99 protein-coding genes and 4 tRNA genes (2 of these 103 cut by a window edge) are annotated in these 115,343 nt (G+C 42.8%); 53 read left to right on the top strand and 50 right to left on the bottom strand.

Annotation, left to right across the window (positions count from 1 at the left end):
* From B9T29_RS00805 to B9T29_RS00780, 6 genes are all read right to left on the bottom strand, one after another.
* Positions 1-376: the beginning of a hypothetical protein gene (locus B9T29_RS00805; protein ID WP_086174186.1), read on the bottom strand. 725 nt of this gene lie to the left of the window's left edge; only the first 376 of its 1,101 coding nucleotides appear in the window; the start codon lies at positions 374-376; the stop codon falls past the left edge of the window.
* Positions 377-429: 53 nt separating this feature from the next.
* A complete protein-coding gene (locus B9T29_RS00800; protein ID WP_086174092.1) occupies positions 430-2,121 on the bottom strand; it encodes a hypothetical protein in 1,692 nt (563 codons plus the stop codon).
* Positions 2,122-2,324: 203 nt separating this feature from the next.
* Positions 2,325-3,944 carry an ABC1 kinase family protein gene (locus B9T29_RS00795; protein ID WP_086174091.1) on the bottom strand — a complete coding sequence of 540 codons (1,620 nt, stop codon included), beginning with the start codon at positions 3,942-3,944 and terminating at the stop codon, positions 2,325-2,327.
* A gap of 12 nt (positions 3,945-3,956) precedes the next feature.
* The gene (locus tag B9T29_RS00790) at positions 3,957-4,619 is read right to left on the bottom strand and encodes a ubiquinone biosynthesis accessory factor UbiJ (RefSeq protein WP_086174090.1); all 663 of its coding nucleotides are present in this window, start codon (positions 4,617-4,619) and stop codon (positions 3,957-3,959) included.
* Positions 4,620-4,630: 11 nt separating this feature from the next.
* Complete coding sequence (gene ubiE / locus B9T29_RS00785; protein ID WP_086174089.1) at positions 4,631-5,575, bottom strand: bifunctional demethylmenaquinone methyltransferase/2-methoxy-6-polyprenyl-1,4-benzoquinol methylase UbiE; 945 nt, start codon at positions 5,573-5,575, stop codon at positions 4,631-4,633.
* Positions 5,576-5,745: 170 nt separating this feature from the next.
* A complete protein-coding gene (locus B9T29_RS00780; RefSeq protein WP_086174088.1) occupies positions 5,746-6,450 on the bottom strand; it encodes an FFLEELY motif protein in 705 nt (234 codons plus the stop codon).
* Between the two features lie 205 nt (positions 6,451-6,655).
* On the opposite strand from B9T29_RS00780, the gene B9T29_RS00775 reads away from it, so the two are divergent.
* The gene (locus B9T29_RS00775; protein ID WP_086174087.1) at positions 6,656-8,074 is read left to right on the top strand and encodes a phosphate--AMP phosphotransferase; all 1,419 of its coding nucleotides are present in this window, start codon (positions 6,656-6,658) and stop codon (positions 8,072-8,074) included.
* A 54-nt stretch (positions 8,075-8,128) separates the two neighbouring features.
* On the opposite strand, the gene B9T29_RS00770 is transcribed toward B9T29_RS00775, so the two are convergent.
* Entirely contained in the window at positions 8,129-8,626 is a 498-nt protein-coding gene (locus B9T29_RS00770; RefSeq protein ID WP_086174185.1) for a hypothetical protein, read from the bottom strand.
* A gap of 185 nt (positions 8,627-8,811) precedes the next feature.
* On the opposite strand from B9T29_RS00770, the gene B9T29_RS00765 reads away from it, so the two are divergent.
* The 6 genes from B9T29_RS00765 (at position 8,812) to B9T29_RS00740 (ending at position 23,152) form a co-directional block, all read left to right on the top strand.
* Entirely contained in the window at positions 8,812-12,519 is a 3,708-nt protein-coding gene (locus B9T29_RS00765) for an exodeoxyribonuclease V subunit gamma (protein WP_086174086.1), read from the top strand.
* An 8-nt stretch (positions 12,520-12,527) separates the two neighbouring features.
* Positions 12,528-16,229, top strand: a complete 3,702-nt coding sequence (locus B9T29_RS00760; protein ID WP_086174085.1) for a UvrD-helicase domain-containing protein — start codon at positions 12,528-12,530, stop codon at positions 16,227-16,229.
* Between the two features lie 63 nt (positions 16,230-16,292).
* Positions 16,293-18,068, top strand: coding sequence for an exodeoxyribonuclease V subunit alpha (recD, locus tag B9T29_RS00755; protein WP_213033291.1), 1,776 nt, complete (start codon positions 16,293-16,295; stop codon positions 18,066-18,068).
* A 965-nt stretch (positions 18,069-19,033) separates the two neighbouring features.
* A complete protein-coding gene (rpsO, locus tag B9T29_RS00750) occupies positions 19,034-19,303 on the top strand; it encodes a 30S ribosomal protein S15 (protein ID WP_005007057.1) in 270 nt (89 codons plus the stop codon).
* A gap of 268 nt (positions 19,304-19,571) precedes the next feature.
* The gene (gene pnp, locus B9T29_RS00745) at positions 19,572-21,659 is read left to right on the top strand and encodes a polyribonucleotide nucleotidyltransferase (RefSeq protein WP_171263943.1); all 2,088 of its coding nucleotides are present in this window, start codon (positions 19,572-19,574) and stop codon (positions 21,657-21,659) included.
* 257 nt (positions 21,660-21,916) lie between these two features.
* Entirely contained in the window at positions 21,917-23,152 is a 1,236-nt protein-coding gene (locus B9T29_RS00740) for a magnesium transporter CorA family protein (protein ID WP_086174082.1), read from the top strand.
* Between the two features lie 99 nt (positions 23,153-23,251).
* Here B9T29_RS00740 and B9T29_RS00735 read toward each other — a convergent pair whose 3' ends face one another.
* From B9T29_RS00735 to B9T29_RS00695, 8 genes are all read right to left on the bottom strand, one after another.
* Positions 23,252-23,509: a YdcH family protein gene (locus B9T29_RS00735; protein WP_086174081.1), complete on the bottom strand. Its 258-nt coding sequence runs from the start codon at positions 23,507-23,509 to the stop codon at positions 23,252-23,254.
* A gap of 93 nt (positions 23,510-23,602) precedes the next feature.
* Positions 23,603-23,941: a chaperone modulator CbpM gene (locus B9T29_RS00730; RefSeq protein WP_086174080.1), complete on the bottom strand. Its 339-nt coding sequence runs from the start codon at positions 23,939-23,941 to the stop codon at positions 23,603-23,605.
* Positions 23,942-23,951: 10 nt separating this feature from the next.
* Complete coding sequence (locus tag B9T29_RS00725) at positions 23,952-24,917, bottom strand: DnaJ C-terminal domain-containing protein (protein WP_086174079.1); 966 nt, start codon at positions 24,915-24,917, stop codon at positions 23,952-23,954.
* Between the two features lie 143 nt (positions 24,918-25,060).
* Positions 25,061-25,522 (bottom strand): DUF2147 domain-containing protein, encoded by a 462-nt coding sequence (locus B9T29_RS00720; protein ID WP_086174078.1) that lies wholly within the window; start codon positions 25,520-25,522, stop codon positions 25,061-25,063.
* A gap of 446 nt (positions 25,523-25,968) precedes the next feature.
* Positions 25,969-26,424, bottom strand: coding sequence for a DUF2147 domain-containing protein (locus B9T29_RS00715; protein WP_086174077.1), 456 nt, complete (start codon positions 26,422-26,424; stop codon positions 25,969-25,971).
* A 216-nt stretch (positions 26,425-26,640) separates the two neighbouring features.
* Positions 26,641-27,516, bottom strand: coding sequence for an Hsp33 family molecular chaperone HslO (locus B9T29_RS00705; protein WP_086174075.1), 876 nt, complete (start codon positions 27,514-27,516; stop codon positions 26,641-26,643).
* A gap of 50 nt (positions 27,517-27,566) precedes the next feature.
* A complete protein-coding gene (locus B9T29_RS00700; protein WP_086174074.1) occupies positions 27,567-29,408 on the bottom strand; it encodes a monovalent cation:proton antiporter-2 (CPA2) family protein in 1,842 nt (613 codons plus the stop codon).
* Positions 29,409-29,468: 60 nt separating this feature from the next.
* Positions 29,469-31,691 carry a primosomal protein N' gene (locus B9T29_RS00695; protein WP_086174073.1) on the bottom strand — a complete coding sequence of 741 codons (2,223 nt, stop codon included), beginning with the start codon at positions 31,689-31,691 and terminating at the stop codon, positions 29,469-29,471.
* Positions 31,692-31,843: 152 nt separating this feature from the next.
* Between B9T29_RS00695 and gspF the strand changes: the two genes are divergently transcribed.
* The 3 genes from gspF (at position 31,844) to B9T29_RS00680 (ending at position 34,181) form a co-directional block, all read left to right on the top strand.
* Complete coding sequence (gspF, locus tag B9T29_RS00690) at positions 31,844-33,049, top strand: type II secretion system inner membrane protein GspF (protein WP_086174072.1); 1,206 nt, start codon at positions 31,844-31,846, stop codon at positions 33,047-33,049.
* A 79-nt stretch (positions 33,050-33,128) separates the two neighbouring features.
* Positions 33,129-33,563, top strand: coding sequence for a type II secretion system major pseudopilin GspG (gspG, locus tag B9T29_RS00685; protein WP_086174071.1), 435 nt, complete (start codon positions 33,129-33,131; stop codon positions 33,561-33,563).
* A gap of 282 nt (positions 33,564-33,845) precedes the next feature.
* On the top strand, positions 33,846-34,181 hold the full coding sequence (locus B9T29_RS00680) for a hypothetical protein (RefSeq protein WP_086174070.1): 336 nt from the start codon (positions 33,846-33,848) through the stop codon (positions 34,179-34,181).
* Positions 34,182-34,511: 330 nt separating this feature from the next.
* Here B9T29_RS00680 and lnt read toward each other — a convergent pair whose 3' ends face one another.
* Together lnt and B9T29_RS00670 are read right to left on the bottom strand one after the other, a co-directional pair.
* The gene (gene lnt, locus B9T29_RS00675) at positions 34,512-36,071 is read right to left on the bottom strand and encodes an apolipoprotein N-acyltransferase (RefSeq protein ID WP_086174069.1); all 1,560 of its coding nucleotides are present in this window, start codon (positions 36,069-36,071) and stop codon (positions 34,512-34,514) included.
* Positions 36,068-36,907 (bottom strand): HlyC/CorC family transporter, encoded by an 840-nt coding sequence (locus B9T29_RS00670; protein WP_086174068.1) that lies wholly within the window; start codon positions 36,905-36,907, stop codon positions 36,068-36,070. The genes lnt and B9T29_RS00670 overlap by 4 nt, the downstream gene beginning before the upstream one ends.
* 200 nt (positions 36,908-37,107) lie before the next feature.
* Here B9T29_RS00670 and tusA point away from each other — a divergent pair, with 200 nt between their 5' ends.
* Complete coding sequence (tusA, locus tag B9T29_RS00665) at positions 37,108-37,365, top strand: sulfurtransferase TusA (RefSeq protein WP_086174067.1); 258 nt, start codon at positions 37,108-37,110, stop codon at positions 37,363-37,365.
* A 163-nt stretch (positions 37,366-37,528) separates the two neighbouring features.
* Here the strand turns inward: tusA and B9T29_RS00660 are convergent, their stop codons facing one another.
* A complete protein-coding gene (locus tag B9T29_RS00660; protein ID WP_086174066.1) occupies positions 37,529-39,241 on the bottom strand; it encodes an electron transfer flavoprotein-ubiquinone oxidoreductase in 1,713 nt (570 codons plus the stop codon).
* A gap of 184 nt (positions 39,242-39,425) precedes the next feature.
* Between B9T29_RS00660 and B9T29_RS00655 the strand changes: the two genes are divergently transcribed.
* The 5 genes from B9T29_RS00655 to B9T29_RS00635 all read left to right on the top strand — a co-directional run bounded on the left by B9T29_RS00655 (position 39,426) and on the right by B9T29_RS00635 (position 43,861).
* Positions 39,426-40,037, top strand: a complete 612-nt coding sequence (locus tag B9T29_RS00655; RefSeq protein WP_086174065.1) for a DUF1285 domain-containing protein — start codon at positions 39,426-39,428, stop codon at positions 40,035-40,037.
* Between the two features lie 48 nt (positions 40,038-40,085).
* Positions 40,086-40,958: a glutamate racemase gene (gene murI / locus B9T29_RS00650; RefSeq protein ID WP_086174064.1), complete on the top strand. Its 873-nt coding sequence runs from the start codon at positions 40,086-40,088 to the stop codon at positions 40,956-40,958.
* A gap of 127 nt (positions 40,959-41,085) precedes the next feature.
* Positions 41,086-42,114 (top strand): DUF4062 domain-containing protein, encoded by a 1,029-nt coding sequence (locus tag B9T29_RS00645; protein WP_086174063.1) that lies wholly within the window; start codon positions 41,086-41,088, stop codon positions 42,112-42,114.
* Between the two features lie 67 nt (positions 42,115-42,181).
* A complete protein-coding gene (gene hemH / locus B9T29_RS00640; RefSeq protein ID WP_086174062.1) occupies positions 42,182-43,195 on the top strand; it encodes a ferrochelatase in 1,014 nt (337 codons plus the stop codon).
* Positions 43,196-43,216: 21 nt separating this feature from the next.
* Positions 43,217-43,861: an MBL fold metallo-hydrolase gene (locus tag B9T29_RS00635; RefSeq protein ID WP_086174061.1), complete on the top strand. Its 645-nt coding sequence runs from the start codon at positions 43,217-43,219 to the stop codon at positions 43,859-43,861.
* 35 nt (positions 43,862-43,896) lie between these two features.
* Here the strand turns inward: B9T29_RS00635 and B9T29_RS00630 are convergent, their stop codons facing one another.
* Positions 43,897-44,085 (bottom strand): hypothetical protein, encoded by a 189-nt coding sequence (locus tag B9T29_RS00630; RefSeq protein ID WP_086174060.1) that lies wholly within the window; start codon positions 44,083-44,085, stop codon positions 43,897-43,899.
* Positions 44,086-44,684: 599 nt separating this feature from the next.
* Positions 44,685-44,870: a DNA gyrase inhibitor YacG gene (locus tag B9T29_RS00620; RefSeq protein WP_086174058.1), complete on the bottom strand. Its 186-nt coding sequence runs from the start codon at positions 44,868-44,870 to the stop codon at positions 44,685-44,687.
* An 84-nt stretch (positions 44,871-44,954) separates the two neighbouring features.
* Here B9T29_RS00620 and B9T29_RS00615 point away from each other — a divergent pair, with 84 nt between their 5' ends.
* The 3 genes from B9T29_RS00615 to B9T29_RS00605 all read left to right on the top strand — a co-directional run bounded on the left by B9T29_RS00615 (position 44,955) and on the right by B9T29_RS00605 (position 47,333).
* The gene (locus tag B9T29_RS00615; protein ID WP_171263941.1) at positions 44,955-45,629 is read left to right on the top strand and encodes an SAM-dependent methyltransferase; all 675 of its coding nucleotides are present in this window, start codon (positions 44,955-44,957) and stop codon (positions 45,627-45,629) included.
* Between the two features lie 7 nt (positions 45,630-45,636).
* Positions 45,637-46,839 (top strand): TIGR03862 family flavoprotein, encoded by a 1,203-nt coding sequence (locus tag B9T29_RS00610; RefSeq protein WP_086174184.1) that lies wholly within the window; start codon positions 45,637-45,639, stop codon positions 46,837-46,839.
* 83 nt (positions 46,840-46,922) lie between these two features.
* Complete coding sequence (locus B9T29_RS00605) at positions 46,923-47,333, top strand: GFA family protein (RefSeq protein ID WP_086174056.1); 411 nt, start codon at positions 46,923-46,925, stop codon at positions 47,331-47,333.
* Between the two features lie 45 nt (positions 47,334-47,378).
* Here B9T29_RS00605 and B9T29_RS00600 read toward each other — a convergent pair whose 3' ends face one another.
* Together B9T29_RS00600 and B9T29_RS00595 are read right to left on the bottom strand one after the other, a co-directional pair.
* The gene (locus B9T29_RS00600; RefSeq protein ID WP_228146539.1) at positions 47,379-47,993 is read right to left on the bottom strand and encodes a hypothetical protein; all 615 of its coding nucleotides are present in this window, start codon (positions 47,991-47,993) and stop codon (positions 47,379-47,381) included.
* Between the two features lie 16 nt (positions 47,994-48,009).
* Positions 48,010-48,786, bottom strand: a complete 777-nt coding sequence (locus B9T29_RS00595; RefSeq protein ID WP_086174055.1) for a class I SAM-dependent methyltransferase — start codon at positions 48,784-48,786, stop codon at positions 48,010-48,012.
* A 120-nt stretch (positions 48,787-48,906) separates the two neighbouring features.
* Between B9T29_RS00595 and B9T29_RS00590 the strand changes: the two genes are divergently transcribed.
* Both B9T29_RS00590 and B9T29_RS00580 read left to right on the top strand, forming a co-directional pair.
* Positions 48,907-50,187: a hypothetical protein gene (locus B9T29_RS00590; protein ID WP_086174054.1), complete on the top strand. Its 1,281-nt coding sequence runs from the start codon at positions 48,907-48,909 to the stop codon at positions 50,185-50,187.
* Positions 50,188-50,640: 453 nt separating this feature from the next.
* Positions 50,641-51,594, top strand: a complete 954-nt coding sequence (locus B9T29_RS00580; protein ID WP_086174052.1) for a 2-hydroxyacid dehydrogenase — start codon at positions 50,641-50,643, stop codon at positions 51,592-51,594.
* Positions 51,595-52,035: 441 nt separating this feature from the next.
* Here the strand turns inward: B9T29_RS00580 and B9T29_RS00575 are convergent, their stop codons facing one another.
* The 3 genes from B9T29_RS00575 to B9T29_RS00565 form a co-directional block, all read right to left on the bottom strand.
* A complete protein-coding gene (locus B9T29_RS00575) occupies positions 52,036-52,467 on the bottom strand; it encodes a hypothetical protein (protein WP_086174051.1) in 432 nt (143 codons plus the stop codon).
* A gap of 204 nt (positions 52,468-52,671) precedes the next feature.
* Entirely contained in the window at positions 52,672-53,028 is a 357-nt protein-coding gene (locus B9T29_RS00570; RefSeq protein ID WP_086174050.1) for a hypothetical protein, read from the bottom strand.
* 360 nt (positions 53,029-53,388) lie between these two features.
* A complete protein-coding gene (locus B9T29_RS00565) occupies positions 53,389-53,778 on the bottom strand; it encodes a hypothetical protein (protein ID WP_086174049.1) in 390 nt (129 codons plus the stop codon).
* A gap of 145 nt (positions 53,779-53,923) precedes the next feature.
* On the opposite strand from B9T29_RS00565, the gene B9T29_RS00560 reads away from it, so the two are divergent.
* Both B9T29_RS00560 and B9T29_RS00555 read left to right on the top strand, forming a co-directional pair.
* The gene (locus tag B9T29_RS00560) at positions 53,924-55,552 is read left to right on the top strand and encodes an ATP-dependent nuclease (RefSeq protein ID WP_086174048.1); all 1,629 of its coding nucleotides are present in this window, start codon (positions 53,924-53,926) and stop codon (positions 55,550-55,552) included.
* Entirely contained in the window at positions 55,549-56,640 is a 1,092-nt protein-coding gene (locus B9T29_RS00555; protein WP_086174047.1) for a UvrD-helicase domain-containing protein, read from the top strand. The genes B9T29_RS00560 and B9T29_RS00555 overlap by 4 nt, the downstream gene beginning before the upstream one ends.
* A 39-nt stretch (positions 56,641-56,679) precedes the next feature.
* On the opposite strand, the gene glyS is transcribed toward B9T29_RS00555, so the two are convergent.
* The 3 genes from glyS to B9T29_RS00540 form a co-directional block, all read right to left on the bottom strand.
* Positions 56,680-58,749 carry a glycine--tRNA ligase subunit beta gene (gene glyS, locus B9T29_RS00550; RefSeq protein WP_086174046.1) on the bottom strand — a complete coding sequence of 690 codons (2,070 nt, stop codon included), beginning with the start codon at positions 58,747-58,749 and terminating at the stop codon, positions 56,680-56,682.
* Complete coding sequence (gene glyQ, locus B9T29_RS00545) at positions 58,749-59,738, bottom strand: glycine--tRNA ligase subunit alpha (protein ID WP_086174045.1); 990 nt, start codon at positions 59,736-59,738, stop codon at positions 58,749-58,751. The genes glyS and glyQ overlap by 1 nt, the downstream gene beginning before the upstream one ends.
* Positions 59,739-59,829: 91 nt before the next feature.
* Entirely contained in the window at positions 59,830-60,678 is an 849-nt protein-coding gene (locus tag B9T29_RS00540; protein WP_086174044.1) for a hypothetical protein, read from the bottom strand.
* Between the two features lie 237 nt (positions 60,679-60,915).
* On the opposite strand from B9T29_RS00540, the gene B9T29_RS00535 reads away from it, so the two are divergent.
* A complete protein-coding gene (locus tag B9T29_RS00535) occupies positions 60,916-62,016 on the top strand; it encodes an HPP family protein (protein WP_086174043.1) in 1,101 nt (366 codons plus the stop codon).
* An 85-nt stretch (positions 62,017-62,101) separates the two neighbouring features.
* Here the strand turns inward: B9T29_RS00535 and B9T29_RS00530 are convergent, their stop codons facing one another.
* The gene (locus B9T29_RS00530; protein WP_086174042.1) at positions 62,102-62,365 is read right to left on the bottom strand and encodes a PspC domain-containing protein; all 264 of its coding nucleotides are present in this window, start codon (positions 62,363-62,365) and stop codon (positions 62,102-62,104) included.
* 309 nt (positions 62,366-62,674) lie between these two features.
* Here B9T29_RS00530 and B9T29_RS00525 point away from each other — a divergent pair, with 309 nt between their 5' ends.
* A complete protein-coding gene (locus B9T29_RS00525) occupies positions 62,675-63,283 on the top strand; it encodes a hypothetical protein (RefSeq protein ID WP_086174041.1) in 609 nt (202 codons plus the stop codon).
* Positions 63,284-63,405: 122 nt separating this feature from the next.
* Here the strand turns inward: B9T29_RS00525 and B9T29_RS00520 are convergent.
* From B9T29_RS00520 to B9T29_RS00495, 6 genes are all read right to left on the bottom strand, one after another.
* Positions 63,406-63,481 (bottom strand) — tRNA-Lys (locus B9T29_RS00520).
* Between the two features lie 235 nt (positions 63,482-63,716).
* A tRNA-Lys gene (locus B9T29_RS00515) sits at positions 63,717-63,792 on the bottom strand.
* A 59-nt stretch (positions 63,793-63,851) separates the two neighbouring features.
* A tRNA-Lys gene (locus tag B9T29_RS00510) sits at positions 63,852-63,927 on the bottom strand.
* 23 nt (positions 63,928-63,950) lie between these two features.
* Positions 63,951-64,026: transfer RNA gene (locus B9T29_RS00505), tRNA-Lys, on the bottom strand.
* 193 nt (positions 64,027-64,219) lie between these two features.
* Complete coding sequence (locus B9T29_RS00500; protein WP_086174040.1) at positions 64,220-66,061, bottom strand: long-chain-acyl-CoA synthetase; 1,842 nt, start codon at positions 66,059-66,061, stop codon at positions 64,220-64,222.
* Between the two features lie 196 nt (positions 66,062-66,257).
* Positions 66,258-69,641, bottom strand: a complete 3,384-nt coding sequence (locus B9T29_RS00495) for an Rne/Rng family ribonuclease (protein WP_086174039.1) — start codon at positions 69,639-69,641, stop codon at positions 66,258-66,260.
* A gap of 761 nt (positions 69,642-70,402) precedes the next feature.
* Between B9T29_RS00495 and B9T29_RS00490 the strand changes: the two genes are divergently transcribed.
* The 7 genes from B9T29_RS00490 (at position 70,403) to B9T29_RS00460 (ending at position 78,616) form a co-directional block, all read left to right on the top strand.
* Complete coding sequence (locus B9T29_RS00490) at positions 70,403-71,353, top strand: RluA family pseudouridine synthase (RefSeq protein WP_086174038.1); 951 nt, start codon at positions 70,403-70,405, stop codon at positions 71,351-71,353.
* A gap of 348 nt (positions 71,354-71,701) precedes the next feature.
* Positions 71,702-72,370, top strand: a complete 669-nt coding sequence (locus tag B9T29_RS00485) for an HAD-IA family hydrolase (RefSeq protein WP_086174037.1) — start codon at positions 71,702-71,704, stop codon at positions 72,368-72,370.
* Between the two features lie 652 nt (positions 72,371-73,022).
* Positions 73,023-73,820 carry a 2-keto-4-pentenoate hydratase gene (mhpD, locus tag B9T29_RS00480; RefSeq protein WP_086174036.1) on the top strand — a complete coding sequence of 266 codons (798 nt, stop codon included), beginning with the start codon at positions 73,023-73,025 and terminating at the stop codon, positions 73,818-73,820.
* Between the two features lie 37 nt (positions 73,821-73,857).
* On the top strand, positions 73,858-74,754 hold the full coding sequence (locus B9T29_RS00475) for an acetaldehyde dehydrogenase (acetylating) (protein ID WP_086174035.1): 897 nt from the start codon (positions 73,858-73,860) through the stop codon (positions 74,752-74,754).
* An 11-nt stretch (positions 74,755-74,765) separates the two neighbouring features.
* Positions 74,766-75,785, top strand: a complete 1,020-nt coding sequence (gene dmpG, locus B9T29_RS00470) for a 4-hydroxy-2-oxovalerate aldolase (RefSeq protein WP_086174034.1) — start codon at positions 74,766-74,768, stop codon at positions 75,783-75,785.
* A gap of 430 nt (positions 75,786-76,215) precedes the next feature.
* Complete coding sequence (locus B9T29_RS00465; RefSeq protein ID WP_086174033.1) at positions 76,216-77,463, top strand: OprD family outer membrane porin; 1,248 nt, start codon at positions 76,216-76,218, stop codon at positions 77,461-77,463.
* A 295-nt stretch (positions 77,464-77,758) separates the two neighbouring features.
* A complete protein-coding gene (locus tag B9T29_RS00460) occupies positions 77,759-78,616 on the top strand; it encodes an alpha/beta fold hydrolase (RefSeq protein WP_086174032.1) in 858 nt (285 codons plus the stop codon).
* Positions 78,617-78,687: 71 nt separating this feature from the next.
* Here B9T29_RS00460 and B9T29_RS00455 read toward each other — a convergent pair whose 3' ends face one another.
* Together B9T29_RS00455 and hcaR are read right to left on the bottom strand one after the other, a co-directional pair.
* Positions 78,688-79,359 carry a DUF1345 domain-containing protein gene (locus tag B9T29_RS00455; RefSeq protein WP_086174031.1) on the bottom strand — a complete coding sequence of 224 codons (672 nt, stop codon included), beginning with the start codon at positions 79,357-79,359 and terminating at the stop codon, positions 78,688-78,690.
* Positions 79,360-79,646: 287 nt separating this feature from the next.
* On the bottom strand, positions 79,647-80,546 hold the full coding sequence (gene hcaR / locus B9T29_RS00450) for a DNA-binding transcriptional regulator HcaR (protein WP_086174030.1): 900 nt from the start codon (positions 80,544-80,546) through the stop codon (positions 79,647-79,649).
* Between the two features lie 282 nt (positions 80,547-80,828).
* Here hcaR and hcaE point away from each other — a divergent pair, with 282 nt between their 5' ends.
* The 9 genes from hcaE to B9T29_RS00405 all read left to right on the top strand — a co-directional run bounded on the left by hcaE (position 80,829) and on the right by B9T29_RS00405 (position 90,056).
* Complete coding sequence (gene hcaE, locus B9T29_RS00445; RefSeq protein ID WP_086174029.1) at positions 80,829-82,196, top strand: 3-phenylpropionate/cinnamic acid dioxygenase subunit alpha; 1,368 nt, start codon at positions 80,829-80,831, stop codon at positions 82,194-82,196.
* A complete protein-coding gene (gene hcaF / locus B9T29_RS00440; protein ID WP_086174028.1) occupies positions 82,193-82,711 on the top strand; it encodes a 3-phenylpropionate/cinnamic acid dioxygenase subunit beta in 519 nt (172 codons plus the stop codon). The genes hcaE and hcaF overlap by 4 nt, the downstream gene beginning before the upstream one ends.
* The gene (hcaC, locus tag B9T29_RS00435; RefSeq protein WP_076752998.1) at positions 82,711-83,037 is read left to right on the top strand and encodes a 3-phenylpropionate/cinnamic acid dioxygenase ferredoxin subunit; all 327 of its coding nucleotides are present in this window, start codon (positions 82,711-82,713) and stop codon (positions 83,035-83,037) included. The genes hcaF and hcaC overlap by 1 nt, the downstream gene beginning before the upstream one ends.
* Positions 83,038-83,039: 2 nt before the next feature.
* The gene (gene hcaB, locus B9T29_RS00430) at positions 83,040-83,858 is read left to right on the top strand and encodes a 3-phenylpropionate-dihydrodiol/cinnamic acid-dihydrodiol dehydrogenase (RefSeq protein ID WP_086174027.1); all 819 of its coding nucleotides are present in this window, start codon (positions 83,040-83,042) and stop codon (positions 83,856-83,858) included.
* 66 nt (positions 83,859-83,924) lie between these two features.
* The gene (locus B9T29_RS00425; RefSeq protein WP_086174026.1) at positions 83,925-84,887 is read left to right on the top strand and encodes a 3-carboxyethylcatechol 2,3-dioxygenase; all 963 of its coding nucleotides are present in this window, start codon (positions 83,925-83,927) and stop codon (positions 84,885-84,887) included.
* Between the two features lie 11 nt (positions 84,888-84,898).
* Entirely contained in the window at positions 84,899-86,131 is a 1,233-nt protein-coding gene (gene hcaD, locus B9T29_RS00420; RefSeq protein WP_086174025.1) for a 3-phenylpropionate/cinnamic acid dioxygenase ferredoxin--NAD(+) reductase subunit, read from the top strand.
* 352 nt (positions 86,132-86,483) lie between these two features.
* On the top strand, positions 86,484-87,386 hold the full coding sequence (locus B9T29_RS00415; protein WP_086174024.1) for a DMT family transporter: 903 nt from the start codon (positions 86,484-86,486) through the stop codon (positions 87,384-87,386).
* 600 nt (positions 87,387-87,986) lie between these two features.
* Positions 87,987-88,925, top strand: a complete 939-nt coding sequence (locus B9T29_RS00410; protein ID WP_086174023.1) for a cation diffusion facilitator family transporter — start codon at positions 87,987-87,989, stop codon at positions 88,923-88,925.
* Positions 88,926-89,000: 75 nt separating this feature from the next.
* Positions 89,001-90,056, top strand: coding sequence for an MBL fold metallo-hydrolase (locus B9T29_RS00405; RefSeq protein WP_086174022.1), 1,056 nt, complete (start codon positions 89,001-89,003; stop codon positions 90,054-90,056).
* Positions 90,057-90,062: 6 nt separating this feature from the next.
* On the opposite strand, the gene B9T29_RS00400 is transcribed toward B9T29_RS00405, so the two are convergent.
* Positions 90,063-90,425 carry a DoxX-like family protein gene (locus B9T29_RS00400; RefSeq protein ID WP_086174021.1) on the bottom strand — a complete coding sequence of 121 codons (363 nt, stop codon included), beginning with the start codon at positions 90,423-90,425 and terminating at the stop codon, positions 90,063-90,065.
* Positions 90,426-90,828: 403 nt separating this feature from the next.
* Between B9T29_RS00400 and katG the strand changes: the two genes are divergently transcribed.
* Complete coding sequence (katG, locus tag B9T29_RS00395) at positions 90,829-93,021, top strand: catalase/peroxidase HPI (RefSeq protein WP_086174020.1); 2,193 nt, start codon at positions 90,829-90,831, stop codon at positions 93,019-93,021.
* A 50-nt stretch (positions 93,022-93,071) separates the two neighbouring features.
* Here the strand turns inward: katG and B9T29_RS00390 are convergent, their stop codons facing one another.
* Positions 93,072-94,379: a hypothetical protein gene (locus B9T29_RS00390; protein WP_086174019.1), complete on the bottom strand. Its 1,308-nt coding sequence runs from the start codon at positions 94,377-94,379 to the stop codon at positions 93,072-93,074.
* Between the two features lie 79 nt (positions 94,380-94,458).
* Complete coding sequence (locus B9T29_RS00385; RefSeq protein ID WP_086174018.1) at positions 94,459-95,079, bottom strand: TetR/AcrR family transcriptional regulator; 621 nt, start codon at positions 95,077-95,079, stop codon at positions 94,459-94,461.
* Positions 95,080-95,173: 94 nt separating this feature from the next.
* Here B9T29_RS00385 and B9T29_RS00380 point away from each other — a divergent pair, with 94 nt between their 5' ends.
* From B9T29_RS00380 to B9T29_RS00370, 3 genes are all read left to right on the top strand, one after another.
* The gene (locus B9T29_RS00380) at positions 95,174-96,853 is read left to right on the top strand and encodes an acyl-CoA dehydrogenase family protein (RefSeq protein WP_086174017.1); all 1,680 of its coding nucleotides are present in this window, start codon (positions 95,174-95,176) and stop codon (positions 96,851-96,853) included.
* A gap of 212 nt (positions 96,854-97,065) precedes the next feature.
* Entirely contained in the window at positions 97,066-97,446 is a 381-nt protein-coding gene (locus tag B9T29_RS00375; protein WP_086174182.1) for a YkvA family protein, read from the top strand.
* A 185-nt stretch (positions 97,447-97,631) separates the two neighbouring features.
* A complete protein-coding gene (locus B9T29_RS00370) occupies positions 97,632-97,823 on the top strand; it encodes a hypothetical protein (RefSeq protein WP_086174016.1) in 192 nt (63 codons plus the stop codon).
* Between the two features lie 4 nt (positions 97,824-97,827).
* Here the strand turns inward: B9T29_RS00370 and ptsP are convergent, their stop codons facing one another.
* Together ptsP and B9T29_RS00360 are read right to left on the bottom strand one after the other, a co-directional pair.
* Positions 97,828-100,125, bottom strand: a complete 2,298-nt coding sequence (gene ptsP / locus B9T29_RS00365; protein WP_086174015.1) for a phosphoenolpyruvate--protein phosphotransferase — start codon at positions 100,123-100,125, stop codon at positions 97,828-97,830.
* A gap of 88 nt (positions 100,126-100,213) precedes the next feature.
* On the bottom strand, positions 100,214-100,690 hold the full coding sequence (locus B9T29_RS00360; protein ID WP_086174014.1) for an RNA pyrophosphohydrolase: 477 nt from the start codon (positions 100,688-100,690) through the stop codon (positions 100,214-100,216).
* Positions 100,691-100,872: 182 nt separating this feature from the next.
* Between B9T29_RS00360 and B9T29_RS00355 the strand changes: the two genes are divergently transcribed.
* Positions 100,873-101,523 (top strand): HAD family hydrolase, encoded by a 651-nt coding sequence (locus B9T29_RS00355; RefSeq protein ID WP_086174013.1) that lies wholly within the window; start codon positions 100,873-100,875, stop codon positions 101,521-101,523.
* A gap of 283 nt (positions 101,524-101,806) precedes the next feature.
* A complete protein-coding gene (locus B9T29_RS00350; RefSeq protein WP_086174012.1) occupies positions 101,807-102,052 on the top strand; it encodes a DUF2789 domain-containing protein in 246 nt (81 codons plus the stop codon).
* Between the two features lie 52 nt (positions 102,053-102,104).
* On the opposite strand, the gene ovoA is transcribed toward B9T29_RS00350, so the two are convergent.
* From ovoA to B9T29_RS00335, 3 genes are all read right to left on the bottom strand, one after another.
* Positions 102,105-104,291, bottom strand: coding sequence for a 5-histidylcysteine sulfoxide synthase (gene ovoA, locus B9T29_RS00345; RefSeq protein ID WP_086174011.1), 2,187 nt, complete (start codon positions 104,289-104,291; stop codon positions 102,105-102,107).
* Positions 104,292-104,439: 148 nt separating this feature from the next.
* On the bottom strand, positions 104,440-105,312 hold the full coding sequence (locus B9T29_RS00340) for a LysR family transcriptional regulator (protein WP_086174010.1): 873 nt from the start codon (positions 105,310-105,312) through the stop codon (positions 104,440-104,442).
* Between the two features lie 204 nt (positions 105,313-105,516).
* A complete protein-coding gene (locus B9T29_RS00335) occupies positions 105,517-105,759 on the bottom strand; it encodes a DUF2061 domain-containing protein (RefSeq protein ID WP_086174009.1) in 243 nt (80 codons plus the stop codon).
* Between the two features lie 184 nt (positions 105,760-105,943).
* Between B9T29_RS00335 and B9T29_RS00330 the strand changes: the two genes are divergently transcribed.
* The 5 genes from B9T29_RS00330 (at position 105,944) to leuB (ending at position 110,294) form a co-directional block, all read left to right on the top strand.
* Positions 105,944-106,135 carry a hypothetical protein gene (locus B9T29_RS00330; RefSeq protein WP_086174008.1) on the top strand — a complete coding sequence of 64 codons (192 nt, stop codon included), beginning with the start codon at positions 105,944-105,946 and terminating at the stop codon, positions 106,133-106,135.
* A gap of 257 nt (positions 106,136-106,392) precedes the next feature.
* Positions 106,393-107,826: a 3-isopropylmalate dehydratase large subunit gene (gene leuC, locus B9T29_RS00325; RefSeq protein ID WP_086174007.1), complete on the top strand. Its 1,434-nt coding sequence runs from the start codon at positions 106,393-106,395 to the stop codon at positions 107,824-107,826.
* A 24-nt stretch (positions 107,827-107,850) separates the two neighbouring features.
* Positions 107,851-108,501: a 3-isopropylmalate dehydratase small subunit gene (leuD, locus tag B9T29_RS00320; protein WP_086174006.1), complete on the top strand. Its 651-nt coding sequence runs from the start codon at positions 107,851-107,853 to the stop codon at positions 108,499-108,501.
* A 105-nt stretch (positions 108,502-108,606) separates the two neighbouring features.
* Positions 108,607-109,170 (top strand): hypothetical protein, encoded by a 564-nt coding sequence (locus B9T29_RS00315; protein WP_086174005.1) that lies wholly within the window; start codon positions 108,607-108,609, stop codon positions 109,168-109,170.
* A 44-nt stretch (positions 109,171-109,214) separates the two neighbouring features.
* Positions 109,215-110,294 (top strand): 3-isopropylmalate dehydrogenase, encoded by a 1,080-nt coding sequence (gene leuB / locus B9T29_RS00310; RefSeq protein WP_086174004.1) that lies wholly within the window; start codon positions 109,215-109,217, stop codon positions 110,292-110,294.
* Positions 110,295-110,355: 61 nt separating this feature from the next.
* Here the strand turns inward: leuB and B9T29_RS00305 are convergent, their stop codons facing one another.
* Positions 110,356-110,757 (bottom strand): hypothetical protein, encoded by a 402-nt coding sequence (locus B9T29_RS00305; RefSeq protein ID WP_086174003.1) that lies wholly within the window; start codon positions 110,755-110,757, stop codon positions 110,356-110,358.
* 125 nt (positions 110,758-110,882) lie between these two features.
* Entirely contained in the window at positions 110,883-111,104 is a 222-nt protein-coding gene (infA, locus tag B9T29_RS00300) for a translation initiation factor IF-1 (protein WP_001284370.1), read from the bottom strand.
* A 231-nt stretch (positions 111,105-111,335) separates the two neighbouring features.
* On the opposite strand from infA, the gene B9T29_RS00295 reads away from it, so the two are divergent.
* Positions 111,336-112,343, top strand: coding sequence for an AraC family transcriptional regulator (locus B9T29_RS00295; protein WP_086174002.1), 1,008 nt, complete (start codon positions 111,336-111,338; stop codon positions 112,341-112,343).
* 145 nt (positions 112,344-112,488) lie between these two features.
* On the opposite strand, the gene truA is transcribed toward B9T29_RS00295, so the two are convergent.
* The 3 genes in view from truA to B9T29_RS00280 are tightly spaced (at most 46 nt apart) and all read right to left on the bottom strand, a layout consistent with a single transcriptional unit that may run on beyond the window.
* Positions 112,489-113,286 carry a tRNA pseudouridine(38-40) synthase TruA gene (truA, locus tag B9T29_RS00290; RefSeq protein ID WP_086174001.1) on the bottom strand — a complete coding sequence of 266 codons (798 nt, stop codon included), beginning with the start codon at positions 113,284-113,286 and terminating at the stop codon, positions 112,489-112,491.
* 12 nt (positions 113,287-113,298) lie between these two features.
* The gene (locus B9T29_RS00285) at positions 113,299-114,270 is read right to left on the bottom strand and encodes an asparaginase domain-containing protein (RefSeq protein ID WP_171263935.1); all 972 of its coding nucleotides are present in this window, start codon (positions 114,268-114,270) and stop codon (positions 113,299-113,301) included.
* A 46-nt stretch (positions 114,271-114,316) separates the two neighbouring features.
* Positions 114,317-115,343, bottom strand: the 3' portion of a protein-coding gene (locus tag B9T29_RS00280; protein WP_171263934.1) for a hypothetical protein. Its footprint extends 371 nt past the window's final position; the window shows 1,027 of its 1,398 coding nt (coding positions 372-1,398); the start codon falls outside the window, past its right edge — the gene reads right to left on this strand; it ends in the stop codon at positions 114,317-114,319.

Here is a 115,343-nt window from a genome sequence, read left to right as displayed (position 1 = left end):
CATCATTCTTTTTTAGATTCAGTTCGGGCGTAAAGCGGGCTGCGAGAAGCGCACTTTGAATTTTGTTGGTATCTTGAGAGTAATCAATTGAACGGTGCCAATATGCCCCTTCAATTGACCATTGTGGATTCAAATCGTATTTTGCAGAGAGGTGAAAGCCTTGATAATCTCCTGCAGATTTATCCGTAATCCCTTCACTCTCACGCATATTAAAGATATCAATGCTGTCATTGACTGCGTCCACTGCAAGATCTATTTGCAGTGTAGAAGCAGGAGCATTAAAGTTTTTTGCATGTAGGTACGGATCATTCGGGGCAGCGTAGGCAACAGCAGTACCACCTAAAAATAATCCCAGAATGGTGGATATATTTTTCATATTTTTTCCAGATGATAAAAAAGAGCTGCTTTGCAGCAGCTCTTTGTTCACACTTATTGCGTTACTTTAAATTTAGCTGATAAACCAAATCCATCCGTTGTGCCTAAAGTGTATTTAGGGGCAACAGCAGGATTACCATTGTTAATAGCAATAACAGGTGTTGCCTTAATGACTGCAGTTACGGTAACAGTGTCACCTTTCAAACTAAAACTGTTGAGCTGAGTTGCTAAAGAAGCTGACAATGAACCTAAAGTTGTTGTATTCAGGGCAATCTTACCGTTACTCAGTACATTTTGCTCAGCGTTTACAGTGAAAGTAGTTTTTAAGCTATTGATTGTTGAATCAACCTTAATCTCTGTACCTGCTGGAATGGTAGCTGCAGTTAATGTACCTGCACTAAAGTTAAGATTTAACTTATTTGCAGAGATTGTTAATGTTTTAGTGCCAGTACTAATGTGTAATGCAGCAGCAGCAGCAATTGGGTTAGCCGTTGTTGCATATGTACCTTGAGAAGTAATACCCACCAAAAGGTTATTTAAACTTGGTACTTGAATCGGGTTAATGAGTGAAGCGTTTAGTGCTGTAATCGGTTGGCTTGTACCCTGTACACTAAAGCCATTCAATTCTAAATAGTCTGTATAGAATGAATTTGCATTTTGAACAGCATCGGTAACTGTAGGAGTAATAGTTCCGGCAGGTACAACAGTTTCAATCTGCGTAATTGCATTTGTAATTGCTGTGCCAGATGTTGGTGCCTCTGGGTTAGCAACAGCTGTACTGATTGCCTTCAGTGATTCTTCAACTTGAGCAGGTGCTTGAGTCAGGACAGGTGCCAAAGCAGTGACAATTTTTTCAGCAGCAATAGACTCTTTGGCTTCAACCACTGCAGTTTGCGTCACTGTTTTAATACTCTCGGTACCTTGACTGAATGTTGCAGCAGGTACATTTTGAATCGCAGTTTCTACAGATTGAACATTGGTTGCAATCACCTCTGCACTTAAAGCTGCGAGGTTGGTTTGTACATTTGCCAAGTTTGCCGCAGTCTCGGCTGGTAAATCTTCTTTTACTGCTTCTACAGTTGCCGAAATTGCAGCTGTGATGGTCGCGGTACTGGTCAATGTGTTTTCTGAAGCCGGAGCTGTAGACAATGCAGCTTGTAATGCAGAAAATGCTACAGTATTTAAGTCCGCTTGAGTGGTGCTACCGCCTAGAGATGCGACAACAGTTTGAATTTGTTCAACCATTTGTTGCACTGCAACAGTTTTGGCATAGACTTCCTGATCTTTCATTGGATCAATTGACAGTAAATCTTTACCTGTTAAATTTAAAGCTGTTGCAATTTGTTGCGTTGCTTGTTCAGGTGTAGCACCCGCTGCGATACTTGCCTGAATGAGTGTAGTAATTGGCGAAACTACAATGGTGTTTTGCTCATTTGATGTACGTTTTGGCGCTTTAATTTCTCCAGTAAACGGTAAATCAGTCGCTGTATCGATACCACCAGTGATGGTTACAGGGCTTGATGTACAGCCCTGAGGGAAGGTGAATGTACCGTCACTTTTTGTTGTTGTGGTCGCATTATTACATTCAGTGAAAGTTACTGTAGCACCTGCTAGTGGACCATCTACAGCCAGACCGTTAATAGTGGGTGCAGCAGGCGTAGACGAACTACTTCCCCCACCACCACAAGCCGCTAATAATGAAGTTGCAATTGCTAATGTTGTTAGTTTAAAAGTCCGATTGAACATAGTATCCCCTAAAGCCTAAGTTTTAGTTATGAGTGATGCTTTACTTTATAACAAAAAAATGGTTAAAAAATAAGTGAAAAAAACACCTAAATTGAACTAAATGCAACAAATCATTAAAAATAATAATTGAATAATAACTTTAGATATTATGAATAATATTAGCCCGCCATAAGCGGGCTAATATTATTTTTGAATATGAAATCTTATTTCGCAATTCGCCAAACGGCAAGCAAGCTGGAAAGCAGGATTAAAATAATGGATACATACCACGGTGCAATAATCGCAATCGATAACAAGATCGCTATCAAGCTACCGAAAATCCAGCTACGTTTTTGCTGATGTTCCATTTGCAGACGCATGCTTTGCAGTTCATGCAACTGTTTGGAATGCCAGGCCGACTGATTTTTTAAACCGTTCAGACTATCGATCATCAGGCTTGGTAAATCCTGTGCACCCAGAATAAGGTCTGGAATTTTTTGCCCCAATTCCTTCAGGTTCTTCTGAGGATTCATTTGCGCTTTAATCCAATCGGTGAGGATTGGTTTTGCCAGTTTCCAGATATCCAGTTCAGGATAAAGGTCTGTTCCCAAGCCTTCTACATGCACTAAGGTTTTTAGCAATAGCATCAATTGCGGCGGAATTTCCAGATGGAAACGACGGGCAATATCCATGACCTGAATCAGGATGCCGGCAAAGTCCAGCTCATGCATCGGCTTCGATACCATTGGCCCCACCGTGCGACGCATTTCACGCGCTAAAGCATCTTGGTCTGTACCCGGTGGAATCCAGCCGGCTTGATGCACTACAAGAATCAACTGCATAAAGTCACTGTTCATTACTGCCAGTAACATGCGTGCCACAGTCATTTGATCATGTTTGGACAGCTCACCCATAATCGCGCAGTCGAGCGCAATAAAGCGTGGATTACTCGGATTAATAGTTTCGACAAACACATTTCCTGGGTGCATGTCGGCATGGAAGAAGTTGTCGCGGAACACCTGAGTAAAAAAGATGGTTAAACCTTTTTCTGCCAAGTCTGCGCGATTCATCCCCATACGGTCAAAAGTGGCAATGTCGGAAATAGGCACACCGGTGATGCGTTCAGCGACCATCACGTCTTTGCTGTCCATATATACTTCAGGCACATACATCATGCCTGAGCCGGTGAAGTAATGACGCATACGACGAGTGTTGTCAGCTTCTAAAGTCAGATCCAGTTCATTCAGAATGATCTGACGATAGTCCTGAATAATTTCAGAAAGATGCAAAGCGCGGGCAGCCTCTAAACGTTTTTCTAAGGCAGCACCGAGCCAGTCTAAAATCTCGAAATCCTGTAAAATTTGACTGCGAATATTGGGACGAGTGACTTTCACCACCACTTCACGACCATCATGCAGGGCAGCGGTATGCACTTGAGCAATGGAAGCTGCGGCAAGCGGTTGTTCATCGAAACGGGCAAACAAGGTATTCACATCGGCTTTTAGCGATTCCTGAATACGCATTTTGGCAAGGTTATTGTCAAAGGGTTTAACACGGTCTTGCAGTAATACCAACTGTTGTAGAACTTCGGGTGGAATCAAATCTCGGCGGGTTGAAAGCAGTTGCCCAAGTTTAATCGCCAGCGGCCCCATTTCCTCCAAAGCTTGTTTCAGCTTCAGCGGATTTTTACGTTCACGACTGGACCATGCCGCAGGGTGCATGCGAATCAGGCTTAAAGCATGACGGGCTTTTTCAGGTAATTCTTCAGCAGGAAACAACGTGTCGAGTCTATAGTGCGCGGCGATGCGCCAAAGTTCGAGTAAACGTGAAACGTGCGGAATCATAAATGCTTATACCTAGTTTTGAGTTGAATCAATCTGTGCCTGAAGCTGTTGAATTTTGGCTTCAGCCCGATCTAAATTTTGCTTGAAAATTCGGGTATCTTGTTGCAAATCATCCATTTGCCAACGTGAGGCAAACAGACCGGTATCTTCTTTTAACGCCTCTTCAGCAAAGAATAAATAACTTTCTAATGAACGCTTTAAATGTTTGGGTGCCAGCTGGATTTTTCCCAGTTCATGGGCCAAGGCAGGACCAATCCACGGACTTAAATGCGCAGCTAAATCCGGTTCGGCCTGTTGCATGATGCGTTGAATATCCTGCAACAGGTGATAGTCCCCTTGCAGCGGAATATTGCCAACATCATCTGCCAGCAGCAATTTGATCAGCTCGACTACATTTTTAACTTGTAAGGTCGCAGTCGCTTCCGAAATCTGCTGGTTTTTATCGAATGGACGTTGTTCAAAAATGGAAGGTGATTCGCTTTGACCGGTAACGGTTGGTTCCAGGCGCACCTTGTTGTCGTCAAAAAACACATTGACAGACAGCTGCGGTGACTCAATCACCACACGCAACATTTTGCCTTGCAATTGATTGAGCTGGATACGGGTAATCGCATCCAAATCAATTACATGATGAATTAATCGTTCAACTGCACCGAGTGCAAGAATCGACCACATAGCATAAAACCTTAAAGTTTAAAGCCGCGGTGAACCGCCACAATACCACCAGTTAAGTTGTGGTAATCACAGTTTTGGAATCCGGCATTTTCCATCATACCTTTGAGGGTGCGCTGGTCTGGGTGCATACGAATAGATTCGGCTAAATATTTATAACTTTCCGAGTCATTGGCAATAATTTTGCCCATGATTGGTAAAGCGGTAAACGAATACAAGTCATACAGTTTAGAGAAGGGCTCAAACACCGGTTTAGAGAATTCAAGCACCAATAAACGACCGCCTGGCTTAAGTACACGGTACATTGCCGCGAGTGCCGCATCTTTATCGGTAACGTTACGTAAACCGAAGCTGATGGTGAGTAAGTCAAAGCTGTTGTCTGCAAAAGGTTCCAGGGTTTCGGCATTGGCCAAAACAAAATCGACATTGGTGCAGCCCGCATCAATCAAACGGTCACGACCGACATTCAACATCGATTCGTTGATGTCTGAAAGTACCACATGACCGGTAGGACCGACTTCACGGCTGAATACTTTAGCCAGGTCACCTGTACCGCCTGCAATATCCAGTACATGCTGGCCACGGCGTACGCCTGACATGTTAATGGCAAAACGTTTCCATAAACGGTGAATACCGAATGACATCAGGTCATTCATGATGTCGTATTTACTTGCGACCGAGTGGAACACTTCTGCCACTTTCTGGGCTTTATCTTCACTACTTACTGTCTGGTAACCGAAATGGGTGGTTGCACCGACATTACCGGTGTTGGCACCACGTGGAAGATTGTATTTCGGTACTGAACCGGTTACTGGAGTATCGGTCAACTGTTGTTGTAGTGATTGTTGCTGACCTTGTGCAGTCCCTTGCGGAAGGGGCTCAGTTAAGAAAGGACTCACTTTGTCTGTTTTTTGTGCCGGCTCTGGTGTCGAGGTAGGCGTTTGATTTTCGTTAGACATTAGAGTCACTCCTAACATAAAAATAGGGTTAATGTTGCAGTGCTTGCATGATGACAGATTCTAGGACGTTGTACAGCAATCCGCATGCAATTGTTATGAATAATATACAGAAATCTGTTCTGTGTTTTTATTCACTGCGCAAATTTGTTATTTCCATCACCATAATAAAGTTACTGAAATGGATCAGGATCACCTGCATGAACCTTATGGATAATTTGACGTTCAACCGCAGTGAAATCTTTCACGAACTTCTCTGCCGACTTTAACGGTTTCATTGCTAAAAAGCCATCCTGCATAAACTCATACATCACGTCGAAGTTATATTTGCTGGCTGTGCCTTTGCACATTTTAAAGGCGGTATAAACCACAAATGAGCGCATGTATTTATCTAAACTTAAGCCCAGCTGATCGAGTAAATCCAGCTGCTGCAAGCGCTGTTGGCCCTGATCCAGTTTTAGATAGGTCAGTCGCATCATCTCATCATTTAAGCTTTCATGCGGATGATAGTCCTCAAGCAACTGCATTGCCACCTGCTCATCCAGCTGGACTGCAAAAATGGCCAAAGATACGCCTGATGTACCTGTTTTAACGGCATTTTCAGGAATCAATTTTTCTGCCTTATGGGCATATTTCATTAAACGCGCGATTTGCTCAGCCAGTGCATCAAAATCCGGACCGCCATACAGGCGATTTAGAAAATACTCCGACATCAACACATTATGCTTTTCCGCAAACGGCTTGCTATGGGTAGCTTGCATACGTTGTTTTTGCCAGGCCTGTACATCTTGCAGGCGCCGAAAAATGTCAGGATTTTGATGATAATTTAATTGATAATACAACTCTAAAAGATCATCTAATGCAGCCAGTTTAGACATTCTGTGTCTCTATTATTTTTTAGATGGCTAAATCTTAGAGCGAGATGGGCAAAGTCGCTATGACAAACTGCAAGAAAAATGATTTAAATTAAGTCAGTTTGCTGGAAAACGAAGCAATTATACGCAATATAAACACTATGGGTTTAAATTCAGTATTGTACTATGCTTGAATAGACTGAAATCTAGAAGAAAAGAAGGGGAAAACATGACACTCAAAAAAACAAAAAATCCGCTGCTGGATGAAGATGAGCTTTCCCTGAATCTGATTGAAGCACAATATTTTTTAAAAGATACCCGCGATCAGAACAATGCCAAAAGCGTACTGGTGCTGGTCAATGGCATTGAGCTGGCAGGAAAGGGCGAGGCGGTGAAGCAGCTGCGCGAATGGGTCGATCCACGTTATTTGCTGGTCAAGGCCGATGCACCGATCATGTTTAATCAGAAACAGCCGTTCTGGCAACCGTATGCACGCTTTATTCCTGCCGAAGGGCAGATCATGGTGCTGTTTGATAACTGGTATAGCGATTTGCTGGCCACAGCCTTGCATGTGTCGAAACCTCTCGATGAAACCCAGTTTGATGCCTATATTGAAGATATGCAGGCTTTTGAGCAGGACTTAAGAAATAACCATGTCGATGTGGTTAAGGTCTGGTTTGACCTGTCCTGGAAATCCTTGCAGAAGCGGCTGGATAATCTGGATCCCAGCGAAATACGCTGGCATAAATTGCATGGTCTGGACTGGCGCAATAAGAAGCAATATGACAATTTGCAAAATCTCAGTCAGCGTTTTATCAAGGATTGGAACATCATTGATTGTGAAGATGAAAAAGCGCGTAATCAGCAATTTGCACAGATCATTTTGGCGGCTTTGAAAGATTGTCCCAAGCACCCGACCGAAGCAAAAACCACATGGAAACAGGCAGCTATTCCAGAGCTGCTGCTGCACCCGGAAAAGCAGCCCACGACTAAAGAAGACTACAAAAAAGAGCTGAAAGAGCTATCGGTAAAAGTGGCAGAGGCGCTACGTTTTGATGACCGTAAAGCCATTGTTGTTTTTGAAGGTATGGATGCGGCAGGAAAGGGCGGCGCCATTAAACGTCTGGTGAAAAATCTGGATCCGCGAGAATATGACATTCACAGTATTTCAGCCCCTGAACGATATGAGATGCGTCATCCGTATTTGTGGCGTTTCTGGACCAAGTTGCAAACCGATGAAGACATCCGGATTTTTGACCGTTCCTGGTATGGGCGGGTGCTGGTAGAGCGCGTGGAGGGACTGGTCAGTGAGCATGCGTGGCAGCGGGCGTATGAGGAAATTAACCGCTTTGAAAGGGATTTGGCCAATAGTCAAACTGTGGTGATCAAATTCTGGCTGGCGATTAGCAAGGATGAGCAGGCCGCCCGTTTTAAAGCCCGTGAAGAGACGCCAAACAAACGCTTTAAAATCACTCCAGAGGATTGGCGCAATCGGGAAAAATGGGATGCCTATCTGGATGCTGCCGCTGATATGTTCGAAAAAACCAGTACTTCCTATGCACCGTGGCATATCATTGCTGGCAATGATAAAAATACCGGGCGTTTAGCCATATTAAGAGCCATTTTAAAACAGCTGAGAGCGGATTAAGCTCTCAGCAGCGAGATTTATCTATCTGATTATTGACATGCTGAACAAAAATTTTTAGCTCACCGGCTGCTTTTGCTGAATACTTTTAGCAATTTTGTAACAATCTTCTACATGGGCATCGGCTACTTTTTTCATGACCATATAGCCCAGACTTGCGGCAATAATTTGTCCGCCTAAGGGAATAAATTTGGTCACCTGTTTGGTGATGACCTTGGCTAACACATTGTTAAGGGACTTTTTGACTGCCGTACGCGCAACCACCAAACCGGAAAATTCTACGCCACGTTTGCGCAGTTCCTTCCAATGCACTTGTTTGGTTTGCGGATCATAGACACTGATTTGTTCAGGAGCCAAACCAAAACGTGCATTCACATCCGGAATGAGTTGTGACAAAATTCCGACATCGATGACCACATCGAGAAATGGAACAGGAATGACGGCTGCACCTGCAGAACAGTAAGCCCGTTTTTTGACAAGTTCGAGGCATTCTTCCCGAATGCTTTCCAAGTTTAGTTGGGGATCGATTGCGTCTGGGATTTTATCTATTTTCATCATGTAAATACCTTAAATTTCGTGTTATTTGTTCTATTCAACCATCATTAAGGTGTGAATTTCAAAGCATTTTTAAATTCAATGTCCAATTAAAAGTGACATAGACAGATGCAGATGTATAGTAAATAATCTTTATGCTTTTGTAGGCATTTCATTTTGCAAAAAAAAACTGGAGAAAGTAAGTAATGGCCATTCATGTGATTCAAAGTCAGCGTATAGACGTGCTTGTGCACGCCATGCTGACGACCGTGAATAAGCCTGCCACTACACCTTTTCAGGTTCTGCAAAGCCAGCATTTTATTGTACCGTCGCATGCGGTAGAAGCTTGGTTAACGCAAAAATTAGCCGAACAAAAAGGCATCAGTGCCAATACCCAGTTCCATCACCGTATTCGTGGTTTGCAGTGGTCAGCCTATCAATGGGTGCTGACTGAGCACAAAGAGCAGGTTCGTAAAGCCAACATCCCCCGTATTATTATTAAGTGGCGCGTGTTTCAGGCACTGAAAGCCTTTATTCAGGCTGAACAGAATCCTCTGGCGCAGGATCATCCACTCCATCCCATCGTGCAGCGAATTTATGACAGTGCCGACCGCTTGGAACAGGGTATAGAGAAACAGCTGAAAAAGCAGGGCATGCTGTACTGGGTTGCGGAACAGGTATCGCGCCTGTTCACCCATTACATGGAATATCGTGGACATTGCCAGAAAAATTGTCCACCTCATAGCTGTAACTGTCAGACTAACTGGTTGCAGGCTTGGGGGCAGAACAGGGAACTGGCTATTGAGGACATGTTCTTTAAGACCAATAGCGAGATTTCCGAATTTACCTTAAATCAGGCCCGTGAGCTGGAAGCCTGGCAGCGCTGGTTGTGGCAGGAAGTGTTTCATCAGGACTTTGAACAGATGCAAAGTATTGATGCCATGTTCTGGGAGATTCTGGACAATCCAGAAACACGCAAAGCTGCATTAAAAAAATTGCCACGACAACTGGTGATTTTTACCTTGCTGGATTTACCGCCGATGCAGCTGGAGTTTGTCCGTCGTTTGGGGCAATACATCGATATTTATATTCTGCATTACAACCCTTCACAGGAATATTGGGCAGACAGTGTCGATCCGAACTGGAAAGCACGTTATGACGTGCGGGTCAAAGAACGCTTTATTGCCAAATATGAACAGCAGAACAAGAGTAAAGCCAGTGATGCCGATATTGAAAAATTCTTTCAGGAATTTACTTTAAATTTCAATGCGGAACAGCGCGAGTCACGTCATCCTTTGCTGACCCGTTTCGGTAAGCAGGCACGGGATCATTTCTCTTTATTATCCAACTTGTCTTCAGGCGAAGATGGGGTCTGGGCAGATGCCTTTGTGGATGAGTATAAGGAAAATTTACTCGGTAAAATCCAGTCCGATATTCTCTATCTGGTCGAACCGGAACAGCATCAATATGTGCTGGATGAACAGGATGATTCGATTCAGATTCATGTCTGTCATTCCAGTTTGCGCCAGCTGGAAGTTTTAAAAGAGCAACTGATTCATTGGCTGGCACAAGGCACAAAAGATGCACCACGCCGGCCGAGTGACATTCTGGTACTTAGCCCAAGTTTAAGCGAACTGGAACCGCTGATCCGTAGCGTATTTGCACCACCGCCGAGTGAACGCGATCTGATCCAGCAAAAAACGGGCAGCAGTCATCAACTGTCCAAAGACAGTATTTATTTACCGATTCAGATTGCCGGGGTGACCCAGCTGGATGCGCTGAATGCCTGGCGTGCAGTGTTGGGACGCATTGAACTGATTCAAGGGCGTTTCAGCATTGAGGATTTTGCTGACTGGCTCAGCCTAAGTGCAACCCAGCAGCTCTATAGTTTAGAAGTCAATTCAATTGAACGCATCACAGCATTACTGATTGATGCCGGCTTTAAGCGGGGGCTGGATGCGCAGCATTTAAAACGCAGCCTGTGCGAGGGCGATGAAGATTACCGTTTCAGTTTTAAATTTGCACTCGACCGGCTGGCACTGGGTATTGCCATTCCTGAACATACCCTGTTCAATAACACGCTTAGTTTTGCCCAGGTCTTGCCGAGTGATTTTGAGCTGATTGGCAAACTGATCCAAATTTATCAGGATTTTGATGCTCGCCGTGACTGGATGATTGCCCATGAGCAAGGCAAAACTGTGCCAGTGGAGCAGTGGTTAAAATGCCTGATGCAGGACATTGCCGAATTTGAGCAAGCCGGTGTCGAATCTTTAACAACTGTTTATAAAATTATTAAAAAGCAAGAGCGTATGTTGACGCTGGCCAGCTTTTACGATGAGCATGACCATCATGCCTTGCGCAGTTTAAGCCTGCCTTTGCCTTATTTGCTGGCAGAAATTAACAATACCCTGGAAGCTCAGCTGGAACATGCCGAACCGACTGGACAGATTACCTTTAGCCAGATTGGGCAGATTCGTCCTGTACCCTACAAATTGATAGTGATGCTGGGATTGGATAGCGGCAAGTTTCCAAACCGAACCCAGCATTTGCCGTTTGACTTGATGGATTTGCTCAAGCCGCAACTGGGCGACCGTTCCCGTCTGGAGGATGATCAGGGCGCATTTTTAGATCACCTGCTGTTGGCTCAGGACAACCTGTGGCTGTTTTATAATGGTTTCGACATTAACGATGGTGAAGTGCGTGATCCTTCTACCGTGTTGCAGGAACTGGTGCAGCATCTGGCCTTTATTGTGCAGTCCAAACAGCCCGAAACCCAAGCCGATGCAACGGTGAACATCAACGGTGTGGAGGTGCCTGAACAGCTGCGATCACTTTATCATGTTCATCCCTTATTGCCGTTTGATCCGGTAGGTTTTGAAAGCAACAGACCGGTACGCTATCAGGACCAGTGGTTTTGTGTGGCCGGGCAGATTCGGCATGCCACTGGCAAGCGGACGTCCTGGGTGAATACGCCTTATCAGCTGCTGCAACAGGATATTCAGGTGCTGGACAGCCATCAGTGGATTCAGGATGTGACTTTCCCTGCACGTTTATATTTAAAGACTCTGGGGGTAGAAAACCTGCGTCCGGAAGATTTGCCTGCCGTGGATGAGCCTTTGTTATTAGATGGTTTGGGGCGCTATGCCGTGCGCCAGTTCCTGCAAAAGCAGGAAGGGCAAAGCAAGCCGGAATTACTGATGGATCAGCTTCCCATTGGCAAGCTAAAACACAGTAGCTGGGAAATCAGCCTGGTAGAACAGCAGCGCCTGAAAGACCGTTTGCTGAAATATGCGACCGAAGTGACGCCCACTACACAGCAGGTCTGGAAGGTCAATGATCATGTTTATATGAACATCAGCCTACCCAAGCATGGTGCAGAAAAATGGGTCAGTCTGGATGCTTCCAGTGCACGTGCCAAGCGTCGTGCCAAAGTCTGGCTGGAGTATTTGCTCTGGCTGGCTTATTTGAACATGGGCGAGGGTGGTGAAAAACTGGCGCGAATAGTCGTATTTAGTGACCGGACTATCTTGTGTCATGGGGTAACTTCCAACAAGGCACGCGAGTGGCTGGATCACTGGCTGGCTGCCTGGAAATATGGACAGACCCAGCCGCTGGTTTTACCTGCGGCCTTGCTGCTGAAAATTGCTGAAAAAGACAAACAACATGACTGGCAGCCGAATGAACAGAATCAGATGTGTATTGACGACATGGACGTGATCTATAAAGACTGGCATGAAGATGGCAAGTTCAGCGGCTTTTCGGTGGCGGATAATGAAGCGACCAAAATGCATCGGGACTGGCAGTTTATTTTACAGGAACAGGATGCCACTGCATTGCTGGAAGATGCCTGTGCGCAATTTTCCTATCAGCTCTATCAACCGGTGTTTTTGCATCAACAGGTTATTGAAGAATAAAAAATAACATGAATCATCCTCAAACATTAACGCCCATTTCCTTTCACCCGATTGTCGATATGCAATTCAAGGGCTTGCACTGGATTGAAGCTTCCGCAGGTACAGGCAAAACCTTCACCTTATCCAGTCTGATGGTACGGATTTTTCTTGGGCCGTATTTGCCCAATCAGGTGATTGCCACCACCTTTACCCGTAAAGCTGCAGCAGAACTGAAAAACCGGATTCGGCTACGTCTGGTGGAAACCTTACGTTATTTTGAACACTGTCAAACCCTGACTGAAGCTGAAATTCAGGCCAAAATCGCGGCTGAAACCGATCCTTTGTTTCAGAAAGTTTTAAGCGATTATGCCACGCGGGTGGATTTTTCCCGTGAACGGTTAAAGCTGGTACTCGATCAGCTGGATGAGTTGTTTGTGGGGACGCTGGACAGTTTCAGCCAGAAGTTGCTGCGCGAGTTTTCCTTTGAAAGTGGCAAGATTGAACGTGCCGATATTACCGATGATGCCAAAAGTTATACCTATCAGCTAATTCATGATGTGCTGCGTGAATGGATTCAGTCCCAACCGCAAAATGTGGTGGATTATCTGCTGCTCAATCAAAAGCTGAAATCACAGGATGCCTATGTGCCGGTGGTGGAAAATAGCCTGAATTTTGCTTCGGCGCAGTTTCAGGAAGTCCCTGCACCAGAGCTGGATTTAAACCAGTTTGAGCAACTGGTGGATGAGTTTATTCAGCTGGATTTATGCCTGATTGCCGGGTTGAGCGAATACTATTCCGCAGATGGACAACACCATGCCATTATCGGAAAAAAATGGCGCACCGATGGCTTGATGCAACGCACCTTGTGTGATGATTTACCGGCCTTTATTCAGGCGCTGGCTGAGCAGCGTTGCTATGCCTTGTTTGCGCCGCATTTTGAAACGACCCTGAAAAATCTCAGTGATCTGGCCACCAAAAAAGTCCTGAATAAATGTGCTGTAGAGGTGCTGAATCAGTTTGAGCAGCATGGGGTAATTCAAAAACTAAAAAGTTTTTGCGAGGCCTTGGCCAAACTTAATCTGGATCTGGACTTGCTGGATGCCTATCTGAAATTTTATCTCAGCCGTGAAGTGAAAAAGCGCCTGCCGCAAGTGTTGCAGCAGAAAAGCGAAACCACCTTTGCCCAGCAAATCCGAACCTTGTCTGAAGCCTTGCAGGGTGAACAGGGGCTGCGTTTTGCCAAATTTGTCCAGACCAATTATCCGCTTATTTTAGTCGATGAATTTCAGGATACCAACCAGGATCAGGACAACATGCTGGCGCGGATCTGGCGGGATGGCAAGCGTTATCATCAGGGCTGCATGATCATGGTCGGCGATCCGAAGCAGGCTATTTACGGCTTTCGCGGTGGCGACATGCTGACCTATAACAAGGCCCGTGCCGATGTGCTGTCCAAACAGGGCCGGGAATACAGCCTGCGGCATAATCACCGTTCGGTGAAGGTGCTGGTGGAGGCGGTCGATGCCCTGTTTCAGCGGCAGATGGATTTTGGGGAACAGGTCAGTTACAGCCCGGTTCAGGCCGGCTCCCGTCCTCATCCTGCACTTATAGATGTGCATGGTGAGAATCACCAACCGCTGCGCTGGATTATGCTGCAAGATAAAAAACATGAACCGATTCAGGTGGCCTGGAAAATTCAGGATTTACTTAATCAGGGCATTGAGGAAAAGCTTTATCTGGCAGAAAAGACCGGGCCCAAATATCTGCAGGAAAATGATATTGCGATTTTATCGAAAAACCATGACGGTCTGGATAAAGCCCAATATGAACTGGAGCGTTTGGGGATTCGGGTCAATCGTCCTTCCAAGCGCAGCGTGTTCGATCATCAGGTGGCCAAAGATGTCGGTGCTGTGCTCAGCGCCATCATGCATCCTTATGACGAAGGCAAGATTAAACGTGCCTTGCTGAGCCGGTTATTGGGCTTTAATTTACAACAGCTGATTCAGCTGGAAGCTCAGGCAGATGGCTTAAGCCAGTTTATTTATGACTTCGACTGCATTCGCGAAATGTGGCTGCAAAAAGGCTTTTTAACTGCCTGGCAGTATTGCCTGAACCTGTTTCAGGTCTGGAAAAATCTGGTCGCGACCCAGAGCCGCGATAATGAACGTTGTGTGGTCAATTTGCGCCATCTGACTGAATTACTGAGTCAGCACAGCGAACAATATCAGGGTGCGCAAAAGCTTTATCACTGGTATTTAAAACAGCTGCAATCTCCGGCAGAACGGGAGTGGGAACTGGAACGCAAACTGTCGAATGAGGCAGGGGTGCAGCTGATGACCATCCACCAGTCCAAAGGGCTGGAATTTAAAATCGTCTTTTTGCTTGGGGCAGATAAAGATTTTCGGGAAATGAACAAGACCCTGAATTTTTCCACCGTGGATCATATTCATCCGGTCACCGGCAAAGTTGAAGTCCAGCGTGTGGTAGCAGTCAATGACAAAAATCTGCTCGATCAAAATGCGATAGATCAGCACAATGCCCGTGCTGTGGCTGAACAACACCGGCTCTGGTATGTGGCACTGACCCGGGCTAGCCATCGGGTCTATGCCATGTTGCAGGATCAGGAAGCTAAGTCCAGTCATGGTCTGGCTTTCTGGCGTGGGACAGACTTTGCCCATCCTGCCAGTGCCGATGAAACCTTAATCAATGAAAGACCGGTCAAGCTGCAAGCCAAGCAGCAGGAACCTTTGCCTTTACAGGCATTGCAATTTCCGAGTCAGCGCTTTTATCCGCGTTCCAAAACCAGTTTCAGTGCCTTGGCCCAGCATTTAAGCCGTAAACAGGCTATGGATGCCTTGGCTGTCAATATAGAACAGTTGTCTAGCGCCGCCGATGAAATCCATGTGCTTGAAAAGATTGAAATTGCATCAACCACACAGCCGCTTTCATGGATTAAGCGTAATTTCCCAATGGGGACGGTAGCCGGAACATTCCTGCATGAAATTTTTGAACATATCGATTTCCATGATCCGCAGGATTGGCCTTTAGAAATTCGCCGTCGTTTTAAAAATAAGTATGAAAATTTATGGGATGAATTATTCAAAAAATATGAAAAAGAATTTATTGAGGGAACAGAAGATCATTTAATTGGGTTGATTGCAGATTGGTTGAATGATGTTTTACAAACACCTTTGCATTCGGACTTTCAGTTGAACCAGCTGGATGAAAATGAGCATTTAGCCGAATTTCCTTTTTATCTGTCCTTGTCGGATCATGTCTTGGCGATTCAGCGTATTCATCAACTGTATGCAGAACATGGCATAGATATGCTGGATTTTAATCAGGCCAATTCTGCCCGTTACTTAACCGGTTCCATCGATCTGGTTTATTTTGATGGTCAGCAATATCATATTGCCGATTACAAAAGTAATTTTTTAGGCACCGATCAAGCTCATTATCTTGCGCAGGAAATCAGACAAAGTATGTCACAAGCCAGTTACTGGTTACAGGCAGGTTTATATTTGGTAGCCTTGCACCGTTATTTAAGCGTGCAGATGCAGGATTATGACATCGAAAAGCATTTGGGCGGCGCGAGCTATCTGTATTTGCGTGGCATGAACGGGCAAGCCGAACAGGGTTTTTATCACTGGAAGCCGGAGGCAGAATTTATTCTGCGTCTCGATGCAATTTTGGGCTATTTTGCTGAAGATAAAAGCAGCAAAATCGCCTGATGTAGCGAAATTAATGGCTTTTAAACAATAGATTGAGTTGTGGATAACTTTGAGGATAACTGTGTGGAAAATAAACAATATAAAGATGACCAAAGCGCTGCATGGATCAGCACTTGGAGTCAGTTTATTTGCCAGCAGCCTTTTAGTGATGTGGCGCAGGACGAAAATAGCAGCCACATTATCGGGCAGGTTCTGGAGGCTATTCAACAAGGGGATAGTTGTATTTCGGCAACAGTGCAACAGATTCAAACCTTGCATGATCTGGTGATTTCGGCTGAAAATATTGAAAATAATATACAAGATCAGGTCGCACCCTTTGTTTTCGATCAGCAGCATTTGTATTTATATCGTTACTGGGCACTGGAGCAGTCTTTGGCCCGGCAAGTCGCACGTTTAAAACAGCAATCCATAGCAGCGGTGGATCTTTCTGCTTATCCAGACTTACTCAGCGATAAATACCAAATTGAAGCCTTGAGTATGGTGGCGAAGCAAGCCTTGAATATCATTACCGGTGGACCGGGAACGGGGAAGACCTATACCTTGGCCCGAATTATTGCCGTGCTGAATCAAGCCATGCCAAATATCCGCATTGCCATGGCTGCACCGACCGGTAAGGCTGCGCAGCGAATGAAAGAGGCACTACAAAACTCGCTAAATGATGAAAAACTTCAGAATTTAGTCAGTGATGAGTTAAAACAACTTAACCCGATTACCATTCACCGCTTATTGGGTCTGGGAAGCAGCCAGCAACCGCGCTTTCATGCCAAGCAGCCTTTGCCCTATGACGTGATTGTGGTGGATGAAGCATCCATGCTGGATCTCAGTCTGGCCAATATGCTGCTGTCAGCGGTGCCGGATCATGCTCGCCTGATTTTACTAGGCGATGCCAACCAGCTCGCTGCAGTCGATGTCGGCTCGGTATTGGCAGACTTACAACAGGTGCCGGCTTTGGTTGAAAATCGGGTCAATTTAGTCAATAGTCGCCGTTTTAAAGCCGGGGCGCTGATTGGACAGATGGCCGAATTTATTCAACTGCAACAGCCGGGGCAAAATAATGCAGCGCTATTAGCGCATTTTGCCCAGCAAATTGTGCAACCTGCTGAAATAAAAGCGATTGCCTTAAAGGCCGAAATGCAAGATCAAATTCAACTGGAATATCTTCCTGCCCACATGTCCATACAATTCGACCGTACGGCCTATTACGACAAACTGATGCTGGGTTATCAGAATTATATTGCGGTGCTGAAAAGCTATTTAACTGCAGATGAACCTGAACTTTGGGTAACACAGGTGGTCAAGGTTTTTGATGATTACCGTATTTTGGCGGCTATCCGGCATGGTGCCTTGGGTTTGCGCCAGCTGAATGTGCAAATGGAACAGCGTCTGCTGGAAGCTTTGGCATTACATATGAGCAAACAGGGCGACTGGTATGTCGGCCGTCCGGTGATGATGACCTATAACGATTACCAGCTGGGTCTGTCGAATGGAGATATCGGAATTTGTTTTAAGCGTAGTCGAGATGCGCAGTCCCAGTTTGAAGTTTATTTCCCTAGCCTGGAAAAATGGGTACCTGCCACCCGCTTACCCAAAAGTATTGAAACGGCATTTGTGCTGACCATTCATAAATCGCAAGGTTCGGAATTTACCCATACGGCAGTGGTTTTAGATGAAGCTGCAAAAAATTTATTGAGTAAAGAATTACTGTATACGGCCATTACCCGGGCCAAGAAAGTAGTGAGTCTTTTGGTGGATCAAGAGGCTTTCATCCAGTCTTTAACCATTAAAACCATAAGAAAAAGCGGACTGTTAGGCAAAGTAAACAATGCATTAAATGATTAACAATAAATAAATAATTTCTAATTTTGTACGAAATTGCTTACAGTGATTCGAGAAATTGCCGCATAGAGCTTTATGAATGTTTTTGAGATGATAGCTGCACATAAAAAGCTCGATACGGAAAATTGAGCAAAATCGCCATAATATAATAATAATGTCGAAAGACAGCGAACTTACAGTGAAGTAAGGAAAAAGAGGAAACTTACAGCCGCTAAGCCTTGTAGTTTTGGGAGAGACTACAGGGCTTTTTTATATGCAAAAATGGACGATTTATTACAAAAATGATTGGCTGAAACCGCCACTATTCAGACCCAGTTATATAAGTAAAAATTAAATGGGGAGGAATATGACGGCTTTTGTATAAGTTAGATATTTTATTTAACCTTAAGTAATTAATTTTTAATAAATAGTACTTATTTGATTGGTTACATGAAACATAAGAAATATTAATTAATGTACGAAAATGCTTACAAAGAGATACGAGAAAGCCCACTTTTTTACAGAATGCTTTGTGGCAGAATCTACCACATAGGGAAGTAAAATTTCACACACGGAATGTTTATAATAATAAACGCGAACAGCGTAAATTATGACTATAAATAAAAGAATAATAACTAAAATAGAAGAAACTACAGCGCAAAAAAAGCCCAAGCCCAGCTTGGGCTTTTTTTTATCTTACATGGATGAGAATAAAATAAAAATAAGTGCTTTTTAAATCTGGGAAAACAATTTGCACCACGCCTTTTTCAGGGGAAGATTTAACCGGCAATCAATAAATTCAAAGCTCAAACGATAAAATGAAGCTTTTTCAATGAATTGATATTAAAAGATGAAAAGCAGTTTCTCTTTTTGCAATCCCCTGACTTTTCCCTTAAAATAACGCACTTGCTGTAGTGATGCACGGCAGTCAATTGAGAAATCAATTGATTTCTATCAAATGTAATTTTTAAGCATCTCGGAGAAATCGAATGGCTTTAACAAACGCAGATCGCGCAGAGATCGTTGCTAAATTTGCTCGCGCTGAAAACGACACTGGTTCACCTGAAGTTCAAGTAGCTCTTTTAACTGCCCAAATCAATGATTTGCAAGGTCACTTTAAAGAACACAAACACGACCACCATAGCCGTCGCGGTCTTATCCGTATGGTTAACCAACGTCGTAAGCTTCTTGACTACCTTAAAGGTAAAGATGCTACTCGTTACAGCGCTTTGATCGCTGCTTTAGGTTTACGTCGTTAATTCGATTAAACTTATTTTTTCGGACTATTGCATGTTAAATGCTGTATTACTGAAAATTAAAGTATACCTGGCCTTGGTTAGGTAATGGGGAAGGGGCGATTGTTTCGCTCCTTCTTTGTGTTTAAAAATAGTGTATTCATACATTTTTATAGTCTAGTGAGGTCGGCTTCTAAGCTTTGTCATTTATGCAGTTGATGTGAATGCCAAACCTTAGGGGTCTCCACTAGAATAACTGTTCAAAAGAACTAGGAAAGAAAAATACATGTCAATGTTTAATATTGTTCGTAAAGAATTCCAATTTGGTCAACATCAAGTTGTCCTAGAAACAGGTCGTGTTGCTCGTCAGGCAAACACAGTAGTGATTACTATGGGCGGCGTAACAGTACTTGTTGCTGTTGTTGCGCAACCAAAAGCAAAAGCAGGTCAGGATTTCTTCCCCTTAACTGTTAACTATCAAGAAAAACAATATGCTGCAGGTCGTATCCCGGGTGGTTACGGTAAACGTGAAGGCCGTGCTTCTGAAGCTGAAACTTTAATTTCACGCTTGATCGACCGTCCAATTCGTCCCTTGTTCCCAGAAGGTTACTTCAACGAAATTCAAGTAACAGCAACTGTTATTTCTTCTGACAAAACGATGGATGCTGACATTGCTGCAATGCTCGGTACTTCAGCAGCACTTGCTATCGCTGGTACGCCTTTCCGTGGTCCAATCGGTGGTGCGCGCGTTGGTTTAATCAATGGTGAATACGTTCTTAACCCGAACAATGAACAGTTAAAAGAAAGTGATCTTGACCTTGTGGTTGCAGGTACAGAATCAGCAGTATTGATGGTTGAATCTGAAGCTAAAGAACTTTCAGAAGACCAAATGCTCGGCGCTGTGCTTTTTGGTCATGACGAAATGCAAATTGCGATCCAGGCAATTAAAGAATTTGCTGCAGCAGCTGGTGCAACTGAGTCTACTTGGACTGCTCCTGAGAAAAACGAAGACCTTCTTGGCAAACTGAAAGAAGCTTTCGAAGCTAAAATCTCTGAAGCCTACACAATCGCTGTTAAACATGAACGTTATGCAGCGCTTGATGCACTTCAAGAAGAAGCATTGGCTCAATTCGTTCCTGAAAATGACGAAACTGGCATTGCTGACGAAGTAAACGAATTATTCGAAGACTTAAAATACCGCACAGTACGTGACAACATCTTGTCTGGTAAACCACGTATTGATGGTCGTGACACGAAAACTGTTCGTGCAATCGACGTACAAGTGGGCGTATTGGGTCGTGCTCACGGTTCTGCATTGTTCACACGTGGTGAAACTCAAGCCTTGGTAACAACGACTTTGGGTAATACACGTGATGCGTTAATGGTTGATACCCTTGCAGGTACTAAAACTGATAACTTCATGTTGCACTACAACTTCCCTGCATACTCTGTAGGTGAAACTGGTCGTGAATCTGGTCCTAAACGTCGTGAAATCGGTCACGGTCGTCTAGCGCGTCGTGGTGTTCAAGCAGTTCTTCCTGCAGCTGACCGCTTCCCGTACGTGATCCGTATCGTATCTGACATCACTGAATCTAACGGTTCATCTTCAATGGCTTCTGTATGTGGTGCTTCTCTATCACTTATGGACGCAGGTGTTCCACTTAAAGCACCAGTTGCGGGTATCGCGATGGGTCTTGTGAAAGAAGGCGAGCGTTTCGCAGTTCTTTCTGACATCTTGGGTGACGAAGACCACCTTGGCGACATGGACTTTAAAGTAGCAGGTTCTGCAAACGGTATTACTGCACTTCAAATGGACATCAAGATCGAAGGTATTACTGAAGAGATCATGGAGTCTGCATTGAACCAAGCTTATGCTGGTCGTATGCACATCTTGAATGAAATGAACCAAGTAATTTCACGCGCTCGTCCTGAAATTTCTATGCACGCTCCTACATTCCAAGTGATCACTATCAACCCTGACAAGATCCGTGATGTCATTGGTAAAGGCGGCGCAACTATTCGTGCAATCACTGAAGAAACTAAAGCTGCAATCGATATCGAAGATAACGGTACAGTTCGCGTATTTGGTGAAACTAAAGCTGCTGCGATGGCTGCTGTTGCAAAAATCCAGGCGCTTACTGCTGAAATCGAACCAGGTACAATCTACACTGGTAAAGTCATTCGTATCGTTGAATTCGGTGCGTTCGTAAACATCCTTCCTGGTACTGATGGTTTACTTCACATCTCTCAAATCTCTAACGAACGCATTGCGAACGTTGCAGACGTATTGAAAGAAGGTCAAGAAATCAAGGTTCAAGTTGCTGATGTCGACAACCGTGGTCGTATCAAATTGACTATGAAAGACATCGAACAAGTTTAATGGTTTGAGTATTCACATGGCTGAGTCCATGTGAATATCTATAAAGAAAGCCCTGTGCTTGGCTAAAGTTTTGACTTTGGCTTGCTCAGGGCTTTTTTATGGGCAGAGAGAAAATTTGATTTAAAATTTGCAAATCCAGTTGTATGTTATTGCTTAACGCTTGCGCGCAGCTCATAATTTTATGCCAGATCGCAGCTTTGAATTATTGAAACTTCAATCAATCCAACAATAAGAAAGTGCACCAGAGAATTGTTTATATGCAGGTTTATTATTTCTACCAACATCCCACTGAACAGCATATTTTTGTACAAAAAGACCAAAATACTGAAGCTGAACCAGTCTTTGTATGGGTGGATTGCACCCGGGAGGATGTAGTGAACCGTGCGGATGAGTGGCAAAAAGAAATTTATCAATATACTCAGCTGATATTAAACGAGTTTCATTTGAAAGATGTTTTGAACCTGGAGCATCCTTGTACCTTCGATACCATGGAAAATTATGATTTACTGATTTTTCGTAAACTGATTACACCTGATGATGATATTAAGACCGGGGCACAAGCACTGGAACAGCATGAAAAGATGTTTGGTTTAGCCACCACACCGGTTAGCTTTATCATGACGCCTCAGGTGCTCATTACAGTGCGTGAACAAGGCAATAGGGCGGTTGAGAATTATATCTCACGGATTGAAATGAATTTTATCCGTCCTGTTCAAGATCAAAACAAATCACGCAAAGTTTCCACTACCCCCTTAGACCTGGCTTTACGATTATTGAATAGCATTGTAGATGGTTATTTAGATTTACGTGTCCCCCTGACCCGGCGTGTAGAGTTTTGGCAGCAAGAATTACTGCAAGGTCATCGCAGATTTACCAAATGGAATCAGTTATTTCAGGAAAGCATGACTTTTCAGCAAGTAGAGAATCTTTGCGAAGAACAGATTGATGCCTTACAAGAACTACGCGATGAAATTGTAGATAATTACCCCCATTTAAAAGGCAAGAAAAAGTCTGAACGGCAAGATATTATGCTGGTGCGGATGGATGATCTGGTTAGCCATGTGGGCCGGATTCAAAAGCATATGGTTCGTCTTCGTGCCTCCATTCAGGCAGCTATAGATTTGCATTTTTCTGCAATTGCCAACCAGACCAATGAAAATATGCGTATTCTGGCTATTATCACCGCAATTTTTGCCCCTCTGACTTTATTGACCGGGGTGTATGGGATGAACTTTGAATTTATTCCAGGTTTAAAATCTCCAACCGGGTTTTGGAGCATGCTGATGGTAATGCTGATCACTACGATACTGTTGGTTTATTATTTTTATCGTCGGCATCTGGTGGGGCGCGGGGAAAAGAGTGTGATTGATTTATTGGCCCAACAACATCAAGATCAACACGTGAACCTGTTCTGGTTTTTAAACTATGAGCCGATTAAGCAATCGGTCAAAGAAACCATGAAAGAAGTTGAAAAACTGACCAAGTTAAAATAAAAGGTCAGTTTTTATTCCCGCTCGCTATGTGTGATGCACAATCCTGTCAGTTTATTCAAACCCCAAAATGGTCTTTGCCATTTTTAGTCTGCTGGAAGATTAGCTCACTTGAACACTCTGCGACAAAATTTTATAAATTTCATCTTTCATTTTGAGCTTCTTGCGTTTTAATGAATCAATATCATCATTAATTAAATTGATCGGATTGAGCTCAAGCTGGGTAATCTCCTTATCGAGTTCCTGATGGCTCTCAAATATTTTTGCGAAATGAGGATCATCATGTCGTAGTTTATGGATCAATTCCTGATATTCAGGAAACATTCTCTTCACTTTTTTATTGCATTCTTTGGTTTTCATAAGCCTAGATTATTCTCCAGCGTTGAATTTCAGAACAAAATAACCACCACGTACCTGTTATATAAACGGTACGCTGGAGGCAGAAAAGTAGCCTTAAGCATCTTTTACATTGAAGTGTTTCACCTGCTTGCGTAATCGTTGCACTTCATCAATCAAGTCGAGCATCATTGCCACAGCAGAAAAGCTGGCATCAAAGTCGCGTTGTAAACGGTAGGCCCGACGTGCACGCGACACATCGTCACCAAAAAATTGATGAATTCTTTCTTCTGGACGCGTGTCTAAAATATCGTATTCAAGTAGCTGTAAAACCCATTCCGGACTTTGTCCACACGCATCAGCAAAATGCTTTAAATCAAAACTGTAATGTTCATCAATGACATCTGTAGGATTAAATTCATCAGATATTATTTCACGATAATGAATAGTCGCCATGATGTTCTCCTTAAGCATTGCGAGGCTTAAATGTTGCAAAAGCTTCGGCAAAAGCTTGATAAGCCTGCTGTTCATGTTCAGTTTGTGCAGTTGGATACACGACATTTAAAACCAGATAGAGATGACCTGGCACTTTGCTCGGAATCCCTTTGTCCTTGAGTCGTAACTGTTGACCGGTTTTGGCATTTTTAGGCACATTCACCTGAATTTTTTTACCGTCAGGGGTTGATATTTCAATGCCTTGACCTAATGCTGCTTCCCAAGGTGCGATATCAACGTGGTAATAAATATCGGCACCTTCAACCCGGATCCGTGCAGTGTGCTTATAGTGAATCTCGATATACAGATCGCCATTTTGTCCGCCATTGATACCATTTTGACCTTGGCCACTGAGGCGAATATGCTGGCCTTCTTTCATGCCTTTGGGAATTTTTATCTGCAAGGTCTTGCGCTGGACTTCAGGCTCTCCATAGGCATTTAAGGTTGGAATTTGCAAGGTAATTTGTTGGGTGGCACCGTGGTAAGCAATTTCAGGATCAATTTCTAGACTGGCATGCTGATCTTCGCCTTTATAACTGCGCTGTTGCTGTCTTTGCTGATTTTGATATTGATAGTTGCCGCCACCAAAACCCGAACCAAAGCGTCCAAAAAGATCTTCAAAATCACTAAAATTGGAATGCTGCTGATTAAATCCCTGCCGGTAAAAGTGTGCGTTATCAAAACCGTCGGTTCCTGTCTGCGCCCCAGATTGATAAAAAGCTTCAGGATGATCAAGCTGAAAATCATATTCAGCTTTTTTCTCTTCGTTGCTTAAGGTGTCATAGGCAACATTAATGGTTTGCATCTTTTCTTCGGCATCGCTCTCTTTGCTGACATCAGGATGATATTTTCGAGCCAGTTTGCGGTAGGCTTTCTTTATTTGATCCTGCGTGGCATTGCGGTTAATACCAAGAACTTCGTAATGACTTTTAGGCATAAACTGAGAAGCTAAAATTGATTATGTTTTAATCATTATTATGTTTTTCATAAATCTGCAACAGTGTAGATCTGTACCATATTGTTTCAAATCATGACAAAAAAAGGCCCCTTAACAGGAGCCTTCGCAAATCATGAATAAAATCAATATTTAATCCATGTCACACTGCGGCCAATCACCGATACACCGACATAACCACGCAGGTTTAAGTGTTTGCCACTGGCACTAATGCGTGCTTTGCCCTTGTAAACTTTGCCGCCAATCGGATCAAGTACGCGACCATGATTAAATTCACGTGGATTGTCCGGATTTTGTGTAAATCCCCAAATAAAAGGTAGGCCAATAAACGGTTTATTTTTTAAGTTGCCTGGGCAGTTTGAGCAGAGGACCATTTTTTCTGTACCAGGTACATTACGGGTCGCGACGATGACCCCTTCGTAGGTGCCATCCGGCTTTTTGCTGATTTCTACATCAGCACGAGAATAACCGGTCCGGTCATCAATGGTTTTCCATTTGCCCACCAAGGGATCATTTTCAGCAAAACTGAAAGATGAAACAGCAGCTAAAATTACTCCGGTCAAAATCCCTTTATATAAATTCTTCACTAATTTCCCCTGTTGAATGAACTATTTTTTAATTTTAGAGTAAAACGCCTAATTTATAGCGGCAAACAGGTATAAAATCAAATGATTAAATTGTTATATAAATCACATAAATAATAAGTTATGCGCTGAAATCCAGTTTTTTAGCAATCCGTATTCAAAAAATGTCCGGGTAAGGGCTGAAATATTGAACTTTTCTTTCATTTATATTTTATCCCACAGTAAGTAAGACCATAAATTAAAAAAGAATATAAGATTTTCTGTGATTGCTCGCTGGCCTATGTGCAACACAGCGAGTTGTCTGCTGCTTGCTTTTTAGGTCAGGGTGATCGAGTTATGAAATGGGTGAGCAGGAGGAATGCCAGCAAGATCGTAGGGTGCTAAAGAGGGAGATCACAAGTTCTGAATCATTTGCCAGATCAAAACTTGTGATGACCTTCTTCCAGATTTTATTCCGTTTTAATCCAGGATACGGCTCGGCCGAGCAAACTGGTCCCAATAAAACCACGTAAGGTCAGTACATTGCCTCGGGTATTCAGATGTCCTTTGCTCTGATAGCTATGACCAGAAAGTGGATCAAGAATATGCCCCTCAATGAATTCATTTTTATTTTTCGGGTTTTGCTTAAATCCGGTCAAAATGGCTAAGCCAATTAAAGGGGCATTTTTCAAGCTGCCTTTGCATTTTTCGCAATGATCAATTGCAGTCTGGTTTGGAACACCATGTACTTTGACAATTTTCCCCAGATAAGTCCCATTTTGTTGTTGACTAATCAAGACTTCAGCACGGGCATAGCCGGTCTTGTCATCAATCGTTTTCCATGTCCCCACTAAGTCAGGTACTTGGGCCTGAATAAAAGGACAAGCAAGAAGCAAGAGGGTAGTCACAATTATTTTTGTGTTCATGTGGTGGTTCCAATAATTCATTTATTTTTTTTAAGTAAAAATAAAGCCTTAAAAAATGAGCTGCTTTATTTTGCTGTGGAATTTTACTTTAAAATATTTAGATTACAAGTAGATAAAACTTGTATAAAAAGAACAGAAAAAGTCGCTACTCAATCTGGTGATAAAAAAAAGAGCAGTAATTATTATTGCTGCTCTGATTTTGTTTACTTGATCAAATTAACTGAGATGTTTGCCAAATAAACCAAAGGCTTCTTCCGCAGTAAAAGTATAGCGGGTACTACAGAACTGACAATCCATGGTAATTGGGTTCTGGAATTCTAAAGTTTCACGTACTGCTTCCACACCAATTTGAATGAGCGCATTGGCACAACGCTCTTTAGAACAGGTACAGCCAAAGCTTAATTGTTCAGCTGCGGGTAAACGCACATCTTCTTCATTATACAAACGGTAAAGAATTTCAGTCGGTTCAAGCTCTGTAAGTTCTTCCGCTTTCAGGGTTTCGGTCAACATGGTCAGGCGTGGCCAAAGGTCTTCATCGACACGCTGCTGCTCTTCTTCACTATTACGTGGCAATAGTTGGATCAGCAGACCGCCAGAGCGTTCGGCCGTGCTGGCCAAAACAATTTTTGTCGGAATCTGTGCAGATAAATCATAATACTGCATTAAACAACCGGCCAAGGTATCGTGCTCAAGGGCAATAATGCCCTGATAGCGTTCACCAAACTCAGGTTCAATGTTAATAAACAGTACCGGACTGACCAGTGCATTCAACACTGTACTGCTGTTTTCTGCCTGAAAGAAACGCGGATCTTCTTCATAATCGGCCGATGCACGTAACTCACCGCGATGGTTACATTCTGCCATAGCCCATTTGAATGTGCCGGCTGCCTGAATTTGCAGGCTGATCCGGCCTTTAATTTTCAGGGTGCTGGCCAGTAATGCCGTGGCACTCAGCATTTCTCCCAAAAGAATTTGAATGGCTTGCGGATAATCACGCTGCGCGAGGATCGTTTGCAAAACGCTTTCAAGATGGACCACTTCACCACGAATCGGGCAATTCTCAATATAAAAGCGTTGACGTAATTCAGACATAAATTTCTCCAATAGCCCGTGTTAATGGTGTCTATATTGTAAAACACAAGCTAGTTACTATCATCTCTTGTGACATCAATACGCTGATGTGCTAAGCCACGTTGTAAATTGACGCCAGTAGGTTCTTGACGAATCTGTGCATCACTTTCAAATAAATGTTCTAGCTCGGCCAAAGCATTACGATGGGTTTCATAAATCTTTTGTTCATCGGTATACACCCGTTGTTGCTGAAGCAATAATTTTTCATCGTAATCGCGGAACAGTTCAATACTTTTATAAGCATCTTCTTCACTGATATCCAATTCACGCAAGGCTCGATAGGCCATACCCATAGACGATAAATAGGTTTCACGCCAGATATGTTCTACGCCTAAATCCCGCAGTAAATGCACATGATGACGATCGCGTGCACGAACCAAAAGTTTCAGATTAGGATAGTTTAGGCGAATATGACGTGCCACATTCATCGAGTCTTCAATATCATCAATCGCGAGAACAAAAACCTTGGCGTGTTCAACACCTGCAGAACGTAGGATATCCGGTTGTGTTGCATCACCATAGTATACAGTACCGCCATAATTCCGCACGAAATCAACTTTTTCCAGATTACTGTCAATGGCAGTAAAGGACTGATGCTGTAAATGCGCAATACGGGCAATGATCTGTCCAAAACGGCCAAATCCGGCAATGATCATTGGGTTATGGCGATCTGGAATTTCATCATAAACCGGCGCTTTTTCTTTATCGATAAGCAGAATAATCCAGTTGCTGATGATCCAGTACAGCATTGGGGTGAGCACCATGGAAAGGGTCACAATCAAGGTCAAAGGCTCAAGCATGGCTTGGGTGAGTACTTTTTCGCTACTCGCGACTTTCAGTACCACAAAGGCAAACTCACCGCCTTGGGCCAGACAGGTGGCAAGCAGCAAGCTGTTGCGCCATGAATAGTTTAAATAACGGGCAATGGCCGTCAGGGTCATGCTTTTGACCAGCATTAAAACCAGCGCACCGCCAATGATCAGCCACGGCATATCTACCAGTAAGGATAATTGTGTGGTCATGCCGACGGTCATAAAGAATAGACCGAGTAATAAGCCTTTAAAGGGCGCGATACTGGCTTCCAGTTCATGCCTGAATTCCGAGTCGGCCAACAATACCCCGGTTAAGAAAGCCCCCAGAGTGGTGCTGATCCCGAGCACATCCATCAGCACCACGACACCGAGTACAATAAACAAGCCGACAGCGGTAATCAGTTCATGCGCCCCGCTTTTGGCCACAAAGCGGAAAAATGGCCGCATCATATAACGGCTAAACAGGAACAAACCGCTAAAGGTGGCAATGATTGCAGCAAAATAGGCAATGCCATGATGGGTCGATTCGGTGCCGGCCAATAGCGGAATAATGGCCAGTAGCGGAATGGCTGCAATATCCTGAAACAGTAAAATAGAAAAAGATTGCTGCCCGAAGGTGGTGTTCAGTTGTTGCTTTTCCGCCAGCAGCTGTAACACAAAGGCCGTAGAGGACAGAGCCAGCGCCATACCAATCACAAAGCTGGCAGAAAGGCTCTGGTTTAAGGCAAAAAAGGTCAGGATGGCCAGAATCACCCCGGTAATCCCGACCTGCAAGCTGCCCATCAGGAAGATGGACTTACGCATTTCCCAGAGCCGTTGGGGGCGCAGCTCCAGGCCAATAATAAACATCAACAAAATCACGCCAAATTCGGCCAGTTCCTGAATGGCTTCCGGGTCACTGGCCATATTCAATACGCCGGGACCGAGCAAAATACCTGTAAACAAATACCCGAGTACCGTGGCAATACCAAAACGCTTGGCAAGTGGCACCAAGAGTAGTGAAGCACCGAGGAAAATCGTGATTTGTAACAGTAACGACATCAGTTCATCCTGGAATTGATTTGAATGGCAAAAAAATGAAAACCAAACATGAGTTCGGATTTAGCTTAATTCTTGAGGATCTATATCGAGTGTCAGTTTCATGCTTGAGGGCTTTTGATGCAACATATTTTGCCACCAGGTACGGATATAAAAATGTAATCGGGCACGATCCTGTGACAGCAGCACCATATGTGCCTGATAACGCCCAGCCTTACGTTCCATCGGTGCGGGAATTGGCCCCCAGATATCAATCAGGTTTTCCGAAACCTGTCTGAGCGCCTGGGCATGCTGCTGCAAGAACTCCTGATTCTGTTCCTGACTTTTCGATTCACAGCGAATCAGGGCAGCATAACGAAAAGGCGGCAGCAATGCAGCTTGGCGTTCTTTTAGCGTCTGTTTGACAAAATGACGGTAGTCATCCTGGATTAAGGTATTCAGCAGGGGATGGTCGGGGCGTAATGTCTGTAAATAAACTTCACCTTTACGTTCCCCGCGTCCGGCACGTCCTGCCACCTGTACAATCAGTTGCGCCGTGCGTTCGGTGGCACGGAAATCAACACTGAGCAGACCTGAATCAATATCCAGAATCGCCACCAAAGTGACATAAGGAAAGTGATGTCCCTTGGCCAGCATCTGGGTGCCGAGCAAGATCACCGGTTCGCTTTTTTGAATCTTGTCATAGATTTTCTGCCAGCTGCCGACCCGACTGGTGGAATCACGATCGACCCGAATCACGTCAAAGTTGGGGAACAGTTGTTGTAAATGTTCTTCCACTTTGGCTGTGCCCATGCCAATCGACTTGAGTTCGCTATGATTACACTGCGGGCACTGCTCGGGCATGCGGTGAATGCTGCCACAGTGATGGCAGTGCAGATGCTGATAAGGCTGGCGATGCACGGTAAAGTTGGCATCACAATGCGGGCATTTGGCCTGCCAGGCACAGCTTTCGCAAATCAGTACCGGAGCATAACCACGGCGGTTTAAAAACACCAACACCTGTTCTTTTTTATCCAGCCGCTTTTGAATTTCATCAATCAGACTTTGGCTAATACCATTTTGCTTTTGGGCAATTTTCAGATCAATCAGATGAATCTTTGGCATTAGTGCCACACCCGCACGCTGATTCAGCTCTAAACGGGTCATTTTTCCTGAGTCAGCCAGTGCATAACTTTCAATACTCGGGGTAGCTGAACCCAAAATAATCGGACAGCTTTCTAAATGAGCCCGATACATCGCGACATCACGGGCGTGATAGCGAAAACCCTCCTGCTGTTTAAAAGAAAGGTCGTGTTCTTCATCCAGAATGATCAAGCCCAAATTTGGCAGCGGGGTATAAATGGCCGAACGGGTTCCCAGAATAATCGAGGCTTTGCCGGTTTGTGCCGCTTGCCAGGCCTGTAGACGTTTGGAATCGTTTAGTCCTGAATGTAGCAATACGATATTGCCGTGAAAACGTGACTGGAAACGGCTAATGGTTTGTGGGGTAAGCCCAATTTCAGGGACTAAAACCAAGACTTGCTTGCCCTGTTTCAGCACCTCTTGCATGATCTGTAAATAGACTTCAGTTTTACCGCTACCGGTCAGACCATCGAGTAAAAAAGCCTGATATTTTTTCTGTGCTTTCAATACCTGTTGAATGGCTTTCTTCTGATCTTCATTTGCTGTTAATGGCATTTGCGCCAGCGTGACCGGTTGCGGGCGAAAATCCTGATGTTCCAGAATGCATGCCACAATGGCTTTTTTTTCCAGAGCTTTGAGTGTCGCTGTCTCAATTCCGGCCAAATTTAAAATATTTTCTGTGGTGCCTTGAGGATGCAGTTTTAAAACTTTATATGCTTGTTGCTGTTTTTCAGAGCGCGTCAGCTTGTCTTCGGCATGCAAATCCAGCACTTTCCATAGCCGTGCCAATAAATTATACGGTTTGCCCTGACGCAAGAATGTCGGTAAGGCGCTCTGAAAAACTTCGCCAATCGGAAATTGATAATATTGAGCGGACCAGGTCAATAAATTTAAAACTTTGGCATCTAAAAGGGTATGTTCATCTAACAGCTCGGTGATGGCTTTAAGCTTAAAACGCGGATCAATTGGGGTGCCGGTCGTTAATTTTTCAACAATGATCCCGACCAGATTTTGCCGTCCAAATGATACCGCAACACGTGCTCCCACTTCGGCTTGCTGGTATTGTTCAGCAGTCAATGTATAGTCAAAGCAGTCATAGATATGTACGGGTACGGCAACACGAATGCGATAAATGTCGGCTGGAGTCGATGGTGTATTTGGCATAAATAAGGGTCAAATGGTCCTGATCAAATTTCGTCGTGCTAAAGGTCGAGTTATGTTAGAGTGAGCAAATCATGAATATCTAAGAATATGAATGATTTTGGTGGTCAGACGCAACAGCGCTGAAGCAAATTTTAGAAAATTAGAGCATCACAATGCCTGCATATCAATTTACTGCCATTGATGCTTCAGGGAAGCAGCAAAAAGGCGTGTTAGAGGGTGATTCGGCACGTCAAATCCGTCAACAGCTCAGAGACAAAGCGCTTATTCCTGTGACGGTTGATCCTGTCGAGCAAAAAGACAAGCAAAATTCCACCCGCTGGTTTCAGAAAAAAATTACCGCTTATGATTTGGCCTTGTTTACCCGGCAGCTTTCGGTTCTGGTGGCAGCTGCAATTCCTTTAGAAGAAGCGCTGCGGGCTGTGGGCAAACAAAGTGAAAAAGCGCATGTACAGAACCTGTTGATGTCAGTGCGCTCAAAAGTCATGGAAGGGCATTCACTGGCCAATGCCTTGCAGCAAGCAGGGCGCTTGCCTGAGCTATATATTGCCACCATCGCAGCGGGTGAACGCTCAGGACATCTGGATTTAATTCTGGATCAGTTAGCAGATTACACCGAAAACCGCTTTGCCATGCAAAAGAAAGTGCAGGGCGCGATGATTTATCCCATTATCTTGATGCTGATGTCCTTTGCGATTGTGATGGGGCTGATGACCTATGTCGTTCCCGACATCGTCAAGACTTTCGATCAGAGTAAAGATGCCTTGCCGTGGATCACGGTTGCCTTAATGAAAGCCAGTGCCTTTATTCGGGTGGCCTGGCCATTTTTACTGGTTGCGGGCGTAGTCGGTTTTACTGTGCTGCTACGCTTTTTAAGAACCACAGCCGGACATTATGCATTTGACCGCTTAACCCTGAAATTGCCATTATTGGGTAAATTGTCACGTGGTATCAATGCCGCCCGCTTTGCCAGTACTTTATCCATTTTGACCCAATCTGGCGTGCCTTTGGTAGATGCACTTAAAATTGGTGCCGCGGTAAGTAATAACTGGGTCATTCGCGATTCGGTTAATCTGGCAGCCGAACGCGTTACCGAAGGCGGCAACCTGGCCACGCAACTGGAGCGTAGTGGTTATTTCCCACCGATGATGGTACAAATGATCAAAAGTGGTGAAGCCTCTGGGGAACTGGACCGTATGCTGGCACGTGCCTCGACCATGCAGGATCGGGAAGTGACCACCCTCATTTCAACTTTGCTGGCTCTGCTTGAACCGCTCATGTTGGTATTGATGGCCAGTATCGTGCTGGTAATCGTTATTGCGGTGATGCTGCCAATCGTGAATATGAATAATATGATTTAAATAGAACTAGGGTAAATTCTTCGAATAGTTGAAAGCGAATTAGACTTTCTAAAGTATCAAGATGAATGAGAGAAATTGAATGAAACGGAATCAACTTAATAAGCAGACTGGTTTTACTTTGATTGAAGTCATGGTGGTGATTGTGATTTTAGGAGTATTGGCTGCCCTCATTGTGCCTAATGTTATGGGGCGTGGTGAAAAAGCCAAGGTGGATACATCAGCCATTACCTTAAAAGGGGTAGCCGGAGCGTTAGATCAATATAAACTGGATAACGGTAAATACCCGTCCATGCAGGATGGTGGTTTAGATGCTTTGGTCAATCAGCCGGCTTCGGCAAAAAACTGGATGCAGGGTGGTTATGTTAAAGGTGGTTATCCAAAAGACAGTTGGGATAATGATATTCAATATGTGATTCCCGGTGCTGAAGGTCGTCCATTCGATTTATATTCTTTTGGTGCCGATGGTAAAGAAGGCGGTGAAGGTACAGATGCCGATATTTATTATCAGCCTTAATTAAAAATCCTTAATTATTTTAAGGATATAAAATATATCACTTCACTTTATCTGGCTATTCAATACTAAGTGAAGTGATAATAAATCCTAATTATAAATATATATTAAGTTATTGAATTTAATTAAAATTATATAATATTGGCTGTTTGATAGTTATAATAAGAATTATTCCCATATTTGATAGTTACAATAATGATTGTATGTGAATGGAAATAGACTTTCTATTTATTCAAAAGCTTGCATAATGTTCTGAATGGCAAAGGTTTTGTCGGAGAGAATGGAATGAAAGCATTCATAATATCGGATGAAATTAACCAATTTCATTGGGCAATGCTCAAGTCTGTTCTTTTAATTTTGAGTTTGCTTCCCATGAGTCAGGGCATTTTAACATTATGGAATGCAACCGAAGGAAGTAGCCAGATTATGGTGGGCTTTTTTGCAATCAATGTATGGAGTGCATTATTTATATTGTGCTTTTGGTCTGCCTTAAAAGCGACGGTACTCAACTTAAAACAACAACAGACTTCAGCTTTAGAACACATGGTAGTAAAAATTTATCGCTATATTCCTATGTTGTTTTTAACTGTCATGGTGTCCTATCTGGTCACCCAGTTATAAAACCAATTGAATAAAAAAACCGAGGTTAATGCCTCGGTTTTTTATTTCATTAAGCATATGCAGAATTTAATCTCTCGCCTTGCGTAAAGTAGTATTCATCTTTTAAAAAGAGAAAATCTTTCTCTTTAATTTATTATTGAAGAAATGATCAAAAAAACAAGTTAGATATTTATTGAAAGTTCCTTCTCTTGCGCCATATATGGCTCAGGGAGAAGGTTAGGATGAGGGGAGTTTAAAAGAAATTACTTTGTATAGTCGTGCAATTCATTTCTAAGAAAATAATCTCTCCCTTGCGAACTCGAAATTCTAAAAGGAGAGAGAATTTAAAGTTTAACGTCGTGATTTAAACGATACATCTACCTTACGCGGACGGAAGCGCCAACCCAGCAGTAATAACAAGATCGACACAATCAGTACTGGCCAGTCGCTTAAGCGCATATACAGGGTTTCACCTTGCATGGCAGGCAATTCGCCCCGAAGAATCGCTGTTTGATCGGTCGGCGCCTGTTTCACAATATGCCCGTTGTGATCGATAAATGCAGTGACACCGGTATTGGTGGCACGAATAAACCAGCGGCCATTTTCTTTGGCGCGCATTTGCACCATTTGTAAATGTTGCCAAGGGCCAGCAGTGCCGGTAAACCAGGCATCATTAGAGACAGTCACCAGATAATCGCTTTGACTCGCATTACGACGGGTCAGGTTCGGATAAGCCACTTCATAACAGATGGCTGCACCCAGTGCATGATTTTTTACGTCTAATGGTTTTTGGTCACGGGCACCACGAGAAAAACCACTCATGGAAGGGTCATTTTGCAATGCTGGCAGTACCCAACTGAGCCAGCCAGATAAAGGCACATATTCACCAAAAGGAACCAGACGTTGCTTTTTATACAAGCCTTCCGATTCATCACCGATTGCCATAATGCTGTTGTAATACATCGGGTGTTGTTCATTTTTGGATTCTTTCAAATCCCAATAAGGAAGGCCGGTGACCCAAGCCGTTCCAGATTTTTCTGCCTGAACTTTCATGGCATCAAGGAAAGGTTCGATATCGGTCTGGAACATGGGAATTGAAGATTCCGGCCAGACAATCAGATCGCGTCCCCATTCAGTCCGGCTTAAATTGGCATAGATCATCAAGGTTTTGACTTGATACTCTGTTAGCCATTTCAGGTCTTGTGGAATGTTGCCCTGAATTAATGAAACGGAAAGCGGCTTCTCATTTTTTTGTTCCACAAACTGAAGGTAGGAAGCACCCCAAGCGCCCAGCAGTATCAGGGCAGAAGGAATAATCCAGAACATGCGTTTATTCAGGATTTCCACCAGCGCACAGGCTAAGATAATCACTACAAACGAGACACCGAAGATCCCAAACAGTGGCGCATAGTTATCTAGGAAGCGCTCGGTAAAAGCATACCCTGCAAATAACCAGGGGAAACCGGTAAATACCCAGGTTTTTGCCCATTCAAAAAACACCCAGAGCGGCGCAAAAGTCAGCGGTGTTTCCGGGAAAAAGCGACGATAGATCCAGGTTTGCAAGGCGGTAAACAACCCCATCACCAAGGCCATAAAAGCAATCATCAGTATACTTAGAAAGGCACTGGTATCACCATAAACGTGGATTGAGGTATACAGCCAGAATGCGCCAACAAACCATAAACCAAAGCCATAGGCCCAGCCAATGCCAAAAGCCTGCTTTGCTGAGCGCTTACGTAGTGAAGCATAGAGCAGAGCTGGGGACAGCAGTGCCAACCACCAGTAATAATAAGGTGCCAGCGCAAAACTGAACATGGCACCTGAAAATAACGAAATTAAAAAGGGATAAATAAAAGGGAGCTGCTTTTGTTGTTGAGATGAATTTAACAGCTTATCAAAGTAAGTTCTCATTTACGGACAGCTCGAATCAGATGAATAGTACGTGCATCTGCTTCTACAATGGTAAATTCCCAATTTTCAAGTTCAATCACTTGACCTTGTAAATCGCTGACTAAACCCATTTCTTGAAGCAATAAACCGCCGACAGTTTCTACTTCATCATCGGAAAAATCAGCATCTAAAACATTGTTAAAGTGTTCAATTGGTGTAAGTGCTTGAACAAGCCAGGTATTCGCCGTGTGTGGGTCATTATCGGGAATAATGTACTGGGCTTCTTCATCCACCTTGTCGTGTTCATCTTCAATTTCACCGACAATTTCTTCCAGAATATCTTCCAGCGTGACTAGGCCGGAAGTAGTGCCATATTCATCAATCACGACAGCAATATGGGTCTGGGTGTTTTTCAACATCCGCATGACTTGGTCAGAACGGGCACTTTCCGGCACAAACAGCGGTTGGCGCATGAGTGCGCGAATGTCCACTTTAGATGTCGGCTCGGTCAGAAATGGCAATAGGTCTTTGGCCAATAAAATCCCGACCACATTATCCGGCTGATCAGATGAAAACACAGGAAAACGTGAATGGGCAGATTCAACCAGCACATGCAGAATATCGAACAGTTGATCATCTTCTTGTAAGCTGATCATGGCGGTTCGCGGAGTCATGACCTCACGAATTTTGGTTGCTGGAAGGTCAAGCACGCCTTCAAGCATGGCAACCGTATCGGGTTCTAAAAAACGACGTGAATCTTGTACTAATTTTAGCAGTTCGTCGCGAGTTTCGGGTGCTGTACCCAGCCATTTGCGTAAGCCGCGCATGCCCCACGACGGGCCTGATTCCTCGTGCATGATCTTTCCTAAAGACTCTTAATATCTAAAATACATAATTTTAATCATACCGTAGAAAATACAGTTGTCTATCGCTAATCTTCATCTAAATCACAGGCAATTGAGTCAGAAAACCAGGCTATCTCCTTCATTTTCTTGTATATCACCGGACCTGTATGTTTATGCTAAAATAACTGCAGATTTTAAACCTGAGTTTTCTGATGTCTGAACCCTCTGTCACTCCAAGCATTCAATTAAATACCCGTGGATTACGTTGTCCTGAACCCGTGATGATGCTGCATCAGGCGATTCGTAAATCCAGGTCTGGCGATGTGGTTGAAGTGTTTGCAACAGATAATTCGACTTCTTGGGATATTCCAAAATTCTGTATGCATTTGGGACATGAGCTGTTATTGCAGGAAGAACGTTTAGATGAAAACGGCAATAAAGAATTTCATTATTTGGTCAAGAAAGGTTAGAGGGATTTCGAGTTGGTTTCTTTCTCAAAGCCTAATAAAAATCCCTGCATTAAGCAGGGATTTTTTTAATTTGTTTGAATAGTTCAAGCAAAGCCCAAACCATCCACAATCAAATTACATGTTTGGATATGAGCAGCACTGCTGCGCAAGAATTATCCTAACATTACATGTTAGGGTAATTAGGACCACCACCGCCTTCAGGCGTTACCCAGGTGATGTTCTGAGATGGGTCTTTAATGTCACAGGTCTTGCAGTGTACACAGTTGGCTGCATTGATCTGGAAACGTTTCGAGCCGTCGTTATTTTCCATGATTTCATACACACCCGCCGGGCAGTAACGCTGAGCAGGCTCATCCCATTTTGGTAGGTTGACGTTCACCGGAATCGAGGCATCGGTCAGTTTCAGGTGCGCCGGCTGGTTTTCTTCATGTACCGTATTCGATACAAACACCGAAGACAGGCGGTCAAAGGTCAGCTTGCCATCCGGTTTTGGATAATTCGGCTTAAAGGTTTCTGCTGCCTGTGTTTTTAGTGCTGCATAGTCAAGAACAAGATCATGCAGTGTAAATGGCACTTTAAAGACATTCTGATCGATGAAGTTAAATGCACCACCACCGAATGTACCGAATTTATGCATCGCCGGGCCAAAGTTACGCGAGTTATATAACTCTTCTTTTAGCCAGCTATTGTTGAACTTGTCGGTATAAGCCGTCAATTCTTTAGTGAAGAAATCTTCACCTTCAGTCACACGTGCAACCGCAAGGTCACCACCTTTTTCCACACCGGCAGCAATGGCTTCAAACACTGCTTCACCACAGAGCATGCCGGATTTCATCGCGGTATGTGAGCCTTTGATTTTGGCAAAGTTCAGGAAGCCTGCATCATCACCAATTAAAGAGCCACCCGGGAAGGTGAATTTAGGTAGCGAGTTAAAGCCACCTTTGGTCACGGCACGCGCGCCATAAGAAATACGCTTGCCGCCTTCCAGGTACTGTTTGATCAGCGGGTGGGTTTTCCAACGCTGCATTTCCATAAATGGATACATATGCGGGTTAGTGTAGGAAAGATCGATGATCATACCCAAAGTGACCTGATTGTTTTCAGCGTGGTATAACCACCAGCCACCTGAAGAACCGGTCTCGGCAAGAGGCCAGCCGGCACCGTGCATCACCAGACCGGGCTTGTGTTTAGCAGGATCAATTTCCCACAGCTCTTTAATCCCGATACCGTAATGTTGTGGATCTGAATCTTTATCGAGGTTGTATTTGGCAATTAAACGCTTGCCGAGGTGGCCACGGCAGCCTTCAGCAAACAGGGTATATTTGGCATGCAGTTCATAGCCCGGAGTAAAGTTATGTGTCGGTTCGCCATCCTTGCCAATGCCCATGTCACCGGTTTGAATACCTTTCACCGAACCATCTGCATGGTACAGAATTTCAGCAGCGGCAAAGCCCGGGAAGATCGATACTTCCAGTTCTTCCGCTTTTTGACCCAACCAGCGCACCACGTTGCCGAGCGAGATAACATAGTTGCCATCGTTATGCATGGTTTTAGGCACCATCCAGTGTGGCGCTTCTTGTGATTTTTCATCCGACAGCAGGAAATAGGTCTTGTCTTCGGTCACTGGAACATTTAAAGGTGCACCTTGTTCTTTCCAGTCAGGGAATAATTCATTGATCGCACGTGGCTCTAGTACAGCACCAGAGAGGATATGCGCACCGACTTCAGAGCCTTTTTCCACCACACAAACCGACAGATCGTTCAGGTTGTTTTCAATTGCAAGTTGACGGATCTTGATCGCTGCAGAAAGACCGGCCGGTCCTGCACCTACGATGACGACGTCAAACTCCATCGATTCACGTTCGATGTGTTCCATGTAGGATTCCTCATATCATTAGAAGGTGGCGACCGTCATTATTCCGGTGCTGCCATGAGTGTTCTGTATGCCCAGACACAATTTTAGTATCGTGCCTTTTATATTGTGGGCTAGTATAGTTTTAAACCTTGATCTAGCCAATTGGCTGAATCATATTATTTTTCCGTCAGCAGGGTCTTTAGTCATGATTAATCAAAATAATTCACCAAATCCGACGAAAAAAGTAGCTATTCCCGATGATAAAAATTTAATGCACATTGCACAATACTTAAAAGATGCACAGGCCGGTCACAAAAGGTCAATCCCCCCATTAGACCAATTTAACCCGAAGCATTGTGGTGCAATGGATTTGAAGGTAAAAGCCAATGGAGAATGGTGGCACGAAGGTCAATTGATCAAACGACAAGCCTTGATTGAGCTTTTCTCAACCGTACTTTGGAAAGAACAGGACAAGTTCTACTTAAAAACCCCGGTTGAGCAGATTGAAATTGAAGTAGAAGATGAGCCTTTATTTGTCAATCAGGTTGATCAGGTCGAGATTGATGGAAAGACTTATATTCAATTCATAACGACCACACAGGATGTGGTGATTATGGATCAGGCGCATCCCGTGTTTATGCGTGAATATGAAAGTGAATTGCGTCCTTATGTATATGTGCGTTTTGGCATCAATGCCTTAATTCAACGTTCTGCTTTTTTTCATTTAATTGAAATGGGACAGCTACTTGAAAATGACAAAAATGAAACCATTTTAACGCTACAAAGTGGCGATTTTCACTTGCAATTAGGCACCTGAGGTTTAAGCTTTGATCTTCCGATTTCTTGAACTGCTGAAAGTGGAACTATGACAGCCATTCATCCTATTTATCCTTTAATCGACCCAATGCCCAAGGCCCAAGCTGATGCACCCATCGGGATTTTTGATTCTGGAATAGGTGGTTTGTCTATAGCGCAAGAAATTGCCAGACATTTGCCCAAAGAACGTATTGTTTATTATGCAGATACTGCTCATGTACCTTATGGGCCGCGTAAGGATCAGGAAATTCGTGAGCTTACCGCGCATGCCATTGAATGGCTGTATCGGAAAGGATGTAAAGTAGCAGTCGTAGCATGTAATACCGCTTCTGCATTCAGTCTGGATTATTTACGTGATCATTATGGAGAAAATTTTCCTATTATAGGTTTAGTACCTGCACTGAAACCGGCCGTTCTGCAAACCAAATCCAAAACTGTGGCTGTGCTTGCCACGCCTGCAACCTTTCGTGGTCAGCTGATTAAAGACGTCATACAGCGTTTTGCTCTTCCCGCCAATGTGACGGTTATTCCTGTGACCTGTCTGGATCTGGTGCCTTTTGTAGAAAGTGGCGCACAGATGAGCGAACCATGTTTAACCACCTTAAAAGAAATTTTGCAACCTGTGGTCGATCAGGGTGCCGATTATTTAGTTTTGGGTTGTACACATTATCCCTTCCTAAAACCTGCAATTCAGTCTATATTTGGTCATAAACTGACATTAATTGACTCTGGACTGGCCGTTGCACGACAAACAGCCCGTATTTTGATCAAGAATCAATTATTATTTGAGCAAGATCAAAATCGTGGCTTACGTATCGAGTGCTATGTCAGTGGCAATAATGCAGAAAATTTAAAAACTGTGCTGCAGTACCTGATTCAAGGGGATTTGACTTGGGATATTCGCAATATTGGTGTTGAATAAATAAACAAATGCAGCTAGTCTTTTGAAATATATTAAAAAATATTTATATTGGGGTTGTTGAACTATATCGTGACTGCTTAGCAATATGACGGTCAGGATGTAACAGGCAATTGGAAGAGGATAACCAATGCTCGATAAGCGTTATCAGGTTTTTATTTCTACTTCTGGCAGTGAAATGCAGCCGGAACGGATCATTTTGGCTCAAACTTTAGTGGGCATGGGTTTCTTTTCTTGGGGATTAGAACAGCGCACGCCATTAAGTACAGCATTTGCACGTCGTCAGATTGATGATTGTGACTATGTGATACTACTTCTGGGCAGTCAATATGGTGAACAATCTGTTTCAGGTGTAGGTTATATGCATCTGGAATATATTTATGCAGTCACCAAACAGAAACCGATTATTGTGTTTATGCATGATGATCCTGCATCACGTGATGAATCTTTACATGATCAAAAGCCTGAATTACGTGAAAAATTTTTAGAATTCCGTAAATTATTACAGCAAGAAGTGGATCAGGTTTTTACTTACCGCAGCATCCGTGATTTGGAAATGGCAGTACGTTTGAACATGCCACAAATGCTGGAGCGCTATCCGGTATCGGGATGGGTTCGACCGCAGAACACTCAATCTTTACATGACGAGATTGATCAACTGAAAGCCAAAATCGAACAGCTTGAAACGGAAGTCGGAAAACGGGAAGTAGACCCTTTCCTGTCTTTACCTAAAGTTTCCATGAATGAACTGTTTTCATTTGAATATCGTATGCATGCCTACCAAGATGGTAATTTTAAAGAGCTGAAAATTGAGAAGAAACTGACTTGGGCGCAGTTACTTGCCATTTTAGGCAGCATGTTTAAAAATCCAACGCCAGAAGAATATTTTTCCAAATGCATCAATGACTATTTGAATGATACGGGGCTGGCCGATGCCCGGATGGAAATGCCACGTGCACATGCCGTTGCCCGTGCACAAATCAATATTCGTGCCTTACACAGCATTAAAATGCAAATGCGTCAAAATGACTGGATTGTTCAGTCAGGCCGGGATGACCGTCAACGGATGCTCTGGCAATTGACCCTCAAAGGACAAAAGCTACTTGAGAGCAATTTGCTTGATAATGATCGTGTTTTTCAATTTAAATCTGCGTTTTAATCCATATAGAGAAAGTGCAGAAAGCTGTTAAAGTAAAGCAGTATATTTATATTGGAAAAGGGTTTTGATGTCTTCTGCACCTAAAACGAAAGTCACTATTATTTTGGCCAATTTGGGTACGCCAGACGAACCCACGGCCCCTGCGGTACGTCGTTTTCTGAAACAATTTCTCTCTGACCAGCGTGTCATTGAAATCCCGAAGCCAATTTGGCAAATCATTTTACGTCTGTTTGTTTTACCATTTCGCCCCAAACGTGTGGCACACGCCTATGAAATGGTGTGGCAGAACGATTCTCCAATGCGTGAAGTGCTATTGAATCAAGTCATTGAAGTAAAAAAGGCATTAACGGGACAATATCCTGAATTTGACCTCAATGTAATTCCCGCCATGACCTATGGTAATCCCGGCGTTCAAGCTGCCTTACATCGCTTGTCACAGGATATGCCAGATCACCTTATTTTATTGCCTTTATTTCCGCAGTATTCAGCTACCTCAACCGCACCTTTATATGATGCGGTAGCAAAGTGGATTTTGACGCAACGTAATTTGCCGGGCCTGTCTATCATTCGGGATTATTATCAACATCCCACATTTATTCAGGCTTTGGCACAAAGTGTCCGAGACTATCAGGCAGTCCATGGCCAGCCAGAAAAACTGTTGATGTCATTCCACGGGATTCCTCAGCCCTATGCCGATAAAGGCGACCCTTATGCCGATCGTTGCCGCGTGACTGCACAATTATTGGCACAAACTTTAGGTTTGAAAGAGGATCAATGGGCTATCAGTTTCCAGTCGCGTTTTGGAAAACAGGAGTGGGTAAAACCCTATACCGATGCTTTACTTCAAGAATGGGGCGAGCAAGGGGTGAAATCCGTTCAGGTCCTGAGTCCTGCCTTCTCTGCCGATTGTCTGGAAACCCTGGAGGAACTGGCAATTCAAAATGCCGAATTATTTAAATCGGTTGGTGGGCAAAGTTACAGTTATATTCCCGCCTTAAATGTCCGTGAAGATCATTTGCAATTGCTCAATTTTATGCTTCAGGCTAATCTTGATGGATTAAAGCAAACATTCGCTCACTAATTTCCCTGAGGTTTCACTATCATGCTGCAAGTCAAAATTGTTCCGGTCACGGCATTTCAGCAAAACTGTTCCATTATTTGGGATGCAGAAACCAAAGAAGCCATTTTGATTGATGCAGGCGGTGAGCCTGAAAAATTAAAAGCCGAGGTGGAAGCCTTGGGACTCAACGTGAAAGCCTTATGGTTAACCCATGGACATCTGGATCATGCCGGAGCAGTGGGTAATTTAAGCAAGCTCTGGAATGTTCCGGTGATCGGGCCGCATAAGGAAGATGCCTTTTGGCTCGATATGATTCAAGAAGTATCGGCACGTTATGGTTTCCCGATTCCAGAAAAAGTAGACGTGACTCAATGGCTTGAAGGCGGAGAAGTTTTAAAGTTGGGAGAAGAGGAATTCGAAGTTCGTTTTGCCCCTGGTCATACTCCGGGTCATGTGATGTTCTATAACAAAAATTATGGTCTGTTGTGGACAGGGGATGTGTTGTTCAAGGGATCGATTGGACGTACCGACTTTCCACGAGGCAACCATCAGCAATTATTAGATTCCATCCAGCGTGAATGTTTTAGCTTGCCGGATGAAACCCAGTTTATTTCAGGTCATGGTCCCTTAAGTACCATTGGTTTTGAAAAACAGCATAATCCTTTTGTTGCAGGTAAAGCAGGCTAATGCATTCCTGGTAAGAGATTGATGAATTCATTTCATTAATCTCGGTGAAAGGGGCCACTGCGCAGCTGTTTTAATTCCAGTGCAATGATGATGGCTGCAAGTATGAATAAAATGCCAATTGAAATAATAATGCCATCATGGGTATAAATTCCAAAAACCAAGCCAATAATGCTCAGGCCGACAAACAGAAAAAATAGAATTCTTAAGCACCAAAGACCCATCATGGAATTCTCCTTTTTATAGTTTTTAATATTTATAATTGTTCGTTTTTATCGTTATGAGGCTGTTATAGCCCAACTGTACTGTTTTTAAGTTCAGTTTTAAGTGTTCAATTAAGAAAAATTTTATTGCTATTCTTGTAGAAGGATTATAGTTTAAAAAGTGAGTAGGGGTTATGCTTTTTATCGGCAAACGAGAGAGATTTAACAGTTGTAAAAAAACTGTTTTTTAGTCGTTTTTGTGGGTAAATTTGAATTACGTAATGAAGAAAATAAGAAACAAATTTATAGGCACATTAACTTTTCTCTATAAAAGGCTGACTTGTATCACGTGATTTATAATTTATTATTTTGAGGGATGGATTGTGAAGCGACTATTGATAAAAATAGCACTGTTTATATTTACTATTCTGATGTTGGCATGTTTGGGTTTGGGGATTTATAGTCAGGATTTGCTCATCACGGCGATTGGTATCCTTCTAATTTTTTGTATTATTCTTTTAAGTTTAGAATATAAGAAAATGCTTTCCAATCCATTTGACTAAGGTGGATCAATCCATTTTATCCACCTTTAGACGAGTTTTCCTGCGGATCACGCAAGACGATTAAAATTCATCTTGTTCGCCACTGTTATCTGCTTGGGGTGCATCCTGAGTCGGCAGTTTATATTCATCACTGGCCCAGGCTCCCAGATCAATCATTTTGCAACGTTCTGAGCAAAAAGGACGAAATTCATTGCCTTCCCAGGTGGTCGGTTTGCCACAACGTGGACACGGAAAAGTACGGGGCATGTTATTCTCCGAATAAAAATAAGGATTCAATTAGGCAAATACAGTCGCACTTGCTAGACTTGAGCGGATTTTTGTTAGTTTGATCTGATTATGCCAATTCGTCAATTTCAAGCACAGCGTATGCATGCGCCTCGTGATTTTCAAATGATTCGCCCAGATCCAGTTTGTGTGGAAATTGGTGCCGGCAAAGGTAAGCATGCCTTGCTGTTTTCAGCTCAAAATCCTGAAAAAAAATTGATTGCTATTGAGCGCACACGTGAAAAATATCTGGCCATGCAAAAACAGCATGACCTGGAAGGACAAAGTAATTTACAGGCGATTCATGCCGATGCCATGCCCTGGATTGTGCATTCGTTATTGCCTGCTCAAGTCGAGCAATTTTTTATACTCTATCCGAATCCTGAACCGCATAACCCGGCGCAGCGCTGGTTAAACATGCCATTTTTTGAATTTTTACTGTCACGTTTACAGGTCGGCGGTAGAGTCACGTTGGCCAGCAATATTCCTGAATATATTGATGAAGCACAGCAGCAGTTAGTCGAAGTCTGGAAATTACCTTTTGTTAAAGAAGTGATTCCAGGCACATCGGCACGTACCCATTTTGAAATTAAATATTTGCAGCGTGGTGAATTGTGTCAGCAACTGATCATCAGCAAACCTGAAGGCTACAGCACGCGCTTTGATGATTTTATGCCTTTACAAGGCCAAAATGCTGTTCAAGCTGTAGCATCAGAAACCGATGTTAAAGATGCTGAATGAGTCGCTGATGAAAAAGCGTGTTGCAATTATTGGGGCAGGCCCCGCAGGGTTGATGGCTGCAGAAGTCTTGAGCCAAGATGGCTATGAGATTCATGTCTATGAACAAAAACCGTCTGCTGCACGCAAATTTTTGATGGCGGGTAAAACCGGGCTGAATATTTCCCATGCCGAGCCTATTGAGCAGTTTATTCAGCGTTATGATCAGGCAGAATGGCTGGCACCTTGGGTAAAAAAATGGGATGCCCACTGGATTCAGCAATGGATGAAGGGTTTGGGGATTGAATCCTATATCGGCTCCTCAGGACGGGTGTTCCCGGTAGAAATGAAGGCCGCCCCTTTACTGCGTGCCTGGTTGAAACGTCTAGTCGAAAACGGGGTGATATTTCATTATCGCCATCAATGTTTAAATTTAAATGGCGCAACCCTTAGTATCAAAAACTTGCTTATTCAGGAGATTATCGAGCAAAGCTTTGATGCCATCATCATGGCCTGTGGTGCGGTATCGTGGTCGCAACTGGGCAGCGATGGGGCATGGCAGCAATGGTTAGCTGCGCATGACATTGAAGCCTTTCAGGCCAGTAATGCCGGGGTGGAACATGCCTGGTCCAAGTTTATGCAGCCGGTATTTGGTCAGCCTTTAAAGCGTGTCGAAGCCTGGGTAGAGGGACAAACCAAAACCATGGGTGATATTGTGATTAGCCATTATGGTCTGGAAAGCGGTTTGATCTATAAGCAGGGACGGGCACTACGTCAGCAGCAAAAAAATGGTCAGGCCATGCAGCTGTATCTGGATTTAATCCCTGAGCAAAGCATGGAACAATTGGCGAAAAAATTACAGCCAAGCAAAAAGCAATCCTTAAGCAATGTCTGGCGTAAGGCGGGATTGGATGCGGCAAAGGCCAATCTGCTGCGTGAACTGGTGGCGAAACATCTATGGAACGATCCACTGGCTTTAGCCCGACAGATTAAACATCTACCTATTGCTTTAACAGGATTCCGTCCGATCGAAGAAGCGATTAGCTGTGCGGGTGGGGTAAAACGTGATGTGTTGTCCGAGCAGTTGCAATTAAAGTCTAATCCGCATGTGTTTTGTTGTGGAGAAATGCTGGACTGGGATGCACCGACAGGGGGTTATTTGCTCACTGCCTGTTTTGCCACAGGTCGTGCTGCAGGTGAGGGCGTGCATACTTATTTGGCTGCACAAAAATAGCAGCGCATGATTGGGCAGGTTTTGAACTGTGATGGGAAGCATGTTAATTTGCATACTCAGTCATTATAAAAAAATGCATCGCTATGTCAGAAGTAAAACAATATACCGGAAGCTGTTTGTGTGGCGGTTTACGCTATGAAATTCGGGGTGAAATTGGCGACATCATAGAATGTCATTGCCAACGTTGCCGTAAAGCCAATGGCAGCGCTTTTGCCAGCAATGCACCGATTCGAAAAGCCGATTTTAAAATTGTGCAAGGGGAACATTTACTGAAAAAGTTTCAGTCCACCGAAACCACGCAGCGCTGTTTCTGTGCCGATTGTGGCTCACCGATTATCAGTATTAAAACCGAAACACCTGATCTGTATCGCCTGAGAATAGGCACGCTGGATACACCGCTGCAGCAAAAGCCGACCCAGCATATTTTTGTGGCGTCCAAGGCAGAGTGGGAGACCATCTGTGATGGCCTGCCACAATATGATGAGCGGCCGTAGTCATTGCGAAACCTGTGATTAAAAGACTTTTTTATGCACTCAATTCTAGTAGCTAGATTGAGTGGTTTCGGATTTAGCTACTTCAGCTTTTTTTGTTTCGGCTTTGTTCATTTGTGGATATTGAGATTGCCAATGTTCCAGCTGTTCCTGAGCATGTAAAAATTCGCCCAGGTCTTTGACTTGATCTGCTGAATTTTTAATTGGTTCTGCTTTTTTATCTTTGTGCTCATCATAAAGTTTGGCTTGAGATTGCCAGTATTCGGCCATCAGACCTTGAATATAGCGTCCTTGTTCAGTTTTTAAATCCAGTTCTTTAAGCATGTATAAAGCCGAGCGGATGTTGTCGCGTTTACGGTTATGCGCAAATTCATCAGTCAGGGAACCTTGCTCCTCCATTTTGACCAGTTCGTCTTCCATCTGGTCACTCATTTGGGTAAAACGTTGGTCAAAGTCAGTCAGCAAGGCAATATCATGTGGGTCATCTGGAGTTTTTTTAAATTCTTTAACCGGTTCTGTAACCAGCTCCTGCATCACCTTATCTTCAGGCTGAATTTTATCGTCTTGAGATACGGTATCTTGATGACGATCACAGGCACTCAGCAATACACTTGAGCACAATAAAACAGGAAGAGCAAAATGTTTGAATTGACGTTGCATCATGATGGTTCCTTTATTTCTAATCAATTTTTTTAAAGTCATAGGCATAGGTCACATAGGGGAATGCAATTTCATCTTGTGGGCGTTTGCCTGTGTACGCTAAAACAATCTGTTCAAATTCAGCTTTTAACTGCCGCTGTTCATGTTCTGACATTGCTGCAATAAAGCTGGTGGAGAGCAAGCGTTTAGAGACCACCTGTTCTACAGTGCCGACATGTTGCTGCTGAAACGTTTCGGTATTTTCTAATTGAAACAAGGCTTGCTGTTCAAAGACCTTTTTCCATTGACCGCTATGATAGCGCGGTGTGTTACCCTCTAAGGGTTGAATGCGTTCTGCCAAAGCGTTGACCCAGTCGACCTGAACATCGCGCTGGTTCCAGATCAGTGCCAGATGTCCGGACGGTTTGAGCACTTGATGAATTTGTGTTAATGATTCAAGATTGGCAAACCAGTGAAAGGATTGTGCACAGACCACAGCATCTATACTATGGGCGGTTAAAGGCAGAGACTCACTCGACGCCTGTAGCGTTGCAATGTCGGGATAGGCCTGTTGCAACTGTGTCAGCATGGCCTGAATCGGCTCAATGGCAATGATGTGTGAGGTCAGCTGTTTTAAGTAAGGTAAGAATTTGCCAGTACCTGCACCCAGATCAACCACCTGCGACTGTTCACCCAGTTGGAGCTGATCACGTAGCCAATTGACGATGTCTTGTGGATAGCTCGGACGAACTTGTTGATAAAGTTCAGCGGCAGAACTGAAGCCTTTTTGAGCAGCAGGATGAAGTGATTGTGTCATATTTTGCGCTTTTTAATCTTCATGGCATCTATAAAATACCATAGTCGCTTTTCGTAAATAGGCAAGGTGTCTATTTGTAGCATTGATTCTGATAAAGGGCCGATTTGCTTCGGTGTGGAAATGGATAAACACATTATTTTTGAAGACGAACAAATTCGTGCAATCTTTCTGAAAGGCTCATCGGATGAACTGATTTTTTCTTTTGGTGATTTAATTACTCGCGCCAAAGGTCTGTCGATTAATGCGGAAAAATCGCTGCATAAGTATAATTTTAACGTGATTGGCATTATGCCGAAGCAGAAATCCTGGTTTCCTGAAAGTTCGATGCGTGAGATGTTTGCCCAGATTCAGGAACTGATTGCGCCGTTTAAAACCCGGATTGGTTATGGCGGTTCCATGGGTGGATATGCGGTCATCAAGTATTCCAACCTGCTGGATTTAAAGCGCGTAGTGGCGCTGGTGCCGCAGTATTCCATCAATCCTGAAGAAGTCGAAGACCCACGCTATAACATGTTCTTTGATCCTGAACAGAATGCCCATATGTGCATTCAGCCACAGGATGTTGCGGCTGAACGTGAGTATATCGTGGTCTATGATCCTTATTGTCCGGAAGACCGTGCGCATTATTTAAAACTTGAACAGATACTGCCAAAAATTCAGACCCTGAATCTGCCTTTTACCGGGCACGATGCTATTGCGGTACTGGCCAGTTCAGAATTGCTGCATGACTTCTTACTGCATGAGTTTGATGCCAGCTATTTTTATCGCAAAATTCGTCAGGTGAAAAAGAACAGCAAGTTTTATTATCGCAAAGTCATTGAGAACCTGTTGCCCCGACACCGCAATGCCTTGGGTTCCATTCTGGTCAATAATGATTTGCAGCTGGACAGCCAGTTTTTTGATGCCAAGTTAAAGAATAATTTACTCAGGGAATTACTGCGCAATAAACAGGTCAGTCAGCAAGATTTACTGAAACTGGGCATCCAGGTCAATTTGCCACAGGAAAATCGTAGCCAGTTAATGGACTGTTTTGGGCATGGCTTGGTCTTTAATGTGATTAGCCAGAAGATTGAAAGCTATGCCGCCAGTGCCATTGCCTTGAACCATAAATTTTTGATTCCGATCTTTGCCAAAGGCAATGGATTGGTACAAATTTCATTGAATGATGAACGTTATATTGTGGCCATGAATGACCGGCAAGTGATGAAGCTGTTCAAGGAACAGGAAACTTTGACCCTAGGCATGCATCCATTGGTGATTAAAAAGTATAGTGATTTCTACCTGCTCAGTTATAAGCATTTAAACTTGAGCAATAACGAATATGGTAGTCATGAGTTTGTCGAAGATGCTCCTGAAACTGCGCAATTTGTGACCCAGCCTGACCCGGTATCTGCCCTATAGCCTATCATTCAGGGTTGAGTATGTACCTCAATTTGTTTTAATTTTGATCACTTGCTTTATCTTTAAATCGGTCTAAGATAGAACGGTAAGGCAAGTTCTCATGACTCAAAATTAAACAATAAACAAATAACGGGTGCTTCAGGATGAAACGTGATTTTATACCGGCTGTACTTTTAACCCTCATCTCTATATCGATACCTTGCTATGCTTTCGCAGACAGTCTAGATCCGACTCATATCATTATGGGCGGGGGAATGCTTGTGGTGTTTGCCCTGGCAATTTATGTATTTTATCAAATCTACAAGTCGATTCAGCTGCATATCAACAAACCCACTAAATAGTGGGTTTTGTATTTTTAAGCTCTAAATTTGGTTGAAAAAGAATATAAAACTGGCTTTTAATGTCTGGGCAATAATTTTTAGATATTCATCAAACTCAGCCAAGGAAAGTAGCATGAAAGCCGTATTTTTAGATTATGAATCACTGGATAAAAATGATCTGGATTTCAGTCAGCTTGAAGCTGGATTTGATGAGCTGACACTTTTTCCAACGACGACCCAGGCACAGCTGCTCGAACGTGTGCAAGAGGCAGAGGTCATTATCAGTAATAAAGTCGTGGTCGATGCAGCGACCATGCAGCAATGTCCTCATTTGAAACTGATTTTAATTTCTGCAACCGGCACCAATAATATTGATCTGGTTCAGGCAGCTAAGCAGGGCATTGTGGTGTGCAACTGTCAGGGTTATGGCACTGCCGCAGTGGCGCAGCACACCTTAAGCTTGATGCTGGCTTTAGCAACCTCCTTAATTCAATATGATCGGGCAGTGAAACAGGGACAATGGAATAAAGCTTCGCAATTTTGTCTGCTGGATTTCCCAATCATTGAACTGGCCGGCAAAACATTGGGCATTATAGGTTATGGTGAACTGGGGCAGGCGGTAGCCAAACTGGCTGAGGCTTTTGGGATGAAAGTTTTGGTCGGCTCACTGCCGAACCGTCCAACTGATGCCAGCCGTATTCCTTTTGCGGATTTATTACCACAAGTCGATTTCCTTAGTCTGCATTGTCCTTTAACTGACGATACCCGAGACCTGATAGATCGCCAGGCCTTCGAGGCCATGAAATCGAGCGCATTTTTAATTAACTGCGCACGTGGTGGAATAGTCAATGAAGTCGCGCTTGCCGATGCTTTACGCCAAGGCAAAATTGCAGGCGCTGCAACCGATGTGCTCACGGTTGAACCACCTAAATCGGGCAATGTGCTGTTAGCTGATGATATTCCTAATCTGATTATTACTCCGCATAGTGCATGGGGCAGTGTAGATGCACGGCAACGTATTGTGCAGCAGATGGTGGAAAATGTAGAAGCGTTTAAGGCTGGACAGCCGATTCGACAGGTCAATTAATCTGTATTAAAAAAGCCTCTCTATGAGAGTAATGTTGATCAGTTAAGGAGTTTAGAAATAAACTCTTTAATTTTTTAGTAATTCATGGCGGAGTCTTACCATTTTAAATCAAACTCTTGCAGCTAATTTGTTACTTTGGTTTCGCCCAAAGTAACCAAAGGCATTTGTCATCCGCAAAACTCGTCAACCATTATCAACTAGCAAATTTATCGCAGAAACAATCATTTTTTTATGTAGTCCTGCCTCAAACAATTGCGGATGACTTTTCCACATATCAAATACAATAATGAATTTAAAAAAGGAAATGCCAGTCAATTTCTGAACTGACTGGCATTTTCTCTATGATAGACCGATTGCTTATAATCAACTTGATTTATAAAAATCGGCGTTGGTTTTCCTCTACAGCTTGTACTTGAGCAGCTAGTCATATGTAGGTGCAAATTAATTACTGGTTGAAGACTCGCTTAGCAGACGAGAAACAATCGGTGCAGGCTGGTCATTTGGACTGCCAATAATATTATCTTTGGTTTGATTCAACTTTCGGTTAACTGTTGTTGCAGCTCGCTCAGTTTTTTCTTTGGCTATTTCTGATTTTTCAGTGGCAAAATCCTTGGTATCTTCCCAGACATTTTCTACTTTTGGTTTGACTTTGGCGATGCCTTTTTGTACCCCATAATCGACTTTTTCCGCCGTATGCTGAACCTTCTGCTGTGCCTTATGGCCTAGTACTTTAAAGATACTGGGATTATCACCATAGGGCACTGGTTGAGTATGAGTTGAAGTGTTGGCTGGAGCGGTTGTGGCTGTTTGAGCCAAAAGGGGAGTAGAGGCCAAAATTGCACTGGTTATTAATACCGTTTTCATCATTTTCATTGTGGGTTTTATTCCTGTTTTAGCGATGGCTTTAATTCGTTTCAATATGATCTGTTTGATTTTATTCTAAGAGTGAATTGGGTTTAAAATGTGAAATGTGGCTAAATTAATACAGATTTATTACATTTGAGATATATCTACAATTCATCCAGCAAGAAAAAAGCCCATAGAGATGGGCTTTTCCAAGAGGGCTGAACTAGGGATTTACTCGTCCTCATTACTTGGTGTTTCGATCGTAAGTCCTGAATGCATTTTTCCTGAGTAAGTATCCAGCTCTGCATGAGTTTTACCATTAATATCCATATTGCTTGGGTGTGAATTGTTAATATTTTTGCTTTGTTGGGCGTTTTTACTGGCAAAGTTTTGAGTATTCTCTCGGGAGTTTTTGCTCGAAGTCCGAGTTTTATTCATCCCTTTTTTAACGTTATCCACTTTGTCAGCAGTATTTTGATCACTGGGTTGGGCTTTTAGCTCTGAAGTTGCTTTGGTGCTGGGGTTGGCAAAAAGAGAGGTACAAGCTAAAAGTGCAGTGCTAATCACTATTGTTCTGATTGTTTTCATAGCTCGATTTATCCTTGCATGATAAAACCCGAGTATTTACCGAGTTATACGATCATTATCTTAATGGGTTAAATCTTAAAATTCCGAATTTAAGAATAAATTCCAACGTTTTAGCAACACCGAATTAACAATTTGGACAAATATGTGAATGTGATTTTCAGCTGTCTTTTTTTAGTTTTTGAATTTTAAATTTTTTTTCAAAAATCAGGAGTGAGCTTGGATACAAAGTATTGATATGTAACATCTTAAGATGAATAACGATAAACGGTATTTGAATGGAAATGGAACTAATGAATGGCTTTGTATTGTAGGGAAGAGAAGAATCACCGAGTCGAAGTAGTATCAGTGATTCTGGGTGTTTTAGTTACATTGTGCTAAAGCATCTTTATGAAAATGATGGCGTAGTGCAAGGAAGTTTTTTTGTACAGCTGCATCATTCAGGTCAAAGTTTTGAGCGGTACTTGTTCCATCTTGAGCAAAGACTGCCGAACCGCCAGTAATTAAGGTATTGCCCTTAAATGACCAGTGTTCTATAGCTTTGCCAGCTTGCAGGTTGCCGGTAAATTCAATCACGCATTTGTCGATGAATTTGGTCAGTTTAGCTTTGTTGTCGGTGGTGTTTGGATAGACTTCCAGATTTTGAACTTCTTGTAAGACACCTGTTTCAAGTGTGGGAATAGTAGGAGTAGTTGTACACGCCGTAACAGCAATACCCGCAAGACCAGTCAAAATAAGTGTTTTAAATTTCATATGATTCTTTCTTGTTGAGTGTTGTTAGTTTGAGTATAGGGAATTCAGAAAGTCTTGACTATAAGTTATATAGACTAGTGATAAAAAATATAATAAATTCAAAATTAAAAAATATTCATAAATTATTTATAAATGGGGGAAAGTTTTGAAAATTCAGAAACTCGTAATTCAAAATTACAAAAGTTTTAAAGACCGTACGGTCATAGAGTTTAATGATGGCTTGAATATTCTTGTTGGAGACAATGAGGCAGGAAAATCTACAATCTTAGAAGCTATACATTTATGCCTTTCAGGTTATTTGAATGGAAAGCCATTAAAGAAGGAATTTCATCAATATTTATTCAATTTTGAAATTGTGAAGAATTATTTAGATACAGTTGTTACAGATCCTAAAATACCTTTACCTGAAATGTTAATAGAAGTTTATTTTCAAAATAGTGACGAATTAGCAGAATTTGAAGGGTCTCTAAATTCAGATCGTAATCCAAAAGCACAAGGTGTGCGTTTCGAATTTAAACTTGATGATACTTATTCTGATCTATATCAAGATTTAATTTCTTTACAGGAGCCTCAAACTTCAATACCAATTGAGTACTTTCATGTTGAGTGGCAATCTTTTGCTAGAAAAACAGTGATTAATAGGACTATACCTATTAAATCAGTCTTAATTGATTCTTCTAATTCAAATTTTAAAAATGGTTCAGATATATATTTATCAAAAATTATTAAAGATGGCTTGGAGCAACAAGAAAAAATTGGTTTAGCTCAAGCTTATAGAAAATTAAAGCAAAGCTTTAATGAGGATAACAGTATTATTGCTTTAAATAGCAAAATTACAGAGAGTATTCCTATATCTGATAAGCAACTTTCTATTACAGTAGATCTTAGCTCAAATAATTCATGGGATAGTCAACTCACTACTAATTTTAATAATATTCCGTTTAATCAAATTGGAAAAGGCGAGCAGTGTATAGTTAAGACAAATTTAGCTTTAGCACATTCACATGTAAAAGATAAAAATTTAATTCTGATAGAAGAGCCAGAAAATCATCTTTCACATACTAAATTGAACGCACTTATTAAACAAATTAAAGAAAATGGTACTGATAAGCAAATTATTATTTCTACACATAGTAGTTTTGTATCAAATAAATTAGGCTTAGAAAATTTAATTTTAGTTGATAACAAGCAGACGAGATTCTTTAGGGATTTACCGCAAGATACGTATCAATATTTTCAAAAATTGGCTGGGTATAATACACTGAGATTAATTCTAAGTAAAAAAGCTGTTTTAGTTGAAGGACCATCAGATGAGTTGGTGTTTCAAAAGATATATATGCACCAAAATGCAAGAAGATTGCCTATTGAGGATAGTATTGATGTAATTAGTGTCGCAGGATTAGCTTTTAAGCGATTTTTAGAAATAGCTAAATTAGTAAACAAGCCTGTAGCTGTAATTACTGATAATGACGGTAAATACCAAGAGAAAATTTTAAATAAGTATAGAGATTATTTAAACATTCCATATATCAAAATCAGTGCCGATGTTAGAGAAGAATTCAATACACTAGAGCCACAATTTGTTGATGCTAATCGTTCAGATCTTGCTAAATTAGCCCGCGTCATAGGATTTAATGGAGATCACAATTTCGATGCTATAAAAGATTTTATGATAGGTGCAAAGACAGATTGGGCATTAAAATTGTTTGAATCAGAAGAAGAACTACAGTATCCAAATTATATTAAAGATGTGGTTGAATGGTGTCGATCATGAAAAAATTAATGATTGCAGCAGCAGGGGCAGGTAAGACAACATATCTAATAAATCAGACAAAACATATAAGTAATGAAAAAATATTGATCACTACATTTACTATTGAAAATAGTGTTGAGATTAAGAAAAAAATCATTAGAGAATATGGTTTTATACCTTTTAATATAGTTATTAAAACATGGTTTGATTTTCTTTTGAATGATTGTTTTAGACCATACCAATGTGTATTAGCTGAAAGTTTATATAATTCGAAAATTGGATTTATGTATATAGAAGGTGGTCAATCAGCGCTTAAAACAAAAGAGAATTCTTTAAGTCACTATTTTACAAAAGACAGGAAAATTTATTCCGACAAACTTGCTAAAATTATTGCTAAAACTCATGAATCTAGACCTAATTTAATTTTCGATAGGCTATCTAGAATTTATAAGCATATTTATATTGATGAAGTTCAAGATCTATCAGGATATGATTTCGATGTGGTTACTAATATTTTGAATTCTGTTGATAATGTTCTACTTGTTGGTGATCCAAGACAATGTACATATTCTACAAATAATTTACCTAAATATAGACCTTACAATAATGGTGGTATAAAACTCTTCTACGAGAAATTTTGGACTGATTTGTGTGACCTAGATGAAGAGATACTGAATTGTTCTCATCGGAATGAAAAAGTAATTTGTGATTTATCTTCTCTTCTTTATACAGCTTATAAACCTACATTACCTTGTGATTGTTGCATAGAAAATGACGAACATTTAGGAGTTTATATTATTCCCAAAAGTAAAGCAGAAGATTATTTAAAACAATATTCACCTGTTCAATTACGTTTGACGGCGGCAACTAAAGTGAATACTAATTACTCTTTTATGAATATGGGTGTAGCAAAAGGTTTAACTTTGGATAGGGTTTTATTGTATCCGACTCAAGAAATGATTCAATGGCTATTGAACCATAATCATAAACTTGCTGATGCAACAAGAGCTAAATTGTATGTAGGTCTTACTCGTCCTAAGTTAAGTTTGGGTATATTAGTTGCTGATAAATCTTTAAATAATTACAGTGACAAATTTCCAATATATTAAAAACCCGCTTTAAAGCGGGTTTTTTATTTCAATCAGAGCTTAATGCTGAAGCACAGAAATATCCGCAACTGCTGTAAACAAGCCACGTAACTGAGCAAGTAAACGTAAACGGTTTGCTTTCAATTCAACATCATCTGCCATTACCATTACACCGTCAAAGAATGCATCAACTGGTGCACGAAGTGCAGCTAAAGCAGAAAGCGCAGCTGTGTAGTCTTTGGCAGCAAATAATGGCTCAACCACAGGTGTAATTTTCGCAAGTTCAGCGAATAATGCTTTTTCAGCATCTTCAACCAGGTTCGTTTCAACTACCGCACCTGTAGGCTCAGCTTCTTTAGCCAAGATATTCGCAACACGCTTATTTGCAGCAGCTAAAGCAGCAGCTTCAGGCAATGCACGGAAGTGATTTACCGCATTTACACGCTTGTCAAAATCAAGCGGTGATTTTGGTGACAAGGCTTGAACAGCTTGAATGACATCTACAGCCACGCCTTGGTCTTCGTATTTCGCACGGTAACGACCTTCAAGGAATGCAACCGCATCATTTAAAGTCTTAGCATGATCTTTTAATACATCGCCATAGGCAGCTAAAGCAAGTTTGATCAAATCTTCAATTGAAACATCAAGCTCATTTTCAGTCACTAAACGCAGAATACCAATTGCAGAACGACGCAGTGCAAACGGGTCTTTAGAACCTGTAGGTGCTTGACCAATACCAAAAATACCGGTCAAGGTATCTAAACGGTCGGCAAGGGCAATGGTTGTACCTGTTTTGGTTTTAGGTAAAACGTCACCTGCGAATTTAGGAAGATATTGCTCGCCTAGCGCTTCTGCAACTTCATCATTTTCGCCTTCAATGCGTGCGTAGTAAGTACCCGCGATGCCTTGAAGTTCTGGGAATTCACCAACCAGTTCAGAAGTTAAGTCGCATTTTGCAAGAAGGGCAGCTTTTTCAGCATCGGAAGCCGAAGCACCTGTAATTGGTGCAAGCGCAACAGCCAATTTTGCAATACGTTCAGACTTGTTCCACAAAGTACCCAATTCAGCCTGGAATACCATGTTCGCCAGTTTTTCTTTACGTGATGCAAGCAGTTGCTTTTGGTCTTGCAAGAAGAAGAATTCAGCATCAGACAAACGTGGACGAACCACTTTCTCATTACCTTCAATAATTTGAGCCGGATCTTTAGACTCAATATTTGAAACAGTAATGAAGTACGGTTGAAGTTTGTTGTCAGCATTTACCAAACAGAAATACTTCTGGTTGTCCTGCATCGTTGTAATAAGCGCTTCTTGCGGTACAGCAAGGAAACGTTCTTCAAAGCTTGCACGAAGTGCAACAGGCCATTCTACAAGTGCTGTTACTTCGTCACGAAGATCTGCTGGCACAATGGCAATGGCATTCACTTCATCAGCCAATGCTTTTACTTGACCGTCGATGATTGCTTGACGCTCTTCAAAAGAAGCCACAACGTGAGCTGCTTTTAACTTCGCTAAGTATTCATCAGCATGCGTTAAAGTGATTGCTTCAGGTGCATGGAAACGATGACCGAAAGTCACGTTGCCTGCTTTGTGATCCTGAATTGTTGCATCAATCACATCGTTATCTTTAAGCAACACAACCCATTTTACCGGACGTACGAATTCGGTACGGCTTGCCGCTGAACGCATGCGTTTTGCAATTGGCAGGTTATCTAAAGCTGCTTGTAAAATTTGTGGCAGTAAAACGTCAAGGCTTTGACCTTTCACATCTTTCAAGTAGCACACTTTTTCAACTTTACCAGCTTTAAACGTCGATACTTGATCCGCGGTGATGCCTTGACCACGCATAAAGCCTTCAAGTGCACGAGTCGGTTTGCCTTCAGCATCATATGCCGCTTGCACAGCAGGGCCGTCAAAACGTTTTTGCGTATCTGCTTGAGCACCATCAACATTGACAATTTTTAATGCCAAACGACGTGGCGCTGCATAGGCTTCGATTGAGTCGAATGCAAGACCAGCATCTTTTAAGCCTTTAACCGTTTCTGCATGCAGTGCATCACGTAATTTTTTTAAGCTTTTTGGTGGAAGTTCTTCACAGCCAAGTTCAAATAAAACAGTATGTTTAGACATTATTTGTTCTCCGCTGCTTTTTCTGCTTGAGCTGCTTCTGCTTCAACTTGTGCTTTTAACTGCGCCAACACTTCATCACGAAGTTCAGGTTCAGCCATTGGGAAACCAAGCTTCGCACGTGCTGCCACATAACTTGTTGCAATTGAACGTGCCAAAGTACGTACACGTAAAATATAACGCTGACGTTCAGTCACAGAAATCGCACCGCGAGCATCCAGCAAGTTAAAACTATGTGATGCTTTGATTACTTGTTCATATGCAGGAAGTGGAAGTTCAGCTTCGATTAAACGTGTCGCTTCAGCTTCGTAGAAGTCGAACAGTTCAAACATTTTTTCAACGTTGGCATATTCAAAGTTATAAGTTGATTGCTCAACTTCGTTCTGATGGAATACGTCACCGTAAGTTACAGTACCAAACTGACCTTTAGTCCAAACTAAGTCGTACACTGAGTCTACACCTTGAAGGTACATCGCAAGACGTTCAAGACCGTAAGTGATTTCACCTGTTACTGGGTAACATTCAACACCACCGACTTGCTGGAAGTAAGTGAACTGAGTCACTTCCATACCGTTAAGCCAAACTTCCCAGCCCAAGCCCCAAGCGCCAAGTGTTGGTGATTCCCAGTTATCTTCAACAAAACGAATGTCGTGAGTCAGGGTATCAATACCAATGGCTTCTAAGGAATCGAGATAAAGCTGCTGGATATTGTCCGGGTTTGGCTTAAGCACCACCTGGAACTGATAGTAGTGTTGTAAACGGTTCGGGTTTTCACCATAACGGCCATCTTTAGGACGACGTGAAGGTTGTACGTAAGCCGCGTTCCATGTTTCTGGCCCTAAAGCACGAAGGAAAGTTGCAGTGTGGAATGTCCCTGCCCCCATTTCCATATCGTAAGGTTGTAACACCACACAACCTTGTTCAGCCCAGTAGTTTTGTAAGGCAAGAATTAAGCCTTGAAATGTATCAATATGCGATATGGCGCGACTCATGTAGCATCCATTAAAATTAGAGAAAAATTGGCTCTAAGTATAAGGATTTTGTAGGGGAGTGGCAAAGGTCTTATCAAAGGTTATTGATATTTTACTTAAGCTTTGTATTAGGTTGATCTTTTAACTCTAGAAGGAGAATGTGATTTGAATTAATAGTTAATTGCTCATTGGTAGGATGCTTTGGAAGTTCAGTTAATAAACACACCTTTTGGTTTGTGTTTGTAAATTGATTGTCACCTAATAAATGATCTTTTCCTCGATAATGGGTATGGGATAATTTGCCATAATTATCTAAATCAAAAATAATTTCATAGGGTTGTTCATCTAGACCATCAATTTTTTTTAAGTTCTTTTTTTCTGTTTGTATGCCGCAAAAGACTTTATATTCAAAAGGATATTCTTTAGTAATTGGGTCAATTGCTAATGTTGAATCTATTACATTGGGTTTAAGAATATTGAAGCTTGCGTAAATACAAACTTTTTGTTTTTCGTTAAGAGCATTTAAATCTGAATTTCTATAAAAAGGAAATTGTCCTATTTGTGCGATTTTTTCATGATTTGCCCATTGCTCATAAGAACCATAGTTGTCTAAGTTAAAGTGAAAATTATACTGACCTCGTCCTCTACGAGTCGGTTCATAAGAGCTATATTCATATGTCCCACATAGTTTTTTAAAGGTGTATATAGTGGGCGGGCTATTTTTTAATTGGTAATAGAAAATTAAAAGTGGTAAGCAAAGACTTATAAAGATTAAGAACAAACCTAATTTGAGTGTCTTTGATGTCTTTAATAAATTTAAGACAAATAAAATCCATAACGTTGTTAGAACTGCAAAAACTGTAGATTGATGTTCTGTAATAAATTGAGGAAACATTTTGTTGTTTATGAATTTATTTTTAAGTTTAGGAAGGATTTTCAGGTAGTAGTAACCTAGTTGCATAACAAATTCCAAGAAAAACAATTAGGTAACTAAGATCTTAGAACGTTATTAAGATGCGATATGGTGCGACTCATGTAGCATCCATTAAAATTAGAGAAAAATTGGTTATAAGAAATCAGCTGTTAAAAAATGATTCACAGATTAATTGATAAATATAAGATGTAAAATAAATACACCTTCATGTCTCAGCATTTTATAATGCCGAACTTCCACTCCAATACAACAAATAGGCACACTGTGTTTCACTCAAAAGCAGACTGGCTGAATACCCTAAAACCCAATTTCAAAGTGCTTCCCTTAAAAGACCGCCTGCTGTGCGGTGTGGGTGCATTGCTGGGACTGGCACTTTCCTCCGTTATTAGCTGGTGGGTGCTTGGAGATATTAACGCATGGTATATCGCGCCGATGGGTGCATCTTCGGTGTTGCTGTTTGCCGTACCTGCCAGTCCTTTGGCCCAGCCATGGAATATGGTGGTGGGAAATATCATTGCCGGGATTATTGGAGTGACCTGTGCCGCATATATTCCAAACCTGACCGAAGCCTTTAGTGTGGCGGTCGGGCTGTCCATTATGTTGATGATGAGCACCGATTCATTGCATCCGCCGAGTGGGGCGGTGGCCATTACTGCCGTTTTGGGTGGCGAAGCAGTACATGAGTTAGGATATCACTTTATTTTTTATCCGGTTTTATTAAATTCCATGTTGTTGCTGGTCATTGCGATTGTATTTAACCGCTTGCTGGGAAAACAATATCCGCAAGTGGCCCAGATCAACCAGCGTTCTAAAGACCCAACGCCTACCCAGAAAGTCACCATTCAACCGCAGGATATTCAGGCAACGCTGGATCAGCAAACCGAGCTTTTGGATATTAGTGAATATGACTTGCAAAAAATTATTCTGGCAGCGCAAGAGAAAGCCAATGCCCGGGGAGTAAGTCTGTTTAAGTGTCAGGACATCATGACCAAAAACGTGATCAGCTTAAATGAAAATGATGATATCCATTCCGCACTGGATAAATTCAAACACATGAATTTAATGAGCCTGCCTGTGATTGATGCGCAGCAGCAACTGGTGGGAACCCTGGCTTTATATGAAGTGGTGGAATGGTTTAAGCGTGCCACCGATTTAAGAACCACATGGCAGCGTCAGGTTAAGGATATTATGATTCGACAGGTCGTGACCGTAAAACCGGAGCAACCGATTCAGGACTTGGTGCCGTATTTTGTGGAGCGCTCATTTAACTATATTGCCGTGGTGGAAAAACAGAAAATGGTCGGCATTATTAGCCGTGCCGATATGATTGCGGCATTGAATCAGCAGTTGAATGCAGCTGCATAAGCTAAAAATCAGGCAAAAAAAAAGCTACGACCGATTGGGGTATAAGTCGTAGCATAAAACGAACTCATTAGAGTTCAGCGAGGTATTAGCGATTTTGATCCGAATTTACGGTGCGGATCGGGTTGTTATAGGCTTGTGACTGACCAAACATACTATTTTGCTGTTTTGGTATCACCAACCATAAAATTAAATAAACCAAAATCCCCGAGAATGCTGCACTCATCACAGAGACAAGAATAAAAATAACGCGCAGTAAAGTGGCATTCCAACCAAAACGTTCAGCAATACCACCCATTACGCCGGCAATCATGTTCTGGCGCTTAGAGCGATATAAACCAACATTGGCCATCTAGGTCTCCTTAGAATGAGAAAATAAAAGTTAAAACAACATACTCATAATAAAGAGATGGAGATGCCCATACATTTTTAAAGTGGCAGGCCCCAAAAAATGGTTAAGTTATGTAAATAAATAATTACTGCAACCAGACTTGGGATATAAAATACACTTGTCCCAAAAAAAGTTGATTTATATCAATAAAAATCAATGAAATATGAAAATGCATTGCAAGATGATGAAACGCCTCTCATGACCTAAGCAATAAATGATTGAACAGATGAACAAGTCGCCGAAGAAAATAGAGGATTCAGGGAGGAACAGGTGTTTCAAAAAGCAGATTATCAGCTATGTATCTTGATTGCAGTTTCAGCAGCTCTGATTGGTTGTCATAAACCACTGGAGGATTCTGTGGCGAAACAGATCAAAGCAGAAACTTCAGCTAAAGCAGCCAGTGAGCAGGCGAAAAGCCTGACCCAGGTTGCAGGACAGGCGACTGTTCCGGTAGAAAAAGCTGAGCCAGTGCTGAAAAATACCATGCCGCAAAATGCCCAGCCCTATATCGGGCGTTATCAAATTACCATTAGCTGCAAAGACCCTTTTGTGAAGTGTGACCAGGGCACAAGTGACTTTGTCATCAATTTATTGGCTGATGGCACAGCACACCGTACCCTGATTCATCTGGGACAAATTACCTTTGATTCTAATTTTCACTACCGGCAAGATCGTTGGTCTTACGATGCTCAGCATCATCAGGTAATTTTGCATCGCTCAAATGGGGTGGAGTTTTTTTATAGGATTGATAAAGATGAAAATCTGGTGATGGATTTAGACAAAATTGCCCATGCTTCTGCGCAAAACCAGCAATATTTTGCCGAGGGCAATCCTTTTCCACAACAGGCATACCGTTTGCTTAAAGAGAAAGTCAGTTAAAGAAGAGAGGGGGCCGGTTGATTTAACCAGGCTTGCAATTTAAAAGGATGGAAATGCTCTAAATATGGAGCATTTTTTATTATGTATGTGTATAGATATAAAATGAATAATATAAAGAAATCTGGTGGGTTGTGAGGGGCTCGAACCCTCGACCAATAGATTAAGAGTCTACTGCTCTACCAACTGAGCTAACAACCCTGAGTGAGGATTAGTGAACTTAAAGCATCGCTTTAAGGGTTCACCCGAGTGCAAGAAAAAATCGAAGATTTTTTACAGTGATATTAAAGCACTGTGTTTTGCAACATCGGTGTAGCAAAATTTCGAGAATGGCGAATCAACCGAAACGGTGTGGTTTGTCTTGGTCGGAATATTGCAGGTTTCGTTTCTATTGTAGTACAGAAAGTGTAGTACAGAAAGAAGCCCTAAGAAAGAATGGTGGGTCGTCCGCGATTCGAACGCGGGACCAACGGATTAAAAGTCCGCTGCTCTACCAGCTGAGCTAACGACCCATTCAGAAAGAGTGCTTTTAAAAGCTAAAAAAGCTTCATGTCAGAAGCCTTTTAAAAGATGGTGGGTCGTCCGCGATTCGAACGCGGGACCAACGGATTAAAAGTCCGCTGCTCTACCAGCTGAGCTAACGACCCATCTTTAGGTTGATCAAAATAAGTGGTGGGTCGTCCGCGATTCGAACGCGGGACCAACGGATTAAAAGTCCGCTGCTCTACCAGCTGAGCTAACGACCCTGAACCAACATTCAGCGCTTGTCTGAATGTGCAGTGCAAGAAAATAAAGGCTTTCTAAACACCACTTTGTTTTGATGGAGCGTATTGTAGCAAGATATCAAACGAGCGCAAGTAAAAATTAGCAAACTTGTTGATGTTTGATTATAAATACAACAAATTTGCTTAATCTTGTTAAAAAACACCTGTTCTGAAATTAGAAACGGTATTTATAGGCTTGAATATTGCTGAATATTTCCGCAGTTAAATCACAATATTCGGTCGCATTCGGGAGTAATACCAACAGACGTTCATCGGTCTTGTTAGGATCAAAAGCCTGTTCTTTGAGCTTGTTCTTTTGATATTTAAAAGTGCCCGTAGTTTCGACCTGAGCTTGAATGCGTAAAAATACCGGAACAGCATAAGCCGGCAAACATTTTTTAAACTCGCTTGCCATTTGTTTTAAGTCTTGAGCGGTTAATTCTGCGCCATCACTCAAGGTGATGGCTGCCATACCGGCACGACCGTTGGTATGCGGAATTTCCACCCCATAAACCACCGCTTCAGCAATTTTTTCATATTCACTGACCGCATTTTCAACTTCGCTGGTAGAAACATTTTCGCCTTTCCAGCGGAAAGTATCACCCAGACGGTCTACGAACTGGGCATGACGGAAACCAATATCGCGTACCAGATCACCGGTATTAAAGTATGCGTCGCCATGTTTAAACACATCTTTCATAATCACGGCTTTGTTTTTTTCTGGATCGGTATAGCCATCAAAAGGGGAGCGGCGGGTAATTTTACCTACCAGTAAGCCGACTTCGCCTTTTTTCACTTTTTTACACCAGCCTTTGTCATCTTTCACGGGCTGATTGTTTTCTTTATCAAATTCAATAATGGCATAAGGCGTTGGAGAGAAGCCAACCGTGTTGTCAAAGTTAAACACGTTACTAAAACCGACATTACCTTCACTGGACGCATACAGCTCCAGCACTTCTTCAATGCCAAAGCGCTCTTTGAATTTGTCCCAGATATTCGGGCGCATGCCGTTACCAATCATTTTGGTGACACGGTGGCCTTTTTCCAGTTCAGATACTGGCGCATCCATTAAATAACGGCAGAGTTCACCGACATAACCGATGGCAGAAGCATCAAATTTTTGCACATCTTTCCAGAAGGAGGAGGTCGAATATTTACGACGCAGTGCCAAAGTGGCACTGCCGGCAATCACGCCACACCAGCACACCACAATACCGGTGGCATGATACAGCGGCAGTGTGCAGTACATCACATCATCAGATTTTAAATCCAGCACATGTCCATAGGTACCATAGGCCAGTGTCCAGCGGCTATGCGTGAAAATGACCGCTTTAGGCAAGCCCGTAGTGCCCGAGGTGTAGATGTAAAATAGACCATCTTTACCTTGAATAGTGTTCGTGGTTGGGGTGTTGAATTTGGGAAATTGATCTACTTTTTCTGCAAGATTGGCCCAGGCTTCAGGAGTTTTGCCTGCATCCTTTTGTGTGGCTTGGTCGGCGAACCAATGAAAACGGTCTGCTTGAAGCTGTAAATCCTGACGGACTTCTTCGACAGCATTACGGCATTCTTCACCGACAATGATGGCAATCGGTTTAACCAGATTGATACTGTGGGTCAGGGCTTTGCCTGTTTGTGAGGTGTTGACCAATGCAGCTGTCACCCCAATTTTTGCCAGGGCAATAACTGTGGCCACCAGTTCAGGACGGTTTTCCACCATCACCGCAATCACATCACCTCTACAGGCACCGATGGATAGATAAAAGTGTCCAATCTGGTTGGCCCATGCATTCAGTTCTTGATAGCTGAATTTCTGGTCTTCAAATAATAAAGCCATGCCGTGCGGATTGCGTTTTACCGCTTTTTCAAAGGCAATCCCTAAGCCTGCAGGAGTATTGGAGGTACGCAAATAGGCTTGTTTGAGACCACTCAACAGGTGAGGGACTTTACTCATAAATTTAGGTAATTTTGCTGCGACATCCGCAATACCAATAAGATCGCTCGGTGTGGTATGGTTCATATGAATCCTATTTATTTTTCGTAATCCAATACAGTTTATTTGTTCGCAATACGCTTGCAGTCATTTGTACTCTTGTCTTTTAGCCGTTTCAATCTAGTGCAATCAACCTAATCCGATAAAAGTATCAAAAAAAACCTAGTCACCGGAATGACTAGGTTTTTTTATTTCGCTGCATTAGAGCTAATTATGTGACTAATTATGACTCATTTGCAGGCGTTGCTTTCTTTGGTGGACGACCGCGAGGGCGACGAGGACGGACAGGTTTGTCAGCATCTTCACCTTCGGTTTTTTCAGCTTCTGCTTTAGGCTCAAGCTCAGTAGGTACATCCTGAGCAGCTTCTACCGCTAATTCAGCTTGTACCGGTTCTGCTGCCTGTTCAGTTTCTACTGGAGAAGCTATTGTTTCTGCAGCAGTTTCAGCAACCGCTTCAGTCACTACAGGCTCAGCCACTTCGGCTGTCACTGTTTCTGCTTCTGTGACAGGAGTAACTTCGGCTGGAACAGCTTCCGCAGGAGTCACTTCAGGTTCGCTATGTGCCTGCTTTACTTGCTCTAAAGCTTGTTCTGCAGCCTGTTTTGCCAAACGGCGACGTTCACGTGGATCATTTGCCACACGCTTGTCAGATACCGGTGTTGGCGGCGTTAAGTCCAGCACGGGTGCGGGTTCTGCTTCAGGTGCTGCTTTGGTTAATGCCACATCACGAGTCACAGGCTGTGCTGGTGCTTGCGCTTCAGTTGCCTGATGGCTGATGGTCTCGGCATATTGCTCGGTAAATTTTACCAAGGCACGGTTGAAAGTTGGAATTAAACCAAACTGTTCAATCAATACCGAGCAATCTTCACCATACACATGGCGAATGAGGCTGCCCACCGTGTATTGACCCAAAGTTGGAACCTGAGAAGGGCTTAACTTCGGTGCCTGAGCTTGTTTTGCCTGAGCTTCACGTTTTTGGCGACGATGCATACGCGGATCGTTGCTGGCACGTTTTTCTGCAGAACGTGGTTTGTGTTGCTCATGAGTTTCAGTTGCAGCAGCAGGTTTTTCTTCCTTCGCGGCCACTGCTTTCTCGATAACAGGTGCTGGGGCTTCAACAGCTACAGGCTCAGATGGGGCAATTGGCGCTTCAACTACAGAAGTTGAATTTAACGCAACAATTTCACTTTTTGCCTGATCGATATTGATCACCAATGCGGTTGGAAGAACATCCTGGCGAGGTGTATCAATTACTTCGACTTTAGGTTGCTGTTCATTCACTACCGCAGCAGGTGCAGCTTGTTGTGCTGGCTGTTCGTTCAATACGCTTTGATCGCGCTGGCGATTTGGGCGTTCAGGACGTTGCTGGTTACGACGGTCACGGCGTGGCACAGCATTTTGCTCTGCTTGTTGATCAGCGTTTTGCTGTTCAGCGTGTTGACGTCGAGTCGGGCGCTTGTTTTCACGTGAATCCTGGCGCTGTTCTGGACGTTGCTCTTGACGCTGCTCATGACGAGAAACCTGAACAATTTCTTCATGCACTTGGTTTTGCTGATTGTCGTGCTGAGTTTGTTCCCGTTGCTCTTTAGGCTTATTACGCTTTTTGTTGTGACGTTGCGATTTTTCTTCTTTATCAGAATATTTATCTGCAACTTCATGCTGTTCCTGTTTTTGTGTTACAGGCGCAGTTGGCGATAAGTAAGCATTGTTGTTTGCAGTGGCAACCGGTGGTGCGCTCTGAGTAGGCGCAGATGTTACAACCTGACCGAATTGACCACGGCTGACCGCACCACCATTGACCATTTGTTCAATGGCAGCAGCAGCATTGTTTGCAGTACGTGCTTGATCAACTGTTTTAGCTTGCTTTTGCACAAACAGGTTTTCTAGCCATGCACATGGGCTTGATGAAGCTTGAGCAACAGGCGCAACTTGAGCTGGTTGTGATTGCTGTACTTCTTGAGCTACTTGTTGTGGACGACGTTGTGGCTTGTTGTTTTGGTTTTTAGCCTGTTGCTGAGCAGGTGCCTGCGCAGCAGCTTGAGCTTGTTGCTCACCTTCCAAATGCCATTCAGAAGATTCATAACCCAACTCTTTTTCGCTTGAACGTGTTGCTTCGGTACGTTCATAGCTGGTTGGTGCAAAACCTTCAGCATTATAAGTGATTTCGTAATGCGGTGTTTCCAGGTGCGGATGTGGCAACACGGTTACACGGACATTTGAAGTTTGTTCTAAATACACCAAAGTATGACGCTTTTCATTCAACATGAATGCTGCGATTTCAACCGGAACTTCGACCTGAACTTCACCATGACGTTCGCGAAGTGCAATTTCTTCCACTTTACGCATAATCGAAAGGGAAAGAGAACGTAAATCACGCACCATACCTGTACCATGACAGCGTGGGCATACGTAACCGGTTGCTTCTTCAAGCGATGGGCGTAAGCGTTGACGGCTCATTTCCATTAAACCAAAACGGGACAATTGACCGAATTGAATACGGGCGCGGTCGCTTTGGGTCGCTTCACGAAGTTTGGCTTCAACCATGCGCTGGTTGCGGTCTTTAGTCATGTCGATGAAGTCGATTACTACCAGGCCACCGATATCACGTAAACGCAGTTGACGTGCAATTTCTTCGGCTGCTTCCAGGTTGGTATTTAAAGCGGTGTCTTCAACGTCGTGACCACGAGTCGATTTAGCCGAGTTAATGTCGATAGACACCAAAGCTTCAGTCTGGTCAATCACGATTGAACCGCCAGAAGGAAGTTTTACTTCACGTTCATAGGCAGTCTGGATTTGACTTTCAATACCGAAATGAGCAAATAAAGGCTCATTTAAAGTATAGGTTTTTAACTTGTCGATTTGACGTGGCATAACCGCTTTTACGAAGTTATACGCTTCGTTATAGGCTTGTTCAGAGTCAATCAGGATTTCTGCAACATCATCACGTAAGTAGTCACGAATTGCACGTGTTACCACACCGGCTTCTTGATGTACCAGCATTGGTGATGGACCAGAACCAGCCGTGTTTTGGATTTGTGCCCAAAGGTCCATCAAGTGTTGCAAGTCAAGTTGCAATTCTTCTTGAGAGCGACCAATACCCGCAGTACGAACAATCACACTCATACCACGAGGAATATTCAGTGAGGCCAACATTTCTTTCAATTCTTCACGAACTGAACCGGAAATTTGACGACTGATACCGCCACCTTTTGGATTATTTGGCATAAGCACCAAATAACGGCCGGCAAGCGAGATAAATGTAGACAGGGCAGCACCTTTATTGCCACGCTCTTCTTTTTCCACTTGTACTAAAAGTTCGGTACCTTCAGTGATCAATTCGCGGATATTTGAAGTTTGGCGAGGATCTGCCTTGTAGTAAGAGTTTGCGATTTCACGCATAGACAGGAAGCCCTGACGGCCTGCACCATACTCTACAAAAACAGCTTCTAAAGAAGGTTCAACGCGAGTCACGTGACCTTTATAGATATTGGATTTTTTTTGTTCACGGGTACGATTTTCTAGATCGAAATCGTAAAGACGCTGACCAGTGACAAGTGCAACGCGAATCTCTTCGGCATGTGTTGCATTAATCAACATACGTTTCATGGGTGTAACACCTAATAGTGATACACACCAAAACATCGCTATACACGTAGCGAACATCACACATTACGGATCAACACCCAGATCTCAAAATGACGCAATTGTGGTCTGAGCTTTTTTACCGGCCTTTTTTTAGGCTTCGGTTTTTGATTCACGTATTGAAGATGGCAATACGGCTTCAATCTTATAAACGATTAAAGTCACCTGAACGATTCACTGGCGGACTAACGGTGCATTAGATGTGAGTAACTTTCACTGTCACGTAGCTTGAAGACCGTCCCTTCATTAATTCATGATCGGGCGTCTTGATACGGAATTATCATCGTATCGTTGCTTTATGTGCAGATCCAATGCATCAACGTTATAGCCTGAATACAACTTCAGGGTGCGACTAATCTGATGTGTATCAGTTTACGTTTAAAAACCAACTTAACGTTGGCGACATATTTTTTAGGGCAAACTGATTTATGTACGAAGTACAATTAAACGCAACAGTTTGCTTTTTTGCCGATATAATAAGCCTTCGGCGTCGGCATATTCTTTAGGGACCTTTCCGTGTTTAATGTGAATTGTGAAATTTAATTTTGAGCTTCAAAAATATTGAAGGAATTAAATTTTTTCACACTAACGGTGGTATCCGTGCGCTGACTATATCAAACCTTGCATCATCTGCCTATGGGCTAAGCTTATGTTTCTTGTGTAAAGCATAGCCTAAGTGATCAGTTTTTAATCAATTTTAGTATTTTTTGGGTCATCGTAACTGTATGAATTCTACGCAAGAATGGCAAAGTGTCACCTGGTTTGAAGTGGACGAGCATCAATTAGGTCAACGTATCGATAATTTTTTATTTTCCAGACTCAAAGGTGTGCCTAAAAGTCGGATTTATCGTTTAATCCGTGAAGGACAGGTTCGGGTCAATAAAAAGCGCATTAAAGCGGAAACCAAACTCAATATTGGCGACCAGATTCGCGTTGCGCCGATTCGTTATGAGCAAAAAGATGAAACGGCGGCACCAGTATCGGACAAAGTGGCGCAAAGCCTGCTCAGTCGAGTGGTGTATGAAGATGAAGGCCTGATGGTGATAAACAAACCTTCAGGGATTGCCGTGCATGGCGGTAGCGGTGTGGCTTATGGCCTGATTGAAGGTCTGCGTGCTGCAACGGGCAAGAAATATCTGGAACTGATTCACCGTATTGACCGTGACACTTCTGGCCTGGTGATGATCAGTAAAAAACGCAGCACCTTAAAAACACTGCAAGATTTACTGCGTGAACACAAAATTAAAAAGACCTATGCTGCAATTGTTAAAGGGCAGGTCAGTCTGGATAAACAGCTGATTGATGCACCTTTGCATCGCTATGAGCTGGCCAATGGCGAGCGTCGGGTTCGTGTGTCGAAAGAAGGTAAAGACAGTAAAACCCAATGGAATGTGGCAGAGCGTTTCATGCATGGCACACTGGTGTATGCTTCACCGCTTTCTGGCCGTACCCATCAGATTCGTGTTCATGGTTTAAGTATTGGTCACCCTTTAATTGGTGATGAAAAATATGGTCATGAAACCGAATATAACGGGCCGAAGCCACGTCGTTTGTGTTTGCATGCGATGCGACTGGAAATTCCGGGTTATCCTACCATTGAAGCGCCATTACCTGAAGATATGCAGAGTTTGGTGGCGCAGTTAAGAGCACAGAAGAAAGATAAAGAGTCTTCTTGATTGATCTCTAATTTCCTGTAATTGGAAATTCTCCTCTTTAAGAAAGAGGGGTTAGGGGAGATTAAAATTCGCTATACAAAATGTGGATTATGACTTTTCAAAGAATCCTCTCCCTAACCCTCTCCTTTAAGAAAGGAGAGGGGGACGTTACGATATCGAATGAGAGGAATGAATTAAATTTTGGTAAATTTATCTCAAGATATCCAATTCATTATCCTCTGAACTTGAAAAATAATAGAATCTCCTTCTTCTTTTAGGAGATGAGCATCCTCGAAATATATTTCGAGTTCGCAAGGGAGAGGTCAATTTCAGTTATTATTGACCCCGAATCAAATATTGGACTCAAACATGAACACACCTGTAGAACTCATCATTTTTGACTGGGATGGAACGCTATTTAATTCAGTCGGTCAGATTGTTGCGAGCCTACAGTTTGCGGCACAGCAGTTCGAGCAGCCGCTGACAGAAGCTGCTGCAAAAAGCATTATTGGTCTGGGTTTGCCGGAAGTGGCGCAAGTCTTGTTTCCAGAAGTGCCTGAATTACATCATGAGATTTTGCAGTGTTATGCCACTCACTATGTGGAAAACTCCAAAGGAGATGCATGGTTTGAAGGGGTTTCGGTTATGTTGCAGGATCTAAAGGCACAAGAGGTGAAACTTGCTGTGGCGACAGGAAAAAGCCGTAAAGGTTTAGACCGTGTGCTTCATCAAACAGCCAGTGATGACCTGTTTGATGTGACCCGTGCAGCCAGTGAAACCAAATCCAAGCCTGATCCTTTAATGCTGACTGAAATTTTACAAGTCACCGGCATTAGTGTTGAAAATGCCATTATGGTGGGTGATACCTCTTATGATCTGGAAATGGCACAAAATATTGCCATGCCGCGTATAGGGGTGAGTTATGGTGTACATACGCCTGAAGTCCTTGCCCACTATAATCCGCTAGCCATTGCAGAGGATGTTGCGGATTTGCATCAGCTTTTATTAAAACATGTGAATTTAAAACAGGCGGTTTAATTCCAGGATGATGGGTTAAGAGGAGGATTTTAAATCCTCCCTTTTTTATCTTTATTTCATTTGATCTGCTGATGTCTGGCACTCAAAAGTTTAACTATCATAAAGCTCTATTGATATGTATGCAGATCTACCTTGATATTGAAAAAGTACCGCGATGGAACAGAATTGTGGACTGCGAAGCTAATCAGCCGCATATGAGCTGAAGATAAAACTGATTGATAATTAAAATATAAGATATTGATTTTTAATTGGTGTTTTTAGAACTGATAATTTAATAAAAAAAGGCTTGTACTAAAAACAGGCAAAGCATCTAGTCTTTTAGTCGTAGATCGATGGTTATTCTATGAATCTGACAATTTGTCCTGAAGCACATGAAAGAAAGCATTTTTTAATATCTTGTTCATATGTCTGTTTTTTAAAAATAAAACCAAGTCAATTTATAGGAATTAGCTATTGTCATAAATAAAATAAGTATTGGCATAAAAAGCGCAATTTTCCGATTCTAAAACTGTTTATACATATACGCGTTTGCCAAGATGGGCAGCACCCCTTTGCTGATGGCTTTGATCAGTTCACAGATTTTTTCTCGTTGTTCATTCCATTTCCATCGATAACGGTATAAGTCCAATTTTTGCAGTTTAAGGAAACATTGATGTCGAATTCTGCTGTTGTTGAATCAGTTGCGCAAGCATTACGTGACGCTGAACTATCAAAAACTGCGATTGCACCAGTTCGCCCGCAACTTGGCGGTGAAAATGCTGATGTGGATATTGCCTACGCAGTTCAGGAAGTAAATACCAAACGTGCAGAGGCTGAAGGCCGCCGTTTAACCGGTCGTAAAATCGGTTTAACCTCTAAAGTTGTGCAAGCGCAGCTGGGCGTAGACCAACCGGACTTCGGTATGTTGTTTGCTGACATGGCTTATGGTGATGGCGAAGCTATTCCTGCGGGTCTGTTGATTCAACCGAAAGTTGAAGCAGAAATCGCGTTAATTATCAATAAAGATTTAACTCAAGAAAAACACACTTATGCAGACATTATCAGTGCAACTGAATATGCATTGCCTGCTGTAGAAGTCGTGGATAGCCGTATCGAAAACTGGAAAATTTCATTGATTGATACTGTTGCAGATAACGCATCTTCTGCGGCTTATGTACTCGGTTCACGTCCTGTGAAACTGGAAAATTTAGACCTTGTAAATTGCAAAATGACCATGACCCGTGCTGGCGAAGTTGTATCGACTGGTGTGGGTAAAGCCTGTCTTGCTAATCCATTAAATGCCGCTGTTTGGCTGGCGGATGAAATGGTACGCCGTGGCCGTCCACTTCTTGCCGGCGACATTATTTTAACCGGTGCATTAGGTCCTATGGTTGTCGCCAACCCGGGTGATGAATTCCAGGTTGAAATTGAAGGTTTTGGTTCTGTAACTGCTGCATTCGCTGCTGAATAAGTCCAGATTTTAAGAGCGTTTTTAAGAGAAATTGTTCATGAAAAAGATTAAATGTGCATTGATCGGTCCAGGCAACATCGGTACTGACTTGCTGTATAAATTACAACGCAGTGAATTTTTAGAGCCAGTTTGGATGGTGGGTATTGATCCGACTTCTGAAGGTTTGGCACGTGCTGCGAAAATGGGTTTGAAAACCACAAGTGAAGGTGTAGACGGTTTACTGCCTCACGTTCTAGAAGATGACATCAAAATTGCATTCGATGCAACTTCTGCATACGTTCATGCAGAAAACAGCCGCAAGTTAAATGAACTTGGCGTGTTGATGATTGACTTAACCCCAGCGGCAATTGGTCCTTACTGCGTACCACCAGTAAATCTTGAAGCTTTGCTTGAAGCGGGTGAATTACCAAACGTGAACATGGTGACTTGTGGCGGTCAGGCAACTATTCCGATGGTTGCAGCAATTTCACGTGTTCAACCGGTTGAATATGGTGAAATCATCGCGACTGTGTCGACTAAATCAGTTGGTCCGGGTACACGTAAAAACATCGACGAATTCACCCGTACCACTGCTGGTGCAATTGAAAAAGTCGGTGGTGCAAAAGCGGGTAAAGCGATCATCATTATTAACCCGGCTGAGCCACCATTGATGATGCGTGACACTGTGCACTGTCTTGTTGAAGGCGAGCCAGATCAAGCAGCGATCACTGAATCAGTGCATGCGATGATCAAAGAAGTTCAAAAATACGTTCCAGGTTACAAACTGGTCAATGGTCCTGTATTTGACGGAAACCGTGTATCTATCTTCCTGGAAGTTGAAGGTCTGGGTGATTACCTGCCTAAATATGCCGGCAACCTCGACATTATGACTGCAGCTGCTGCACGTACTGCAGAAATGTTTGCAGAACGCGTATTAAACACTGCTGAAGCTTAAGGAATACCAAAATGTCTAAGATTATTATTAATGATATGACTTTACGTGATGGTATGCATCCTATGCGCCATCAAACTACACCTGAACAAATGGTTGCCATTGCAACTGCTTTGGATGATGCAGGTGTACCTTTAATCGAAGTTACACATGGTGACGGCTTAGGCGGTAATTCTGTGAACTACGGTTTTGCAGCAGCAACCGATGAAGAATACCTAAAAGCGGTAATTCCAAACCTGAAACAGGCGAAAGTATCTGCGCTTTTACTTCCTGGTATTGGTACGGTTGACCATTTGAAAATGGCGCATGACGTTGGTGTAGCAACCATTCGTGTGGCAACGCACTCAACTGAAGCTGACGTTTCTGAACAGCACATTACTGCTGCACGTAAACTTGGCATGGACACTGTGGGCTTCTTGATGATGGCGCACATGGCAACTCCTGAAAAACTTTTGGAAGAAGCCAATAAAATGGTGTCATACGGTGCAAACTGTATCTATGTAACTGACTCTGCTGGTTATATGTTGCCTCAAGACGTGACTGACCGTGTAGGTATTTTACGTGCCAACCTGGCTTCAGAGATCGAAATCGGTTTCCACGGTCACCATAACCTGGGTATGGGTGTTGCGAACTCTGTTTCAGCGGTTCAAGCTGGTGCAACGCGTGTCGATTTAGCTTCTGCAGGTTTAGGTGCAGGTGCAGGTAATACTCCACTTGAATTGTTTGTTGCGGTTGCCAACCGTATGCAAATGGAAACAGGTGTGGACTTGTTTAAAGTTCAAGATGTTGCGGAAGATTTAATCATTCCAATGATGACACATCAGATCCGTGCTGACCGTGATGCAGCAACTTTAGGTTATGCCGGTGTTTACTCTTCGTTCCTGTTATTTGCTAAACGTGCTGAAGCGAAATATGGCGTGTCTGCGCGTGAAATTCTGATGGAATTGGGTCGCCGTGGTACTGTCGGTGGTCAGGAAGACATGATTGAAGATTTGGCATTGACCATGTCTAAAGCCAAAGAAGCCAATGCTTAATTTATTTTAAGTTGAAGCTGAAAAAGCGTCCGAAAGGGCGCTTTTTTTTATGGCTAGACCTTGATTTTACACTTGAGTTTATAGATAAAAAATATCATATCATAGGATGGTTATATTAATATAATCAATTATTTAAGTAGCTTTAGCTCTGGGTTAAACTTAAAAGCGATTAATCAATTTTTTTTTGCGCTCCAAAAGCCTAAATTTTTTTAAAATAAACACTGAAACAAAGGTTTAACAAAAATGAAATGAAAGGAAGATAAAATGACTTATTGTTTAAAGTTCTTAACGTGAGCTGAATCTTTAAAATAAAAACAAGCAGAAATAGCAATAAAGGCAATAAATCTTAATACTCTGGTCGGATTTCGTTTTTTGTGATTGTTTAGCATGATGGCGCCATAGCTTAATTTGATTACTAGGGAATTCAGCCATGCGTCGTCAAAACTTATGGATAGCAATGCTTGCTGCGACAGCAACTTTAGGAACAACTGCATCGAATGCAGATTTTGTTGACGACAGTAATGTCCAATTAAAATTTAAAAACTTTTATTTAGACCGTCAGTATGCAGATCTTCCGCAAAACAACTGGGGTTCTTGGTCTCAGGGCATCACACTAGATGCAAAATCTGGTTATCAGGACATCGGTGGCGGTATTCAAGTGGGTGCAGACCTTTTGGTGCAGCACGCATTTAAATTGAATGGCCGTGATAAAAATCCGGACTGGGTTTTGCCACATGATGGTCAAGAGTCGAAAGATAATTTTGGTAAAGTCGGTGCGACCTTAAAAGCCAAAGTTTCACAAACTGAATTAAAAGTGGGTGAGTTATTACCGGTATCTCCAGTACTGGTATTTGATCCATCGCGTCAGTTGTTGACGACTTATAGCGGTGCATGGTTGGAATCTAAAGACATTAAAGATACCAAGTTAACACTCGCTTATATTGATGGCATTAACAACCGTTATGACAACCAGTTCCGTGATTTAACCAAGTTCAATCCGGGTGCGGGTCAGTTTAATACTGGTAAAACTGCAGATGGCATGTATATCGCGGGTGTAGATCACCAATTCACTCCAGAAATTGGCGGTAGCTACTGGTATGCCGATGTTAAAGATATTTATCAGCAGCATTATGTCGGTGCAAGCTACAAAACCAAGCTGGGTGAAAAAGCCAAATTAGACAGCCATATCCGTTACTTTGATAACTCGGAGTCTGGTGACAAGCTGTATGGTAATATTGATAACCAGGCATTGTCTGTAGGCGCTAAAGTCAATTATGGTGCACATACCGTTGGTTTAGGCTACCAGCAAATGTTTGGTGATAAAGCATTCCCGACATTGGGTGGCTGGGTGCCGCAGCCGTACCTGGTCAACTGGGGGGTAGCAACATTTACTTACCCTGATGAAAAATCAATTGGTTTAACATATGGCTATGATTTCTCTGAACTTGGTGCTAAAGGTTTATCAGCGACAGCTGTGTATATGATGGGGCAGGATGCAACTGTTGGTGCACTGAAAAATCAAGACTCTGAAGAGTTTAATGCAATTGTAAACTACACTGTTCCAGAAGGTAAGTTGAAAGGTTTAGGCTTCCAGGCGATGTATATCGATACAGATTTCGACTGGAAATCAGACTTGCAAGAGTACCGTGTAGCAACGACTTATACTTATAAGTTCTAATTCAGCGGTATAATCAAAAAGCGACTTGAGATAAGTCGCTTTTTTTTGCTGTATGGAAAGCTATTTTTTTATTAAATGTCTTAATAAAAATAAGGGTTTGGTCTTTAATAAAGTTTTAAAAAACAAATAGTTAAATTATCGTTTTTTTATAGTATTTGATCGTAAATTTGTATCAGTTTGACCTGTTTGAACAGGTAATATAAGGCAGTAAAAAAGTAAATTTCATCGAGTCAACTTGACGTTAAATTCTGAATCAAGATGGAAACGCAAGCTAAAGACTGTACGAGGAGTATGTATGAGCACTGTTCAAATCCCTGAATATACAACAGATCCATTCTTTGGCTTAGAAGACAAATGGATTGAAACTGCAGAAGGTGAGTTGACTCACTATCACGAAGTGGGTGAAGGTACGCCTATCCTGTTCTTGCATGGTTCAGGTACTGGTGTATCTGCTGCGGCTAACTGGTGGTTAAACCTGCCACAAATTGGTGAGCAGGCACGTTGTATCGCCATCGATACCATTGGTTATGGTCAAACTGTAGTAGCGCCAGGTACAGCTTACGGTATTCGTGCCTGGGTAGACCATGCGGTGCGTACTTTAGATGCACTTGGCATTGAAAAAACCTGGTTGGTCGGTAACTCATTGGGCGGCTGGTTGGCATTCCAAATGGTACTTGATTACCCTGAACGTGTATTGGGTATTGTGTCTATGGGTACTGGTGGTGCTAAACAGACTGCCGCACTTAAAGCACATGCCAACCCGGTATTGACTGAAGAAGGCATCAAGAAAACATTGTCTATGTTCGTGGTGAACAAAGACCTGATCACCGACGAACTGGTGAAAGTACGTTATGCTTCTGCTGCAAATGACTATGCATCGAATCGTTTGATGGACGTAGTGGGCGCACGTGACCGTGACCGTTTCGAATTCCCGCTTGATTTCGAAAAAATGAAAGACATCACTGTACCAGTATTGTTAATTCACGGTGTACAGGACGTGGTCATTCCGGTTTCACGTACTTGGGACATTTTAAACACTGTACCCCATGCTGATGCGCACATTTTCAGCCAATGTGGTCACTGGTCTCAAGTGGAAAAAGCTGAAGAGTTCAATACCGTAATTAAAGACTACTTAACTGCTCGTGGTGTTTAATCATAGCTGTTAAAGATAAAAAAGGATGACTTCGGTCATCCTTTTTTATGAGCATATTTTTATGAATATATTTAGGGGCTAATAAAGTTCGCTGCCACATTGATAATGATGGCCAGAATAGTCGTGTTAAATCCGTAAGCCAAAAGTAAGTGCAATGTATTTAGTACCCGCATTTTGGAGTGAGTAACGGATACATCCGCAGTTTGCGCAGAAGTACCCACGATATAACTAAAATATAAAAAGTCGGGATAAGTCGGCTTAGGGGTTTTCGGAAAATCCAGTCCACCTTCATTATTCTGGTCTAATGCCAAATAAAAGTCATGTGCATAATGAATCGCAAAAATGGTATGCATCAGGAACCAGGCTGAAGTAATGGTCAGCATGGATAAAATTAAATGACCCGTTCGAATGGCAGTATTGCTAGGCAAATTATTCACTTCAATAATAATCGCGATGAAACAAATAATTAAAGTGAGGATCACCAGAAACAGGATGAGCCATTTGCTGGCGTCCTGTTGCATGGCACGTTGCAGGATATGAGCATGGTCAACATGCCAGAGTTTTTTGAGAGTAAGCAATAAATAAGTATAAACAGCAAGATTCCAGCTCATTAAAAGGCAGGTCGACCAGCTCCATGCGGTCATGAACTGAAAAGCGGCATAAAGTACCGCAATAAAAGGAAAGATCAGAAAGAAATGAAGATGGTGCTGAATCCCTGTTTTTATACGGAGCAGTAGCTGCATGGTTATCATCTCCTTTATGGTTGTTTTTGTTTTGTAAATTTTAAAAAGCCTGTGAAGAATTTATTAGACTTAAGTTGTAATTTTTTGCTGATGAAATATTGATTATAAGTCATTAAAAAAAAAGTTATGAGTTATTTCCTATTAATACCGTGTTGATGATATGAAAAATGAGTAAGACTTAAGTCTAAGCGGGTTTAAAAATACACAAATTGAAATAAAAAAAAGCCCCATTATTTATTAGCAAAATAATGGTGGCTTTAATTCAGCGCAAAAGTGTAAAAAATTAATTAACCGCGATTAATGTTCAGATAAAACACATGAGTCAGTAATTCAATAAATTTTTTCACTGCCCCAGAACTGCTGTTTTTATGGTAACTCACATACAGGTCGAGGTAGGGCAGTTCCACATCTAAGGCACGAATCACGGTATTGTTCATGGTGAGCGGAGCGACATAACCCGGCAGAATGGTACAGCCTAGGCCCATCCCTACAGAGTTGATGTTAAACAGGATATTATCGGCTTTTTGCACAATATTGAATTCAATGCCATTAGTATGGGCAAAATCCATAATGGCATTATGCAGCGTTAAAGACTGTTCCGCAGCGGGAATAATAAAATCTATACCATTCAATTCTTTAACTGGAATACGCTCATATTTAGCCAAAGGATGATTTTCTGGCAAAATAAAGATCAATGGCTCGCGCAGTACAAATAGACTTTCAATTTCATCGCTATTAAAGTTGTGTCGGGTAAAGGTGATATCGAGCTCGCCTTTTTTAAGCAACTTCATTTGTTCATTGTTGTTTAAACTGAGCAAATCAATTTTTAAATCAGGGTTTTGCACGCGCAAATTCGGCAATACATAAGGGAAAATTTTCATTTCCGCCACCGGAACGAAGCCTATACGCAGCATTTGCTGTTTGGCCTGAGACACCTGGCGTGCCATGGCAACGGCTTTATCTGCCTGTGCCAGGGTTAAACGGGCCTGTTCGAGAAATACGGCACCTTCTTCAGTCAGCTCAACCTTGCGTTTGGTACGATAAAGCAGTTTTACTCCGACATCTTCTTCCAGGTCTTTAATTTGCTGGCTTAAAGAGGGTTGAGCGGTATAAAGCTTTAGTGCAGCCTTACTGAAGTTAAGTTCTTCTGCAACGGTGATAAAATAGCGTAGGTGTCGTAATTCCATATAACTCGTCCAAAAGAGTAATCCAAAAAATGTCTTACTATATTTTTGTAGCAGTATAATCTATAAACAACTATGAGGTGAAGATTATTCTGCCATTTAGAAAATAAATGATCTTGCATTTTCTATTAGTGTTTAAATATATAAAGCACAGTTTTAAATAATCCATAAAATATCTTAATTGAAACAAAAAAAATATTTCACCAAAACTGGCTAAAAATCCATTATCGCTGAAAAGTTGAGTCTATTTACTTTGTGCCGTTACTGGTCACAGGAGAGCTTTTCATGAGTGGAAAAATTGATGTGCGCGAAATCGACGCTTTAGTCGATGCACAAAATGGACGTATCTCGCCGTCGATCTATACAGATCCAGATCTATACGAACTAGAACTTGAACGTGTCTTCGGTCGTACCTGGTTGTTCCTTTGCCATGAAAGCCAGATTCCTAAGGCTGGTGACTTCTTCAACACCTACATGGGTGAAGATCCAATTATTGTGGCACGTCAAAAAGACGGTTCAATCAAAGCATTCTTAAACCAATGCCGTCACCGCTCTATGCGTGTGAGTTTCGCAGATTGTGGTAATACGCGTGCATTCACTTGCCCATACCACGGCTGGTCTTACGGTATTGATGGTTCTTTAAAAGACATCCCGCTTGAAGAGCGTGCTTTCCCGCAAGGCGCATGCAAAGAGCAATGGGGTCTGGTAGAAGTTAACCGTGTTAAATCTTACAAAGGCCTGGTATTTGGCTGCTGGGATGAAACGACTCCAGATCTAGAAGAATACATGGGTGATATCGCCTGGTACCTCGATGGCGTATTAGACCGTCGTCCGGGTGGTACTGAAATCATCGGTGGTGTGCACAAATGGGAAATCGAGTGTAACTGGAAATTTGCAGCTGAACAGTTCGCATCTGACCAATATCATGCATTGTTCTCTCACGCATCTGCAATTCAGGTGTTGGGTGCAAAACCAGATGATGACTCAACCAAGAAATTAGGTGCTGCTCAAACGGCCCGCCCAGTTTGGGAAACTGCCAAAGACGCGATCCAGTATGGTTCACGCGGTCACGGTTCAGGCTTCTTCTTCACAGAAAAACCAGACGCTAACGTATGGGTGGATGGTGAAGTGGCGAATTACTTCCGTGAAACTTATGAAGAAGTAAAAGAACGTCTTGGTGAAGTTCGTGCGCTGCGTCTTGCAGGTCACAATACCATGTTCCCGACATTGTCTTGGTTGAATGGTACTGCAACACTTCGCGTATGGCACCCACGTGGTCCAAACAAAACTGAAGTTTGGGCATTCTGTATTGCCGATGCTGAAGCTTCTCAAGAAGTGAAAGAAGCATTTGAACGTTCTGCAACGCGTGCCTTCGGTCCTGCTGGTTTCCTAGAGCAAGATGACTCTGAAAACTGGATCGAAATCCAAAAAGTTTTACGTGGCTATAAAGCGCGTAAGAACCAGTTGATCATGGAAATGGGTAAAGGCAACGAGAAAGTTCGTGAAGATGGTATCCCGGGTATCACCAACTATATTTTCTCTGAAACTGCAGCACGTGGCATGTATCGCCGCTGGGCAGATTTATTGATCCATGAAAAATGGGAAGACGTGGAAAAAGCAGCTGACGAATATGAGAAGGAGCTTATGAAATGAGTCAGATCAGTTTAGAACTTCAACATCAAATTAGTCAGTTTCTTTATCGTGAAGCAAAATTGCTTGACGACTGGAAATTCCGCGATTGGTTAGCTGTGCTGTCAGAAGATATTTCTTACACACTGCGTACCACACCAAACGCTCAAACACGTGACCGTCGCCGTTCGATCGAGCCACCTACAACTTGGGTATTTAACGATACCAAAGATTTGCTGGAACGCCGTGTTGCCCGTCTTGAGACAGGTATGGCATGGGCCGAAGAACCTCCTTCACGTACCACTCACATGGTGTCTAACATCATTGTTGAGGCAACGGAAGTTGAAGGCGAATACGACGTTTACGTGACTTATCTGTTGTACCGCACCCAGAAAGAAAAAGATGTCACCATCTACTGTGGTAAGCGTCATGACAAAATCCGTAAAGTCGATACTGAACAAGGCTTTGAGATCTTCAATCGTAAGATCACCCTTGATCAGGTGACTTATAACTCACATAACCTGAGCGTGTTCTTCTAATGAATAAGATTTTTGTTTGCCAAGTTGACGAATTAGACGAAGGCGAAGCATTGAAAGTGGATTGCGGCGTAAACGGTATCGAAGCGCTTGCAGTCTTCAACAATGGCGGTGAGTTCTTCGCAATGAACGACCGTTGTTCACATGGTAATGCTTCTATGTCAGAAGGTTATCTTGAAGACGACGGTACTGTAGAGTGCCCACTTCATTCAGCACGTTTCTGTTTGAAAACTGGTCAAGCATTATGTTTACCAGCAACCGATCCAATCCAGACTTTCCCGGTGATTGTTGAAGATGGTCAGTTATTTGTAGAGATGGCAGGAGAGTAATCATGGGTTGGCTACAAGGCGAAGTTGCACTTATTACCGGTGGTGGTTCAGGCTTAGGCTGGGCACTGGTTGAACGTTTCCTGGAAGAGGGCGCGCAAGTTGCCGTACTTCAGCGTTCACAGGCGAAAGTTGATGCATTGAAAGAACACTTCGGTGACAAGATTCTTGCGATCGCTGGTGATGTTGCCAACTATGAAGACAATGTCCGCGCTGTTAATGCGACCGTTGAGCGTTTTGGTAAGCTCGATTGTTTTGTTGGAAATGCAGGTATCTGGGATCACTACGCAGATATCGTCAATACATCTGGTGAGCAGCTGGAAAAAGCCTTTGATGAAATCATGGGCATTAATACCAAGTCGCTGATCTTGGGTGCCAAGGCTGCACTGGATGCATTGATAGCTTCTGAAGGTTCTATCATATTTACTTTGTCTAACTCTGCACTGTACTCCGCAGGCGGAGGCCCTATCTACACTGCATCTAAGCATGCTGGCGTGGGCGTGATGAAAGAACTGGCTTATGAGCTTGCACCTAAAGTACGAGTGAACGCAGTTGCACCCTCAGGTATGAATGTAAATATCAAAGGTGCAGCATCTTTAGGCCAGGAAAACCTTGGTTTATTGGATGCCCGCGATCCTGAAAAAATTGGACGTGGTATGCCGCTTGGCTTCTTACCAGAACCTGAAGATATGACTGGTTCATATGTATTACTGGCTTCTCGTCAAAACAACCGCCCATTGACCGGCGTTTTAATTAACGCGGAATGTGGCTTAGGTATTCGTGGTTTACGTCAGCCACGTGCCGGCTTCTTTGATGAGATCTAATCAGCCTAAATCGTAATGGACTTACTCGGCAGCCTGATCAGGCTGCCTTCCGTTTAGGAGTCACTCATGGCCGTTAAACTCATTTGTGCATCGCACAGCCCGTTAATGGAATTCGCTTCACCGCAAGAAAAGCATAAAGAACAAGCCGTTCGTGAAGCTTTTGCCAAACTTGCCCAAGAAGTTGAAGACTACAATCCAACTTTAATCATTACTTTTGGTCCAGACCATTTCAATGGTTTCTTTTATGACCTGATGCCAAGCTTCTGCGTGGGTATTCGTGCCAAAGCAGCAGGGGACTGGGATTACGGTAAAGACAATGACCACATTAATGTGCCTGAAGAAACAGCCATTAATCTAGTGCGTCGTATGTTGGATGAAGGTGTGGATGTTGCGTACTCATATCGTATGCAAGCCGATCATGGCGTGACTCAGCCATTGCATTTCTTGTGTGGCGGTCAGCTTGATCGTTACCCAACCATTCCAGTTTTCATCAATGGTGCAGCTGCGCCAATGCCAACCACCAAGCGTACCGTGGCGTTGGGTCGTGCAGTAGGTCAGTTCATCAAGTCATTGAACCTTGAAAACGAACGTGTACTGGTACTCGGTACTGGCGGTCTTTCTCATGATCCACCAACGCCGCAAATGGGTTCGGTTCCGCCTGAAGTGGAAGAGTTCCTGATTTGTGGCCGTAACCCGTCTGAAGAATCACGTAATAACCGCCAGGCCAAAGTGATTTCAGTAGGTCAGCGTCTTGCTGCTGGCGATAAATCAGTCTCAGTGCCGCTCAACCCTGAGTGGGATCGCGCATTGCTGGAAATTTTTGCCAAAGCAGACTTTGCTGCAATTGAGGCAATGACCGAAGCTGAAATTCGTGTCGAGGGTGGTCGTGGCGGTCAGGAAGTTCGTTCCTGGATGGCTGCGTTTGCTGCATTACATGAAGTTGGTGAGTATGAAATGACAACTCACTGCTACGAAGATATTAGTGAGTGGATTGCGGGCTTCGGCATCGTATCTGCAGAATTGAAATAAGGATTGAACCCATGAGCCAAAATGCTATCGAAACCATCGTTATCGTCGGTGCTGGTCAAGCTGGTGCTAGCGCCATTTTAGAACTCCGTGCCAACAAATACGAAGGCAAAATCATTTTGGTGGGTGATGAAACACATCTGCCGTATGAACGTCCGCCTTTGTCTAAAGATGTGATCTTAAAGCCAGAGGAAACCAAAATCGAAATTCTGTCAGAACAAAAACTGGCAGATTTGGGTGTGGAAACCATTCGTGGCAATGGCGTGGTGAAAATCAACAGTGAAGCAAAAACCATTGAACTTAAAAATGGTGATGTGGTTGCTTATGACAAGTTGCTGCTTGCCACTGGCGGTGCAGCGCGCCGTTTACCCAACTTCGATGCTTTGGGTAAACATGTTTATACGCTACGTAACCTTGAAGATTCACAAGCACTGGTTCCTGTACTTCAAGCCGGTCGCCGTTTGATCTTGATCGGCGGTGGTGTAATCGGTTTGGAACTTGCATCATCAGCACGTTACAAAGACTGTCAAGTGACCGTAATCGAAATGGGTCCTATGGTGATGGGCCGTTGTTCACCACGTATCTTGAGTGAATTCCTGCTTGAACAGCATCGTCAAAATGGTGTGGATGTGCGTCTTGAAACCAAGATTGCAGACTGTCGTCTAGAGGGTGAAGAAGTTGTCGTGACTCTTGAAGGTGGCGAAGAACTTCGTGCCGATGCGGTGGTTTACGGGATTGGTATTGTGCCGAATGCACAGCTTGCAGTAGATGCCGGTCTGGATGTTGATGTTGCCATCAAAGTCAATGAAAACTGCCAGACTTCAAATGCTGACATTTATGCAGCAGGTGACGTAGCCACTCAGCTTCGTGAAGATGGTCTGCACCGTCGTGTAGAAACCTGGGAAAATGCCAACCTTCAGGCAGGTATTTTCGCGCGTCACGTGATGGGTGTAGAGCATCCAAAAGCCAATCCGGCCTGGTTCTGGACTGATCAGCTCAACATTAACTTCCAGTTTGTGGGTGATATGGCAGCAGCTGAATGGCAGATCCGTGGTGAAATGGATGCAGCCAAAGGTGCAGAAAATTCATTTGTGATGTACGGCGTGACTGACGGTCAGATCGTTGCCGGTATTACCGTGAATGCAGCCAAAGAAATGCGTCATTTGAAAAAAATGATCAGCAAAAACACCGCTTTTGAAGCAGGAAAACATCTTGATTTAAGCCTGGATTTACGCAAAGTTGCTTAAGTTTTATTGAGATATTTTTGGACAGACCTAAGGTTGACCTTAGGTCTGTTTTTTATGAGCATTAAAAATTTTCTGCTATTTACAGAATATATTTTAAAAACACTCACAACCTCAAAATTCGCACTATATATTGATGGTAGTGCGTAGGCAATTTCTCACTTTTGAGGGATGAGCCCAATTAGGCGCAAGGTAACACAAATCCCTTACTGAACTTGAGAAGTGTACTTCGCAAGATATCCTTATACCCCAGTTCAGTAAGCGGCATCCATGCCGCTGTCACGGTGGCGAACGAAGATAGCTAAAATTTAAAATTTTGGCTGGCTAAATTTGTTTGAATTCATTTGAGAAAATTATGAAGTCTTCGCTGCCTGTCACGGCAAGTATTTACGCTTTATTGGTACTGATCTGGGCCACCACGCCACTGGCGATTGTCTGGAGTGTGCAGGAAGTGCACCCGATGTGGGTGCTGATTATCCGGTATTTTGGCGCTTCAATCATTGCCTTATTCCTTTTAAAGCTGATGCGTGATCCGCTGCCTTTTGATCAGACTTCGTTAAAAAGTTATGTGGCGGGAAGTTTGAACCTGATCGGTGCGCAGCTTTTTATTTACCTTGCCGCGAACTATTTAACTTCAGGTTTAATGGCGCTGATCTTCGGTTTTTCACCGCTGATCGCCGGTCTGATCGGGCATGTGATTTTAAAAACCCAAAGACTGATCTGGCTACAATGGCTGGGTATGGCGATTGCGGTTTCAGGTTTGACCTTCGTCTTTGCCGATTCTGCCGACAGTAAAATCAATCCGATTGGTGTGGTACTGATGCTGATTAGCATAGTGTCTTATATCAGTTCGATTTTCTGGGTGAAACAGATTAATGCGCCACTCAGCCCGATGTCACAGGCGGCAGGTTCACTGCTGGTTTCTGCCTTGGGTTCGGTATTGATGATTCCATTTATCTGGCAGCATATGCCGACCCGTCTTCCAGGCACCGAGGCCATGATTGGTTTTGTCTTTACCATGATCATGTCTTCGATTGTGGCGATGCTATGTTACTTCTGGCTGATTCGCCGTTTGGCTGCATCGACTGTATCACTGAGTAATGTCATGACTCCGGTGATTGCACTGGTACTGGGTGCGACACTGAATCATGAGCATATCAGCCCAAATGCCTTTTTCGGTATTGTGGTGGTGATGTTCGGGATTGTGATGTATTTCTGGAAAGAGTGGCGTGAACAGTATTTTTCTAAACTGCATTAATACAATGGGGTAGATAAAACTGAAAAAGGAAGCTTCGACGCACTACTGTCCCATAGTTGAATTCCAGGTGTTAGATTTGTGAGTGTGGCAAGGATGCCACACATTCCCCATCCTTGCGCTGCGTTTTAAAGCAGTGCTTAAAACTGGCTCAGGATGTCGTGTATGGGGAATAAAGACTTTTGCCTACTTTTGGTCTGTCAAAAGTAGGGTTCAGCCTACACAAAGTTACTTAAACTTTTAAAGAAAAGACAGGGCTGTGAAAAAATTAAATATAAATAAATATCAAATACTTAAATTTAAAATATTATCATGTTAATTCGGTGCTGAAATAAAATTAAATTATGGGACAGCAGTGGCTTCGGTCTCTTTTTTGAATCGTTTACAATCTGTGAATCGTGAAAATGCATCATATTTCACCACAGCGTTTCAAATGAAACATCAACATACTCACTGGTGAAATAACCAGCAGTTGCGCTAAAAACAACAAAAGAATAAACCACCAGAACAATAACATTCAGTACTATGCAAAGAGCTATAAAAATCAAATAGATCTATTTGATAACAATAACGCTTAGCAAAAAATGCTTAGGACAAATTTGAATGTCTGATTCGAACAAGATTGTGGTTTATGCTGCACTGGCAGGTAATCTGGCGATTGCGCTGGTCAAGTTTGTGGCGGCATATATCACCAACAGTTCAGCCATGCTCAGTGAAGCCATTCACTCGGTGGTGGATACCCTGAATGAAATTCTGCTGCTCTATGGCATGAAAAAATCCCAGCAGCCAGCAAACTACAAGCATCCTTTTGGTTATGGCCGTGAACTGTATTTTTGGGCCTTTATTGTGGCACTGATGGTGTTTGCACTGGGTGCCATTGTGTCCATCTATCAGGGCATACAACACGTATTACATCCCGAAGAAATGCTCAATCCCAGCATCAATTATATTGTTTTAGTGATTGCGATTGTATGTGAAGGCACCTCATGGTTTGTGGCCTTGAAAGCGTTCCGTAAGGTGAAAGGCAAGCAAGGCTATTTCGAGGCGTTTCGACGCAGTAAAGATCCCACCACATTTACCGTGTTGTTTGAAGATACCGCTGCTTTATGCGGGCTGTTGATTGCCTTGATCGGCATTTATTTGGCGCATGCCTTGAATATTCCTGAACTGGATGGCGTGGCTTCAATCCTGATTGGTATTGTGTTGGCAGTTTCTGCTATTTTATTGGCTCGCGAAACTAAGGGTTTATTGCTGGGTGAGACGGCCGATCCAAAACTGCGTAATGACATCTTACTGATTGCGCAGCAAGATGAGGCGGTACAGTCGGCCAATGGCGTGCTGACAGAACAGATGGGGGCACATCAAGTACTGGCTTCCTTAAGTCTGGAATTTGAAGATAACTTGAGTTCGGATGATATTGAGGCTTGCGTCAACAGAATTGAAGCGAAAATCAAACAGATTCATCCGGAAATTGTGGCATTGTTTATCAAACCGCAGACTAAGCAGGTGTGGTTGGAACGTATGCAAGGACGTTTGGAATAAAACGTGATATATATGGCATGGCATTCAGAATATCGGATTCTGGATGTTGCGGTCACACTAAGAAATTAAATGTACATGAAGCAAAAGCCTGAGCAATTACACTTTCAACTCCCGACCAAAGCATGCTGGTCACATACCTGGCGTCAGCCTTCATTTCAGTTTATGTATTCGAATCACCATAATGGTGAGCGATTCGTCAATGTCTTACCACGGCCAGCAGGGCGTGGTCGCGCCGACTTGATAAAATGGCTGTTAACCCGCAAGTCATCCACATGGAATGTCGATAGCGCTAAGGAACATGCCGAATTCCATGCAAACAAACGTGCCATTCCCCAGGATCGTCCTCAGGCAAATATGGATGATTGGCAGGTTTGGTTTGTCGGACATGCCACGGTGCTGTTACAGATCGGGCCATATAATTTATTAACCGATCCGGTCTGGGGTGAATATGCCGGCCCTGCGCCGGGCAAAGGTTCAAAACGGGTTATTCCTGCGGGCATTGCCCTGGAAGAATTGCCGACCATTCATGCCGTGCTGCTCAGTCACAATCATTATGACCATATGGACCTGGCCAGCTTGCAGTGGCTACATGATAAATTTGCCATGCCGATTTATACCGGACTGGGCAACTCCTGGTATTTGCCTAAAAGTTTCCATGTGCTGGAAATGGACTGGTGGCAATCGTCTTTATTGCATGAGTTAAAAATTATCTATACCCCGGCGCAGCATTTTTCCGGTCGTGGCTTGCGCGATCATAGCCGGGCACTCTGGGGCGGATTTTCGGTGCTGACTGGAAAAGATCACTGTTTCTTTGCTGGGGATACCGGCTATTCGCCGCATTTTAAAGAAATTCACAGCCGTTTGGGCGCACCACGTGTAGCCCTGTTGCCGATAGGCGCCTATGAACCGCGCGAGCTGATGGGTTATATGCACATGAACCCGCAAGAGGCTTTTCAGGCGCATCAGGATTTACATTGCAAATGTTCGCTGGCCATTCATTACCGAACCTTTCAACTGACCGATGAAAGTCGGGAACAGCCGGAAATCGACTTAAAGATCGCGATGAAAAACACTTCTAAACTGATGACACCTTTTATCTGTATACGGGAAGGGCGGCGTTTGGTGGTCTGATCTTTTTTAAGGTTGCTGGTTTTTGAGCTTTAAAATTTGAATGGCAAGCATTGAAATGACGATCATGGCCATATTCATCACCACTGGATTAAATGCAGGGGTGAGTTGTAAGGGATTCGTGAGCATAATCAGCAGTAATAATCCGGCTAAACCCAGAATATTCAGCTGATGCAAAATGATGGCTCTTGGCCAAATCACAAAAGTACAGCCAAACATCATTTCAATCATGCCCGATAGCGCAACACAGATTTTTGCCAAAGCCAGTTCTAAACCCATGCTCTGCCAAATTGCAATTTCCGCAGTCGATTGAAACAGGATTTTGGGTATTAATCCCTGATAAATCCAAAGTACCGCAAGCGTGATCTGAATAAGTCGAAGGGGTCTTTCTAATTACAGCTTATGATTCACGAATGGCAGGTTCCAGAAAATACGGTCTGTTCTTAGCAGTAGCGATTATGCTTGATCGACATGATGGGAGGTATTCTTGTGTGTTATGACTTCACTATAGCACATTATTTTTAATCAGAAATATTGTCCAAAATCTCAAATCCTGATTGTCTTTATCACTAAATGTAGTTCTAAAAATTTGACCTGTTGTTATGAAGGTTGATAAATCCTGTTTTTAATCCCGTTTTAAAATAGGCTTTTTCGATGGTTTTCATTCATATAACTTGCTTTCTATTGTCATAAAAAACAGCTATTTTGATGATGAGTCAGAAATTTTTAACGGTTCATGACAATCGTCATTTTATGATTAATTTGGAGCTCAGATATGAATAAGGATATGCAAAATATAGCCAAATGCCCGTTCCACCAAGAGGGTGGCAATACCAATGCCGCCAGCTCAAATGCGGCTTGGTGGCCGAATGCTCTAAATCTTGACATTCTTTCTCAACACGACAAAAAAACCAATCCGCTAGATCCAGATTTTGATTATGCCACAGCATTCAATTCACTGGATTTAGAAGCAGTGAAACAAGATCTGCGTGAACTGATTAACAGCAGCCAAGAGTGGTGGCCATCAGATTATGGCAGCTACATTGGAATGTTTGTGCGTACTGCCTGGCATTTGGCCGGTTCTTACCGTAAGCAGGATGGTCGTGGTGGTGCCAATACCGGTAACCAGCGTTTTGCGCCACTCAACAGCTGGCCAGACAACGTCAACACCGATAAAGGCCGCCGTCTGCTTTGGCCGATTAAACGTAAATATGGCAATAAAATCTCTTGGGGCGATCTGATCATCCTGGCCGGTACGGTGGCGTATGAAGAAGCCGGTCTGAAAACCTTTGGTTTCGGTGGCGGTCGTCAAGACATCTGGCACCCTGAAAAAGATATCAATTGGGGTTCTGAAAAAAAATGGCTGGATGCCACTAAAAACCGTTATGAAAATGACCAGGACCGTAAGTCATTAGACAATTCGCTTGCTGCCGTGCAGATGGGTTTGATTTACGTGAACCCTGAAGGCGTGGATGGTGTGCAGGATCCGCTGCGTACAGCACAGGATATGCGTGTGACCTTCGACCGTATGGGCATGAATGACGAAGAAACTGTGGCATTGACTGCAGGTGGCCACACTATTGGTAAAGCACACGGTAACGGCAAAGCCGAATTACTGGGTAAAGACGTTGAAGGTGCAGATGTTGAATTCCAGGGTCTAGGCTGGCATAACCCTGAAGGTACCGGTAATGGGGGCAATACCATGGTCAGTGGTCTGGAAGGTGCCTGGACTACGCATCCAACCCAATGGGACAACGAATTCTTCCATTTATTGTTCACCTACGAGTGGGAAAAAACCATCAGCCCGGCAGGCGCGAAACAATGGGAACCGATCAACATCAAAGAGGAAGACAAACCTGTTGATGCGCACAACCCGAATATTCGTCGTAACCCGATGATGACAGATGCCGATATGGCACTGAAAATTGACCCTGAATATCGTAAAATTTCAGAGCGTTTCTACCAAGATCCTGCTTACTTCTCGGAAGTGTTTGCACGTGCATGGTATAAGCTGACTCACCGTGATATGGGGCCAAAATCGCGCTATTTAGGTGCCGATGTTCCTGCTGAAGATTTAATCTGGCAAGACCCGATTCCATCAGTGAACTATGTCTTGCCTGAAGCAGAAATTGAAGAACTCAAAGCGAAATTGTTAAACAGCGGTTTAAGCACTGCCGAGTTAATCAATACCGCTTGGGACAGCGCGCGTACTTTCCGTGGTTCAGACTACCGTGGTGGTGCAAACGGTGCACGTATCCGCTTGGCACCGCAAAAAGACTGGGTAGGTAACGAACCTGAACGTCTGGCGAAAGTATTAGAGAAACTTGAAGAAATTCAAGCTGGTCTGGAGAAGAAAGTCAGTATTGCAGACTTGATCGTACTTGGTGGTACGGCTGCGGTTGAAAAAGCGGCTCAAGCTGCGGGTGTGGACATTAAAGCTCTATTCACTCCGGGACGAGGGGATGCAACTGAAGAGCAAACTGATGCCTATTCATTTGAAGACTTGTTGCCTAAACACGACGGTTTCCGTAACTGGTTAAAAGAAGACTACACTGCACAACCTGAAGAACTGCTGTTAGACCGTGCTCAGTTACTGGGTTTAACTGCACCGGAAATGACTGTGCTGATTGGTGGTATGCGTGTACTGGGAACCAACTATGCGGGTGCGAAAGAAGGTGTGTTCACAGACCGTGAAGGCGTATTAAGCAACGACTTCTTTGTGAACCTGACTGATATGGCCTACAACTGGAAACCAGTCGGCAAAAACCGTTATGAGATTGTAGACCGTGCGACTGGGGCAGCAAAATGGACGGCAACACGTGTAGATTTGGTGTTTGGTTCGAACTCGATTCTGCGCTCTTATGCAGAAGTGTATGCACAAGATGACAACAAAGAAAAATTCGTGAAGGACTTTGTTGCCGCTTGGACGAAAGTGATGAATGCAGACCGTTTTGATGTGAAAAAATAATTTCACTTATTCAGTTTGGAAAAACCGCCTTTAGGGGCGGTTTTTTATTTTTAATAGACTTGATAATCTAAATATTCCCATTTCTGAAATAGGCTTCTATCGCGGGCTTTAGAAATGAGTTCGGGAAATATTTTTTCCAAACTCAGAGTGCTTACTATTTTTTCGGCAAGCTCAATTTGTTGTAAAAAGAATAAGCTACGAATAATTTTTCTTAAAAAATTAGTTTTAAAGAATACATGATTAAAGGCATCTAAAAGAGAAGATTCATTTTTAACCTCTAGTAGATAAGACTCATATAACCAAAGGTAACTTTCAGAATATTTATAATTGTCTCGGGATAAGTAAAATAAACTCCATAAATCTGCAACTAAGTCTATATTTATTTTTTCTTTAAAGGTTTTGTAAACAACTTTTTTTTGTTCTGAATATTCCAATATTTCATCAAATGTTGGAGGGTTAAATGAATCTGATTCATTTGTTAATATAGCGCCTTCTATATTTAAAGAATTTAAATCAGCATGAAAAAATGATACCCATGCAGAACATATATCTAGAATAAAATCATCTGGTAGCGTAATTAAATTCTTTTTAATTCCAATCTTAGAACTGATTTCATAATTGTTTTGAACAAAGGTCAAGATTTTTGATAACTCACTACTACTTAAAGTATATTTCTCTTGAAGAGCTGATTTATTTAAATTAGTTTTCCAGCTTTTATGTAATGGTAGCTCTTGCACCAAATTGAAAATTTGAGAGCGTGAAAATTTGCTTGTAAATGTACCTTCTCTGTACTCTTCAATTAACATTTCATTTAGGTAGTGAAGGTTATCAAGATTTTCTTCAAGTTCTTTAAATTTACATTTCAATACTAAGCAATTAATGATGCTTTGTTCAGTTAAGTGCTTTACATTTTCTGTATCAAATGGATATCTAAAAGTTTGCCCCGTAGAATCTATTTCAGCAATATCTAAAATAGTTGTTTTTATAGCATCATTAATTATTTGATAGCGTTGATCTAAATTTTCAGAATTAATTTTAAAGTAATCCCAAATATTTCTAATATTATGTGATCCTGCTAAATTAAAGTCATCTAATTTTAATTTTTGGATCTTAGCTAAGTTATTAATCTCTTCAATAGCATCTTTCAATCGTAATTCAATAGAGTGGCGCATGTTGAAACAAATGGGATAGATAAAGGAATCTACATCATTTCCATTGGTATGAATTACTTGATCTAAAATTAGATTGGCAGCTTTCGAAAAACCTTTAGCATAGGTTAAATAATTAACAATACCATTATTTCCTACACAAGCGTTAAATTCTATGGGGTCAGCTCCTTTGAATGTTGAGTTTTCCATGTTTATTACTCTGCAAGTTTGTATATTAAAAAATTATGGAGGTATTTGAAATTTATTTAATAAATTTCAAAAAGTTATTCTATTTATTTTTGATACTCAGTAGAAATTGAAATATATCAAATTCTAATTGTTCCCACTCCCCAAACTCAGGCTTTATCAACAAAGTCTGCGAAATAAAACCATAACACACTCGTTGCACATTTAAACTCATCTGTTTGAGCTGTTCAGTATTCTGAATAAACGGTGCAAGAATACTTTGCCACATCTGCAGCATCATCTCGTAACTTTTACGGTAACTCTCAATATTGGAAATTTGCCGTTCCAGTAAAAATATCTGCGCCCATAAAAACTGCTGTGCCTGAATCTGCTCAAGCTGAAAATGAATCACTTGCTTTAAATAATCCTGCAAAGCCAAATCTGTGGATAACTTTATCAGACTTTGTGCATAGGTTTTTAAGTCTTCGGCATTGTTTTTGACATGTCTGTGAATGGTCAGCGCAACCAAATCTTCCTTTTTGGAAAAATATTCATAGAAGGTGCCGAGACCGACACCGGCCAAATCGGTAATCTCCCGAATGGGAATGTCATGTGCAGCACGCTCATGCAAAAGCCGAACAAAACTGTCCTGCAAGGCTTCCTGAGTCAGCTTGGCTCTGGACTGACGTGGCTTACGCCGTACTTGAATATCTGGATTTTTCATAAAAAATTAGACTCAATAAAGCTGAACATGCTGCGGCTATTTTTTCTCTATACTGGAATGAAAAGCCCAGAACAACAAGCAGGAAATATAGACGATGAATACATCGAACCAGTTATCGAATCAGACATGGATGACCCATCAAATCAGCAACCAGTTTGATGAACTGCAAGATTACAATTTATTTTCATCAGATATGGTTTTACATGAAATATTGAAGCGTTATGGCAGCCATGATCAAGCAACCTTGTGTGATATGGGCAAAGTGGTGGGATCATCTGAATATTATCAATATGCCGATTTAGCCAATAAACACACGCCCATTCTGCATGCCTTCGATGCGCGTGGCCGCCGTAAAGATTACATTGAGTTTCATCCTGCCTGGCACAAATGGATGGCTTTAAATCGTAAGTTTGAAAGCCATGCCTATCCATTTAATCATGCGGCTTCATCTTCGAAATGGGTGGAATGGGCAGCACGTTTTTACTTAAGCGGACAGGTTGAATGCGGCAGTTTGTGTCCCACTTCAATGACGCTTGGCAGTATCCCACTCATACAACGTGCACCAGAACTGTGGGCCAAAATTGGCGAAAAATTGCTGTCCACCGAATATGATGAACGTGACCTGCCGATAGCCCAGAAAAAATCAATCTGGCTGGGTATGGGCATGACCGAAAAGCAGGGTGGTTCCGATGTGCGGGCTAATGAAACAATGGCTGTTCCTGTCGCCGAGTCAGGTCGCGGCAAGGCCTATTTGCTGACTGGACATAAATGGTTTTTCTCGGCCCCAATGTGTGATGCGCATCTGGTCGTAGCGAAGACAGAGCAAGATGGTTTGGCCTGTTTCTTTGTTCCGCGCTGGCTGGAAGATGGCACGAAGAATAATATTCATGTGCAACGTCTGAAAGAGAAAGTTGGCAACCGCAGCAACTCCAGTTCTGAAGTCGAATTTAAGGAAGCTTGGGGCATCATGATCGGTGAAGCAGGGCGTGGCATTCCGACCATTATTGAAATGGCCAATTACACTCGTCTGACCTGTTCCGTTGGCAGTACAGCGATGCTGCGTCAGGCCTTGGTGCAATGTATTGCCTATACCCGTCAGCGCAAGGCATTTGGTAAAAATTTAGCCGAACAGCCTTTGATGCGTGCTGTGTTGGCAGATTTAGCCTTGGAAACCGAAGCGGCGATGCACTTAAGTTTCCATTTGGCACATTGCTATGAATCTGATGATGCTTTGTCTCTGGCGTGGAAAAGAGTTATGACACCTGCTTCCAAGTTCTGGATCTGCAAGCGTGCTGTTGAATTAACTGGCGAGATGATGGAAGTCTTTGGCGGTAATGGCTATGTCGATAACGGCATCATGGCACGTATTTTTAAAGAAGCTCCGGTGAATACCATTTGGGAAGGTTCGGGCAATGTCATGTGTCTGGATGTGCTGCGCGCGATTGGGCGTGAACCTGAATCCATCGATCTTCTGTTTAAAGATTTGGCATCCACAGCGATGCAGCATGAAAGCTTAAAAAATGAATTACAAAGTCTGTTTAAGCTATTCCAGCAATCTGCCGATGACTTGCAGTTTATGGGGCGCAGTCTGGTCAGCCGTCTGGTGATTTTGGCGCAAGCTGTTTTACTGAAACGTTATGCACCGGACTATGTGGCAGAAGGTTTTATTCAAACGCGTTATAGCGAATTTCATGGTCGAGTGGTGGGCATGATTGAAGCGAAGCAGGTGGATGTGGATCGCTTGTTGGAAAGGGCTTTAGCTAAAGATAAATAATTTTATAATGAAAGTTTCTTCTCTTGCGCCATATATGGTTCAGGGAGAAGGCGGGGATAATGCCAATATAATTTAAAAGCACCTCTCCCTTCACCTGAATTTTACTTTGGTTGATACTTACACAAAAATAATCCTGAAACTGCAAAATTTATATTTATTTAAGAAAACTTATCTAACATATCATTGATAAAGTTTTGATTTTCAGTACCGGTATGTATCAAAAAATTAAACAATGGGCTAAAAGCATTAAAAAAGATGTGGTGGTCGTTTGGCTGGTGGCTAAAGATGAGCGAACGCCTGTTTGGATCAAACTACTGGCGCTGATTGTTGCGGCATATGCTTTATCACCCATTGATTTGATTCCTGATTTTATTCCAGTACTGGGCTATCTGGATGATATTATTATTGTGCCCTTAGGACTGTTATTGGTGATTCGGCTTACGCCTAAAGAAATTATAGAAGATTGCAGAAACCGTGCCTCACTATTAGCGGAGCGACCTGTAAACCGTTGGGCCGCAGGCGTGATTATTTTAATTTGGTCGCTGTTTCTGGGCTATTTGGCCCTGCATTTTTTGAATATGCAGAAATTGTAATAATTGATTTGTATAAAGACTTTAAATCTGAATTTAAGTATATGAAATAAATAAGTTTTATTTAGGTTAAATTGATCTTTTACCCGAAATGTATCTGATCAGAAAAATCGCTTGAATTCTGTACAAAAAGGCGTATTATCACCATCCCATCGATAAGATGGCGAACATCAAACAGGTGAAAAAACATGGCAAAGAAAAAGCAAATGCCAGAGGTTGTGATTAACAACTTTGTGGCAAAACACATGCATGAGGTCAACAAAAGCCAGGTATTTGTAGACCGAAAGAAAAATGCAAAACGTGGCTATGACAAGCACAAAAAAGGGAGATACTCAAATGACTATCTCCCTTTTAATTTCTGCTGTTTTGCTTTGATTTAAGCCTTTAAGCACCCACGATACGGGTTGCAGATTTCACCATATCCCCCAGACCATGGGTCTTGAAGTAATACTCCATCCAGCTCTTAATGATCAGCGGATTACTCATTTTCAATACTCGTTCCAGCTGTTCTTGTGCATCGCTCATCGGTACATGGCAAATGGTTTTACGCACGCGCAGAATATTACTGGAACTCATTGACAGCGTATTAAAGCCCATCGCCATCAGCAGCACAGCTGCCAAGGGATCTCCGGCCATTTCTCCACAAATACTGACCGGTTTATCGTATTTATGACATTCGATCACCAAGCGTGACAACGCCCGTAATACGGCAGGGTGGAAGTGGGAATATACGTTGGCAACCCGTGGATTGTTACGGTCTACCGCCAGTAAATACTGGGTCAAGTCATTGGAACCGACCGAGAAAAAATCCACCAGTTCAGAAAATTCTTCAATCTGCAACAGCACACTGGGTACTTCCACCATGATGCCAATTTTGGGCTTGGTAATTTTGACCTGTTCCTCTTCTTGCACCACTTGCCAGTCCCGATCCAGCAGATATAAGGCTTCTTCCACTTCGCTGACACTGGTCACCATTGGCAGCAAGATGTGCAGGTTATTCAGACCAATACTGGCTTTGAGCATGGCGCGAATCTGGGCAGAGAAAATTTCAGGATGATCCAGGGTAAAACGGATACCGCGCCAGCCCAGCGCCGAGTTTTCTTCTTCAATCGAGAAATAGGGCAGGTCTTTGTCCGCACCAATGTCGAGGGTTCGCATCACCACCGGTTTATTGGCGAAGTGGCTCAATTGCTGGCGATAAATCGCACGCTGTTCTTCTTCACCCGGGAAGCGGTCACGCAGCATAAACGGAATTTCGGAGCGGTATAGACCTACACCTTTGGCTCCACGCTGTACCCCGCGTACCACATCAATCATTAAGCCGGTATTCACATACAGTTTGACCGCAACACCATCAGGGGTGATGGCATCCTTGGTTTCGTACTGTTTTAAATCCTTGGCAATCTGTTCTTCTTCTTTTTGAATTTCTTTATAGCGGCTACGCAAACGACGTGGCGGATTAATAAACACCCGACCCTGATGGGCATCGACAATCATTTCGACATCATCCAGGGTATTGATCGGCAGTTCAGTGACACCCACCACGGTTGGAATACCCAAAGCACGTGCCACAATCACCATATGTGAATTCATGGCACCTTCAGTGGTGACAATGGCGGCAATTTTATCTACCGGTAATTCCACCAGTGCCGCAGTCGAAATTTCTTCCCCAATCAGGATGCTTTCATCGGTCAGTTCACGATGGCTGGCGTCTGCTTCCTGCAAGAATGCCAAAATACGGCGCCCCAGATCTTTCAGATCAGAAACACGTTCGCGTAAATAGTCATCTTCCATTTGTGCAAACAGGGCAATATGACTGTCGATGACATTACGCACTGCACCTTGCGCCCAGTTACCATCACGAATTTCCGCCTTAATTTCAGCAGGCAGCGCATTTTCATCTAGCATGCGCAAGAACACGCTAAACAGTGCCCGCTCTTCTGCCATTAAGGCATCTTGCATTTTCTCATCCAGCGACAGGATTTCCTGGCGTACTGCATTTAAGGCATTATCCAGCAGTTGCAGTTCTTCACTGATATCGTCGGCTTCACGATCCGGTACTGCAGCCAGATCGGCAGGTGGATAGAGAATCACTGCACGGCCTAAGGCAATACCACCCGAACCCGAAATCCCCTGAAAAGTTTTATAAGCCGGCAAGGTGCTGGGCTTGCGGAACACATCAATATTGCCTACCGCATGTGCATGAGCAATTACACCGGAAAGCTGCGCACACAGGGTGACCAGAAAGGATTCAGCTGCTTCGCTAAAATCTTGGGATTCTTTATTTTGAACGACCAGTACACCCATCACCTTGCGGCGGTACATCACCGGAACACCGAGGAAGGAATTGTAAATTTCTTCACCGGTTTCAGGCAGGTACATAAAGCGTTCGTGCTTAGGTGCATTGTCCAGATTGACAATTTCTTCGCGTTGTCCAACCAGTCCTACCAGGCCCTCGCTGGTGTGCAAAGAAACATGTCCCACAGCTTCAGGATTTAATCCTTTAGAAGCCATGAGCAGATAACGCTGGTTGCGCTCATCCAGCAGATAGATGGAGCAGACATCTACATGCATGGCTTCGGCCACCTGATTGACCATGATGTCGAGTGACTCGTGCAAACTGGTGGACGCATTGATTTCTTGCACAATGCGTCTTAAGGTATCCAGTTGCATATTCGACATAAAATCTGCTCCAAAAAAGATTTAAAACTATTTTTAGTTATAACAACATGTCACTAAAAAATCTGCATTTTCATACGATTTTTTAGCTTTAGATGGACGGTAACTGGTTACACAGTTCCACCATCGCTTTACGGTATACATCGCGTTTAAAATTCACGACCTGGCCTAATGGATACCAGTAACTTACCCATTGCCACTGGTCAAACTCGGGTGGGTCAGACAAATCCAGCTGAATATTACGGACTGGAGCTGTCAGTTTGAGTAAAAACCACTTTTGTTTTTGACCAATACACACTGGATCTGAATCCGCGCGTATATACCGTTGCGGCAAACGATAACGCAGCCAACCTTTTGTTTGCGCTATAACTTGTACATGTTCGGGCAATAAGCCAACTTCTTCTCTCAGCTCACGGTAAAGTGCCTGTTCGGGGGATTCTCCATACTGGATACCTCCTTGTGGAAATTGCCAAGCATTGTGTCCAATGCGTTTTGCCCATAAAACTTGTCCAATGTCGTTTGCCAAAATGATCCCGACATTCGGTCGGAAACCTTCTGAGTCGATCATTTGGCTACCTAAATCTTCTGTAATGTATGACTTTTTGTTCGGGGATTGTTATTTCTATATCCATCTCGAAAAAAAGCACAGCTTAAATGTTAAAAATTGCTATGATCTTAACGAATTTCTATCGACTAGCGGAGATAGATTTACAATTTTTTTCTTAAATTTCAGTTTTTACGAGTATTTTCATGAAATTGGCTTTATTTGACCTCGACCACACCCTCCTTAATACCGATTCAGATTATTCATGGGGTGAGTTTTTAGTAACCGAGGGTTTAGTCGATCCAATCCGACATCGTCAGATGAATGACAAGTTTTATGAAGACTATAAAGCAGGGCAACTTGACCCAATTGCCTATAACGAGTTTGTATTTGAGTTTTTAACCCAGCATGACAATGATTATTTAAGCGAATTACATGAATTGTTCATGAAAAAAGTGATTCGTCCACAAATGCGTCCAGCAGGTTTTGCTGCAATTCAAAAACACAAAGATGCAGGGCATGAACTGGTCGGTATTACCGCGACTTCTGATTTTATTACTGCACCGATTTTTCATGAGTTTGGCATTACTGAAATTATTGCCACCAATGCAGAAGTGATTGAGGGTAAATATACCGGTAAAGTCATCAATACCGCGTGCTACCAAAAAGGCAAGCTGATCCGTTTGGAACAATGGCTTGCAGGACGCAATGTAGAAGAATCGTGGGCTTATTCGGATTCAATCAATGACCGGTTCTTGCTGGAACATGCCGACCATGCGATTGTGGTCAATCCAGATGATCGTTTAGCCCTTTTAGCCAAAGAGCAAAACTGGGAAATTCAGGACTGGTCAATTTAGGTCTTTTTTTCTGAGTGAGGGCAGAGTCGTGAGGAATATCGTGGCTCTGCTTATTTTAAAAGTTAAAAATAAGAAAAATAAAAAAAATAAAAATGTGTCGAAATCCTTGCATGTTTGAAGATGGTTTCTACCGATCTGCTGAACCGGGTTGAATGTTTTATATCGACTAAGGGACGATAAAATAGTCCTTACTATCATTATGCAGTTACCGTATATTAGACATGAAGATGATGATCAGTACTGATAAAAAATTAAACTTTAGCTTGAAGAATGGGAGATTAAAATGAGCCAAACACGTCCAAGAATGACCAATCTTTTTGAGCAGTTGGGACTCGACTCTAGCGAAGAGGCGATCACCCTGTTTATTGCTACCCATCAACTGAATGCTCAGACTAAAATTACTGAAGCAGAATATTGGACTGAAGCACAGCGCCAGTTTTTAGCAGAAAAAATCAAGTCGGATGGTTCATGGGCGATTATTGTCGACCAGCTGAATGAATCGCTGCATGAAGATTCAGTGATTCAATAAAGATCAAAGAGAAAAAAGCCAATCAGTAGATTGGCTTTTTTTAACGATGGGATTATCTGATCCGTTTCCATAAGGTCACTTGGGACAGCGTATGTTGATACTTACGTGTGGTTTCACGAATGACAAATGCGACATCCTGCGGTTCGGCCAGCATTTCAAAATGCTCTTGTAACAGTTCGGCAATACCATCTAGCGTACTAAAGTTTTCCCCATCTTTTTTAAAACCCCCGAGCCATTCAGCACGTGCGGTATGTTCCTCTAGCCAGGTATAGGGTGAGGCTAGCATTAAAATCCCGCCCATGCTTAAACGCTGATGAATAGAGGCTAAAAAATCTTTGGGATGGTGCAGACGGTCAATTAGATTCGCAGCCAGGATAAAATTGTAATCGCTAAAATGTGGCTTTAAATTGCAGGCATCGGCCTGGAAAAAATTGACCCGGTCTGCATGGGCATCCAGACCCAATTCTTTTAAGTTACAAGCTTTATATTCCATCAGTTCACCCTCAATTGGCAGGGTATAACGTAGCGTTTCACCTTGTGCCAGCTGTACCGCCTGCTGAATAAAACGTGCAGAAAAGTCCAGTCCTGTAACCTGATCAAAATAAGCTGCCAGTTCAAAGCTGGCGCGACCTGTGGCACAACCGATATCTAATGCCTGATGTGTTGCCAGATCCTTGAAATAAGGCCGTGCAATATTGATCAGGCTTTGGGCAAAATTGGGCACGTTAAAATATTCTGCACCGTACTGAAATTCCAGATATTGCGAGATCATCTGGTCAGTTTCATACTGCGATTGAAACTGCTGCAGCGTTTGTGAGGCGGCAACATAACGGAATCCGGCATGCTGAAAGAAATGCCGGCGGAAGGCATAACGTGAGCTATGCAAAGCCTCATTGCCGGCAGAAATCCAGGAGCCACCTTTGATTAAATTATGCTGTCCGTCAAAGGTGGGGGTGCTGAAATCATCATAAATTGGATGCACCTGAAAACCGTCAAAAGGATAAATCGGGGTTTCAGTCCATTGCCAGACATTGCCCTGAATATCAAAAAAATCGCCTTGCTGGAAATAATTTACCGGACAGCAACTGGTTCCGTATTTCAGTTCGATGTTGGCATGATCCGGACAGGGCAGCTCAGGATCCAAACCTGCTACCTCATAGAGCCGATACCACTCATCTTCTGTGGGCAAGCGAATGTTTTGACCGGTTTTCTCGGCTTTCCAGTGACAAAAAGCTTTGGCCTCAAGATAATTCACTTCTACCGGCCAGTCCCAAGGCATAGGAATTTCTTCCAGCATAATACGTAGTGACCAGCCTTCAGGTGTTTCTCGCCAAAAGCAGGGATGTGCTGCTTGAGAAAATTTCAGCCAGGCCTGTCCTTCTGCGGTCCAGTGGCGATCATTTGTATAACCGCCATCCTCCACAAAACTCAAAAACTCCTGATTGGAGACCAGATATTGTGAAGCCTCAAAAGCGGGAACATCCGCCTGATGCTGACCAAACTCATTGTCCCAGCCATAAAAAGCAGCATTGAAGGTTTTGTGCAGTGACACTTTGCCTTCAGGAACCGCAATTAATGTATTTTCAGGGGCAACCCCGGTCATGACCTGGGCACGCCACTGCGGATGATTGTGCACATAGTCCAGCTGCTGCTGACGAATCAGTACCGAGGATGTTTCAAGATGAATTCGTTCATGTTCAATGCCCATGATGATGGACCACCACGGATGATTCCAGTTCAGCGGTAATGTCAGAGGAGCATGCTCAATCAGATTCAGCACCAGATTGCGTACCTGATGACGATAAACCCGGACTTCTGCAATGCTTGGCCATTCATAATGCTGGTCATTCAGGTCATCCCAGCTCATTTCATCGACCCCGACAGCAAAAATACTTTCCAGTTGCGGGTTCAGGCGTTCGCCAATCAGTTTGCTTAGCAACAATTTATTGATAAAAAAAGTGGCGGTATGGCCAAAATAAAAAATCAGCGGATGACGTAAAGAAATGGGTTTAAGGTAATAGCCTTCCGGGTTTTTCAGACATTCAAACAGCAGCTCATAGCTATCGAAAGTATTCAGGAAATAATCACGCAAGCCATGCCGTGCAGTGGCTTCATCGGCAAAGTTTAAATTGGGAGTGGGCAGCAGAGAAATTTTTGCACCTTGCCACACGCAGGAATTATGAGGATGGATTACAGATTGGTCTTTTTTAGCTCGCGCAGATAATAAATCCCTCAACATGTGCTCACACTCCGTCGAATTCTTTTACACATTTAAAACATCTTGTTTTATGTGTTTTATTTAAAAGTACTCGAAAGCTCGGCCACTGTGCTGAGGATTTAGGTAACAAAATGCTGCATCCGGACCGATGCAGCCTTTAAAGCAAATTTTAGCTGAGATGGGAGTTTTGCATCATCGCAACCAGTTCCTGTACTGCACGTGACTGGGTACGGCCAGGATGCCAGACCATGCCCAGTTGACGGTTCATTTGCAAATCAATATCCAGCATTTGCAGGTCCTGATTCAGCAAAGTTTTCGGTAATACCGACCATCCCAAACCAATGGAAACCAGCATGCGGATGGATTCAAGCGGATTGTTGCTCATGGTGATTTTCGGTTTAACCCCTTGCTTTTCAAACTCTGCCAAGGTGATTTGAGTGGTATAGGTTTGCGATGCTGGCAGTAAGCTCGGGTACTGGATCAGATCTTCCAGGCTCAAATGCTTTTTTTGCGCCAGCGGATGAAAAGGTGCAGCTACAAACACCAGCGGATCATTCCAGATGGTCACATAACTGAGGCGTTCATCGCCTTGCGGTGGAAGGGTTAAGAAAGCCAGCTCCAGATCACCGGCCAATACCTGTTCATGCGCCTGTTCCGAATCAACAAAATGTACATCTAAAGTCACATCCGGGAATTTTTGTACATAATTGCGCAGATGCTGAGGCAGATGATGCAAACCAATATGGTGACTGGTGCCAATTTTCAGCTTGCCTTGCACCTGTTCCTGTTCGTGACTTAAGGTGTGGTGAATATCGCCCAGTTCATTGAGCCAGTTTTTTACTTTCGGCAATAAAGAGTGTGCTGCATGGGTGGCCTGAACACCACGACCGGCAGACTCAAACAGTTTCACGCCAAAGTATTCTTCCAGGCTATGAATTCGTTTGGTCACAGCAGGTTGAGTAATAAACAATAACTCGGCGGCCATAGAAATAGAGCCTGTTTCCATGACTTTAATGAACGCTTCAAAGGCAGCAAGATTCATAAGGATAATCTGGTTATGAAATATTAAAATAATTATAAAATATTTTTATATTAAAGAGAGAGTTTAATCTGAAAAAAAGACAGTGAAAAATGTATGCAGATGTGAATTTAAAGAGTAAAAATAAAAAAAGCACTGCATATGAATGGAGTGCTTATAAAGCGGAAGCGGGCAAGCCATGATCTCTAGTTTGGGTCGATGTACCCTTTAGATGACTATATTATTGCTGTTCTGTCTTTGAGCTGGCTTGGCTTCCCAGATTTTTTCGTGAAAGAAGAAGGCAATCGCCTGAATGGTCGGTTCAAGCAAGCTCAGCGTAAGTGCCATCCAGATATTTCCTGTCACGAAATAACCGACCAACATGGCAATGGTGATGTGCATAATGTAATAGCTAAAGGTTTTTTTAAACATACGCTGGTTGTTATCTACAAATTTTTGAATGTGAGCCATGGGTTGTTCCTCAATCTTTGCCTCGGGATATGGCTAAATGATAATCAGTCTTATTTAATTTGTAAAAACGAATATTTCTTACTTTTTAATCGGTTTTATGGATAATTAACTGATCAAACTTAACAATCAATAAACAACAGGGCAAAGGTATCGGACAGTGATACTTTTTTAGAGGATGAAAGAAATGGATATAAAACACATCAAATACCTGCTTGATATTTTTGAGGGAGCGGTGGAAAAGCGAAGTCAGGTTTATGAGATTGCCGATGATGAAGATGACGAAAATCAGGCTGCGGCGCAGTGCGGTGCAGCGAAAGCAGAACTCATCCGCGCGATTGAACAGCTGATCGAAACCAAAGACAGTTCGTCGCACTAAATTCAAAGTCAGTTACTCATTCACTCATTGCTTGATTGATAAAGTACCCTGGATGGGTTGAGTTTCAACATCAGGAGATAGCGACTTGGTTTAAAAACTGAGAGATGAAATTTTGCCAAAATTCAGGGTTTTAATCAGGTTAAAATTAATTCCAAAAAGTTTTTAAACTAATAAAAATGATAAATTAGATTTATGTGAATACGTGGTTATAATCGAAGTTAACGAAAGCATTACCCAGTTCTATGGAGCGCGTCGACATGGCAGGCAATACCCAAAAAGCAAAGACTTTATATGATAAATTGTGGGATGACCATTTAGTAAAACAACGCGATGATGGCTCAGCCTTACTTTATATCGACCGTCATTTATTACATGAAGTAACTTCACCACAAGCTTTTGAGGGTTTGCAGCTTGCAGGTCGTAAACCTTGGCGTTTAAGTGCCAATATAGCCACACCAGACCATAACGTACCCACCTCAAAAACTGAGCGTGAACAGGGTATTGCCGGTATTGAAGATGAAACTTCGCGTATCCAGGTGCAAACCTTGGATGACAACTGTAAAACTTTCGATATTGTTGAATTTGACATTAATGATATTCGCCAAGGGATTGCACACGTGGTAGGGCCTGAACAAGGTTTAACCTTACCGGGCATGACGGTGGTGTGTGGTGACTCGCATACCGCAACTCACGGTGCATTCGGTTGCTTGGCTCACGGGATTGGGACTTCAGAAGTTGAACATGTATTGGCTACCCAGTGCCTGGTTCAAAAGAAAATGAAGAACATGTTGGTACGTGTTGACGGAAAATTGGGTCAAGGCGTGACTTCAAAAGATGTCGTGTTAGCAATCATTGGCAAAATTGGTACTGCGGGCGGTACAGGTCACGCGATTGAATTCGGTGGTCAAGTATTCCGTGACATGTCGATTGAAGGTCGTATGACCGTGTGCAACATGGCGATTGAAGCCGGTGCGCGCGTGGGCATGGTCGCTGTGGATGACAAGACCATTGAATATGTAAAAGGCCGTAACTACGCACCGAAAGGTCAAGATTGGGATAAAGCAGTAGAGTACTGGAATACCTTACATTCTGATGAAGGCGCACACTTTGACACCGTAGTAGTGTTGCAAGGTGAAGAGATTGAACCGCAAGTGTCTTGGGGTACTTCTCCTGAAATGGTGATTCCGGTTTCTGAAGCGGTGCCGACTTTGGAACAGGCCAAAGATGACGTGCAACGTAATGACTGGACTCGTGCTTATCAATACATGGGCTTAAATGCCGGTCAGGCATTGGCAGACATTCAATTGGACCGTGTATTTATTGGTTCTTGCACCAATTCGCGTATTGAAGATATTCGTGCTGCTGCCGAAGTGATTAAAGGCCGTAAAGTTGCCGCTTCAATTAAACAGGCCATGGTGGTTCCAGGTTCTGGTTTGGTGAAACAGCAGGCTGAAGCTGAAGGCTTGGACAAAGTCTTTTTGGAAGCTGGTTTTGAATGGCGTGAACCGGGCTGCTCAATGTGCTTGGCCATGAATGCTGACAAATTACAACCGGGCGAGCACTGTGCATCAACCTCTAACCGTAACTTCGAAGGTCGTCAGGGCAATGGCGGTCGTACGCATTTGGTGAGTCCTGCAATGGCAGCAGCTGCGGCCATTGCCGGTCATTTCGTTGACGTGCGTACTTTCTAATTTCGGCTAATAGGAGCAAAGACAATGAAAAAATATACCGTTGAACAAGGTATCGTTGCACCATTAGACCGTGCCAATGTCGATACAGATTTAATTATTCCAAAACAGTTTTTGAAATCGATCAAACGTACCGGTTTTGGCGAAAACCTGTTTGATGAATTACGTTACTTGGATGAAGGCTATCCAGGTCAGGACAATTCAATTCGTCCGAAAAACCCTGACTTCATTTTGAACCAGCCACGTTATCAGGGTGCAACTGTATTGATTTCACGTGCCAACTTTGGTTGTGGTTCAAGCCGTGAGCATGCGCCATGGGCGTTGAACGAATATGGTTTCCGTACCGTAATTGCACCAAGCTATGCCGACATTTTCTTTAACAACAGCTTTAAAAACGGCATGTTGCCGGTGATTCTGTCTGAAGAAATTGTGGATCAGTTATTCAAAGAATGTGCTGCGACAGAAGGCTATCAGTTAACCATCGACTTGGAAGCACAAGAAGTACGTACGCCAACGGGTGAAGCCTTCAAGTTTGAAGTCGATCCGTTCCGTAAACACTGCTTGTTGAATGGTTTGGATGATATTGGCTTAACCTTACAAGCTGCAGATGATATTCGTGCCTATGAAGAAAAAACCAAGCAATCACGTCCTTGGGTATTTCAGGAAATTCGTGGTTAATTACTTGAATTTTCAGCGCTAGTAGTATCGGGGCTTAACTCTTGCTAATATCGAATCCATAAAAATATTTAGTTGGCTTTAATTGGTGAGGGTTGGGCTCGAATAATGACAAAAGTTTACGGTCAGCTTGCTGTACTTGGTCTTATGGTCGCATCCTTAAGTGCATGCCAAGGCATTGATACAGTACGCATTAAACATGTAAAAGAAACTGAAAGCACAAAAACAAATGCCTTAATTTACTGTGCTGGTACTGCAAACTGTGAATTTGAACGTTTAGATAAAATTCAAATTATTGATGCAGCACAGCGTCGTGTGAATAGCGCTGCAGTTGAATCGGGTGTTTTACGTTTACAGGCGAACTCTTTAAGTCAGCCGAATGCGTTATATCTTTCAGTCCCCCCGGGGCAACATGAACTGGTGATCCGCTTTTATCCGATTTCCAAAGATCGAGCAGAAACCCTTCATGTTTTTCATCAGTTTAAGCCGAAACACCATTACATTTTTAAAATGTATCGTGATCGCAACAAACAGCAGGGCAGCTTGCTGAATGTATCTGCACCTGAACCCTTGTGTGTCGATCTCATACAAGAACACAAGACAATCCGACGTTTCTGCAGACCCTATAATGCCTTAACCGGTCTGGGCGAATTTGTAGAAAAGAAAATTTAAAATCCCGTCGATTTAATCCATCGACTTCATAAATGGAAACACTCATGTCAAAACATATTTTGATTTTACCAGGTGATGGTATTGGTCCTGAAATCGTAAAAGCAGCTGAACAAGTACTTACACGAGTAAATGAAAAATTCAATCTGGGTTTGACTTGGGAACAGGGTTTATTGGGTGGTGCAGCTATTGATGCACATGGCGAACCCTACCCTGCAGTGACAGCAGAACAGGCAAAAGGCGCAGATGCGATCCTGTTAGGTGCTGTTGGTGGTCCAAAATGGGATAGCATTGAACGCTCAATTCGTCCTGAACGTGGCTTATTGAAAATCCGTTCTGAATTGAATTTATTTGCCAACTTGCGTCCTGCAATTCTTTATCCGCAACTTGCTGGTGCTTCGAGCTTGAAACCTGAAATCGTATCAGGCCTCGATATCTTGATCGTGCGTGAACTCACTGGCGGGATCTACTTCGGTCAACCGCGTGGTATCCGTGAACTGGAAAATGGTGAGAAGCAAGGTTTCAATACTGACGTTTATAAAGAGTCTGAAATTCAACGTATTGCCAAAGTTGCCTTTGAAATGGCGAACTTACGTGGCGGTAAAGTATGTTCAGTCGATAAAGCCAACGTCCTTGAAGTGACCGAGCTTTGGAAGCAAACAGTGACTGCACTGAAAGAAGAGCAATATCCAGAAATCAACTTGTCGCATATGTATGTAGATAACGCAGCAATGCAGCTGGTACGTGCGCCTAAGCAGTTTGATGTGATTGTGACGGGTAACCTGTTCGGTGACATCCTGTCTGATGAAGCGGCAATGTTGACAGGTTCTATCGGCATGTTGCCATCTGCCTCGCTGGATGAAAACGGTAAAGGCATGTATGAGCCATGTCATGGTTCAGCACCTGACATCGCAGGTCAAAACATTGCCAATCCATTAGCTACTATTCTTTCAGTTGCCATGATGCTTCGTTATACCTTCCGTGAAGAAGCAGCAGCGAAAGCCATTGAAGATGCAGTAGGCAATGTATTGGATCAAGGTTTACGTACTGGCGACATTATGTCTGAAGGGAATACACAAGTGGGTACCGTGGAAATGGGTCAAGCAGTAGTTGCTGCATTGAACTAAGTTCGCCGGACATCAAAAACGCAGCCATGAGCTGCGTTTTTTATTGTGTTTTTTTGATGATTTAGCAGGTACGGCCGGTGTAATAAACCGATTTGGCAATGTTGTGTTCCAAACGATAGATAATTTTACATTGCAAGTTCACATCATAACTTTGCGCACGAGGCGGGATTTGTATGGGAACACTACCATAATCAATGTCAGCAGGGTTTTGAGCCATGGGCATTGGAATAGTAATAGGACGAATCACGGTATAAGTCAGCGCATGATCATCTAAAGTGGGCGATAGGACTTGCTGGTAACCGATACTACTCAAATCAAGCTTGGCTTGAATACTTTGGCTAGTCTGCCCAATAAATTGTTGTAAATAGGTATCGCGTTGTTGTGCACTGGTTGTTGCTGAGGTTGTGCATCCATACAGCAGGCACAATACAGTCATTAGAGCGAGAGAGTGAAGAAATGACATTGCCTTTTCTCCATAAGATAAAACTTTATTTTATACGGAGAAAATTTACATGAACGTTGTCATTTGATAAACGGTCAGGGAATAAAAAAGCCACTATAAAAAGTGGCTTCTGCTTACGCTAAAACTTAGCGTGCACGATAAGTAATACGACCCTTCGTTAAATCGTAAGGAGTCATTTCTACTTTAACACTGTCGCCAGTTAAAATACGAATATAGTGTTTACGCATTTTACCAGAGATGTGGGCAATCACTTCGTGACCGTTCTCTAAACGTACACGGAACATAGTATTAGGAAGCGTCTCGGTGACAACGCCTTCGAACTCGATGAGTTCCTCTTTATTGGCCATAGCCTACCTGAATGAATAAATTGGAAAGGCGCAAATTATAGTCAATTTTTTTGTATAAAACAAGGCGCAATGCGGCTTTGCTCGTTCATCTGTCAGTTAAATAAGCGAACCCTCCGTATAAATATTTTCTGTAAAAAAGCGCATTGTCATGTTGTCAGTTTGGTCAATCACAGTTAATCTAAAATCAATCTTTTTAAGTATAAATGAACAACATACAAGGAAGGTCTTTGCGTGGGTCAGCTAACTGATGCATCAGTTGTTTTGCGACTAGGCTATCAAGCCATCCGTCGTTCGGGTTTGCCAACTGAAGAAATTTTAATGAAAGCTGGTGTGGCCTTAAATCAGGTTGAGACCAATGATCGAACTCCGCTCAGTGCCCAATATGCGTTTTGGGTGGCTGCAGAAGAAGTGAGTAAAGATCCTGATATTGGTTTGCATTTGGGTGAACATCTGCCTTTATATCGTGGTCAGGTAATTGAGCATCTGTTTATTTCCAGTGAAAACTTTGGTGAAGGGCTGAAGCGTGCTTTGGCCTATCAGCGCCTGATTAGTGATGCCTTTCATGCCACACTGGTGATTGAAGATGACCGTTGCTATTTAACCAATGGTGAGCAGCCGTGGGGAGAAAATATTGTCAATCGTCACTTTTCTGAATGTGCGCTCTCTGGCGTGTTGCGTTTCTTCAAGTTTATTACTGAAGGCCGTTTTCAACCGATTTATATCGATTTTAACTTCAGTCAGGGCGCACCCGATGATGAATATTTCCGGATTTACGAATGTCCGGTGAGTCTAGGACAAAAGGAAACTCGTTTATATTTCGATCCTGCAATTTTAGATTATCAGTTATGGCAAGCAGAACCGGAGCTGTTGCAGTTACATGAGCAATTGGCGATTGAAAAGCTGCAAGAGCTGGCACGTTATGATCTGGTTGGGGAAGTACGCCGTGCGATTGGCTCGACTTTAGAAAGTGGCGAAACCACTTTGGAAACCGTAGCCACCCATTTAAATATTACTCCACGCCGTTTACGTACCCAGCTGAGTGAAGCCAATACCAGTTTTCAGCAAATTCTGTCTGACTACCGCTGTCGTCTGGCGAAGAAATTATTGGCCAATACGGCAGAGAGTGTAGAGCGAATCGTCTATCTAACAGGATTTTCCGAGCCGAGTACTTTTTACCGTGCTTTTAAGCGCTGGACCAACGAAACGCCGGTGGAATATAGAAAACGCAAGCAGCGTTAAGAAATCCCTCCTAGCCTCCCTTTCTTGCACTGCGACTTAAAGCAATGCTTAAGTCTAGATCAGGGAGGAACTTTACCCCTCCTGTTAGGAGGGGTTAGTGAAGGTATTTATTTTTAAATGAACACTTCAAATTTAGATGATACTTTTATTCCAGCATATTTAACCAGTGCGGTCCCAAGGGCTGTTTCGGAAGATCGAACTGTTCCGGATAATCTGCATGGATAAAATACAAGCCATCTGGTGGAGCAGTGATTCCTGCTGCTTTTCGATCTTCAGCAGCAAAAATTGCATCAATGTGGTCGATGTCATACATGCCCTGACCAATTTCCAGTAAACAGCCCATGATGTTGCGTACCATATGGTGCAAGAAGCCATCAGCTTGAATATCCAGAACCAGATAGCAACCATGTTGAATCAGGCGACAATGCTTGACATGACGCACCGGTTGATTGGACTGGCAGGCTGCGGCACGGAAACTTTCAAAGTTGTGGGTACCTTCAAATTTTTTCGCAGCCTCAATCATCTTGTCTGAATCAAGCGGATAATATACATGGGTAACTTGTTTATAAAGTAATGCGGGACGCACTGGATTGTTATACACCACGTAACGATAACGTCGTGCTTGTGCTTTGAAACGGGCATGGAATGCCATATCCATTTCTTTAATCCATTGTATTGAAATATCCTTAGGGAGTTGGCTGTTTGAGCCCATCAGCCAGCCATCAATACTGCGGATGGCTTGAGTATCAAAATGCGCCACCATATTGGTGGCATGCACGCCAGCATCGGTACGACCTGCGCCATGTAGCATGATCGGTTCATTTGCAACTTTGGACAGTACTTTTTCAATGGTTTCCTGTACGCTACGCACGCCAGTTTGCTGAGTTTGCCATCCTCGATACTCAACCCCAGAAAACTCAATACCGACCGCAAAACGTTGCATATTTACCTCTATTTACACTGAATCATGCCAGTGAGCATGCCACTGGTCTACGCTATCGTATTGTAAATACATTTTCAGTGCTTTTGCATAAAGATCTGCATGTCCCAAACAATCACTGATGATGATATTGGCATGCTGAGTCCATTCGCTCACGGCATAGTGTTGGTTAATCGTGCCAAAAGGGACTTGAGTGGTAAGAACAATCGCGCAGCCTTGCGCGTGTATAGCATGAAGCGTAGCAATGAATTCCTGATTGACCGCTAAATTGCCTGTACCGAAGCCTTGTAAAATCAGAACATGAGGAGGATGTTGTTGTAAATTTTTTAAGTTAGCAATTTGCTGTTCTATGGCGATCGGCTGTGCCATTAAACTTAAGCAGTTAAATGTCGCTGCCTTGCTGATATCATTCTCCTGCACAATATGATATTGGCTGGATAGAGTGATTGGCTGTGCTGCATTGACCCCGTTAAAGGCATCCAGTTCTGTGGTATGGATTTTTAATGCCGTCTGGGCATGAACCAAATGATGATGAAAGGCTAAATACACTCCAACAGGATATTTAACTGTACAGTCTAGGGCAAAGTTTAAATTATCAATGGCATCGGTAAATTCACGGGTATTGTCTCCCGCAGCATTTAATAGGGGATACTGGCTTCCAGTCATGACCACATGCGCGGATTGACCCAGAAAGCGTGACAGCACGGCACTGGCATAACTGAGGGTATCGGTACCATGAATAATCACAAAATGCTGAAACTGTTGTAGCTGAAGCTGTTGAATATACTGGATCAGTTTCAGCCAGTCTGTGGCTGTGCAGGCACTGCTGTCCTGAATGACTGGTGCAACAAAACATTCAATCTGCTGATCGAGAGGGAGTATGTGTTGCAGTTTTGGAATAAATTGCTCAGCAGGCATAGGGCTAAGTGGATCACCAATACAGCCAAATGTACCGCCCATATAGATTAACGCTATTTTTTTCATCATAAAAAAAGCAGCCAAGGATGACTGCTTTATAGTAGATCGAAATCGCTTAAGATGCTATTTGATTACGCAAATGATCTGCTTGCTGGCGTTGTTCAGTCGTATATCCGGCTTCTTGCTCTGCCAATAATTCACGTGCCGATTCAAATGCACCCAGTTGAATATATTGCTGTGCCAGTTCCAGATTCAGGCTGATTTCATCTACTTCAATCAGCTCAGGGAAGGATTGAACCAATGGATCATTTTTATCTGCTTTGGATGCAGATGAGCTGACATTGCTAATATCAAAGTTTACGCCTGCAGCTTTCGCTGGCGCTGCTGATACAGCAGGCTCTTCAATTGTGGTAGCAGCTTCTAAATTAAAGTCCAGATCTAAGCTTGGCTTAGTTTCTTCCTGCGCAATTTTGGCTTCAGGTGCTGCAACAGTTTCTGTTTGCGAGAAATCAAAATTAAATTCAGGCTTTTCTTCTAGAACAGGTTCAATATGAGGCGTTTTTTCAATTGCTGGCTGTTCAGTTGCTGCAGTATCTAAACTAAACGAGAAATCTAAAGGTTGAATGTCCTGAACAGGAGCGGTTTCTACTTTGGTTTCTGCTACAGGTGCAGGCTCAAGATTAAAATCACTAAAATTTAAAGGCTTGATTTCTTCAGCAGGTGCTGGCGTTGTGTCTAACTTGGTTGCTGAGCCTAAAGATAAAGTATGGAAATCTAGAGGTGTGACTTCTTCAACAGGAGTCGTTGATGTTTCTACTTTTGGTGCTGTATTGAAAGATACAGAATTGAAATCAAGAGGTGTGATTTCCTTTTCTGGTTGAGCTGAAAGCGATTTTTGTTGTAATCGATCAAATGAAAGATCATTGCCTGATTTGGCTGGTACATCCGCACTCATCAGTGCGTCAAAATCAGAAGTACTTTTCGGTTCTTTGGCTACTGGATCATTAGCACTTGATATGCTGGATGCAGGTTTAAAATCAATCGTATCTGTAGACTTAGAGGATACTTTTTCATTAGCTTCTTTTTCGTAAGCTTCTTTTTTAGCTAGTGCCTGTTCTAGAAAATCATCCAGTTCTAATGAA

This window comes from Acinetobacter sp. ANC 3903 (assembly GCF_002135315.1).
Taxonomy (GTDB): domain Bacteria; phylum Pseudomonadota; class Gammaproteobacteria; order Pseudomonadales; family Moraxellaceae; genus Acinetobacter.
Note: the sequence above shows the minus strand (reverse complement) of the source record. Positions and strands in the feature narration are given on the sequence as shown.

What these genes read in the sequence shown, in the direction of transcription:
- B9T29_RS00415 (WP_086174024.1), top strand. Translation starts at nt 86,484, where the DNA reads ATGAAGTCTTCGCTGCCTGTCACGGCAAGTATTTACGCTTTATTGGTA.
- B9T29_RS00575 (WP_086174051.1), bottom strand. Translation starts at nt 52,467, where the DNA reads ATGAAAATGATGAAAACGGTATTAATAACCAGTGCAATTTTGGCCTCT.
- leuB (WP_086174004.1), top strand. Translation starts at nt 109,215, where the DNA reads ATGTCAAAACATATTTTGATTTTACCAGGTGATGGTATTGGTCCTGAA.
- glyS (WP_086174046.1), bottom strand. Translation starts at nt 58,749, where the DNA reads ATGTCTAAACATACTGTTTTATTTGAACTTGGCTGTGAAGAACTTCCA.
- B9T29_RS00635 (WP_086174061.1), top strand. Translation starts at nt 43,217, where the DNA reads ATGCTGCAAGTCAAAATTGTTCCGGTCACGGCATTTCAGCAAAACTGT.
- B9T29_RS00595 (WP_086174055.1), bottom strand. Translation starts at nt 48,786, where the DNA reads ATGACACAATCACTTCATCCTGCTGCTCAAAAAGGCTTCAGTTCTGCC.
- ubiE (WP_086174089.1), bottom strand. Translation starts at nt 5,575, where the DNA reads ATGTCTAACGAAAATCAAACGCCTACCTCGACACCAGAGCCGGCACAA.
- B9T29_RS00375 (WP_086174182.1), top strand. Translation starts at nt 97,066, where the DNA reads ATGTATCAAAAAATTAAACAATGGGCTAAAAGCATTAAAAAAGATGTG.
- B9T29_RS00370 (WP_086174016.1), top strand. Translation starts at nt 97,632, where the DNA reads ATGGCAAAGAAAAAGCAAATGCCAGAGGTTGTGATTAACAACTTTGTG.
- B9T29_RS00735 (WP_086174081.1), bottom strand. Translation starts at nt 23,509, where the DNA reads ATGAAAACCAAAGAATGCAATAAAAAAGTGAAGAGAATGTTTCCTGAA.
- B9T29_RS00495 (WP_086174039.1), bottom strand. Translation starts at nt 69,641, where the DNA reads ATGAAACGTATGTTGATTAATGCAACACATGCCGAAGAGATTCGCGTT.
- B9T29_RS00475 (WP_086174035.1), top strand. Translation starts at nt 73,858, where the DNA reads ATGAAAAAGATTAAATGTGCATTGATCGGTCCAGGCAACATCGGTACT.
- B9T29_RS00460 (WP_086174032.1), top strand. Translation starts at nt 77,759, where the DNA reads ATGAGCACTGTTCAAATCCCTGAATATACAACAGATCCATTCTTTGGC.
- B9T29_RS00610 (WP_086174184.1), top strand. Translation starts at nt 45,637, where the DNA reads ATGAAAAAGCGTGTTGCAATTATTGGGGCAGGCCCCGCAGGGTTGATG.
- B9T29_RS00590 (WP_086174054.1), top strand. Translation starts at nt 48,907, where the DNA reads ATGGATAAACACATTATTTTTGAAGACGAACAAATTCGTGCAATCTTT.
- hcaF (WP_086174028.1), top strand. Translation starts at nt 82,193, where the DNA reads ATGAGTCAGATCAGTTTAGAACTTCAACATCAAATTAGTCAGTTTCTT.
- B9T29_RS00540 (WP_086174044.1), bottom strand. Translation starts at nt 60,678, where the DNA reads ATGCAACTAGGTTACTACTACCTGAAAATCCTTCCTAAACTTAAAAAT.
- B9T29_RS00790 (WP_086174090.1), bottom strand. Translation starts at nt 4,619, where the DNA reads ATGTGGTCGATTCTTGCACTCGGTGCAGTTGAACGATTAATTCATCAT.
- B9T29_RS00715 (WP_086174077.1), bottom strand. Translation starts at nt 26,424, where the DNA reads ATGAACACAAAAATAATTGTGACTACCCTCTTGCTTCTTGCTTGTCCT.
- katG (WP_086174020.1), top strand. Translation starts at nt 90,829, where the DNA reads ATGAATAAGGATATGCAAAATATAGCCAAATGCCCGTTCCACCAAGAG.
- ovoA (WP_086174011.1), bottom strand. Translation starts at nt 104,291, where the DNA reads ATGTTGAGGGATTTATTATCTGCGCGAGCTAAAAAAGACCAATCTGTA.
- hcaC (WP_076752998.1), top strand. Translation starts at nt 82,711, where the DNA reads ATGAATAAGATTTTTGTTTGCCAAGTTGACGAATTAGACGAAGGCGAA.
- B9T29_RS00530 (WP_086174042.1), bottom strand. Translation starts at nt 62,365, where the DNA reads ATGGCCAATGTTGGTTTATATCGCTCTAAGCGCCAGAACATGATTGCC.
- pnp (WP_171263943.1), top strand. Translation starts at nt 19,572, where the DNA reads ATGTTTAATATTGTTCGTAAAGAATTCCAATTTGGTCAACATCAAGTT.
- B9T29_RS00315 (WP_086174005.1), top strand. Translation starts at nt 108,607, where the DNA reads ATGACAAAAGTTTACGGTCAGCTTGCTGTACTTGGTCTTATGGTCGCA.
- B9T29_RS00390 (WP_086174019.1), bottom strand. Translation starts at nt 94,379, where the DNA reads ATGGAAAACTCAACATTCAAAGGAGCTGACCCCATAGAATTTAACGCT.
- murI (WP_086174064.1), top strand. Translation starts at nt 40,086, where the DNA reads ATGACAGCCATTCATCCTATTTATCCTTTAATCGACCCAATGCCCAAG.
- rpsO (WP_005007057.1), top strand. Translation starts at nt 19,034, where the DNA reads ATGGCTTTAACAAACGCAGATCGCGCAGAGATCGTTGCTAAATTTGCT.
- glyQ (WP_086174045.1), bottom strand. Translation starts at nt 59,738, where the DNA reads ATGAGTCGCGCCATATCGCATATTGATACATTTCAAGGCTTAATTCTT.
- B9T29_RS00565 (WP_086174049.1), bottom strand. Translation starts at nt 53,778, where the DNA reads ATGAAATTTAAAACACTTATTTTGACTGGTCTTGCGGGTATTGCTGTT.
- B9T29_RS00465 (WP_086174033.1), top strand. Translation starts at nt 76,216, where the DNA reads ATGCGTCGTCAAAACTTATGGATAGCAATGCTTGCTGCGACAGCAACT.
- B9T29_RS00340 (WP_086174010.1), bottom strand. Translation starts at nt 105,312, where the DNA reads ATGAATCTTGCTGCCTTTGAAGCGTTCATTAAAGTCATGGAAACAGGC.
- B9T29_RS00330 (WP_086174008.1), top strand. Translation starts at nt 105,944, where the DNA reads ATGGATATAAAACACATCAAATACCTGCTTGATATTTTTGAGGGAGCG.
- B9T29_RS00485 (WP_086174037.1), top strand. Translation starts at nt 71,702, where the DNA reads ATGAACACACCTGTAGAACTCATCATTTTTGACTGGGATGGAACGCTA.
- B9T29_RS00405 (WP_086174022.1), top strand. Translation starts at nt 89,001, where the DNA reads ATGAAGCAAAAGCCTGAGCAATTACACTTTCAACTCCCGACCAAAGCA.
- gspF (WP_086174072.1), top strand. Translation starts at nt 31,844, where the DNA reads ATGCCTGCATATCAATTTACTGCCATTGATGCTTCAGGGAAGCAGCAA.
- B9T29_RS00725 (WP_086174079.1), bottom strand. Translation starts at nt 24,917, where the DNA reads ATGCCTAAAAGTCATTACGAAGTTCTTGGTATTAACCGCAATGCCACG.
- tusA (WP_086174067.1), top strand. Translation starts at nt 37,108, where the DNA reads ATGTCTGAACCCTCTGTCACTCCAAGCATTCAATTAAATACCCGTGGA.
- B9T29_RS00385 (WP_086174018.1), bottom strand. Translation starts at nt 95,079, where the DNA reads ATGAAAAATCCAGATATTCAAGTACGGCGTAAGCCACGTCAGTCCAGA.
- B9T29_RS00780 (WP_086174088.1), bottom strand. Translation starts at nt 6,450, where the DNA reads ATGTCTAAACTGGCTGCATTAGATGATCTTTTAGAGTTGTATTATCAA.
- B9T29_RS00760 (WP_086174085.1), top strand. Translation starts at nt 12,528, where the DNA reads ATGAATCATCCTCAAACATTAACGCCCATTTCCTTTCACCCGATTGTC.
- B9T29_RS00670 (WP_086174068.1), bottom strand. Translation starts at nt 36,907, where the DNA reads ATGCACGAGGAATCAGGCCCGTCGTGGGGCATGCGCGGCTTACGCAAA.
- B9T29_RS00795 (WP_086174091.1), bottom strand. Translation starts at nt 3,944, where the DNA reads ATGATTCCGCACGTTTCACGTTTACTCGAACTTTGGCGCATCGCCGCG.
- B9T29_RS00410 (WP_086174023.1), top strand. Translation starts at nt 87,987, where the DNA reads ATGTCTGATTCGAACAAGATTGTGGTTTATGCTGCACTGGCAGGTAAT.
- B9T29_RS00285 (WP_171263935.1), bottom strand. Translation starts at nt 114,270, where the DNA reads ATGATGAAAAAAATAGCGTTAATCTATATGGGCGGTACATTTGGCTGT.
- B9T29_RS00555 (WP_086174047.1), top strand. Translation starts at nt 55,549, where the DNA reads ATGAAAAAATTAATGATTGCAGCAGCAGGGGCAGGTAAGACAACATAT.
- B9T29_RS00680 (WP_086174070.1), top strand. Translation starts at nt 33,846, where the DNA reads ATGAAAGCATTCATAATATCGGATGAAATTAACCAATTTCATTGGGCA.
- B9T29_RS00580 (WP_086174052.1), top strand. Translation starts at nt 50,641, where the DNA reads ATGAAAGCCGTATTTTTAGATTATGAATCACTGGATAAAAATGATCTG.
- hcaR (WP_086174030.1), bottom strand. Translation starts at nt 80,546, where the DNA reads ATGGAATTACGACACCTACGCTATTTTATCACCGTTGCAGAAGAACTT.
- infA (WP_001284370.1), bottom strand. Translation starts at nt 111,104, where the DNA reads ATGGCCAATAAAGAGGAACTCATCGAGTTCGAAGGCGTTGTCACCGAG.
- hcaD (WP_086174025.1), top strand. Translation starts at nt 84,899, where the DNA reads ATGAGCCAAAATGCTATCGAAACCATCGTTATCGTCGGTGCTGGTCAA.
- B9T29_RS00335 (WP_086174009.1), bottom strand. Translation starts at nt 105,759, where the DNA reads ATGGCTCACATTCAAAAATTTGTAGATAACAACCAGCGTATGTTTAAA.
- B9T29_RS00695 (WP_086174073.1), bottom strand. Translation starts at nt 31,691, where the DNA reads ATGCCAAATACACCATCGACTCCAGCCGACATTTATCGCATTCGTGTT.
- B9T29_RS00490 (WP_086174038.1), top strand. Translation starts at nt 70,403, where the DNA reads ATGAATTCTACGCAAGAATGGCAAAGTGTCACCTGGTTTGAAGTGGAC.
- mhpD (WP_086174036.1), top strand. Translation starts at nt 73,023, where the DNA reads ATGTCGAATTCTGCTGTTGTTGAATCAGTTGCGCAAGCATTACGTGAC.
- B9T29_RS00775 (WP_086174087.1), top strand. Translation starts at nt 6,656, where the DNA reads ATGACACTCAAAAAAACAAAAAATCCGCTGCTGGATGAAGATGAGCTT.
- B9T29_RS00425 (WP_086174026.1), top strand. Translation starts at nt 83,925, where the DNA reads ATGGCCGTTAAACTCATTTGTGCATCGCACAGCCCGTTAATGGAATTC.
- leuD (WP_086174006.1), top strand. Translation starts at nt 107,851, where the DNA reads ATGAAAAAATATACCGTTGAACAAGGTATCGTTGCACCATTAGACCGT.
- leuC (WP_086174007.1), top strand. Translation starts at nt 106,393, where the DNA reads ATGGCAGGCAATACCCAAAAAGCAAAGACTTTATATGATAAATTGTGG.
- B9T29_RS00600 (WP_228146539.1), bottom strand. Translation starts at nt 47,993, where the DNA reads ATGATGCAACGTCAATTCAAACATTTTGCTCTTCCTGTTTTATTGTGC.
- B9T29_RS00765 (WP_086174086.1), top strand. Translation starts at nt 8,812, where the DNA reads ATGGCCATTCATGTGATTCAAAGTCAGCGTATAGACGTGCTTGTGCAC.
- B9T29_RS00770 (WP_086174185.1), bottom strand. Translation starts at nt 8,626, where the DNA reads ATGAAAATAGATAAAATCCCAGACGCAATCGATCCCCAACTAAACTTG.
- B9T29_RS00350 (WP_086174012.1), top strand. Translation starts at nt 101,807, where the DNA reads ATGAGCCAAACACGTCCAAGAATGACCAATCTTTTTGAGCAGTTGGGA.
- dmpG (WP_086174034.1), top strand. Translation starts at nt 74,766, where the DNA reads ATGTCTAAGATTATTATTAATGATATGACTTTACGTGATGGTATGCAT.
- B9T29_RS00620 (WP_086174058.1), bottom strand. Translation starts at nt 44,870, where the DNA reads ATGCCCCGTACTTTTCCGTGTCCACGTTGTGGCAAACCGACCACCTGG.
- B9T29_RS00740 (WP_086174082.1), top strand. Translation starts at nt 21,917, where the DNA reads ATGCAGGTTTATTATTTCTACCAACATCCCACTGAACAGCATATTTTT.
- B9T29_RS00630 (WP_086174060.1), bottom strand. Translation starts at nt 44,085, where the DNA reads ATGATGGGTCTTTGGTGCTTAAGAATTCTATTTTTTCTGTTTGTCGGC.
- B9T29_RS00500 (WP_086174040.1), bottom strand. Translation starts at nt 66,061, where the DNA reads ATGAACCATACCACACCGAGCGATCTTATTGGTATTGCGGATGTCGCA.
- B9T29_RS00305 (WP_086174003.1), bottom strand. Translation starts at nt 110,757, where the DNA reads ATGTCATTTCTTCACTCTCTCGCTCTAATGACTGTATTGTGCCTGCTG.
- B9T29_RS00570 (WP_086174050.1), bottom strand. Translation starts at nt 53,028, where the DNA reads ATGAAAACAATCAGAACAATAGTGATTAGCACTGCACTTTTAGCTTGT.
- B9T29_RS00705 (WP_086174075.1), bottom strand. Translation starts at nt 27,516, where the DNA reads ATGTCTGAATTACGTCAACGCTTTTATATTGAGAATTGCCCGATTCGT.
- B9T29_RS00380 (WP_086174017.1), top strand. Translation starts at nt 95,174, where the DNA reads ATGAATACATCGAACCAGTTATCGAATCAGACATGGATGACCCATCAA.
- B9T29_RS00655 (WP_086174065.1), top strand. Translation starts at nt 39,426, where the DNA reads ATGATTAATCAAAATAATTCACCAAATCCGACGAAAAAAGTAGCTATT.
- B9T29_RS00700 (WP_086174074.1), bottom strand. Translation starts at nt 29,408, where the DNA reads ATGTCGTTACTGTTACAAATCACGATTTTCCTCGGTGCTTCACTACTC.
- B9T29_RS00800 (WP_086174092.1), bottom strand. Translation starts at nt 2,121, where the DNA reads ATGTTCAATCGGACTTTTAAACTAACAACATTAGCAATTGCAACTTCA.
- B9T29_RS00660 (WP_086174066.1), bottom strand. Translation starts at nt 39,241, where the DNA reads ATGGAACACATCGAACGTGAATCGATGGAGTTTGACGTCGTCATCGTA.
- lnt (WP_086174069.1), bottom strand. Translation starts at nt 36,071, where the DNA reads ATGAGAACTTACTTTGATAAGCTGTTAAATTCATCTCAACAACAAAAG.
- hcaE (WP_086174029.1), top strand. Translation starts at nt 80,829, where the DNA reads ATGAGTGGAAAAATTGATGTGCGCGAAATCGACGCTTTAGTCGATGCA.
- ptsP (WP_086174015.1), bottom strand. Translation starts at nt 100,125, where the DNA reads ATGTCGAATATGCAACTGGATACCTTAAGACGCATTGTGCAAGAAATC.
- hemH (WP_086174062.1), top strand. Translation starts at nt 42,182, where the DNA reads ATGTCTTCTGCACCTAAAACGAAAGTCACTATTATTTTGGCCAATTTG.
- gspG (WP_086174071.1), top strand. Translation starts at nt 33,129, where the DNA reads ATGAAACGGAATCAACTTAATAAGCAGACTGGTTTTACTTTGATTGAA.
- hcaB (WP_086174027.1), top strand. Translation starts at nt 83,040, where the DNA reads ATGGGTTGGCTACAAGGCGAAGTTGCACTTATTACCGGTGGTGGTTCA.
- truA (WP_086174001.1), bottom strand. Translation starts at nt 113,286, where the DNA reads ATGCAACGTTTTGCGGTCGGTATTGAGTTTTCTGGGGTTGAGTATCGA.
- B9T29_RS00645 (WP_086174063.1), top strand. Translation starts at nt 41,086, where the DNA reads ATGCTCGATAAGCGTTATCAGGTTTTTATTTCTACTTCTGGCAGTGAA.
- B9T29_RS00360 (WP_086174014.1), bottom strand. Translation starts at nt 100,690, where the DNA reads ATGATCGACTCAGAAGGTTTCCGACCGAATGTCGGGATCATTTTGGCA.
- B9T29_RS00730 (WP_086174080.1), bottom strand. Translation starts at nt 23,941, where the DNA reads ATGGCGACTATTCATTATCGTGAAATAATATCTGATGAATTTAATCCT.
- B9T29_RS00355 (WP_086174013.1), top strand. Translation starts at nt 100,873, where the DNA reads ATGAAATTGGCTTTATTTGACCTCGACCACACCCTCCTTAATACCGAT.
- B9T29_RS00605 (WP_086174056.1), top strand. Translation starts at nt 46,923, where the DNA reads ATGTCAGAAGTAAAACAATATACCGGAAGCTGTTTGTGTGGCGGTTTA.
- B9T29_RS00455 (WP_086174031.1), bottom strand. Translation starts at nt 79,359, where the DNA reads ATGCAGCTACTGCTCCGTATAAAAACAGGGATTCAGCACCATCTTCAT.